Genomic DNA, 115343 nt, shown 5'->3' on the forward strand with positions numbered 1-115343 from the left:
ATGATCGTCTGCGCCCAGGTCATACCGGTGCCGGCGGTATCGGCAGCAGTATCCGCTGAGGCGCTTAGTGTCGTCATGATAGTCACGGGTGTATAGGCTACTCGTCCGATTTGTGTTGTGGCTATAGCGAGGTTTCGGCGCGGCCGTAGCGAGACCTCTCCCGCGGAAGCTTTCCCGCGACCGCACACAGGTGTCCTAAAGTAAAAATCGTGCAACAACGAATTCTGGGCAACAGCGGTTTACGCGTCTCCGCCTTGGGGCTGGGTACGGCCACCTGGGGTGCGGGTACCAGGCAAGACGAGGCCGGACGCATCCTGACGGACTTCCTCGACGCCGGAGGCAACCTTGTCGATGCTTCCCCACTCCACGGCGGCGACACTGTTGCCGACATGCTGGGTGCAGTCATCGCAAAGCGCGGCGTTGCCGACGAATTGGTGCTTTCGGTCGCATCTGGCATACACCCCGAGCGGCCCGTCGGCAGGCGCGTGGACTGCTCGCGTAAGACACTGCAAAAGGACCTCGACGATACGCTCGGACGCCTCGGCGTCGAACACATTGATCTGTGGTCGCCCGGCTACTGGGATGGGCTGACCCCACCGGAAGAGGTCGCCGACACCCTGGAATGGGCTGTACGTACTGGGAAAGTACGTTACGCCGGACTGCGTGGATACAGCGGATGGCAAGCAGCGGTGACGCATGCCGCCGCGAATCGAATCGCTCCGGTGTTCGCACAGCATGAGTACTCGCTGCTCCAGCGAAGCCCTGAGGCTGAGCTGCTGCCCGCCTGTGAGCATTTGGGTCTCGGCTTTATCGGTGGCGCCCCACTGGCCCAAGGTGTGTTGACCGCCAAATACCAACACATCATTCCGGAGGACTCCCGCGCTGCTTCCGAACACGCGGACGCAGAGGTACAGGACTACCTCGACACACGCGGCGTCACGGTCGCAGGTGCGCTGACCACCGCAGCCAAGGGGCTCGGCGTCAGTGCTGCCGTCGCAGCGGTTTCCTGGGCGCGCGATCGGCCGGGCGTCACCTCGATCCTCGTTGGCGCTCGAGACCGCGCTCAGCTACGCGAAAACCTCACCGCCGAACAACTCACGCTGCCACCGCAGATTTGCAACGCGCTTGACGACGTCACGCTGTAATCAGTAACCGCATTCTTATAAAGGCTTATAAAGCGCAACGAATGCGAGAACTTCCCACGGCTGGAGGCGTCCACAAAGTAATCCGGCCGGGGTGGTAGTTTCTATAGCGTGAGTGAAAACAGTCGTCGACGTGTCATAACCTCCCTTCTAGCGGGGCTTTCCGCTAGCGCAGTGGTCCTGGCAGGGTGCTCCTCCGATGTGGAAGGAGACATCGATGCCGGAATGGGCAACGCCACGCCAGTACCGGCCGCTTCACCCGCTGCTCCCGATACTGCTATCGGGAAAGCCAAAAAGATCGATGAGGGCATCACTGATGCCGTGCTGGTCGGCGATCGAGTTGTCCTGAAGGCCGGGGACAAGATTTTTGCCGGTCCGCTGAATAACCCAATCGAGCGTTCGATGAAGCTGGACGCGAAGTGTGGCGAGCTCGCGCCGGGCGGCCCTAATGCTCTGCTGCCGTGTGAAGATGGCATCCATGTCATTACTGACCAGGCTACGGAAACGGCCGTTGTTGGCCGTGGCACCAACTACTCCGCCGCAGTTGGCCTGGAAGGCGGCCGCATCATCGGTGCCCATGCGGATAGCAATGTGGTCGATGTGTTCGGCGCTGACGGCGAGTTGGCCAGTGACTTCAAGGCTGCCAATAACGGTTCGCAGTTCGCTGTGATTCCCAAAGCGGACAATGACGCGGACGTCAAGCTGTTAGAGGTCAACCGCCCGGAAACTTCGGTGCATGAGCTCAAGCTCGATGAGTCTCGTGCTGGCTCTGCGCTGCGTGCGGGCATTGGCGTCGGCAAGGTGGCGTCCGGTGACCATGCCATCGCTGCCGCAGACACCAAGGGCAGCCAGCTGCTTATTTACACTGCCACTGACGTCATTCGGCTCCACCAGGCAGCTCCGGCTCCGGAGGCCCCGTGGGCGGTAGCAGTCGATGAATCGCGCGGAATTGTCTGGGTGACTTCGACGAAGGTGAACAAGCTGACTGGCTACGACATCAGCTCGGGTACCCCAGTCAAGGTCGCGGACATCAACACGGTTGCAGACCCGCAGTCGATTGTTGCCACCGAGGATGGTCAAATTGGCGTCTTCTCAGCTACCGGTGACGGGGCTCAGATTTTTGACTCCGCGGACGTCGATAAGGCAATTGCTGATTTCAAGCAGGATGCAGAGAAAATCCGTGAGGAGATGTCGGTTCGGGAGCCAGCCGATAAACTACCGACCGGTGCAGGTGACACCAAGGGAGCAGACGACTCCGAGGGAGAGACTAAGTAGATGCCTTCGAAACTTCGCGCCAAGTCCTATCAACTCGCGCTAAAGGCAATGTTCCAGGTCCCGGCAGAGCAGATTCACGAGGCCATCTCGAAGACCCTGAAGGGGCTGCAGAAGTCGGAGAGTCTTCAGCGGGCGGTGAGCAAGCTACTCGTTGTTGACGATGCTGTGCTGCGTCAAACCGTGTTCGGTGTGGACTTCCCGCGTCCGCTGGGGCTCGCCGCGGGCTTCGACAAGGCTGCTATTGCCCCGGATTGCTGGGGACCCATTGGTTTTGGCTACGCGGAACTGGGAACCGTGACTGCCAAGCCGCAGCCGGGCAATGATCGCCCGCGTCTGTTCCGCCTGAAGGAAGACCGCGCCATCTTGAACCGCATGGGTTTCAACAACCCCGGTGCCGCCGCTGTAGCGGAGAACCTGCGGGCGCGTCGCAGCGACGACGTCATCGGTATCAACATTGGCAAGACCAAGGTAACTCCGCTCGAAGAGGCCGTCGATGACTATCGAGAATCGGCCAGCCAGCTCGGAGGCTTGGCGGACTATGTGGTTGTCAATGTCTCCTCACCGAACACGCCGGGGCTGCGCGACCTTCAGGCGGTAGAGTCCCTGCGGCCGATTCTGGCAGCGGTGACTGAGGAGACCGACTCGCCGGTGCTGGTCAAGATCGCTCCTGATCTCTCCGACGAGGATGTCATTGCAGTTGCTGACCTGGCTGTTGATTTGGGGCTGGCGGGCATTGTGGCAACCAACACCACCATTTCTCGCGAGGGCCTGCGTACGCCCGCGGATAAAGTCGCGGAGATGGGTGCCGGTGGAGTCTCGGGTGCACCTGTGGCAGCTCGGTCACTAGAGGTACTGAAGCTGCTGCACGAGCGCGTCGGAGACAAACTTGTTCTCATCAGCGTCGGCGGCATCGAGACTGCTGAGCAGGCATGGGAACGGATTGCCAACGGTGCTTCCCTGCTGCAGGGCTACACACCGTTGATTTATGGCGGTCCAGACTGGATTCGTGACATTCACCAAGGGTTGGCTCGCCAGATTCGAGCTCAGGGCTTCTACTCCATTTCGGAGGCTGTCGGCTGTGGCCTACCGTGGCGTGGTTAACTGCTGAGAGCCGTTGAGGCTTTTTAATCCAATAAACACGCGACCCCGGGTCCTGCTGCCATGAAGGCGCTGGCCCCGGGGTTTTCTGTATGAGTAGCGTGCCCGGGCGGTTGAGTTGCCCGTGTGGGCGTCGTATCCCTACTCCCCGACGTTCTCCCACCACGGCGTGATGATGGCACGCGCAATCGAGTGGAAATACAGGTTGAAGCCAAGCACTGTCGGCGTCGCATCTTCCGGAACATCAAGCTTCTCGACGTCGACCGCGTGCACCGCGTACATGTAACGGTGTGGGGCATGCTGCGCCGGTGGGTTAGCTCCGTAGTGACCACGCATGCCAGAGTCGCCGACAAGCTGGATAGCACCGTCTGGCAGCTTAGAGCTGTCTTCGGAGCCAGCTCCCTGTGGTAGACCCTTTTCGGTCGCTGGAATGTTGAACACAGCCCAGTGCCAGAAGCCCGAAGCGGTCGGGGCGTCCGGATCGAAGCAGGTCACGGCAATGGACTTCGTGCCCTCCGGCAGATTGGCCCAATCCAACTGCGGGGAAACATTCGACGGAGCGCGGAATTCATCCGCAATCTTCTCGCCGTCCTTGATATCTGGCGAGGACAGCTCGAAGGTTGGCAAATCCTTCAGCGGTGCGTACGGATCCGGGCCCGGGAAAACCGGAGCATTTGTAGCGTTGTTTGTGGTGTCGTTGGAATTCGTAGTCATAACTACCAGTGTGCCTACTTTATGAGCGCGCTGCAGGGACTTCGCCAGACTGCCTATCCTCAGTGCCGGATTCTCAGCGTGAATCCAAGGCGGATGCGGGGCTAACAACGGAGATGTAATTACACCCCGGTTTGGCACCTTAATACCACGATGACCTGCCAATTTGTGTTTCATTATGTAGTCGGGATACAGTATCACAGGTCAGCACGGAAGTGCTTCCTACCCGGTCCGGGTGGCGGAATGGCAGACGCGCTAGCTTGAGGTGCTAGTGCCCTATTAACGGGCGTGGGGGTTCAAGTCCCCCTCCGGACACAAGATAAATCCCGAGAAACTGCAGTAAATGCAGCTCTCGGGATTTTTGTGTTTTCTGGCGGACCTCTATGGTAGTGCCCTATTGCAGCGCCGAGGTCAAGCGGAAAACAGAGTCCAGGTAGCGCTGGCGAAGGGGGCGGTCATTCCATTCCTCCTGGGTGAGCAGGAGGGATTTGTCGCGGTACTCGTCGGCAAGCGTGATCAGTTTGTCCACGATGGAACCGGCGGCGGAAAGAAGCGTGATCTCGTAATTGAGGCCGAAGGAGCGCATATCTAGATTGGACGAGCCGAACATGGCCATGCGGTCGTCGATAACCATGAACTTGGAGTGCAGGACGGCAGGCGCCGGATAGCGATAAATCTTCACGCCAGCGGTTAGCAGTGCCTGGTAATAGGACTGCTGCGCGTGGCCGACCATGAACTGATCGGACTCTTCGTTAACGTAGAGCTGAACGTCGATACCTCCATATGCGGCGGAGGTCAGCGCCATGAGCATGGACTCGTCCGGGACGAAGTACGGGCTGACGGCGATAATCCGCTCGTGCGCCTGGTAGATCATGTTATTGAACACGCGCAGGTTCGGCTCCGTGCTGAAGCCCGGACCCGACGGCAGCACCTGGACCACGTTGTAGTTGTCGTTGACCTCAGTGGTGTGGAGTGAATAGTTCCTGGTGGCATCTGGGGTCTTGTATAGCTCGCTGGTCCAATCAACCGCAAAAATTGCGTCGAAGGCCAGCGCAATATCGCCCTCGAGCTCAATCCATGTGTCCACCCAGCGGCGGCCGATCTTATGATTCTTTTTCTTCTGATATTCGGGCTCAATCAAATTCTGCGAGCCCATGAATACAATGTCGCCATCAATCACTACGAGCTTGCGGTGATTACGCAGATCCAGGCGGCGCCAGGTGAGCTTCAGTAAGCTCACGGGCAGCATTGGGTGCCAGGAGATTTTGGACTGGTTCAGGCGTTTTTTCAGCTTGTAGTAGCCGGGGTATTTCCACGAACCAATTGGATCGACCAGTACCTTGACCTCTAGTCCCCTGTCGAGCGCGCGCTCGAGAGCCTGTATGAAAGGCTCCGTGCTGGAATCCAGTGCAAAGATGTAGGACTGCACGTGGATAGATCTCTGAGCCGCATCGATGGTCTCAATCATGCGGTCAATGGAGGCATCGAATTCGGTGAAAAGTCCCTTTTCCGCGCTGGCAATTGCCGGCATTCCCGTGAGCTGACGCGAGAGCTTGAATACGTTGACAACGTCATCTTCTATCTTGGCATCGTCCGGTACGTCGGGCAGATGCTCGGTACGTTCCGCAATGAGCTCCTGTGCCAGTGCCTGTACCTCGTGCCGGCGGCCCGTGATCTGCTGCGAGCCCAGGAAGAGGAACAGAGGTAGGCCGATAAATGGAATTAGCAGAATCAGTAGCAGCCACGCCGTCGAAGCCGATGGGCTTCGGTTTTCCGGCACCCATCCAATCGCGATGAACTTAATCGTGTAGTCGAGCGCGAAGAATAGTACTTGCCACCACGTTAAGTCCTCCACCAGCCATGGGAAGGCGCTCATCAACCAATCCATGCAGATGATATTACTGAAGGAATTTTCAGTACCTTTGGTCGCTGTCCCTTAGGAGCGCTCTCCCCTCTTTTGCGACAGCTTATTGTGACATCTGAAATTGAATACTGATATCAATACGTAGTAGTGTTCACCTTATTGAACATACTAAGTGTTTGGCATGTCGACTTCGAAAGGACTTACCCCTCCAAATGACTGAGAAGGCTCCTACGAGCACCGAGCTCGACGTTGCCACTAACGTACTGAAGTTGATGGCGGACAAGACGCGTCTCTCCATCCTGTCACTCCTTCGTGACGGGGAGATGACCGTCACCGCCATCGCTAGTGCGCTCGATCGCCCCATTCCCGCGATTTCTCAGCACCTGGCGAAGTTGCGCATGGCCAATATGGTGCAGGCCCGCAAGGAGGGCACGTCTAGCTTCTATTCTCAGCCCGACGAGCACCTCACCAACCTGGTGGTCAACGCTCTCCACTTCGCCGAACACACTCTCTACAGCGATCCGCCCCATCACCGCGGTCAGTAGGCGCACACGGATACGCTCGCTTTACGACGAAAACCCCGCGACCCAACCGGACAGACTCCGATAAGTGATCGCAGGGTTGCTTCTCTTTGACGCTGCTAGTTTCCCATCCGCGCGGCTAGGAATTGGACTCGCTGGTGGGAGCTACGTTGTTCAGGACCTAATCGTCGAGCCCGGCGTTCGGTGCCCTTCCTTTGTCGAATGCCTCCATGATGCGCTGGGCAGCGAGCGTCGGTGTGAGCTGCCCCGAGCGGAGTTGTTTTTCCACCAGGGAACTCTCTATCTGCACAGCCTCGTTGGTGTTGAGTCGCTGCAAGAGCGTTTCGTGCACCATGGACCACATCCACTTAATCTGCTGGTTAGCGCGGTTTTCATCGAAGAGATGATTCTCGTGCATAGCCTCGACATGGTCTTCGATGGCTTGCCAGAACTTGTCGATGCCGTCGTCTTCCAATGCCGACATAGTCAGCACCGGTGGAGTCCAGACTTGATCTGAGGAACGCACCATCTTCATGGCGGTCATCAGGTCACGCGCAGCGCGTTTTGCCGGGCGCAGGTTCTTACCATCCGCCTTGTTGATAGAAATCACGTCGGCCATTTCCAGCACACCCTTCTTGATGCCCTGGAGTTGGTCACCAGCGCCGGCGAGTGCCAGAAACGCAAACGTATCCACCATCTGTGCCACCGCGACCTCGGACTGGCCGACGCCGACAGTCTCGACGATGACAATGTCGTAGCCTGCGGCTTCGAGCACCACCATGGCCTCACGCGTTGCCTTGGCGACACCACCGAGCGTGCCCGCAGAAGGCGACGGACGGATGAAGGCTTCATCCGCGGCCGAGAGCCGGGACATACGGGTCTTATCGCCCAGAATCGAACCACCGGACTTCGTTGACGACGGGTCGATGGCCAGCACTGCAACGCGGTGGCCCTCCTCGATCAACTTCAGCCCAAGGGTTTCAATCGTGGTTGATTTACCGACGCCGGGGACACCGGTAAGACCGACACGCATAGCCTTTCCGGAAAATGGCAGCAACTTCACCAGTAGTTCCTGAGCCAGCACCTTATGCGCCGGAGCAGTCGACTCCAACAGCGTGATCGCCCGAGCCAACTTAGTGCGGTTCCCAGCTCGCACGCCCTCAAAGAGGTCGTCGACATCTATCCGTCGTCGCGCACGACGGACGACTTCGGGAGCTACAGCGGTCTTTCCCTCAACAACCGTGCCAGCGGTAGTGACGAGGGTGCCCAGGTTTTCTTCAAGAAACTCGTTCATCGCTACTTCTCAATTCCGACAACGCGCTGAGCTGAACGCTCAGCTCAGCGCGTATGCGGTAGTTAATTAGGACTCTTCGTCAACGGCAATGTCGAGGCCCAGCTCGGCAGAGAGCTTGGTCATCATGTCGATTGCCGAATCAGCGATGACAGTGCCCGGCGGGTAAATAGCCGCGGCGCCGGCATCGTAGAGTTCCTGGAAGTCGCCCGGTGGGATAACACCACCGACGACAATCATGATGTCCTCGCGACCCAGCTTTGCCAGCTCATCGCGAAGAGCAGGCACGAGCGTCAGGTGTCCGGCGGCTAGCGAAGAAACACCGACGACGTGGACATCCGAGTCGACTGCCGATTTGGCGGCCTCCTCCGGAGTCTGGAACAACGGCCCCACGTCAACGTCCATGCCGAGGTCCGCGTAGGCGGACGCGATGACCTTCTGGCCGCGGTCGTGACCATCCTGGCCCATCTTGGCCAGGAAGATACGCGGACGGCGACCTTCCTGCTCTTCGAACTTATCGGCCATGGCGATGGCCTTGGAGACGTTAGACACGGCACCCTCCTTGCCAACTTCGTCCTTGTAGACGCCGGAGAGGGTACGAATCTCGGCCTGGTGGCGGCCAAAGACCTCTTCCATTGCGTCGGAGATTTCACCGATGGAGGCCATGGCGCGAGCACAGTCGACAGCGAGCTTCAACAGGTTCTTGTCCAGGTCCCCCGGTTCACCCGGGTTACGGCAAGCGTCGGTCAGAGCGGCCAGTGCCTTCTGAACCTCTTCCTCGTCGCGCTCGGCACGCAGGCGAGCCAGCTTGTCAATCTGCTCCTGGCGTACGCGGGAATTCTCAACCTTGAGAACCTCGATGGCCTCGTCTTCTTCGACCTGGTACTTATTCACGCCAATGAGAGCCTGGCGCCCCGAGTCAATACGAGCCTGCGTACGAGCTGCCGCCTCTTCAATGCGGAGCTTCGGAATGCCCTCGATAGTGGCCTGTGCCATACCGCCAGCCTCTTCGACCTCGTCGATGTGCTGGCGTGCACGCTTGACCAGCTCGTTGGTCAACCACTCGATGTAGTAGGAACCAGCCCACGGATCAACCGGACGCGTGGTGTTGGACTCCTGCTGGAGCAGCAGCTGAGTGTTACGAGCAATACGGGCCGAGAAGTCAGTCGGCAGTGCCAAGGCCTCGTCCAGGGCGTTGGTGTGCAGCGACTGGGTGTGGCCCTGCGTTGCGGCCATAGCCTCAACAGCAGTACGAGCGACGTTGTTGTAGACGTCCTGGGCGGTCAGCGACCAACCGGAGGTCTGCGAGTGAGTACGCAGGGACTGCGACTTCGGGTTCTTCGGACCAAACTTGCCAACCAGCTCAGACCAGAGGATACGGCCTGCACGCAGCTTGGCAATCTCGGTGAAGGTGTTCATCGAGATGCCCCAGAAGAAGGACAGACGCGGAGCGAACTTATCAACTTCCAAGCCAGCGTCAATACCGGCCCGCAGGTACTCGATGCCGTCGGCAAGCGTGTAAGCGAGCTCGAGGTCGGCCGTCGCGCCGGCTTCCTGAATGTGGTAGCCGGAAATCGAAATCGAGTTGAATTTCGGCATTTTTGCCGAGGTGTACTCGAAGATCGAAGAGATGATTCGCATCGAGGGCTTCGGCGGGTAAATGTAGGTGTTACGAACCATGAACTCCTTGAGAATGTCGTTCTGGATCGTACCGCGCAGTTGCTCAGTCGAAACGCCCTGCTCTTCAGCAGTGACAATGTAGAAGGCCAGAATCGGCAGCACAGCGCCGTTCATGGTCATAGACACCGAGACACCGCCCAGGTCAATGCCCTGGAAGAGCTCACGCATGTCGTAAATCGAGTCAATTGCCACACCGGCCATACCGACGTCGCCGGACACACGCGGGTTGTCCGAGTCGTAACCGCGGTGGGTCGCCAGGTCGAAAGCGACCGAAAGACCCTTCTGGCCGGCCGCGAGGTTGCGGCGGTAGAAGGCGTTGGATTCAGCTGCGGTGGAGAAACCAGCGTACTGGCGAATAGTCCACGGCTGGTTGGTGTACATGGTCGGGTACGGCCCGCGCATGAATGGGGCGATACCCGGGAAAGAATCTACCGGGTGACCCTCGGCAGCTGCGGCGTCGCGGTCAGCGCGATCGTAGACACGCTTGACGTCGATGCCTTCTGGAATGGTCCACACTTCACCAGCTTCCGCGGCAGCTGCCTTGTTGGTGGCAGCTGCCGCGTCGTCGGTGTTGCGGGAGATGTCAGCGAAATTTGGGATGGTGGTCATTACTTCCTTCACGCTCCCAGTTCGTTCAGCAGTCGGGACAGCTCCGCGACAGCATCGATGGTCATGTTCAGGTATCCGTCGGGGCGAGCGTCTTCAGCGGCATTAGCGAAGCTCTTCTCGGAGCCGGCCACCAGGACCTCCTTAGCGCCTGCGGCGCGGGCGGCCTTGACAGCGTCCTGGCCCGAGGTCTCGTACTCGCTGTCGGCTGCGCACAGCACGACAATCGGAGAGGCCTTCACTGCCTCTTCGAAACCGGCCTCGCCCGGCACAACCTGGCCGGGGTTAGCGACGGCGATACCGCCGGAAGCCAGCAGGTTGGAGGTAAAACCAGTGCGGATGTTGTGCTTGGCCAGCGGACCCAGCGGCAGCATGGCAATCAGCGGACGGTTGCCCTTTTCAGCCAGGAAGTCATCGGAGCGGTTGCGCAGCGCCTCGAAGTCGCGTGCCCAACGGCGAATCGGATCGCCCTCCGGGCGAGCCTCGGGAGCCAGTGGGGCTTCAGCCAGGTTCGGGAACTCGTTGATAGCGGTGACCTTGGTGCGGCGATGCGCGATATCGGCGCGGCGCTTTTCCCAGGTAGCGTCCAGGGCGGTGCGAATATCGGCCTCTGCGGAGGTGAAACCGCCGGCGGCCTCAGTGCCGGTGAAGATCTCCCACGCCTTGTCGGCCATTTCCTCGGTCAGGTCCTCCACGAAGTAGGAGCCACCTGCTGGGTCGGCGACGTAACCAAGGTGAGACTCTTCCAGCAGCAACAGGTTGGTGTTGCGAGCGATGCGAGCCTTGAAAGTCTTGGAGACGTTCGGCATGCCGCCGACAACTGCGTAATCAAACGGCAGAACCTCAACTGAGGAAGCACCGCCGACACCTGCGGCGAAGGAGGCGACAGTTACACGCAGCATGTTGACCCACGGATCGCGCTGGCTGAACATGACCGGGGCTGTCACGGCGTGCATCGGAGCGCGGCCAGATTCAGGGGCACCGATGACCTCAGCAACGCGGGCCCACAGAACGCGAGCGGCGCGGAACTTCGCAATGGTGTCGAACTGGTCGTCGGTAGCGGCAAAGCGGAAAGAAATCTGGCCGAGCGCTTCTTCAGCGCTCAAGCCCGCTTTAGTCAGCGCACGCAGGTAGGCGACACCAACGGCGAGGCTGTAGCCGATCTCCTGGATGTTGTTTGCACCCAAGTTGGAGAAAACAACGCCGTCGACAAGCAGGGCGCGGACGTCGCCCGGCTGCTTAGCTGCCTTGACGGCCAGCTGAATGGCCTCGTCGAGAGAAACATCATCAATACCGGCAAAAGCAGAGGTCAGCGGAGCTGCAGAAAGCTCTACTGCGATGTTGTCCGGATTAGTCGGGTTTACCTGCTCGATGTAGGACGTCAGTGCTTCCGCAACCTGTGCAGTCTTCTTACCAGCATGTACGGCAATCGGAGCAAGGTCGAGGTAGACATTGTTAAGCAGAGCTGGCACGTCAGCGGCTTCGAGGGAGCCGGTGAAGTCCAGGCGGATGTCCGTGGTGCCGTTTTCCAGGGCAGTCAGCAGAGTCTCGTTGACGGCCTTTGGGTCAAGGGCATCCTCACCCGGGTATTGGCGACTGAAGGTCTCTCGAACGCCCCAACCGTTGGTGTTGTCCGAAGTGACCTTTGCGCCACGGACGAATGGGAACTGACCCGGAGCTGGGCTTTCCGCATGCTCATCCGCGCGGGTGTAGAGCGGACGGACATCGACACCGTCGTAGGTGGTCTGAATCAGTCGTTTCCAAATATCGAGCGGTACATCTGCAACGTCTTGCTTGTGCACCCGCGCGAATACCTTGGCCACGCCCTGATACCAGGAATTCTGCAATTCCTCGAAGTTTGGTGGCAGCGTGGAAGGTGATTCGGGGGTCGTTCGGTCAGTCACGACAGACCTTCTCCCTTACATGTTCTAAGCAACGCCCCCATCAATCCATGGCCGAGGATATTCGGTTGCGACAATTTCCGAATTCTCCGCGACGGAAAGGGATCTAAAGGCGTTGGCTTCCTCCAATAGTCAATAAGAGCCACTAGTCAGACGCTAAGACTCACCCGAGTGTCCGTGCACTGAACTTTTCAGCTACTTGTGCAATACCCTTACGTTCGGTTTTGTGCTGACGGGCACGTCAAGTGCTCGAGCCAAGGCATAGTGACCTTGACTCCCATCCTAGTGAAATAAAGGGCAAACGCCTTTAGCCACTGATTCGCCCTCCTTGCAGAGCCCCCAACTCGCAGGTCACACGCTTCTCCGCAATCCCCGGTAACCTCAAATGGGTGAACGTATCAGATGTGCGAATTACCCCTACACTCAAAAAGGTTCTGCTGGTGCTAGCCGTAGGTGTGGGGGTCGTCGTCACGCTGTACGTCGATGTTCCCACCGTCGCTACCATCCGGCAGTGGTCCATCGATGCCGGTGACTGGTTCCCTCTCCTCTACTTTCTCGCATACGTTGCACTGACTCAGTTTCCAATCCCCCGCACCGTATTCACTTTGGCTTCCGGAATCCTCTTCGGACCAATGCTAGGTTTCCTGCTCGCAATTACTGCGACCACGGTGTCTGGCCTTCTCTCCCTCTGGATTGTGCGGTTTTTGGGACGCGACTGGTTTCGCACGCACCTGACTAACCGCCGTCTCCTCAGTCTCGACCACCGGTTGGAACAACGCGGCTGGCTCACAGTGCTCAGCTTGCGCATGATTGCTGGCGTGCCATTTTCGTTTCTCAACTACGCCTGTGGGCTGTCGTCGATACGCACCGTGCCGTATATCATCGCCACTGCCCTGGGTTCGGCGCCGAACACACTCGCCGTCGTTTTGCTTGGCGACGCGCTGTTGGTCGGCTTCGACGTGCGCTTTGCGGTGGCCACGGGAATTCTGCTCGTGCTTGGCCTGCTGGGACTTCTTGCGGACGCCAAGTTCCCTGTCGTAACCGGTTCTTCGAAACGTTAAAACACCGCTTAGCGCTCTTGAACTAGACGTGAGTTTTTCGGCGGGCTGGTGTTGGTTGCCCGTGAGTTTGCGGAGGGAATGAACGTGTCTTAGCCCAACTGTCAAGGGGTGGGGCTAGACTAGAACGTATGTACTCAGTCTTTGCTAGGTATCGCGGTCGATCTACTCGCAGGGCAGATCACGTTCAGGCCTCTGCGCAGGCACTTTCCGGCCTGGAAGGCGTAGGAACTGTTGAGGTTGCAGGTATCGAAGAGCTTCGCGCAGCTCCTGAAAATGCTGTGGGAGTCACCACGCTTGTGCTGGCGCTATTGGCCGCAGGTGACTGGGCAGTAGGTATCGGTGTTTGTCCTCAGGACAACATTGAGCAAGCGCATCTGGCATCGAGCTCAGTCATCGGTAAGGGAGGCAGAGCTGGCACGGTAAAAACCCGCATTCGGACTAACAATCCGCGCGGTAAGGACTACTCGGAGGATATTGGCGCAGCATTCACATTGCTGCACCACGTTATCTCTCGCAGGTCCCCCGAAGGGCGCGAGGCAACTGGTTTGGTTCGCGCTGGTTATTCACAGGTAGAGGCCGCGGAAGAATTGGGAGTTTCTAAGCAGGCCGTCAATCAGCGCCTCGCAGCAGCTGGCTGGCAGGCGGAGCTGGCCGGGTGGGACCTGGCCGTCCACCTGCTTCAGCGAGCTGACGAGTTATAAAAACTTACTGCCCATTTTCTGGGGCGTAAGGGTCACGTGACCATCCTGAAAAATCTGGACGATCGGTGGAGTGGGCACCGCCGCCTGCAGTGGTATTACCGGTACCAGGAGCCGAGGGCAGGTCACGTTTGCCGGAGGGAACTGACGGTGCAGCCGGTGCATCCGGTGTTGCAGGTTCAACCGCTGCCGGGCGGTTCTGGCCACCCAACTGTTCAGGCTGAGTGGGCTGAGCCGACTCGGCGCGGCGGTTCTTCTTCCTCTCAGGGGTATTACCAGCTGCTGCAGCTACCGGATCATCAACCGGGCGGTTAGCGACCTCGTTCGCCGCGGCAACCGCACGAGCCAACTCCGGGTTGGTCGACATGTCGAACCAGTTCTCATCGCGGCCCTGCTCAGCTTCTTCCTTGGTCTCTCGGCTCACGGCTGGAGGCTCATAGCGGAAGACACCGTCGGCATCCTTCTTGCCGAAAGCCCTGGCGAAGCTCTCGAGGCTGTCACCGAACTGCGACGGAATCATCCAAACAGTATTGCCGTCCTTATTTGCCAGCTCAGGTAGCTTCTCCAGGTACTGCCAGGCAAGAATCTCAGGTGTCAACTGTGAAGCCTTGACAGCGGCGTTGACCTTCTGGATAGCGCGAGCATTACCCTGTGCCTCAAGGTAGGTAGCGGCGCGAGTACCCTCAGCGCGCAGAATGGTTGCCTGACGCTCCGCTTCAGCAGCCAGAATTGCTGCGTGCTTGTTACCCTCGGCGGCCAGAATCTGTGCCTGCTTACGGCCCTCAGCAGTTTTAATATCGGCTTCGCGGGTACCTTCCGCAGTCAGAATCATGGCGCGCTTCTCGCGATCGGCCTTCATCTGCTTTTCCATCGACTGCTGAATCGACGGTGGCGGCTCAATAGCCTTCAGCTCCACACGAGCGATACGAAGACCCCACTTGGCAGTGGCCTCGTCCAGCTCGCCGCGCAGACGGCGGTTGATGTAGTCACGGGAAGTCAGTGTCTCTTCCAGGGTCAGACCACCCACGACGTCGCGAAGCGTTGCGGTAGTGATCTGTTCGACACCGAAGATGTAGTCGTCGATACCGTAAATCGCCCGATCCGGTTCATTGACCTGGAAGGTCACGACGGTATCGATAGCCACAGTCAGGTTGTCTTCGGTGATCACTGCCTGTGGCGGAAAGGTAACCATACGCTCACGGGTATCAACCTTCTCGCGCACTCGGTCAATAATCGGGATGATGAAGTTCAGGCCGCTATTCAGTGTCTGCGTGTATCGTCCCAGTCGCTCTACGATTGCCGCTTCACCCTGAGGGACCAGCACAATCGCTTTGAGAACCAAGGTAACAACCACGAGAATGAAAACGACGAGGATGATAAAGCCTTCCATGGTATTCCCTCGTAGCTAGAAACTGTGTGGTCAGTTATTTGATGGTCAGTAACTAAGAGTGCTCCGAGCGCCCTTTAAGTGAGTTGACTGCTCAGAGCAGCTTGTCCACTACTGCGGTATTGCCCGAAATCTCTACAATCGTGACTCTTTCCTTCGCATCGAAGGTCTGAGCAGTCAGAAGACTGCGCGCGCTCCACAACTCGCCATTGACCTTAATCAGACCCGCTGACGAGGAAACTGGCTCGATGACCTCAGCATGACGGCCCGCTAGCAGTTCCGGACGCGACTCCAGTTCGGCGGACTTGTCCGGTTTTGCCATCTTCTTGCGCAACACAGGGCGAACTGTCAGCACAAGTGCGGCGGACACAACGGCGAAGATAACCACTGACAGCCAAAGCGGCGCTCCAAGCTGGCTCGCACCGGACGCGGCCAGCGCACCACCTCCGAGCATTAACAGTGCTAAATCTCCGACCGCGAGTTCACCGAGAACCAGTAGGAGGCTTGCTCCGAGCCAAAGGAGAGAAATCACGCCCTCACCCTACCTACTTTGGAGAACAAATGTGGAGCGAGTGGAGCCAGTATTTCGGGATCAGTATTGCATATGTGGCTCAGTGACGAAGTCGACCAGGCGCTCAACTGCACCAATCAAATCCGACTCCAGATCACGGTAGGTGTGTACACCTGCGTAGACGCGTCGCCAGCCCTCCTTGGGGTCGTCTCCCCAGCCCAAGCGACGGCAGATTCCTGTCTTCCAGTCCTCCCCGTAAGGAACTTCCGGCCATGCTTCAATGCCTACCGACGAGGGCTTGACCGCCTGCCAGACATCGATAAATGGGTGGCCAGTGACCATCACATGCGGGCCGAGCTGCTGAGTCATGCGGCTTTCTTTACTGCTTTCCACCAAGTGGTCTGCCAGGACTCCGACGCGGCGCTTCGGACCCGGACCAAATTCGGCCAAGCGTTCCGGGAGATTGTCCAAGCCCTCCAGATACTCGACGACTACGCCCTCAACACGCAGATCGTGGCCCCATACTTTCTCGACAATTGCCGCGTCATGAATACCCTCGACCCAGATACGGCTGGGTAGAGCAACCTTAGCCTTGACGTTGTGGACCTTGCGCGAGCCCGATGCCGACAGATCCTGCGAGGGCTTCTTTGGTTCTGCCTTCGGCCGTACCAGAGTCACAGGTTTGCCATCGATGAGAAAACCGCGCTCGTGCATGGGAAACAGCCGCGACTTTCCGTGGCGGTCCTCCAGCCGAACGCACCAGCCGTCGAAAGTTTTCTCTAACCCGATAATCGCACCGACGAATCCGTCATAGGATGCCTCGACGACAACACCATTTTCTGCTGTTACCTCGCGTGCCGGCTGCGGGATACGACGGCGGTGTCCACGTGCGCCAGCAAACACGTCCTGATTGCGATACGGGTCTTGAAAGCTCATGGATACTGAGATTAACAGCATGGGTTACGGAACCGGCGACACACTGCACTAGGATGAGCTGCACTATGCAGCGCAGTGTTCTCGACCAGGTCTGGAGTCCAACTCAGCACATCGCCCTTCGGCTGGGCGCATGGTTGTCGGGTTTGGAAAACTACGATCATCTCCTCGATGCTCTTGATTCGCTCGGCGGGCCCACGTCAGTTCCGGGGACATTCGTGCTTGCCGACGCCATGGTTCCGAATGTCATCGATTGCGACGCTGATCTCGATCGAAGCGACATGCTCCGCCTTCTTCGAGCGGTTACTGACGCGGGAGATTGGCACAGTGACCATCGTCCCCTCGTCCGCCTTATTCTCTCCGGACCCGGTGACGCACCTGCACTGCCTGCGGGAACCGACGCCGCTGAGGCCGCACGCGCAGCAGGCTCAGCCATTGTGATTGCGGATGCGGAGCCGGGTTGGAACCATGCGCTCGTACCAGTGACATCGCCGGTGCCCGGTCTGCTGCAGTGGCACTGGTACACGCTCGAAGGACACATCCCGGAGCCGGCTTATCTCTCCCCTGGCGAGGCGGATTTGCAGCTGGCGGATGCGGCGCGAGTTGCGGCTGCCACTATTGCGGCGATGCCGCGTTCACCGCTGACGTCGTCAAGCAGTGGTACCCCGAAGGTGGATCCCCGGCTGATGGTCGGCATGCTTGATGATCACCTGGACATGGCTTTTGTTCCGGATGATGTGCCGCGCCGTGCACTGGGAGTGCTCGCCAGAGCTGATCGGGTGTCGTCGATTCTGGCGGTGGCACAGGGCAGCGAGTCGGGGCACGGCAGCGCCGCGTTTGATGCGCAGCTCATCCCGCTGTGGCGAAAGATTCGGCAGGCGCGGATGAGCGCGGTGGAATACGCGATTCAGGAGTGGACCCGCTAGAGGTTTGCCTTGCCCTGCGGTCCAATTGAGGCCAAGGGAATCAGTGTGGGCGGCGCTTTGCCGGGGTGCAACAGGATGCGGCGCAGGGGGCGCCGTTGCAGGCCGAGCCGAGTAGCGGTTCACTTCCCAGGCGGCGGGGTTCGGCATCTGCGATGCGCTCTTCGATGAGCTCCACGAGCATGTCAGTGAAAGTAGCCGTCGGGCCAGGTGTTGCGACACGCTCGATGACTATGTCGTGATGAGCCATTTCATCCTGTAGCTCAGCATCCAAATCCCAGGCGACCTCAACATGGTCCGAGATGAAACCAATCGGGCACACTACTGCGGATCGAAGGCCTTGGGTGACCTCCGCTTCAACGTGGTCGACGATGTCAGGCTCCAACCACGGCACGTGCTCCGGGCCCGAGCGGGACTGCCAGACGACGTCAAAGTCGGTGATACCGACTGCATCGGCGACGAGCCGCGCTGCTTCGTTGACCTGGCGAGAGTAAAGATTTCCGCCGAGTTCTACCGGCCCAGATGCCTTGTCCGCAGAGACCGGAATAGAGTGAGCGGTGAAAATAAGCCGGGCCTGGTCACGACGGTCATCCGGTAGCTTGGCAAACGCCTCACGCACGGCATCTGCATAGGCTTCTATAAAGAGCGGATGATCGTAGAAGCTCCGAATTTTCTCCATGTCAAAAGCACGGTCGCCCAGAGATTCGCGCATCCGAGCAATGTCTTCGTGATACTGGCGGCAGCCGGAGTATCCGCCCCAGGCGCTAGTGGCGAAAACGAGCGCTCGTTTAACGCCGTCATCAGCCATCTTTGCCGCGGTGTCTTCAGCCATCGGATGCCAATTGCGATTCCCGAAATAAACAGGCAAGTCATAGCCACGGCGAGTGAGCTCAGCCTTAAGGTTGGAGACAATTTCGCGGTTTAAATCGTTGAGCGGGGACTTGCCGCCGAAGTGCGCATAGTGAGCACCGACCTCGTCCAACCTCTCCGGCGGAATTCCGCGGCCGCGGGTGACATTCTCCAGGAAGGGACGCACATCGGCCATCTTTTCGGGACCGCCGAAAGACAACAGCAAGATAGCGTCAAAATTATCAGAAGACATAGGCAACCAGTTTAGTAGCGCAGTCTGAGGACACCATAAGACGACTGCTCAATGCTCATGGTCTCCTGCCTGCTGGGTTCCATCCAATTGCTTTACGACGGCACCCTAACCCGGCCCTATTGCGGAATTCGACGATTGGTCACAAGCAGTGAGCCCACGGTCACTAGCAGCATCGCGAAGGCTGCGATCAGATAGGGCCTCGGATTCTCGGCCCGCTTGAGTTCGTAACCGATGTCATCCTCCAGCGAGCCATATGCATCCCGGAGCTGCTCGAGGGAACCTGCGCTGAAGAACTCACCTTTTGTTCGACGTGCGATTTCTCGCAGCGAATCGTCGTCGTTAGGCACTGGAATTAACTCGCCCTGAACCGTGATTGCGCCTTGCGCGGTACCGAACGAAATCGTGTTGACAGGCACCCCGGCCTTGGCGGCTTCGGCGGCGGCGGTATACGCGCCGCGGGGATCGTCGAGCTCTTGCGGGACGGTCTGTTTGCCGTCGGAAAGCAGCACAATTGTCGCTGGTGGGGAGCCTTCTCCCCCGCCCTGGACCGAGTCGCTGAACTGAGTGATGGCATCGAGCGCGGCAGCGATGGCATCACCGGTAGCAGTCGCCTGATCTAACTCAGCAGCCTGAAGGGCTCGATTCACGGTGTCATGGTTGGTAGTCGGGCTGACCGCAGTGCGAGCGCGGCCAGAGAACGTCACCAGGCCGATATTGAGGTCGTCGGGAAGGTTCTCCACGAACTCTTGGCCGGCTTCTTTAGCAGCAGTGATGCGGTCGGGCGCAACATCCGTGGCCGACATGGACAGCGAAACGTCGACCACCAACATGACCGTCGCTCGGTTGCGGGCGACTTTGGTCTCCGAAATCGGACCGGCCAATGAAATGATGACCAGAACTAGAGACAACAGCGCACTGATAGCCACGACATGGCGTAGGCGTGCCGACGACTTATTCCCCAGTGACCCAACGATGGTGAAGTTGCCAAAGGCAATGGCACGTTGCTTTCGCTGCTTAGTGCTGATCCAATAGGCCACGGCTGCCACGAGAGGCAGAGCGAGCGCGAGCAGCCAACCTGGGTGCGCAAAAGTTGAGTTTAGGAACGTCATCGCGGTATCAGTTTCCTCACATCCAGTCGCCTAAACAGTCGCGTATAAACCAGTGGCTATAACCGGTTAGTCGGTGGCCTAAAAATAGCACTAACAAGCGGTTACTCAGACGCTAATGTTGGCCAATTTGTCGGGCAAAATCCAGTACCCAATCGGAATCCGTACGCAAGGTAATAACGCGAGCACGGCATTTGCGCAGTTCGTTGATTACACGCTCATGGTGGGCACTAGCCTGAGCTGCGTACTCGGCGCGGGTTTTGTCGTTGATGTTGAGTTCAATGGTTTCACCAGTTGCTGAATCCGCCATGACCACCGGGCCATCGCCGGGTAAGGCTTCATCGGCTGGATCGACCAGGCGGATTGCCATAATCTCTGTCGAGGCCGAGGCAACGCGCAGCGGTCGCGCCCAATCGAGTGATCCAAGGAAGTCCGAGATGATAACCAATAACCCAGCGCGCGGAGCCTGGGTCATTACTGTGTCAATATCCGCGGCGAGATTGTGCTCAGCGGTCGCGTCAGCCAAGTGCTTGAGCAGCATCAAGCTGTGGGCACGGCCCTGGCCCGCGGGCACTGGAGTGCCACCGGCGATTAATCCAGTTCGGGACCCCGGGGCGTCGTTAAGCATCGTTACAGCGCCGGCAGCGGCGGTGAGCAGATGTCGTTTGGTGGCATCGGCCAAGCCCGTGGACAGACGTGCGGCGGGTTCGGCGACGATCCAGCACTCCAGCTCGCGCTCGGCCTCGGAGGTGCGAACGTGCGGCACTCCAGTACGGGCTGTCACTGCCCAGTTCATCTGGCGAACGTCATCGCCGATGACATATTCGCGGGAGCCAAGCGGCTCAGAGCCATCTCCAGTAGCGGTGGAAAGAAAGCTGCCGCGCAAAAGTCCGTTGAGCTTACGCGTAACAGTTAGCTCTAAGTACGCCAGGACGCGTGCAAGATCGTCTTCCCGAGCTGACATTAGGAGGCAGTGCCCTCATCGGAGCCAGTGCCCGCGCCCTGGGGAAGGCGCACGTGAGACAACACGATGTCAATAATCCGTTCGGGAGTAACGCCATCGGCCAGGCCCTCATAGGACAGGACCAGGCGGTGACGCAGCACGTCGGGAAGCACGGAGACCACATCGTCCGGCACGACATAGTCGCGACCGGAAAACAGCGCGTGGGCGCGGGCAGCCGCGACAGCACCAAGAGTCGCACGCGGCGATGCGCCATAGGAAAGCCAGCGGTCGACATCCTTCAATTCCGCCCGCATCGGATTACGGGTGAGTTCGATGACGGCCACGATGTAGTCAATCAGTGTGTGGTGGACAAAGACTTCGCGGGTAGCGCGCTGCAGTTCCCGGACACTCTCTGGGGTGAGAATCTGCTGCGCGACTGGAGGAGTGGCTCCCATGCGGTAGACAATCTCCCGCTCTTCCGCCGGAGTGGGGTAACCCACGAGGACCTTGAATAGAAAACGGTCCCGCTGAGCCTCCGGCAGTGGGTAGACACCCTGGTTTTCAATTGGGTTTTGCGTGGCCAGGACCAAAAACGGCTCCGGTACTGGCGTCGACTCCCCTGCGATGGACACCTGGTGCTCTGCCATGACTTCCAGCAGTGCCGACTGCACCTTCGCCGGTGCGCGGTTGATTTCATCAGCGAGCACGATATTTGACATGACCGGGCCGGGCTCGACGATGAACTCCGAGGTGTCCTGGCGGAAAATTCGGGTGCCGACAATATCCGATGGCACCAAATCCGGAGTGAACTGGATGCGGGAGTAGGAACCACCCATCACTTTGGCAAAAGTAGACACTGCCAGAGTTTTCGCAACACCCGGAACACCTTCGAGCAGGACATGACCTCCTGCGAGCATCGCGATAAAGAGCTGCTTGATCAGGTGCTCCTGGCCAACCACAACCTTCCCCAGCTCCGCGTATGCGCGCTCGAGGTCCGTGTGGTCAGTGGGCGTTGGGTAGGTCACAGAGAAACCCTTCTTTAGGTCGGTCGCCCGACCTGTAGAACACGTCGTTAGAAACTAGACGAGGCGGACAACGTTCGGTGTCATTCCGTTATAACGGACTGGCGAGATCTTAACCACAGAACCGGACTGTGGTGCCTCAATCATCTTGCCATCGCCCAGGTAGATAGCGACGTGGCCGTGACCATTCGGGCCCCAGAACAGCAGGTCACCACGCTTCATCTGAGATGCCGGGTAGTGCTTTCCGCGCTGGTACTGGTAGCCGGTGTAGTGAGGTAGGTCAATGCCAACAGCGGCGTAGGCGTACAGAGTCAGTCCCGAGCAGTCGAAACCAATCTTGTTGTAGTCGCCGTGGGAGTCAGCTACTCCGCCGTCACGGATACCCTTGGTCGGGCCGTTGGCGTTGCCACCGCCCCATGCGTATGGGACACCGAGCTGCCCCATCGCGCGTGCGATGACAGTCTCAACCTTCTGGCTGGAAGAACCCGAGGTGCTCTGACCGGTCTCCGGATTCGTCGGCGCCGCAGTCTGTGCTGGGGTGCCGCTTGACGACGCGCTGCCGGTGCTAGACGATTCCGAAGTCTCGGTGGACTCAGAGGAGCCGGTAGATTCGGTCGTCTCAGAGGAACTGGTGGAGCCAGTCGAGCCAGTGGAGCTGTTAGAACCAGTCGAGCCAGTGGAGCTGTTAGAACCAGTAGAACCAGTGGAGCTGTTAGAACCAGTGGAGCTATTGCTTTCATCTGTGGACTCAGAAGAGGAATCCTCTTCGGCCTGGTTCGCCTGGGCCTCGGCACGAGTCTTAGCTGCAGCTTCCTCAGCGGCCTTCTTGGCAGCGGCGTCTTCCGCTTCCTTGCGGGCCTGCTCGTTCTCATAATTCTGGCGCTGGGAGTTCAGCTCGTTGACCGCATTACGGGCTGCGTCCAAAGATGCTTTTGCGGCATCGCGGTCAACTTGAGCCTGCTGGTAATCTGCTTGCTCCTTTTGAAGCTCCTGGTTTGCCTCGGAGTACGCGTTCTGAGCATCGGTGTTTCGCTGGTTTGCAGTCGCCTCCGCCTGCTGAGCCTCGTCACTCTTCTTGCGAAGTGCCGACTCCTGGTTGGCAGCCTCAGTTCGATTCTTGTCCAGAGAGTCAACGGTCTGCTCTTGACGGTCGGCTTCACGGCGCAAGGCGGACAGGCGATTAATAGCGTCGGATGCGTCTCGCGCGCCCTCAAGAATCGAGCCGCTGGAACGTCCCTGGCGCATGATTGTCCGTGCCAGTTCGTCGAACTGCTTTTGTGCACTAGCGAGCTCAGCACGAGAACGATCGAGCTGAGCGCGAGCCTCGTTGACCGCGTCGCGTGCACGGTTAGCGGCATCCCGGGCGGTTTCAAGGTCCACCATGGCCTTGTTGACGTCCTCGCGGAGAGTGCCCATGCGTAGCTCGAGGTCAGATACTCGGCGCTCGCTAGAAGTCACCTCGGCGACCAGGGACTGCAAGTACGACTCGGCGTTAGAGGCCGCCTCGCGCGCTTGGCGAATCTGGGCGTCACTCGGATTTAGTGGCTGTGCAACTGCAACCTGGGTGTTCGTCGCCAAAAGACCCGCCGTGATAATACCGGCAATTGGACGAGTCCAATATGATGCACGGACTTTGCGATTACTCGGCACCGCGTTACTCCTACATTTCTCCTATGGGTGCGTTCACGCCTCAGGTCCGACACCAGCGACTTCCCCATCGTTGGATATCTTCCTGTTGTTGTCTTCTGGTCTTGAGCGGAACTGCACGAAACGTCGAACCGAAACAACGACCAAAAGCAACACCAGCGCTCCCGCGAGTTTTCTTTGGTCAATACTGGACCCTTGAGTCCACTATTGGCATCACAGAGCACTTTACGGGTCAAAAAGCTCTAAAAAAACATAAGTAACAAAATTACCAACCGTCCCCTACTTTGTAACCTTTTCGTTATACGTCGTGGCCTGCGATTATGTCGGACCCTAGTTTTCTGTGTGAATTATGTCACTATTCGATGGTCTGTCGGCGTGCCGAAGCATTCCGGGTAGTTATCCGGGGTAATGGGCATGAAAAAAGGTCAAGCGTTGGCGCTTGACCTATGTAAAGTCGTTGACATCATTACGATGACTGCAACAGTGTTATCCAATTTAGGCGGAGCCTGGTTTCTTCGCTGCTACCAGTTTGTGGGGCACTTACCCTATCTCTGGCTTGGGGATGGAAAACCGGGGCGATGAATCTACTCGGTGGGGCTGACAAGGTTCAGTGCCCGTCGTAAAGCGACCCCTTAGGTGGTTGGGCGTGTACGTAGCCAGTAGAACGTCAGTCCAACGAAGAGTGCGACGATAACTACGCCTGCGATCAGGCTGTAAAGAGTCCATGGAACGACGTAGTTAGTAAGTTCGTGCAAGTAGGCATCTAGGCCCGCCGGATAGTCTCGTGGGGTCTCCATCATTGCGTGGTCGGCGCGTTCAATAGCTGCGCGGGGAAAATCGGCAGATGCGGTGGCCACATTGCCTGGCGTACGCACGACAGTGGTTCCGCCGACTTGGTCTGCCACTTGGCGGGCAAAGGAAAAGATGTCCGTATTCTTTTGCTCGGAAACGGGGTAAATCTTCTCGCTATCCAGGTAGATGATATTGAAATTGGGAACCCCCCGATTTGCGGCATCGTCGACAATTGGCTGGACCGCTTCTCGGAGCTGCGGGTTATTTGTCATGATGTTGTCGGTGCGTAGCTGAGCGACCGCCTTTTCGACGGTTTCTTTCGCTGCCTGTGAATCTGCTGGCGTATGCATTAACTGCCTTCCGTATCGTGCCCCTGTTTTGCGTGAGAATGGTTTCCACGCGCCCCAATTTGGCGGAGATGCTGCTTCGTTTGTCCTCTCTATAATGGCCTGTCTTGGATGTGAACGGGGGTAGCTTGACTCGGCGCGCCGCGGGTAATCTACATACAGAACGTTCGTACTGTTATTGTTGATGCAAGGACGGTAACGCTTCCTTAAAAACGTGTGCGTGGGCTCGTGTGCCCCGCGTCGTGATTATTGCTTTAATTGGTTGATAAGGGGCGGCGTGATCGCACCTATGCCTTGTGGAGGGCCGAAATTCGAGTGCCGGTCTCTTCAGTTAAGGCGACAATTCACCCGAATAGAAATGGAGCTGACTGTGGCTGAAAGCAAGAACTCTTTCAACGCCCTGCGCAAGCTTGAGGTCGGAGACAAGTCCTACGACTACTTCGCTCTTGATGCCGTGCCGGGTATGGAGAAGCTGCCTTACTCGTTGAAGGTTCTCGGTGAGAACCTGCTGCGCAACGAAGATGGCGCCAACATCACTGAGGAGCACATCAAGGCTGTCGCCAACTGGGTTCCTTCCGCTGATCCGTCGATCGAGATTCAGTTCACCCCTGCTCGCGTTATTATGCAGGACTTCACTGGCGTCGCCTGTGTTGTTGACCTGGCTACCATGCGTGAGGCTGTTAAGACTCTCGGCGGCGACCCGGATCAGGTTAACCCGCTGAACCCGGCCGAGATGGTCATCGACCACTCGGTCATCATCGAGGCCTTCGGTAGCGAAGACGCTCTGGCTAAGAACGTCGAGATTGAGTACCAGCGCAATGATGAGCGCTACAAGTTCCTCCGCTGGGGTACTGGCGCATTCTCCAACTTCCGCGTTGTTCCTCCGGGAACCGGTATTGTCCACCAGGTCAACATCGAGTACCTGGCTCGCGTTGTCTTCGAGAACAACGGCCTGGCATACCCGGACACCTGTGTTGGTACTGACTCCCACACGACCATGCAGAACGGCCTGGGCATCCTGGGCTGGGGTGTCGGTGGTATTGAGGCTGAGGCTGCAATGCTTGGCCAGCCGATTTCCATGCTCATTCCGCGCGTCGTTGGCTTTAAGCTGACTGGCGACATTCAGCCGGGCGTTACCGCAACCGACGTTGTGCTCACTGTCACCGACATGCTGCGCCAGCACGGTGTCGTCGGCAAGTTCGTAGAGTTCTACGGCGCTGGCGTTTCCAAGCTGCCGCTGGCCAACCGTGCGACCATCGGTAACATGTCGCCGGAGTTCGGTTCCACCGCCGCAATCTTCCCGATTGACGATGAGACCGTCAAGTACCTGGCCCTGACTGGTCGCGACAAGGAGACCCTGGAGCGCGTCGAGGCTTACGCCAAGGCTCAGGGCATGTGGTTGGACGAGAACACTCCGGAGGCTGAGTACTCCGAGTACCTCGAGCTGGACCTGTCCACCGTCGTTCCGTCCATCGCTGGTCCAAAGCGTCCGCAGGACCGCATCGAGCTGGCTTCCGCCAAGGAACAGTTCCGTAAGGACCTGCACAACTACTCCGACGGCGAGATCAAGGGCACTGTCAAGGCTTCCGCACCGACTTCCGAGCTGGCTGCAGACTACAACGAGTCCCGCGAGGGTCACGGCGAGTCCGCTGCTGACAGCGCTGAAGGTCGCCCGAGCTCCCCAATTACCGTCACTTCCCCGAAGGGCGGCGAGTACACGCTCGACCACGGTATGGTCGCCATCGCTTCCATCACTTCTTGTACCAACACCTCCAACCCGTCGGTCATGGTTGGCGCTGGTCTGTTGGCACGTAAGGCTGTCGAGAAGGGCCTGCATGCAAAGCCGTGGGTCAAGACCATTTGTGCTCCGGGTTCCCAGGTTGTCAACGGCTACTTCAAGCGCGCTGACCTGTGGAAGGACCTCGAGGCTCTGGGCTTCTACCTGTCCGGCTTCGGTTGTGCAACCTGTATCGGTAACTCCGGTCCGCTGCCGGCTGAGATTTCCTCCGCCATCAACGAGGCCGACCTGGCTGCTACCGCAGTTCTGTCCGGTAACCGTAACTTCGAAGGCCGCATCTCCCCTGACGTGAAGATGAACTACCTGGCCTCCCCGATCCTGGTTATCGCTTACGCTATTGCCGGTACCATGGACTTCGACTTCGAGACCGACGCTCTGGGTCAGGACGCAGAGGGCAACGACATCTTCCTGCGTGATATTTGGCCGTCCACTGAAGAGATTGAGGCCACCATCGAGGCTTCCATCTCCTCCGAGCTCTACGACGAGGACTACAAGGACGTCTTTGCTGGTGACGAGCGTTGGCAGAACCTGCCGACCCCGGAGGGTAAGACCTTCGCTTGGGACGACAAGTCCTCCTACATCCGCAAGGCACCGTACTTTGACGAGATGGAAATGGAGCCGGCACCAGTTTCCGACATCAAGGGTGCTCGCGTCCTCGCAGCTCTGGGTGACTCGGTGACCACCGACCACATTTCCCCGGCATCCTCCATTAAGCCGGGCACCCCGGCTGCTCAGTACCTCGATTCCATGGGCGTTGAGCGCAAGGACTACAACTCCTTGGGTTCCCGTCGTGGTAACCACGAGGTCATGGTTCGCGGTACCTTCGCTAACATCCGTCTGCAGAACCAGCTGCTTGACGGCGTCACCGGTGGTTACACTCGCGACTTCACCCAGGAGGGTGGCCCGCAGGCATTCATCTACGACGCTGCCATGAACTACAAGGAGGCTGGCACTCCGCTGGTCGTTGTTGGTGGTAAGGAATACGGCACCGGTTCCTCCCGTGACTGGGCAGCTAAGGGTACCCTGCTGCTGGGCGTCAAGGCTGTCATCGCTGAGTCCTTCGAGCGTATTCACCGCTCGAACCTCATCGGTATGGGCGTTGTCCCGCTGCAGTTCCCGGAGGGTGAGTCTTGGAAGTCCCTGGGCATCGATGGCACTGAGACCTTCGACATTGCCGGTCTGGAGGAGCTCAACAACGGCTCCATTCCGAAGAACGTCAAGGTCACTGTTACCAAGGAAAACGGCGAGTCCTTCGACTTCGACGCTGTTGTCCGCATCGATACCCCTGGTGAGGCTGACTACTACCGCCACGGCGGTATTCTGCAGTTCGTCCTGCGCAACATGATCAAGGGCAACTAATCTCCCTTTGACTCGTGCGTGCTAGGGCTTATTGCAAGCAGCGCTTCTAGAGGCCGGTAGGTCGCGCTAGCCCGCGGATTCATACCCCACGGACTAGCGCCCTGCCGGCCTCGGGTTTCTCTACCCCAAACAAAATGAGGCTTGGGAAGTATAGGAATGGCGTTGCCACGTCATGCAGTGAAATATGCCCCCCTGGGTGTCGCCGGCAAGAAAAGAGTTTCCTTATGCCAAAAGTGAGTAACCAGGATTTAGCTCAGCGGCGGCACGAAATTCTCGACGGCGCGCGGCAGTGCTTTGCAGAATTCGGCTACGACGGCGCAACGGTTTCTCGTTTAGAGGCCACTACCGGTAAGTCTCGCGGTGCTATTTTCCATCACTTCGGATCCAAAGAAGGTCTGTTCTTAGCATTGGCCGAAGAAGATGCCGCAAATATGGCGGAAGTCGCGGAGTCTTCCGGATTAGTGGAAGTAATGCGTGATATCGTGGCGAACCCAGACAAGCATGGCTGGCTGGGAACTCGCCTTGAGATTGCCCGTCGCCTTCGCAGCGACCCGGAGTTTAAGGGCCAATGGTTGGGCCATCAGGATCAATTGGATGACGCTGTTGCCCACCGATTGACCCAGACATCTTCATCCGGCTCTCTACGGTCGGATTATTCGGTTCGCACGATGCAGCTTTTTCTCGAGCTGATGCTCGATGGCATCATCGTTCGTCTGGCATCTGGTCGCACTGTCGACGAATTGGATTCCGTGCTTGATTTAGTTGAAGACAGCTTACGGCGCAAGGACTAGCCACTCAGGCTAGGCCTGAAAGTGTTCCGTACCACCCGCTCCCCTAAAACGGGAGCGGGTTTCGGCTTTCTATCGTGGATTTATCGCGTTTGACCGGTGAAGATGCATAGATTTGACTCAATATGGACTAAGCTGTCTATTTATGAGTGTGGGTAAGTTTTTGTTGGTGGCGCTCCGCCCAGCAGATGGTGCGGGGCAAGCCGAGTACCAGGACTTTCTGGATTCCACCGGGCTTGAGCCCAGCCAGTTGGATCTGTTTACCATCGACGCTGTCGGCGCTAAGTTGCCCGACCTGACCTCCTATGACGGAGTATTCGTCGGTGGCAGCCCATTTAACGTCACCGACCTAGAGCATTCGGGTCTGCAGAAGTATTCGCACGATGTGCTTTACGACGTACTTAGGAGTCCTGTCCCCGCACTGCTTATCTGCTACGGCGCTAGCTACACGGCCTTTACTTCGGGTGGTTTGGTTAACCTGCGTCACGGCGAAGTAGCGGGTTCTACCCGGGTAGAGCTCACCGAAGCTGCTACTCGGGATCCAATAGCTTCGGTGTTACCTCCGGCTTTTTATGCGTTAACTGGCCACAAGGAATCCGTTGCGGAACTTCCCAATCACGCAACTTTGCTTGCCACAGGCCCAACCTGTCCGGTGCAGATGTACTCGATTGGGTCGAATAACTGGGTTACCCAATTTCATCCAGAGATGAATGCTAACGGACTGCTCCGCAGAATGTCTTTCTACACTGACGTCGGTTACTTTGACCCGGAGGAAGTCGACGCGATTCGGCTAAAGGTATCTGATGTAAACCTCCAGGCCGTTGCGTCAATCATCCCCCGATTTATGCACGTATGTACGCATGCTGCCAATCCGAGCATGCTAATGGTGCAGTAATCTCTGTCCCTTCCAGCTCCCTTTTTTACGAAATTCTTTTCCCACAGATGTTTACCTCCGCCAAGCCCTTCCTCTTGCTTTCCACACGTGGCGAAGATGCCGCAGCTCACGCAGAACATCTCTCATTTGCCAGGAGATGTGGGTTGGCGCCGGCGAAGTTGCATCAAATTCGCCTGGAACAATCGCGTCCGGCCAATCTAAATCTTGATAACTACTCAGGAGTAATCGTTGGCGGAGGTCCCTTTAACGCCTCCGACGACGATAAGAGCTATCTACAAAAGGAGGTCGAGACCTGGTTTGAGGATTTGCTGGCAGAAGTACTCGAGCGAGATTTCCCCTTCTTCGGAGCTTGTTATGGTGTCGGCCTGCTCGGTACTGCTGGTCATGGACGGGTCTCCCGCAAGCACGGGGAGCAGGCAGCTGTAATCGAAGTAGCTGCAACGCCGGATGGAGAAACAGACCCAATTCTTGAAGGTTTGCCAGCCCGTTTTCACGCCATCGTAGGCCACAAGGAGGCCATCGAAGAGCTTCCTGGCGACGCTACATTGCTGGCAACTGGAAAGGACTGTCCAGTGCAGATGTTCCGGTTGGGCCACAATGCATATGCGACGCAGTTCCACCCGGAATTAGATGCCAACACGTTTGCCCAGCGTCTCCTGATTTACGCCAATCAGGGATACTATTTACCAGGAACAGATCTTGAAGCGGTATCGGCCGCGCGGCAGTTGGATGTTGCACGAAGTGGACGAATTCTTCAGAATTTCGTCCGGCTTCATACCGCTTGTAGAGCCTGATTAGTTTTATCTAGTGGCAATAAGCAAAAGGAATGTGATTGTCGCATGGAGAGGTGGAATCCCGATTCGGCACTTGCCGGACAGTCACCATCAATTGAAATGTCTGTGCTGCGATCCGGTGCGATTATTATTGCCGTCACCGGATTTTTGTGGCAGATTGAATCGGCTATTCGTTCTGTCCCCTTAGAAAACTTTCTGAGCCACTGGTTCCCTTTTGCATCACTACTCATATTCATTCTCAGCGATATGTTGCTGATTTGGGCAGTGATCAACAATACGCGGCGAGGCCTTATTGCCGCACTGCGTGTACCGATGTACATCATGTTGGTTTTCCTGATGTTAGTTTCAACCTATTGGGATCTGCCTCATAACTCCATTGGAAATGCACTCTGGTATAGCCCATTTTCAGGTTTGGCCCTCGCTGCATTTGCGCTGACAGTGCCACTCCACATCAGTTTGTCCGTGATGGTATTTGTTCCCGGACTTATTGCCGTCATTAATTCATGGTTGCTGGGGCACACTTTTTGGCTCGACATGTTGTCGGATGTCGGATTCAATCTCATCAACACTTTTCCATTTGTGATTATCGCGGGCTCTGCACAACCCGTCGCAAGGCTTATTGACTACACCTACGAGAATTCTCGGAAGGTCAATGAGAGAGCAGAGCGTATGCGTGTCCGCGGAGAGGCAATGAGTAGCTTCAACGCCTATGTTCATGACTATGTATTGGCCGCACTGTCTGCAATTGGTAAGGGCTCTAAGATTGACTTCTCGCTAGACGAGCAGACTGGGCTGTTTTTCTCGCCTCGGCAAACAGTAAGCGGTCGAACTTTTGCGGAGGCTGTACGGGCGCAATTGCTGTCGGTGAGCTCTGACATTTCGGTAACGCTAGATACCAGCGAAGAAGGCGGTCCAGTTCGTCTCCCAGGAGAAGTTGCTAACACGTTCCTATTAGCTGCAACTGAGGTGGCAAATAATGCCAAGCGTCATGCAGGTACCACGGCGGAAAAGAAGTGCCACATTCGTGTTGCCTCTGGAGAGGTCTCCATTGATTTCCGTGATGATGGCAGCGGGTTCGACCCCGAAGGAATTGACTCGCATCGTGCAGGTATTCGATTAAGCGTTAAAGGTCGAATGGAGGCCCTTCGTGGCGGAGATGCCGACGTTAAATCAAAACCTGGGAAGGGTACTCAGGTTATTCTCAAATGGCACGGTAATACCTCTCCTGTGGAAGAGGAAGATGTAGTCGATTCCTCGGCTCATACGACATCGCTGTATGACCTCATGGGAATGTCGATTGTTTTTTCCTGGCAGTTCTACGGCGCGATTGTCGGCGTGTTGTTCATGGTCCTAGTCAGTAATGGGCAATTATTTACGACGGCAGGACAAATCAGCCTGGCGTTAGCGATCGGTCTTCTCGGGCTGATTATGTATGGTCGCCATTCGCAATTGCCGTTGAATCGCGCATTTGTAATTGGTGTCGCAATTGTTGTATTAGCTGGGGTTGGGCTTTACCAGCCCATTCCAAACAATTTGGAATGGTCGTATTTCTGGCACTTTAGCTTAATTTCTTTTGCGTCTGCATTGCTCGCCATCCGCGGCCGACCCTGGGTTGCACTGAATTCAGTGCTCGGTGGCGCAATCCTGGTGGAGATACTCAAGTTCTTCCCCTTTTCCCCCTCGGATTCCACCCACATCAGTATCTCTGGAGTCGACCTGCTAGTTCGCTCCGTGATGCTGGTCGCTGGAATTTTGACGTCCATCATGGTCCGCTTCTTTATGCGTACCGTTCCGCAGTCTATTCAGGATTATAATCGTGCGCTGTACGCTGCCGGTGCTGCCAAAGAGTACGAAATCAGCAGCCAGAGCAACTACGAATGGCTGCAGCGTCGGGTCGGTCCCATATTTAGCGCCGCTGCAGTTTTGGATAAACCGACCCCGCGATTGCAGTTGCGTGCGCGTCTCACAGAGCAGCTCCTCCGAGACGTTCTACGTTCGCCGCATCTAAATGTCGGGTCACTTCACCAAGCTGTTTGGGACGCGCGGGCCAGAGGCGTTCATGTCCGGCTCCTCGATGACCGCAATCACACGCAGGCCGTTTCCGGTAGCACCGATGTGCGCCGTATTCCGCTTGTCGACGATGATTCCGCGGTGGCTAAGTTGATGCCGAGCTTCCTTGAAGCTATCGATAACGCCGAAGAAGGATCGGTAACAATTCGTCTATTGCCCCCGGGCAGACGTGCATTTGCATCCATTTCTGATGACAATGGAGTGCAAAGGTTTGATGAAGCCGGTGAGAGGATAGTGATGTCACGTGACTAGGGAGAACATTGCGGGAATGAGCAATGCTTCCATCGACGTCTCGGCTGCAATTGACTCCGACAACATCGGAGATTACAGCGTGCAGTCGGATCGTTTGCTTCGCGTTGCTGCGATTGATGATCATGCCTTGACGCTGCAGGGGCTCGAAACCCTGCTGTCTGCAGAGCCAGACTTTGAGCTCGTCGGCTGTTATCAAACTGTGCCGGCACTACTGGCTGATGTGGGCACCGATGATCGCCTGGATGTGGTCGTGCTGGATCTGCGGCTGGCGGATAATTCAGATCCAGCGCAGAACGTGCTCTCGCTGGAATTGGTCACCGACCACGTGCTCATTCTCTCGTCAGCTGAAAGCCCATACCTTGTCCGAAAGGCAGTGCGTACCGGAGTGATGGGGGTTGTTCAGAAATCGGAAACCCCGGAGACAGTCGTGTCTGCGGTCCGGCTGGCGGCGCTTGGCAAGGGCGCGCTGACTACGGAATGGGCATCGGTAGTGGACTCTGATCCCCTGCTCGATTCTGTCGATTTGTCAGAACGCCAGCGTGAGGTACTGGAGCTCTACGCCTCCGGCGAGTCGACGAAGCGAGTCGCGTCGATGACAGGGCTGACACCGAATACCGTGTTGGACTACTTGGGCCGCATTCGAGCCAAGTATGCGGCAGCTGGCCGGGCCGAGAACAGCCTTAACAAGTCGGAGATGTATAGGCTCGCCCAGCAGGACGGTTACCTGCCTGGGCCAATGGATCCGTCTTAAGCCAGCTCGACGATTTCCATGTAGTCGTCACTCCAGAGGTCTTCCGTGCCGTCGGGAAGCACGATGACGTGCTCGGGCTCTAACGCCTTGACCGCACCTGGATCGTGGGTAACCAGTACGACGGCCCCGGTGTATGTACGCAGTGCGTCGAGCACCTGTTCGCGGGACTGAGGGTCGAGGTTGTTAGTGGGCTCGTCGAGAAGCAGGACGTTTGCGCGGGAGCTAACCAGTGTCGCCAGCGCTAGACGTGTCTTCTCACCACCGGAGAGGGTACCCGCTGGCTGCTGCAGCTTATCGCCGGAGAACATAAAGGCACCGAGCAGGCTCCGCAGTTCCGGCTCGTTGACGTCAGGGCAGGCGTAGACGGTGTTTTCCCAGACAGTCTTGTCCGGGTCAATCGTGTCATGTTCCTGGGCGAAGTAGCCGATGCGCAGGCCGTGGCCGGAGACAATGCCGCCTTCGCCATCGGTGCGCTCCACACCGGCGAGTAGCTTCAGTAGCGTCGTCTTACCAGCACCGTTGAAACCGAGGACAACCACGCGGGAACCCTTGTCAATCGCAAGATCCACACCGGCGAAGACTTCCAACGAGCCATACATCTTGGTCAGTCCCGTGGCGTTGAGTGGAGTCTTGCCACAGGGCGCCGGCTCTGGGAAGGAAATGTGGGCGACCTTGTCCTCGACGCGGACCTCGTCGAGACTATCCATCATACGCTCAGCACGAGCCACCATCTGCTTGGCCGCACGGGCTTTCGTCGCCTTCGCACCTAGCTTCTCGGCCTGCTTGCGCAGTGCGCTGGCCTTCTTCTCCGCGTTAGCGAACTCGCGGCGACGTCGAGCCTCATCGGTCGCGCGTGCCGACAGGTAGTTCTTCCAGCCCATGTTGTACACATCAGCTTCGGCGCGCACCGCGTCGAGGAACCAGACTTTGTTACACACGGCCTCGAGCAGCTCGACATCGTGCGAGATCATAATCAAGCCGCCCTCATGCCTGCTGAGGAATTCGCGGAGCCAGGTAATCGAATCCGCATCGAGGTGGTTCGTCGGCTCGTCGAGAAGCAGTGTCGTGGCGGATTTGCCTGAGCCTTCGGTAGCGGCGAAGAGAATCTGAGCAAGTTCGACACGGCGGCGCTGACCACCCGAGAGCGTCTTCAGAGGCTGGTCGAGTACACGCTCCGGCAACCCCAGCGCGTCACAAATGCGGGCGGCCTCAGCGTTCGCCTCGTAGCCGCCGAGATCGTGGTAGCGCTCCTCGAGACGCGAAAACTTCCGAATCGCCGCATCGCGCTTCGTGTCAGTGGTCGCGGTCTCCATGATCTCCTGCTGGCGATCCATGCTCCGGCGGATTTGGTCAAGGCCTCGCGCCGACAGCACACGGTCGCGGGCCGAGATGTCGATGTTGCCTTCGCGTGAGTCCTGTGGCAGGTAACCAATCGAGCCAGAGCGCACCACGGAGCCACCGTAGGGCTCAGTTTCGCCGGAGAGGATACGCATAGTCGTCGTTTTACCAGCACCATTTCGACCGACGAGTCCAATCCGGTCTCCCGGCTGGACGCGCAGCTGCTCACCCGGCGCAGTGAGCAGGGTACGGGCGCCGACTCGGACTTCAAGGTCATGGGTCACAATCACGAACGAGTAGCCTACCAGTTATGACTTCATTTCCCGTGACCGCCTCCGTCGTCGGCCTCGGGCCCGCCGGAAGAATCGCCGCCCACCGCGCATCCGCTCGCGGCTGGCATGTCACCGCGTACGACCCCGCCGGTGGCACACTGCCCTCGACGATTGGTCTCTGGTGCGACCAACTCCCCGACTGGTTGCCCAGCGATTTCCTCGCCGCCACTTTTCAACCCAGCGTCATTCTTGTCGACGGCACCGAACGTCAGCTCACCCGCACTTACGGCGTTGTTAACAACGACTGCCTGCAAAAACTTGGCGGTTTCCGCATCGAACGCCGCGTGCTCACCGATTCCGAATCCACGGGTGCTGACATCACGATTGTCACCACCGGGGGCGCACACGCCGCAGTCGGGCGAGATGGGCAGGTACGGCAGCTCGCCATCGGTCATATCTTTTCGCTTGACGACGTCCCTAGCGCCCACCGCTGCGCAGTCCTCATGGACTTCACTCCAGCAGACCTGAATGCCCCAGAGACAGAGCCGGCTAGTTTCTCCTATCGCATTTTCTTGGATGACAGGACCTTCCTCATTGAAGAGACCATCCTCGCTACTCCGACTCCTATGGTGGCCGGGCATCTCGACGAAACCGGTGCGGCAGTCGGCACCGGCGGTAGTGCCGATGACTCCGTACTTCTAGAGCTGTTGCGTAGACGCCAAAATGCACGGTTGAAGTCCCTGGAGCTCTCGGAAGATCTGGCCATTGACGAAGAAGTGGTGTCCTTTCCCCTACTGGCAAACTTTCCCTCTCGCCGCGGTGACTTGACGTACAACGGACCATCCATGGGCACCCTCTTCGGTTTTGCAGGCGGTTGGATGCATCCTGCCACTGGTTACTCGGTGGGTTCGGTTATCGAAGATGTCGACCGTTTCTTGGCCGATATGGAAAAGAAGGGAAGCCGGTCGCTGGGGACGTCGTTAAGCATGCGATTGCAGCGATGGCTACGCGAACGTGGACTCGCGGCGTTGCTGGGGTTCGATGCACGACAGACGGGTGCGTTTTTTCGGGCGTTCTTTTCGTTGCCGGAGAAGGACGTGTTTGCCTATTTGATAGGGACATCCCCACTGACGACGCTTCGCGCTATGGCGAAAGTAGCAGTGCCTTTGCTGAAAAAGAGTCCGCGAACGTGCGGAAACCTCATCGCAGGGTTTATGCGGGGACCTGGGAGATGGAGAAATCGTTGACGGAGAGCATATACATCAGCCGATTTGTGGGGTGATACCAACAATTATAGCGGTGTGGTTTTTGCATTCACCGGAGTGGAAACGCTTATGATAAGTGAATGACTTCGACGCAATCTGAGGAGAATTCCTCACGCAACCATAAGCTTCAGCGCAGGCTGAGAGCTCGCCACCTGAACATGATTGCCATTGGCGGTGCCATTGGCACGGGCCTGTTTGTTGCCTCCGGTGCGACCATTTCGCAGGCCGGTCCAGGCGGTGCGCTCATCGCTTACGCCCTTATCGGCATCATGGTGTGGCTGGTTATGCAGTCTCTCGGCGAGATGGCCGCCTACCTGCCAGTGCCCGGTTCCTTCCAGGAGTACGGTCGCCGATACGTCTCAGAATCCTTCGGCTTTGCCATGGGCTGGAACTACTGGTTTAACTGGGCGATTACTGTGGCCGCAGAGCTCGTCGCTGCTGCACTGGTGATGCGCTATTGGTTCCCGGATGTGCCTTCAATCATCTGGTCCGCGCTCTTCCTCGCGATTCTATTCGGGCTGAATGCCCTGTCCGCACGTGCATTCGGCGAGGGTGAGTTCTGGTTTGCGACCATTAAGGTCATTACCGTCATCGTCTTCCTCGTTCTTGGCGTCGGCATGATTTTCGGCATCTTGGGTGGGTCCTCCCCCGGCTTTGAAAACTGGACCACGGGCGATGCCCCATTCGTCAACGGCGGAATGGGACTGCTGGCCGTTTTCGTCGTAGCCGGCTATTCTTTCCAGGGCACCGAGATGGTTGGTGTAGCAGCAGGTGAGGCTGAGGATCCTGAGCGCACAATTCCCCGCGCGATTCGCACTATCTTCTGGCGTATTCTGCTGTTCTACATCGGTGCCATCGCTGTTATTGGTTTCCTTATTGCGTACACTGACCCGAATCTTCTGAACGCGGCTGAGGACAACATTTCCATTTCACCGTTCACTCTGGTCTTTGAACGCGCAGGTATCGCGATTGCCGCTGGCCTGATGAACGCCGTCATTCTGACTTCGGTGTTGTCTGCGGGTAACTCCGGTATGTATGTATCCACTCGTATGCTGTTTTCCCTGGCTCGCCATGGACAGGCTCCGCGTTACTTCGGCAAGCTTTCCGGGCACGGCGTTCCGCTGCGCGCTCTGATCGCCACCGCTGTCATCGGTATGGCTGGCTTCATTACTTCATTGGTAGGCGATGGTGCGGCGTACACCTTCTTGCTGACGCTCTCTGCGCTCGCGGGTTTTATCACCTGGTTTGGTATCTCTTTCAGCCACTACCGCTTCCGCAAGTGTCTGAAGACCCAGAATATCCCGTTGGATTCGCTTCCCTACAAGGCGAACTTTTTCCCCGCAGGTGCTGTGCTGGCACTGATTATGTGCTTCTTTGTGGTGGCCGGACAGGCACTTGACCCGATTCGCACTGGCGAGAATATCTTCGCTATCCTCACTCCGTACCTGGGTATTCCGGTCTTCGTCCTGCTGTGGTTCATCCATAAGAAGGCAACGGGCTCTAAGCTCGTTGACCCGGCCACCGCAGACATGAGTCGCGAATAGCTGCGAATGGCTGTGAATAGCTGTGAATAGCTAATGCATCTCGCATCGAACTCTCACGACTCGGATTAGCAGTCGAAGACAATAGCGACCCCGCTTGGCACTCTTTTAGCGCCAGGTGGGGTCGCTTTTTAACTCTAAATCGGACAACCCTAAAAAATTATGGGCCGCACGTGAGAATACGGGCTGCAAATGTGAAACTGTGCGAGTTTATGACGCTTTCAGATCATTTTTCGGGCCATTTTTGACATAAATGCAGTCAGTAACTCTCATCGCCCTACCGATGCCAGCCATAAACGTAGTCAGTAACTCAAAAACAAACGAAAAAGTGCCTAGCTGAACGAGCCAGGAGCTCGTCGCCAAGCACTTTTTACGTAGCGGTGCACTCATCACCGCTGTCACTGATCGTCTAGACCGAGAAGCCGAGAGCGCGCATCTGCTCGCGGCCTTCCTCGGTAATCATGTGCGGGCCCCATGCCGGGGACCAGACCCAGTTGAGGCGGAAGTCGCGGATACCCTCGACCTTCATGACCTCAGAGGCAGTCTGGTCGGTGAGCATATCGGTCAGCGGGCAGGCTGGGGACGTGAGAGTCATGAAGATAGCGGCAATGTCGCCTTCTTCTATCCAGATGTCATAAACCAGGCCCAGGTCCACGACGTTGACTCCGAGTTCTGGGTCAACAACCTCGTACATAGCCTCTTCAACCTGGATGGCGAGCTTGTTATCGGCTTCGGTCTGCTCCGGTGCTGGCGGGACGGTGATGGACTCGTACGCATCCCCCTCATCGATTGGAGCGCCAGTGGTCATGGTGTCCTCGTCGACAGCGTCAGGCTGTGCGGGCGAGGTGGCGTCAATAGCGTTTGGTTCAGTCATGGTGGTGGCCTTCCTCGTCAGCGGTAACAGTTACAGTCGCGGTGCCAACGCCGTTGCCTTCAGCGGCGTTGGCCAGAGCCTCAGCGGTTGCGGCCTGGAAAGCTTTCCAACCGAGAAGTGCGCACTTCACACGGGCAGGGTACTTAGAGACACCAGCGAAGGCAATGCCATCGCCGATAATGTCCTCGTCGCCTTCAATCTTGCCACGGGACGTGACCATCTTCTCGAACTCGGTGAGTTTGGCCATGGCCTCGTCGACAGTCTTGCCGACAATCTCCTCAGCCATAACTGAGGTGGAGGCCTGTGAGATAGAACAGCCCACGGCGTCATAGGAGACGTCATTGACGACGGTGAGGTCGTCGTTCAGGGTGACGCGAAGCGTGAGTTCATCGCCACACGACGGGTTGACATGGTGCACTTCCGCGTTGAAAGGCTCCCGCAAACCTGCGTGCTGCGGATGCTTGTAGTGATCCAGGATGACTTCCTGGTACATCTGCTCGAGCTTCATGTCCCTCTCCTTTCTTAAAGTTACGGGGTGACACCGAAGAACTTCTGGGCGTGGCGCACTGCGTCGGCAAGCGCCTGAACGTCCTCTTCCGTGTTGTAGATGTAGAAGGATGCCCGGGCGGTCGACTGAGCGTTGAGAATCTGGTGAATCGGCCACGCGCAGTGGTGTCCGACTCGGATGCACACACCCTGGTCGTCGAGAACCTGGCCAAGATCGTGCGGGTGAATGCCCTCGACCTTAAAGGACACGGCAGAGCCACGCTGCTCTGGGGTAGTCGGACCGATGATGGTCACGCCGTCAATTTCCTGCAGCTTTTCCAGCGCGAGCGCGGTCAGGCGGTGCTCATGAGCCGCCACCTTATCCATACCGATGGCATCCAAGTACTTCACCGCAGCACCAAGGCCGACGACCTGAGAAGTCATCATGGTTCCCGCCTCAAAGCGCTGCGGAGGCGCTGCGAAGGTGGTCTTCTCCATGGTGACGACCTCAATCATCGAGCCACCAGTGAGGAACGGTGGCAGAGCCTCCAGCAGTTCCCGGCGAGCGTAGAGCGCACCGACCCCGTTGGGGCCGAGCATCTTATGGCCGGAGAACGCTAGGAAATCCACATCGAGATTCTTGACATCGACAGGCATATGCGGCACCGACTGGCAAGCATCGAGGACTACCAGAGCACCGACCTCACGAGCACGGCGCACCATTTCCTCCACATCGGTGACTGCACCGGTGACGTTTGACTGATGGGTAAAGGCCACAACCTTGGTCTTGTCGCTGAGCTTCAGCGAGTCCATGTCAATGCGGCCGTCCTCAGTCACGCCGTACCAACGCAGTGTCGCGCCAGTGCGACGAGCCAGCTCCTGCCACGGCACCAAATTCGCGTGATGCTCCAGCTCAGTGACGACAATCTCGTCACCCTCGCCGACCTGGTACTGACCTGCGCGGTCGTCGCCAAGCACAAATGCCACTGTGTTCAACGCTTCGGTGGCGTTCTTGGTGAAGACCAGCTCGTCGTAGTCGGCGCCGATGAAGCCTGCGATGGCTTCGCGGGCATCTTCGTAGGCGTCCGTGGCCTCCTCAGCAATCTCGTAGGCACCGCGGTGCACCGGGGCGTTGTGGTGGGTTAGAAACTCCACCTCAGCATCGATGACCTGTTTCGGGCGCTGCGAGGTCGCTCCGGAGTCCAGGTAGACCAGCCGCTTTCCGTCACGGACAGTGCGCGACAGAATCGGAAAGTCCTCGCGTAGTGATGGGCTGAGTAGTTCGGCGTTAGGCATTGATGAACTTCTCGTAGCCGTGCTCTTCCAGCTCGTCTGCAAGCTCCGGGCCGCCGGAGGTGATGAAGTGACCATCGTGGAAGACGTGGACGTAGTCCGGCTTCACGTAGTTCAGGATGCGCTGGTAGTGAGTAATGATCAGGATGCCGCCGTCGTTTTCGTTCTGGTAGCGGTTAATGCCGTCGGAGACGACGCGCAGAGCGTCGACGTCAAGGCCGGAGTCAGTCTCATCCAGGATGGCGAACTTCGGCTTCAGCAGGTCGAGCTGCAGAATCTCGTGACGCTTCTTCTCGCCACCGGAGAAACCCTCGTTTACGGAGCGCTCGGAGAACGACGAATCGATCTCCAGGTCAGCCATTGCCTCACGGACCTCCTTGACCCAGTGGCGCAGCTTCGGAGCTTCGCCACGGACAGCGGTTGCTGCAGAGCGCAGGAAGTTGGACATGGACACGCCGGTGACCTCAACCGGGTACTGCATCGCCAGGAAGAGGCCAGCCCGAGCGCGCTCATCGACGCTCATCTCCAGCACGTTCTCGCCGTCGAGCAGAATCTCGCCTTCGGTGACTTCGTAACGGGGGTGACCTGCGATGGTGTAGCTCAGGGTGGACTTACCGGAGCCGTTCGGCCCCATCACAGCGTGGGTCTCGCCAGAGTTGATCGTCAGATTGACGCCCTTCAAAATCTCCTTAGGCTCAGCGGACTCGTCGGTCGGCAGCACCTGCGCGTGGAGGTTACGGATTTCCAAAGTGCTCATAGTGAAATCTTTTCCTTTAATCGGTGTAAGTGGCCTGCTCCCCCGGTGCTACCGGGGTGACAGGGCGGAAAGGGTGAGAAAGAAGATAAGCGGTTAGAAGCCAGCGGTGTTGAGCTCTTCGTCAACGAGTTGCTCAAGCTTCTCGCGAACGGACTCGACCGGAATCAGGTTGATGACCTCGCTGAAGAAGCCGCGAACCACCAAACGGCGGGCTGCCATTTCGGGGATACCGCGGGAGAGCAGGTAGAACAGCTGTTCCTCGTCGAAGCGACCAACGGTAGCAGCGTGACCAGCACCAGCGATTTCACCGGTTTCGATTTCCAGGTTCGGAACTGCGTCGGCACGCGCGCCCTCGGTGAGTAGCAGGTTGCGGTTGAGCTCATAGGTATCGGTGCCCGTGGCCTCTGCACGAATGAGCACGTCTCCCACCCACGCGGTGCGGGCCTCACGATGAGCGACATTCGGCTCGCCCTGCAGCGCGCCCTTGTACATGACGTTGGAGCGGCAGTTCGGCACAGCGTGGTCTACCAGCATGCGGTTTTCGAAGTACTGACCGCCATCGGCGAAGTACACGCCCAGCAGATCGACGTCGCCGCCCGGTGCCGTGAATGCAACGCGTGGAACGATACGGACAACCTCGCCACCGAACGTTGCGACGGTGTGGCGCAGCGTGGCATCACGGCCGACGCGAATATGGTGAGCAGAGCCGTGAACTGCATCTTCGTTCCAGTTCACCATGGTCACGACGCTCAGCTTAGCGCCGTCGCCGATTACGAACTCAATGTTGTCCGCGAACGTGCCGCTGCCACAGTAGTTAATCACGCAGACGGCCTCGGCGTGGGACTGCACATCAATGACGATATGGCCGTAGGAAACGTTGTCCTCGCCCGGGCCATCGATGTCAATGACGACCGGTTCCTTGGAAACCGAATTCTTCGCGAAGGTCACGATGTGTGCATCGTCGAAGTTGGAGTACGCCTGTGCTGCCACGCGATCCGTCGGGGTACCGGCGCGGCCGAGGCGTTCGTCGTCACGCTTGACGACGTCCACAGCGACACCATCCTGACCGCCAGTCTCGACCAAAATCGACGCTGCAACCGGATCGGCGGCGGTGCCGTTGTGGAGACCGCGAAGTTTGCGCAGCGGTGTGAACTTCCACTCCTCATCCTTGCCATGCGGCACGGAGAAGTCCTCCACGTTGAAAGATGAGAAAACGTCGCCCTTGTTCGCCAGCACGCGGCGGCTATGAGCAGCCTGGTTTTCGTTGTTAATCGTCGTAGTCATAGGTATTAACCGACCGAACCTTCCATCTGCAGTTCAATGAGGCGGTTGAGCTCGAGGGCGTATTCCATCGGGAGCTCCTTGGCAATGGGCTCGACAAAGCCACGCACGACCATGGCCATTGCATCTTCTTCTTCGATGCCGCGGCTCATCAGGTAGAAAAGCTGATCGTCAGAGACCTTGGAAACCGTTGCCTCGTGGCCGAGGGTGACGTCGTCCTCGCGGACATCCACGTACGGGTACGTGTCCGAGCGCGAAATCGTGTCGACCAGCAGCGCGTCACACTCGACGTTGGAGTGTGAGTGCTTGGCACCCTTGTTGACCTGCACCAGACCGCGGTAGGCAGCGCGACCACCGTTGCGGGCCACGGACTTGGACACGATGTTGGAGCTCGTGTGCGGAGCCATGTGCACCATCTTGGCGCCGGTGTCCTGGAACTGGTCCTCGCCAGCCATAGCAACGGACAGCACCTCGCCCTTGGCGTGCGGACCAGTCATCCACACTGCCGGGTACTTCATGGTGACCTTGGAACCGATGTTGCCGTCAATCCACTCCATGGTTGCACCCTCTTCGCACTTGGTGCGCTTGGTAACCAGGTTGTAGACGTTGTTCGACCAGTTCTGGATTGTGGTGTAGCGGCAGCGGCCGCCCTTCTTCACGATGATCTCCACAACAGCCGAGTGCAAGGAGTCAGACTTGTAAATCGGAGCAGTACATCCCTCGACGTAGTGCACGTAGGCATCCTCATCGACGATGATGAGGGTGCGCTCGAACTGGCCCATGTTCTCGGTATTAATACGGAAGTACGCCTGCAGCGGGATGTCCACGTGGACGCCCTTTGGGACGTAAATGAAGGAACCGCCCGACCACACTGCGGTGTTAAGCGCAGAGAACTTGTTGTCGCCAGCAGGAATAACGGTGCCGAAGTACTCCTTGAATAGCTCCGGGTGTTCCTTGAGCGCAGTATCAGTGTCCAGGAAGATAACGCCCTGGCTCTCCAAATCCTCGCGAATCTGGTGGTAGACAACCTCAGATTCGTACTGAGCGGCGACACCGGCGACCAAGCGCTGCTTCTCCGCTTCCGGAATGCCGAGCTTGTCGTAGGTGTTCTTAATATCCTCCGGAAGATCTTCCCAGGTCTGGGCCTGCTTCTCGGTGGAGCGAACGAAGTACTTAATGTTGTCGAAGTCGATGCCAGACAAATCCGCGCCCCAGGTGGGCAGCGGCTTGCGGTCGAAGATTTCCAGAGCCTTCAAGCGACGCTCGAGCATCCACTCAGGCTCGTTCTTCTTAGCCGAGATATCGCGAACGACCGCTTCAGATAGGCCGCGCTTCGCGGAAGCGCCAGCGGTATCCGGGTCGTGCCAACCGAACTGGTAGGCACCAATAGACTCAATAATCTCTTCGTCAGTCTGCGGAGTGGCAGCCTTCGTGGATTCAGCCACGTCGGTGGAGTTCTCATGGGCGAGGGTCATTGTCCGCTCCTTTCATGTGGCAATTCAGTAAGTGTCTTTGTTACGGGAGTGAGTGGGATATTTGTGGTGCAGATACCGTTACCATCAGCGATAGTCGCTAACGGTTGGGTGTGCTGCCCTAATAATCTACTAACGGCTTCATGCTCCGCCGCGCAGAGCTCCGGAAACTCGGAGGCTACGTGGCTAATTGGGCAATGGTGCTGGCAAATCTGCACGCCGCCAGTGTTCTGGTTGATAGTTGCCGCGTATCCGGCCCGTCGAAAAGCATCGACGACGGCCTCTACGACCTCTTCCTTCTCTGCGTCCTGCCCCACAGGGGTGACGCCGAGCAGAATGTCATCAATGCGCTGACGGGCAAACTGGGCAACTGCCTGCTCACCGCCGGCCTTGCGCAGTGCGGTCAGAGCTGCGCTAGCAAGATCGTCGTAAGCGTGTCCGAATCTAGCGCGGCCCCGGTCTGTCAGACGGTAGGACTTTGCTGGCCTGCCTCGGCCTCGGGGGCCAGTACTGGGCGCCGGAGCGGTTTCGGCGAGACCTTCGTCCACCAGAATATCGATGTGGCGACGGACTCCTGCAGCGGATAGTCCCAGGGTGTCAGCGATAAAAGTCGCGGACGCCGGGTTGTGTTCCAGAAGTAATTGGAGAATGCGCTTGCGCGTATCACCGTCATTGACGGTCGGTTTCCGATCAGCCATGACTGGTGAGTCACCTCCTGCGATTGGACTGCTGGATCATAAAAAGGTGTCTAGGTGGCTCAGCGAGGCAAATATCCCACTTGCGCCGCTGGTGTATTAGACAACACAATTGTGTCGTAATTGGTGCATAAAGTCCAACGCATTTAAATATCAATGCAACGTCGCTGATTAGAACGCCCTTTCGGCGTGTCGAATCGTCTACTATGTGACCTTGTGAAAACTAACCGACCCGCCCCGCGCCGCTCGTCCACCTTCGACGATGCTCTCGGGGTGCGTGACGTCATTCCGAAAATTGGTCTGGCTGGTTCCAGGTCGGCAACCCTCCACCAAGGCTCAGAACAGCCGCTCCAACACCGCATCAATTACCGCGAACTCCGACGCTTCACCTGGCTGCGTTGGCTGGGTACTCTTGGGTCGATCTTTATTATGGTCACCGGGATTGGCGCAGGCGCGACACCGGTGGTTGGAAATGAGTTTTGGGGTACACCACTCGGGCTGATCCTCGGTCGAATGTTGGTGGCAACGACAATCGTCACCTTCGTGGGGATTGGCATGTTAGTCACAGCCTGGTTGGGTGTCGGAGCTTTTGTTCTGGCCGGTGCGCGGACTCGCGTCACCGCGGTGACCACTCCGATGCTCATACGCACCTACGCGGCATGGGTATTGCCCTTGGTGTTTACCGCTCCCCTGTTTACGCAGGATATCTACTCCTATTTGGCGCAGGCTGCAATTGTGGAGCGGGGTATGGATCCCTATCTCGCAGGACCTGTTGACCTATTGGGAGCCAACGACCCACTGGCCCGATCGGTGCCATTGATTTGGTCGCACTCTCCGAGCCCGTACGGCCCCACAGCCCTCGCAGTGGCATGGGGTATCGCCAAGATAACCAGCGACGGGGTGATTGCTTCCGTCTTTCTACACCGACTCGTCGCCATCGTTTCGCTTCTCGTGGTGTCCTGGGCGCTGGTGCAGCTTGGTCGCCGCTGCGGAGTTAGCTCTCAGTTCACCCTATGGCTGGGCACGCTCAATCCGCTGGTATTGCTGCACCTGGTGGGCGGTATCCACAACGAGGCCCTGCTGCTTGCACTCCTGCTCGTTGGCCTCGAACTGTGTCTACGCGCTATCCACGGTCCTGCGCAATCGATGGAGCCCGATGAGCTGCCAGAACCCGGACCAATCGGACACGAGAACCAAAGCCGAGGAAGATCATGGGCGCTGTATGCAGGCGGTATTGTGCTCATCAGCCTCGCCGGAATGGTCAAAGTTACCGGTTTCGTGGCGCTCGGCTTTGCCGGCATGTGGCTGGCCAGAAAGTTCGGCAGCACCTGGAAGGCCGTTGCTCTTTCCGCAGTAGTGACGGGCGCAATAACCGTCGTCACGGCAGTCGTTGTTTCCTTAGGAACTGGTCTGGGCTTTGGTTGGATCACCGCGCAAGGTGGCGCCGCGACGGTGCGCAGTTGGATGTCGCTAACTACCCTGCTCGGGATCATCGCTGGTTTCTTCGGGAGGCTCCTGGGGCTCGGCGATATCAGCGACAGTGCTTTGCTGTTTACCCGTGGCATTGGTGTAGCGCTAGTGGCTGCCTGGCTCCTACGCATGCTGTTAGCGACGTTCCGTGGTCGCATTCACCCGCTCGGCGGCTACGGCCTAGCGATGTTCGCTCTAGTAATCCTCTTCCCCGTCGTGCACCCCTGGTACTTGCTATGGGCCATCGTGCCGCTGTCCGCTTGGGCCAACCGGGTACAATTTCGCATTGCCGTGGTTCTGTACTCGGCAATTTTCAGTTTTGTAGTACTACCACGCGGCCTGGGGTTGCCTCCGGGTACCGTCGCTCAGATTTACCTACTGGCGTTGGTATTCTTCGTCGCAGTCATGCTCGTCATCTTGGCGTACTCGACGCGATCTAAGGTATTTCGCCTTCATTAAAACTGTGAGATTAGACTGACTAACCGTGAATAACGCTGCCAATTCTCCTGCTCTGCGCCTTGAGAACGTAACGAAGAAATTCGATGACGTTGAGGCTGTATCAGACCTTTCGCTTTCCCTGGATCGAGGTAGGGTTCTTGCGCTTCTCGGCCCCAACGGCGCTGGTAAGACCACAACCGTTGAAATGTGTGAGGGCTTCATCAAGCCGGATGAAGGGCGAATTCGCATTCTCGATCTCGACCCGGTCACTCAAACCACAGCACTGCGCAGCCGCATTGGCATCATGCTCCAGGGCGGAGGTGCCTACCCCGGTGTTCGCGTTGGCGAAATGCTGAACCTAGTTGCCAGTTACTCCGCAAATCCGCTGGACACTGATTGGCTCCTTGAAGTCGTAGGCCTAGAACGCCATCGTAAGACGAACTACCGCAGGCTCTCGGGTGGTCAGCAGCAGCGACTGTCGCTCGCATGCGCCCTGGTCGGGCGTCCGGAGCTGGTGTTCCTCGACGAGCCGACAGCAGGCCTCGATGCCCAGTCCCGTCTAGCCGTCTGGGATCTCATCTCGTCGCTGCGTCGGGATGGGGTCACCGTAGTCCTGACAACGCATCTGATGGACGAGGCTGAATCGCTTGCCGACGACGTTGCGATTATCGACCGAGGCCATTTAGTTGTGGCCGGCACCACCGAGGAGATCACTAGCGCAGGCGCATCGGCGCTCCATGGGACGTCGTCAGGCACTGCTATGAAGGTCAGCGTTCGAGGCAGCCTTGACTTCGAAGAGGTCAACCGCAGCTTTAGCGAGTCTGGTCTTTCGCAGCGTCTGCAGCGTTCTGGCGGTGGAGAGTTCTCATTGATTGGTGAGGCTTCACCGCGCGCCCTGACTGTATTGGCCCAGAGTTGCGAGCGACAAGAGGTGTTGATCACCTCGTTGAATAAGGCGACGCAATCGCTTGAAGATGTCTTCTTGCAGATCACTGGAACGGAGATGAGGAGCTAATGACTACCGCACCGAGGTCTGATGCCTCCCGCTTTGCTAAGGGCACTTTCGCCCCGGAGCCGCAGCGTTCGGACATGGCGACGTTGGTCATGTCGCAGGCGCGGTTGGAGACGAAGCTCTTCTGGCGGCACGGTGAGCAAATGCTCCTCACCATCATTATCCCGTTGGCGATGCTCATCGGCCTGGTGATGGTGCCTGTGTTGGAACTCGATGATCCGCTCGAGCGCATCTTCCCCATGGTGCTGGCGATTTCCGTCATGTCTGCAGGTTTTACGGGGCAGGCAATTGCCGTGGGCTTTGACCGTCGTTACGGAGCCCTGAAGCGCATCGGTGCCTCAGGCGTGCCACCGTGGGGCATTATTGCAGGCAAGATTGTGTCGGTCTGCACTACCGTCACGTTGCAATACATACTGTTCAGCCTCGTGGGGCTCGCTCTTGGCGCAGAGCTTTCGATTGGCGGCTGGCTGTTGGCTTATGTGGGGATGCTTCTGGGAACGTTCGTCTTTACTTCATTGGGCTTGCTCATGGGCGGCACGTTGGGGGCCGAGCTAATCCTAGGTCTCGCCAACCTGATCTGGTTTATCCTCATTGGTGCGACTACTTACGTGGCCGTTGCACCATCGTTAGATGGCATCAGCTCTGTGCTGCTGCACCTCTTGCCGTCCGTCGCGCTTACCGACGTAATCTCCGCGGCATTGGCCATGTCTGTCCAATGGTCAGCTGTCGGGGTGCTGGTTGTGTGGGGTGTCCTTGGCGCTGCACTGGCAGCTCGCTGGTTCCGTTTTGATATGCCGAATGATTAGGACGTTGCCGGGGAATCTGCATAGAAAAGCGCAGCCCAACGCAGGGGTTTGGCTTATTACCATTTTCCGCCAGCATGGGTAGAATTTCTTAATGTGAATACTGCAGATCGAAGTTTGCCCCTATCGTTTTTGCCGCTGACACCAATCGGGCGCCAGAAGCTCTATGCGCTTCTCGTATTGATTGCACAGGCGGCAATCGCGGTAACCGGTTCTATCGTCCGAGTTACTGGTTCAGGTCTCGGTTGTGCTTCGTGGCCAGAATGTCACCCGGGCAGTTTCGTTCCTGTTGCCGGGGAAGCAGAAATGCTCCATCAAATTATTGAGTTCAGCAATCGCCTCCTCACCTTTGTACTGGTTGCGCTCACGCTTCTGCTTTTCCTTTCGGTGATGCGTGTTGGGCGCCGTAAGGAAATCAAGCTGTTGGCGTTCCTTAACGGTCTCGGCGTTATCGTCCAGGCTGTTATCGGTGGCATTTCCGTGTGGGTTGATCTGAAGTGGTACGCCGTGGCCCTGCACTTCCTGCCATCGATGATTTTGGTCTGGCTGGCTGGCATGCTTTTCGTTAAAATCTCTGAACCTGACGACGGTACTGCTACCCGCATGTACCCGCGCTATCTGCGCTATCTGGCTGCCGCCTCCGGTTTGGCTCTGACGATGACGCTGATTACCGGAACTATGGTCACCGGTGCGGGACCACATGCTGGAGATGCCTCGGTGCTCCCGGAGGATCGCCTCCAGCTTCCGATTGTTGACTTGGCGCATATCCACGCTGGTTTTATGTACCTCTACCTTGGCCTGGTTATCGGTCTGATTTTTGGTCTGCTGGCCTCGGAAGCGTTTGCACGTGTGCGTAAGGTTGCCATCGCACTCGTTGTGTTCATTTTGGCTCAGGGCGTGGTTGGAATGATTCAGTACTGGTCCGGTGTACCGGAGGCATTGGTGCCGGTTCACGTTGCCGGATCTGGTATCTGCACCGCTTTGACTGCAGTACTTTTCCAGCACGGTTACCGCACTGTCGGCGGTAGCGCAGTAGTGACCGGGTCTCTGGAAGGCGATGCGGCTGCCGCAATTGTCGCGTCGGAAAAGAATGCTGAGGTTACCGCGTAGCTAGCTGCTGGTCAGCGGCTGTATTAACCACTGTGGTTACCGGCTGTTGATTCCTGCTCGAACCGCCTAAACACGCACTTTGATCTCGGCGTGTTTAGGCGGTTTTGCTGTCTGCTCGGCTTTGTGTGCTCGGATGTGTTTTCCCAGTGGCTAGCGGGCTGCGCGAGCGATGCTAGGGGCGGTGCGGGGGCGGGCTGCCCACCTATCGATCCGAGTTACTGACTGCGTTCATGACAAAAATGTCCCGAAAAATGGTCTGAAAGTGTCATAAACTCGCACAGTTTCACATTTGCAGCCCGTTTGCACACACAAAAAGAGGCCCTCCCCGGCATTGGGGAGGGCCTCTTCGAGGATTAACAGCTAACTGGGGAAAGGGCCGGGTCTGGCTCCCAACGCAGCTACCCTAGAACGCAACTACCCTAGAACATGCTTAAAACTGTCTGCAGTCCGAGTACAGCATCCAGCGAAAGCGCCACACACACGATGGACAAGTAGTTGTTCGACATGAAGAACAGCTTCATCGGCTTGATCTTGCCACCGGTTTTAACGTGACGGTGCAGGTCAATGGCGCCCCACAGGAACCAGGCACCAGCGCCAACCGCGCCAATCAGATAAATCCAACCAGCGTACGGAACCAACAGCAGAGTGGTAATCACGGTTGCAGCGGTGTAGTAAATAATGCGCTTGGAAACGATGATTGCCGGCTTGACCACTGGCATCATCGGCACGCCAGCGGCCTTGTAATCCTCCTTGTAGCGAAGCCCCAGCGCCCAGGTGTGCGGCGGAGTCCAGAAGAAGATGAGCAGGAACAGGATGAAAGCCTGCCACCAGTGAGCGAGCCCCGTAATCTCCGGGTTGTTGTCAGTGATGACGGCCCAGCCAACCATCACCGGCATACAACCCGCAGCGCCACCCCAGATTACGTTCTGATCAGTTCGGCGCTTCAGCCACAACGTGTAGACGAAGATGTAGAACGCAATCGTAATCAGTATGAAAACGGCGGCCAGCAGCGAGTTACATAGCAGCCACAGCCAGAGGAACGACGCAATCATCAAGATGGTGCCGAAAATTGCTGCCGCGCGACGGCTAACCTGGTTGCGCGCGAGCGGGCGCCGACGAGTGCGGCGCATCTTCTGGTCAATGTCGTAATCCATGACCATGTTGAAGGTGTGCGCTGCCGCTGCACCCATCCAACCACCGAACAGGGTGAGAAGAATCAGTCCAACGTGTACATGACCGCGATCAGCCTGAAGCATTGCGGGAATGGCCGCGACGAGCAGGAGCTCAATAATTCTTGGCTTAGTCAGTGCAATATACGCCTTGACTGTTTCCAACAAAGCAATGTCCCTTTCACGCGCCATAAACAAAGCCCCCCGTCTACAGATAGTCGGATGCAACGGTCGGAAAGTTCCCGACGAGTTTTTCCGCAAAATAAAATGAGGGGCAGGCAATCAGTTTACCGATAATCATAACGGTTCCAATAATGACCGTCGTAAAGCATGTGCGGCGCGCCCTCTGATGCTTACCTTCGAGCTATTCGGCCCGGTTTAAACCGAGCGCACGTATTCCTAGTTAGTATGGAAGAGATCTTTACTAATCCATTTGGATACTAGGAGTCATTCACGTGACACTGTCGACTGAGCATGAAGCACGGGTTGTTCGCAACTACCCCTCGGACTGGTCTGACTTGGACACGAAGGCCGTAGATACGGCTCGTGTGCTGGCTGCAGATGCCGTGGAAAAGGCAGGTTCGGGACATCCCGGCACTGCTATGAGCCTCGCACCGCTGGCTTACTCTCTCTACCAGCGCGTTATGCGCCATGACCCGAAGGATACGAAGTGGATCGGCCGTGACCGTTTCATTCTCTCCTGTGGTCACACCTCTCTGACGCAGTACGTCCAGCTCTACCTCGGCGGTTTTGGCCTGGAGCTCGATGACCTGAAGGCACTGCGTACGTGGGACGCCCTCACCCCGGGTCACCCGGAGTACGGCCACACTGACGGCGTGGAAATCACCACTGGTCCGCTGGGTCAGGGTCTGGCTTCGGCTGTCGGTTTTGCCATGGCTTCGCGACGGGAACGTGGGCTGTTCGACCCGGAAGCTGCTCCGGGTGAGTCTCCGTTCGATCACTACGTGTACGTCATTGCTTCTGATGGTGACGTTCAGGAGGGTGTCACTGCCGAGGCCTGCTCGCTGGCCGGCACTCAGCAGCTGGGCAACCTGATTGTCTTCTGGGATGACAACGGCATCTCCATCGAGGACGACACCACTATTGCTTTCACCGAGAATGTGGCGGACCGCTACCGTGCTTACGGCTGGCAGGTCATTGAGGTCGACGGCGGCGAGGACGTCGCAGCACTCGAGGCTGCTGTCGAGGAGGCCAAGAAGGATACGGAGCGTCCAACCTTCATTCGCGTTCGCACTGTAATCGCTTACCCGGCTCCGACCAAGATGAACACCGGTGCTTCGCACGGTGCTGCTCTTGGTGGCGAGGAGATTGTCGGCATCAAGGAAGCTCTCGGCTTCGATACCGATAAGAGCTTTGACATCGCTGACGAGGTCATTGAGCACACCCGGAAGCTGGTTGAGCGCGGTGCTGAGGCTCACGCGCAGTGGCAGGTTAAGTTCGACGAGTGGGCTGCGACCAACCCGGAGCGCAAGGCTCTGCTGGATCGTCTGACCGCCGGCGAGCTGCCAGAGGACTTCGACGCTGAGCTGCCGACGTGGGAGCCGGATGAGAAGGGCGTTGCCACCCGTAAGGCTTCTGAGGCCGCGTTGCAGGCACTGGGTAAGGCTCTGCCAGAGCTGTGGGGTGGCTCGGCCGACCTGGCCGGCTCCAATAACACTGTCCTGAAGGGTGAGCCGTCCTTCGGCCCGAAGTCCATCACCACCGGCACCTGGACCACCGACCCGTACGGCCGTAACCTGCACTTCGGTATCCGTGAGCACGCCATGGGGTCGATCCTCAACGGCATTCTGCTCCACGGTGGTACCCGTCCGTACGGCGGCACCTTCCTTATCTTCTCGGACTACATGCGTCCGGCTGTCCGCCTGGCATCGCTGATGGGCATCTCCCCTATTTATGTCTGGACCCACGACTCCATTGGTCTGGGCGAAGACGGCCCGACGCACCAGCCTGTTGAGCAGCTGGCTTCACTGCGCGCTATCCCGGGTGTGTCCACCGTCCGTCCGGCTGATGCTAACGAGACCGCTCAGGCTTGGTCCGCTGTTCTCGAAGGCGAGGCAGGTCCGAAGGCTCTGGCTCTGACCCGCCAGAACGTCCCGGTCCTGGAAGGCACGAAGGAAAAGGCCGCCGAGGGCGTCCGGCGTGGTGCGTACGTGCTTGTCGACGGAGCCAAGGAGACCCCGGACGTCATCCTCATGGGTACCGGCTCGGAGGTTCACCTCGCTGTCGAGGCCGCTGAGAAGTTGGCTGAGGAAGGTGTCAGCGCCCGCGTTGTCTCCGTCCCGTGTCTTGACTGGTTTGAGCAGCAGGATGAGGCCTACCGTGAGCAGGTCCTGCCGAAGGCGGTCCGCGCTCGTGTTTCGGTTGAGGCCGGTATTGCTATGCCGTGGTACCGCCACCTGGGCGACGCTGGTCGCGCGGTCTCCTTGGAGCACTTCGGTGCCTCGGCTCCGTACAAGGAGCTGTTCGAGAAGTTCGGCATCACCGCTAACGCTGTTGTCGATGCGGCCAAGGAGTCCATCGAGGCTGCTAAGTAAGTTTGTTAAACCTGGCGCTATCGGCCACTGTCGGTACGGGATTTGTGAAAACCGTACCGAGCTCCGGTGGCGCCAGTATTGTTTGTGGCGCACAGTAGTTTAAAGACGGATAACTTTTAGAGAAGTCTTTAGACAACGAAGCGGTTTAGACAGAAAGGCGTTAAACACTATGGGAAACACCACGATGGAAGCACTCGCCAAGGTAGGAACCTCGGCGTGGCTCGACGATCTTTCGCGCCAGCGTCTCACCTCGGGCGATTTGAAGAACCTCATCGATGAACTGCGGGTGGTTGGTGTCACCACTAACCCGGCTATCTTCTCTTCGGCGATGACCGCTGGTGAGGACTATGACTCTCAGCTGGCGCAGCTCACCGCTGAGCGCGCGAATCCGTCAGATGCTGTGTTCGCCATGGCTATCGACGATGTCCGCGATGCCTGTGACCTCTTCGCCGGTGTGGCTGAGGATACCGACGGTGTCGATGGCCGTGTTTCTATCGAGGTCGATCCTCGTTACGCCGACAACTACGAGGCCACGATTGCGCAGGCTCGTGAGCTCTGGGAACGCGTCGACAAGCAAAATGCGATGATTAAGATTCCGGCGACCGATGCTTCCCTGCCGGCTGTCACCCAGGCTCTGTCCGAGGGTATTTCGGTAAACGTCACCCTGATTTTCTCGGTGGAGCGTTACCTGCAGGTCATCGATGCGTTTATCGAGGGTATCGAGCGTGCGAAGGACAACGGCGTGGACCTGGTTTCGGTTCACTCTGTTGCGTCGCTGTTTGTTTCTCGCGTTGACACTGAGATTGATGCTCGCCTGGACAAGATTGGCTCGGAAGAGGCCTTGGCTTTGCGTGGTAAAGCTGGTCTGGCCAACGCCCGCGCCGCTTACGCCAAGTTCGAAGAGACCTTCTCCTCGCAGAATATCCGTTGGGCGCAGCTGGAGAACGCCGGCGCTAAGCCGCAGCGCCTGCTGTGGGCTTCCACCGGTGTGAAGAACCCGGCTTACCCGGACACCCTTTACGTGACTGAGCTGGCTGCTCCGCAGACAGTGAACACCATGCCTGAAAAGACGCTGCGCGCTGCTGCGGGCTTCGAGGGCGAGGTTCGCGACGCCGTCAGCGGTCAGGGTGAAGCAGCCAATGCTGTTATGACCCAGCTCAGCGAGATTGGCATCGACCTGGATGATGTCTTCGCTGTCCTGGAGCGCGAGGGCGTGGAGAAGTTTGTGGATTCCTGGCAGTCCCTGCTCGTGTCGATTGCACAGCGAATGGAACAGCTGCACGAACCCTGCTGATTATCTAGCTTCCTGTTGGAAGCGGCCGCATTTATGGCTGGCGTCAGCGGGTCGATGAACGATGCGAGTTACTGACTGCGCTATGGCAAAAATGGTCCGAAAAATAGCCTGAAAGTGTCATAAACTTGCACAGTTTCACATTTGCAGCCCGTGTTTTTCGGCCCGTAAGCTGCGCACAAAAAGCTCCCTGCGGAGGGGAGCTTTTTTGTGGGTGCTAGGATGCGGCGAAGGCGGGGCGCACGTCGGGCTGTGGGCGTTTCTCTTCCTTTAAGGCCCAGGCCATCACGACCGCGGAGATTACGGTGATGATTGAGGCAAAGATTGGCACAGCCGGCCAGGGAGCGCCCGGGATAGAGTCGGTCACGTCCAGCAGGTAGCTGAACAGGAAGAGCGCGACCAGTGCCAGGCCAATGGTGATCGATCCCGCACGAGAGCCCTTCGCGCCGGCGACGGTGCCGATTGCGGTGCCCGCCACGGAAGACATCAGGAAGCTCAAGAAGACGCACAGAGCGGTAAGCAGGATTGTCGTGTAGTTCTGCCCAGAATCCTGAATCATGTACAGCTCCCCGTTGGTGTCCGGGAACAGGGCCGGTCCAGAGGTGACAATGAAGCTATCGAATCCCCGGTAGTAACCGGACTTATTCTGTTCGGTGACCATCGCCACGACGATGAAGGCGGTAGCCACCAGCGATGTTCCCAAGATTGCAATGATTGCGGAGCGCACCCAGCGGGCGGTGCGCACGCCGTAGTCGCGCAGGGTGACCGAGCGCTGGGCGGTGATGAGGAAGAGGATGCCCAGCGCGATGATGCCCAGCAGGGTGTTGCCGGTGCCGCTGCCCACGAGCATGCGCCCGAAAGCCGAGTAGAGGATGGCCACGGCGGCGACGCCGAGGAAGGTTTTCTTGTTGGTTGCGATGAAAGCCCCGGTGCTCATTTCTTGCTCCTTTCGATGTAGGCGGAGGTGCTAGCGAGGTCGATGAGGGCCGCGGGGTCGAGGTAGCTAACCTCAACACCGAGGGCGCGGGCATGCGCGGCGGTCGATGGGCTGAGCGCTGCAGCCAAAATCGCCTCGCAGCGCTCGCCGAGAGTTTTCTTAGCGAGCACCGAGCCGGCCACCTGCGTCACTAGGTCCGCAGAGCCGCGTAGCACCGGATGGGTAGCGCGCAGCTTATCGACGTCATAGGGTCCGTACGCATCCTGCTTGTGCATGACGATCAAGGTGTCCACCAGGTCTGCGAGATCCTGGGAGTGCTGCGACGTGACCACAATGTCGGCCGATTCGGCGGCGTCGATAAGCATGCCGCGCAACATGGTGCGGTGCTCGACATCGAGGCCGTTGAAGGGTTCGTCGAAAAGCAATGCATCCTTGCCCGATGCGAGGGCGGCCGCAGCGATGAGCAGCTGGCGCTGGCCCAGGCTGAGCTTTTTGATGGGGGTGTCGCCGGGGAAATCTAGGAGGGACTCCGCGTGGGACACATCGAGTTGATCCCAGCCGGTGCGCAGGATGCGGAAATATTCGCGCGGGGTGACGCCGAAGATCTGGGTGTCGGGTGCTGCCTTCGCCACGGCAGCCGTAGGCATTTGCGCGAGGGTATGCAGGTAGTAGGTCTTGCCGGCGCCGTTGGGGCCAATCACGCCGTAGATGCTCATTTCTCCTCCTCCAGCATGGCGATGATGTCGTGGAGCGTAAGGCCGAGGATGTCGGCCTCCGCTTTTAACGGCTCGATGTAGGTGCGCTGGAACGCTTCACGACGCTCAGCTCGAATGCGCTCACGAGCGCCTGGGGTGACGAACATGCCGAGTCCTCTTTTCTTCTCCACGAGCCCCACCATCGACAGTTCCGTCATGGCCTTGGCAGCCGTGGTTGGGTTGACCTGATAGAACTCCGAGAGTTCCTTGGTTGAAGGGGCGCGACTCTCAGCCGCGAGCTCCCCGGACAGAATCATTGATTTCAGATTCTCGGCGATCTGGACGTAGATGGGCCGAGAATCCGCCTCCTTCGCCTGCATATCCACCTCCATGGTGTACGGGTATACCACCTATGCCATAAACCTAAAGCAGAAGAAAGGGGCCCGTCAAGGCCCCATCGAAGGAATCGGAAACGATTCCACCGGACTTTTCTCGATATGACATTATGTAAACCGTGAGTGATTCTCTGCAACGCAACGATCCGAACTCCCCTACTGCCAGTTCTCCGCACAACGGAGATGGCAGCACCAACCACGACGGATACGTCAACCCGCTGCGCGACCCGCAGGATAAGCGCTTGCCGCGTATTGCGGGGCCGGGTGGCATGGTAATTTTCGGAGTGACGGGCGATCTGGCCCGAAAAAAGCTCCTGCCTGCCATTTATGACCTGGCCAACCGCGGTCTGCTACCTGCCTCCTTCGCGTTAGTTGGCTACGGTCGTCGCGAATGGTCGAAGCAGGACTTTGAGGATTATGTGCGTACCGCAGTGGAACAGGGCGCCCGCACAGACTTCCGTGAGAGTGTCTGGCAGCGCCTGGCTGAGGGCATTCACTTTGTTACCGGTACCTTCACCGATGACGAGGCCTTCGATCGCCTGGCCGCGCAACTTGAGGAGCTCGATCGCTCCCGCGGCACCGCTGGCAACTGGGCCTACTACCTGTCCATTCCGCCAGCTAACTTCCCCGATGTCTGTCATCAGCTCGATCGTTCGGGGCTCGCGCAGTCGGGCGAGGATTATTGGCGTCGCGTGATTATTGAGAAGCCATTCGGCCACGACCTGGCTTCGGCCCAGGAACTCAACCGGATTGTGAACTCGGTGTTCCCAGAAGACGCTGTGTTCCGCATTGACCACTACCTGGGCAAAGAAACCGTCCAGAACATTCTGGCCATGCGTTTTGCCAACCAGTTGTTCGATCCGATGTGGAATTCTCACTACATTGACCACGTTCAGATCACCATGGCCGAGGACATCGGTTTGGGTGGTCGCGCCGGTTACTATGACGGTATCGGTGCAGCTCGTGACGTAATTCAGAACCACCTACTCCAGCTGCTGGCACTGGTGGCAATGGAAGAGCCCATCGCCTTTACCCCGGAAGAGCTGCAGGCGGAAAAAATTAAGGTTCTGCGTGCCGTCGAGCCAGTGCGTCCGTTTTCGAAATACACCGCACGTGGCCAGTACACCGCGGATTGGCAGGGCAGCAACTTTGTGCCAGGGCTGCGCGATGAGGAAGGATTCGACCCCGAGTCCACGACCGAGACCTACGCCGCTTGTACGCTCCAGATCAATTCTCGTCGTTGGGCCGGTGTCCCCTTCTACCTGCGCACCGGCAAGCGCCTCGGCCGTCGCGTCACTGAAATTGCGCTGGTCTTTAAGTCCGCACCGCACTTGCCTTTTGCGGAGACAATGACTGCCGCTCTCGGTCAGAACGCCATGGTGATTCGAGTCCAGCCTGACGAGGGCGTGCTCATGCGCTTCGGCTCGAAGGTTCCGGGCTCGGCCATGGAGGTGCGCGATGTCAACATGGACTTCTCCTACTCCGAGGTGTTTACCGAGCAGTCGCCAGAGGCCTACGAGCGCCTGATTCTGGATGCGCTTCTCGACGAGGCCAGCCTCTTCCCCACTAATGAGGAAGTCGAGCTGTCCTGGAAGATTCTTGACCCCATCATCGAGTACTGGGCCAAACGCGGCCGTCCCGAGGGCTACCCCGCAGGTTCGTGGGGGCCGTCCTCCGCTGACCACATGCTTGAGCGCGACGGTCGCGCTTGGCGACGGCCATAGGTTGCCGACCTCTCAGTTCTTAAGAATTTTCTGACAGAAAGAACACTTTCATGATTGTCAATTTGCCAGACACTGACACCGCGAGCATTGCTCGTCAGTTGGTGCAGCTTCGAGAGCAGGGCGGCATCGTTACCACGGGCCGTGTCCTTACCCTGATCGTTTTGGCCAAAAGCGAAGACGACCTGGAAAACATTATTTCCACGGTCAACTCCGTTTCCCGCGAGCACCCATCCCGTGTGCTGGTATTGGTCTCCGATGATCCACGCCTGGATAATCGCCTCGACGCGGAACTCCGCGTCGGTGGAGATGCCGGTGCTGCTGAGATCGTGGTTATGCACATGTCCGGTGAGATTGGTCAGCACCACAGCTCTGTGGTGACTCCCCTGTTGCTGCCCGATACGCCGGTCGTGGCGTGGTGGCCGTCTGAGGCGCCTCAAGTCCCAGCGGCGACACCAATCGGCAGGATTGCCCAGCGCCGTATCACCGATTCGTTGTGTGACCCGAATAGTAACGCTATCTACACGCGCCGTACGGGCTACACGCCTGGCGATTCCGACCTGAGCTGGTCGCGACTGACGAACTGGCGCGGTGTGTTGGCCTCGGCTTTCGACTTGCCGCCGCACTCGCCAGTGACCTCCGTGTCTATCTACGGTCCACAGGAGTCGCCATCGGTGGAGGTCGCCGCCGGCTGGTTGGCAGATCGCCTGGGGCTGCCGGTCAACCGCTACTCCACCGGGGAGAAGAAGATTCCGGTGGACGAAAAGGGCCGCGCCAAGCCACCGGTGACCTCGGTCGCGTTTGAGCGTGAAAATGGCCAGACCCTGCGCATCGATATTGAAAGCGCTACCACTGCATCGGTCACCAACGGAGAAAAGCCCCCGTTCAAGGTCGCATTGTCGCGTCCTACACGCTCCGAGTGCTTGGCAGAGGAGCTGCGTCACCTCGACCACGATACTGCCTACGGACGTGCCCTGCGTGGTCTCAGCCAGATTCACACCGTAGGCATGCAGACCCCAACGTCCACGATCACCAGCTTCGCGAACGAACCAGGAGTCTCTGACAAGTGACAACCGATAACGTCTTGAATACCGTCCCCGCCCCTCAGTTCCACCGCGCCGCCGACCAGGCCGGCATCGTCGAGGCTGCACGTCAAAGCTTCATCGATGCGGTTGTCGCCGTCCAGAATGGCAACGTCTCTCCGGTCACCGATGACGGTTTTGTACGCGTCGTTCTCACTGGTGGCGGCGCGGGTACCGCTTTGCTCAGTGCGCTTGCCGACGATTCTGGAGACATCGACTGGAACCGAGTCCTGGTGTTTTTCGGAGATGAACGCTTTGTCGCTGCCGACTCGGTAGACCGCAATGCGCTGGCTGCTCGTGAGCGTCTCTTGTCCCCTGTCGGCGTGCCGGAGGACAACATCTTCGAGTTTGCTGCTGCCGACAGCGGCGTGACCACCACGGAGGCCGCCGAAAGCTACGAAGCTATCGTTCGCCAGAAGGCTCCAAACGGCTTTGACCTGCACCTTCTTGGTATGGGCGGAGAGGGACACATCAACTCGATCTTCCCGCATACCGCAGCGCTCGCTGAGCAGGAACGCTTGGTCGTGGACGTGCATAACTGCCCGAAGCCACCACCGACCCGCATCACGCTGACTATGCCGGCCATTGCCAGTTCGCAGCGTGTGTGGCTACTGGTAGCCGGTGGTGAAAAGGCCGAGGCAATTGCAGCTATCGCTCAGCAGGACGACCCAGCGCAGTGGCCAGCGGCCGGAGTTCGCGGTGTCCAGGAAACCATTGTCTTTGTTGACGATGCTGCGGCTGCACAGCTTTAGGCTTCCGCTTCACCGTTAACAGCCAAGAAACAACAAATTCCCGTCGATAAGCGAAATGCTATCGACGGGAATTTTTATTACTTAAAGGCCTTCGGTGGGGCGTGCTGCGTGCGGAACCTACCAGCCGAAGGTATTGAACAGCAGCAACAAGACAATGCAGAGCAACCAGATAATCATGGTCACAATAGTGACGCGGTCAAGGTTCTTCTCCACCACAGTCGAACCGGACAGATTCGACTGCATACCGCCACCAAAGAGGCTGGACAGTCCGCCACCCTTACCCTTGTGGAGCAGGATGAACAGCGTCATCAGGATGGATGTGATGACCAGGACAATCTGAATGGCGAGGTACACGCGCACTTCCTTTTGAAACGTCGCTTCTTTAAGAACTCCAACTATACTAGCGCAATTGCTCCGCTGGCTAGGTATTCCCCAGCCGCCTTTTCTAACCGGAGTTGCGCAGTGCAGTTGCCAGACCGTTCATGGTCAGCTGAATGCCCCGACGCACCTTGTCGCGGTTATCGCCAGCACGGTAGCGACGCAGCATCTCCAGCTGGATGATGTTCAGCGGCATGAGGTATGGGAAGCGCATGTCCACCGAGCGCCTGAGCAGCGGATTGTCTTCAAGAAGGTCCTTGTACCCGGTTACCTTCAGGAACATCTTCAGCGTCAGGTCGAACTCAGCCTTGATGATGCTGTAGATGCGCTCACCGTCGGCCTTATTTTCGCACAGGCTAGCGTAGGCGCGCGCCAGGTTCAGGTCAGCCTTGGACATCACCTGCGCCATGTTCGACAGCACCGAGTTGAAGAACGGCCAGTCCTCGTTGAGCTGACGGAGTTCGGCTAGGCGGGAACCGTCCTCGTCCTCACCAATCCACTCCTGCAGTGCAGAGCCGACACCGAACCAGCCCGGCACCATAGAACGCTGCTGCGACCAGGACAGTACCCATGGAATTGCGCGCAAATCAGAGATGGTCTGAGTCTGCTTGCGTGAGGTCGGACGCGAACCGATGTTGAGGCTACCAATCTCATCGACCGGAGTCGACGACGTGAAGAAGTCGATAAAGCCCGGGTCCTCGTGCATGAGCTTCGAGTAGGCCTCACGAGACAGGTCGGAAATCTCCGACATGATCTCATGGGCGCGAGCTGGGTTCTTCAGGTCATCGACATCGAGCAGAGTCGACTCGATAGTTGCCGAAACCAGCGCGGCGAGGTTCCTGCGCGCCGCCGCAGGGTGACCGTACTTCGCAGAGATAATCTCGCCCTGCTCGGTGACACGCACCGAACCCTGGACTGCGCCGGAAGGCTGCGCCAAGATTGCCTCGTAGGACGGTCCGCCACCACGGCCGACAGTACCTCCGCGGCCGTGGAAGAGACGCAGGCGAATGTCGTTGTCCTTCGCGGCTGCCACGATGGCGACCTCCGCGTCGTAAAGCGCCCAGTTTGCAGCGAAGTATCCGCCGTCCTTGTTCGAGTCGGAGTAGCCGAGCATGACTTCCTGCAGATCTCCGCGCGCAGAGACGTATGCGCGGTAGACCGGAATGTCCCACGCAGCACGCAGCACGTCGGCGCCAGCCTGCAGGTCTTCGATGGTTTCAAACAGCGGGATGACGTCTACAGAACCGGTCGGCTGGGATCCATTCGGACGAATCAGACCGACCTCCTTAAGCAGAATCATCGGCTCCAGCAGGTCGGAAACCGATGTACACATCGAAATGATGCAGTGCGGTACCGCGTCGCGACCGTACTTGCGCACCGCACGAGATGCCGCACGCATAATGCCCAGCTCGCGGGCCGTGGCTTCAGAAAGATCTGCGGAAGTCGAAACCAGCGGACGGGAGGACTGCAGTTCCTTGGTCAGCAGCTCGACCTTGTCAGCTTCCTTCAATCCCGCGTAATTGTCCACCACACCAGCAGCGGAAAATAGCTCGGTGAGAATTTCCTCGTGAGAGTCCGAATTCTGACGGATATCAATCGAGTACAGGTGGAAACCAAATACCTCAACTGCATCCATCAGATCGCGCAGACGGTGATCGGCGATGAGATCATCGTGGCTGGAACGCAGTGAGTCGTCGATAATCGAGAGCTCTTCAAGCAAGTCCTCGGCGCTGTCATACGGAGTGAACTCCGACCAGTCGCCCTCGATGATGGACTCATCGAAGAAGTTCACCGCTGTTGCCGCCACGCGACCGCGGATACCGTGAACCGCACGACGGTACGGCTCATCTTCACGGTTTAGTACGTCATTGTGGCCCCGGCTGGCCAAGGCGACCAGATCGACGGTGACCTTAGTCAGGCGGTCGCTGAGACTGAGTTCGCGCTCCAGCAGGTGCAGCTGCGAGAAATAGTGACGCAGGATGGTGCCCGCTGCTCGATCGGAGGCGTAGCGCAGCGTCTCCTCCGTCACGTATGGGTTGCCATCGTGATCACCGCCAATCCACGAGCCCATACGAATCGTTGGATTAGCCTGCAGCTTGTCGCCGCCGAGCTGACGCAAGTGCTTGACGACGTCCCGGTTAATCTGTGGCACAGCTTCCAGCAGAGAAAGCTGGTAGTAGCGAAGACCAACCTCGACCTCATCGCGAATATCCGGGCGGTTCATGCGAATCAGAGCCGTCTGCCACAGCGTCAGAATACGGCGGCGGATATCGGCATCAATCTCAGCGAGTCGGTCCGCGGTGCGTGCATTCAGCGGGGCTGCCTGGATCTCGTGGCGGCGCCGCATTGCGGCCGTGATGTGCTTCTGCACATCGAACACTGTACGACGACGAGTTTCCGTTGGATGTGCGGTCAGAACAGGGACGACCTCAATGTGGTCCATCATGTCCGCAATAGCGCTGCCAGAAACCTTGGCGTCGCGAAGCTTCTGCCATGTTGCCTCCAGCGTGGAGTCCTGCGGCGGATCGCCAGCATCGAGAGAGGCCTCGATGCCTAGTTCTTCGTGCAGATCCTCAGCGAGGTTAGCCAAAAGTGCGAAGTGCGTGAAAGCACGGATGACCGGGCTTGCCTCGGCCGGGTCTATGTCACGGAAGAGGCCGGCGAGTTTCTCGATATCGCCATCGCCACGATGGAGTTCGAAGGCTGCGCGGCGAGCATTTTCGACCAGGTTAAAGACCTCGTCACCCTCTTGCTCGCGGATTACCTGTCCGAGAATTCGACCCAGGTGGCGAATATCCTCCCAGAGCAAGTCCTGCTGCTTCGCGGTAGCGGTCGATGAGGATTGCTCATTGCTTGCAGTGTTTCGGTCAGCGTCACGATGTACTTGTTCGTTCATTGAGCACGTCCTTTTAAAATTGCCGGGCATTCAAAGTGGAAAGCCTCGGGAAATGTATTGCGCTGAATTATTGCCATTCGGTGTGTCTGGGTTGAGTCCGCCTAAAGGCAATAACCCCGAATCGGTTTTATGAGAATCAATAAAACCAATCCGGGGTCGCGCATGGCGCCTATCTTATCAGTTGATCTGATTTTATATGTAGTTAGGCGTTCTGAGCAGCATCTGCAGCAAGTGCACAGAGCTTGGCGAATGCCTCACCGTCGAGCGAAGCACCACCGACGAGGCCACCGTCGACGTCGGGCTTGCCGACGATCTCAGCGACGTTCTCGGCCTTGACGGAGCCACCGTAGAGAATACGCATCTCCTTGGCGATGGTCTCATCCGCAATTTCAGCGATGGTCTCACGGATAGCTGCACAGACCTCCTGCGCGTCTGCAGCCGATGCGACCTTACCGGTGCCGATAGCCCAGACCGGCTCGTAAGCGATGACGGTCTTGGCCAGCTCAGCGTTGGTCAGGTTAGCCAGGGAGCCCTTGACCTGAGAGACAACGTACTCAACGTGCTCTTCGGCTTCACGGACCTCCAGTGGCTCGCCGACACAGACGATTGGGTTCATACCCTCGCGCAGTGCTGCCTTAGCCTTCTTTGCGACCAGCTCATCGTCTTCTGCGTGCATATCGCGACGCTCGGAGTGACCGACGACGACCCAGGTACAGCCGAGCTTTGCCAGCATCGAGGAGGAAATCTCGCCAGTGTAAGCGCCGGACTCGTGGACTGAGACATCCTGAGCACCGTAGGTAACGCCGAGCTTATCGCCCTCAACCAAAGTCTGGACCGAACGAAGGTCGGTAAACGGTGGGATGACGGCGACGTCAACCTTGTCGTAGTACTCCTTCGGCAGAGCGAACGCGAGTTTCTGCACCACACCGATAGCCTCGAGATGGTTCAGGTTCATCTTCCAGTTACCAGCAATAAATGGTGTACGTGCCATAGTGGTGGAATTCACTTCCCTATCAATTAGTGGATTTTTAAGCGATGAAAACCAAGTGGTGGGAAAATCTTAGTCTTCCAGGACGGAGACGCCCGGCAGAGTCTTACCCTCGAGGAACTCCAGCGAAGCGCCACCACCGGTGGAGATGTGGCTGAAACCTTCCTCGTTCAATCCCAGGGTACGTACTGCCGCTGCGGAGTCGCCGCCACCGACGACGGAGAAGCAACCGTTGTTAGTGGTGGCATCGATGATGGCCTGTGCAACCTCGCGGGTGCCAGCTGCGAAAGCCTCCATCTCGAACACGCCCATCGGGCCGTTCCAGAACACAGTCTTGGACTCAGCCAGCACCTTGCCGAATGCCTCAGCGGAAGCCGGTCCAATGTCCAGGCCCATCCAGCCTTCCGGAATCTCGGTGGCGTCTACGACCTTGTTTTCAGCGTCTGCTGCGAACTTGTCGGCCACGACTACGTCGGTTGGCAGAACAATCTTGTCGCCGTAGCGGTCCAGCAAATCCTTACAGGTGTCAAGCATCTCTTCCTGCAGCAGGGATGCGCCAACGGCGTAGCCCTTGGCAGCCAGGAAGGTGAAGCACATGCCGCCGCCGATGACCAGGGAGTCAACCTTCGGCGCGAGAGCCTCAATAACACCCAGCTTGTCGGAAACCTTGGAGCCGCCGAGCACGACGGTGTACGGCTTTTCCGGGGTCTCTGCAACCTTGCGCAGAACCTCAAGCTCAGCCTGAACCAGGTTGCCGGCGTAGTGCGGCAGCTTCTTCGCGACATCGAAGACGGAAGCCTGGGCGCGGTGAACAACACCGAAACCGTCAGAGACAAATGCACCGTCCGGAACAAGTGCAGCCAGCTCGGCTGCGAACTCGGCGCGCTCTGCCTCGTCCTTGGAGGTCTCGCGCGGATCGAAGCGGACGTTCTCCAACAGAAGTACATCGCCCTCGGTCAAACCATTAGCGCGCTCGTGCGCGTCCTCACCGGAGACATCACCGGCGAGCGCGACGTACTGCTCCAGACGCTCAGAGAGAGCCTCAGCGACCGGGGCCAGGGAGAACTCGGACTTAACCTCGCCCTTCGGGCGACCCAGGTGAGCCATAACAACGACCTTGGCACCGGCGTCGACAAGAGCGGACAGAGTGGGCAGCGAAGCATCGATTCGACCCGGATCGGTGATTACGCCGTCCTTCAGCGGAACGTTAAAGTCGGAGCGGACGAGGACGTAACGGCCTTCAATACCTTCGTTGATCAGGTCTTTGACAGTCTTAACAGTCATCTCAATGAAATCCTTGTGAAAGTGTGTAAAAAACGGGCCGTGGGTGGCGTGCCCTACTCAGGCACAACCACCCCGGCCCGTTCGGGGTCTGGGATTAACCAGGTGTGTTATTAGAGGCGCTCACCGACGTAGACAGCCAGGTCGACGAGGCGGTTGGAGTAGCCCCACTCGTTGTCGTACCAGGAGACAACCTTGACCTGATCGCCGATGACCTTGGTCAGCGGTGCGTCGAAGATCGAGGAACGCGGGTCGCCCTCGATGTCCTTGGAAACGATTGGATCCTCGTTGTAGCCCAGAACACCCTTGAGCTCGCCCTCAGCAGCTTCCTTGATGGCAGCGTTGACGGACTCGACGGTGACCTCGTTCTTAGCAGTGAAGGTCAGGTCGGTGACAGAGCCGGTCGGGGTCGGAACACGCAGTGCGTAGCCGTCCAGCAGGCCCTTGAGCTGCGGCAGAACCAGAGCAACTGCCTTTGCAGCGCCGGTGGAGGTCGGAACAATGTTCAGAGCAGCAGCGCGAGCGCGACGCAGGTCCTTGTGCGGAGCGTCGTGCAGGCGCTGGTCACCGGTGTATGCGTGGATGGTGGTCATGAGACCGCGCTCGATGCCGAACTTGTCGTCCAGAACCTTAGCCATCGGAGCCAGGCAGTTGGTGGTGCAAGAAGCGTTCGAAATGATGTTGTGCTTCTCCGGGTCGTAGTCAGTGTGGTTGACGCCGACAACGAAGGTTGCGTCTTCGTTCTTAGCCGGAGCGGAGATGATGACCTTCTTGGCGCCAGCCTCGATGTGAGCCTTGGCAGCGTTGGCATCGGTGAAGAAACCGGTGGACTCAATGACGATGTCGACCTTGTGCTCGCCCCACGGCAGGTCCTTCGGGTCGCGCTCAGCGTATGCGGCGATGCGCTTGCCGTTGACGGTGAGGGACTCATCGTCGTAGGTGACCTCTGCGTCAAGCTTGCCCATGATGGAGTCGTACTTGAGCAGGTGAGCCAGGGTCTTGTTATCAGTGAGGTCGTTTACAGCAACGACTTCCAAGTCAGCGCCCGCAGCGAGCAGGGAGCGAAAGAAGTTGCGGCCAATGCGACCAAAACCGTTAATACCTACACGAACCGTCACAATAATCTCCTTAATGGATTGGCGAATCGATGCCACTTGTCAGGGCGCTGATTGCGCTCCAACAGGTTCACTACAGAAGTGTACGTTGGGTTTTTCATTCGCGCAGCGATGCTTTGGCGCAAAAATCCCAAATAAACGGAGATTCATCCAAATTTCCGCACCTGACTAGGCATAACAGGTGCTTTACTCGTCAACTTCTTTGTCAAAAAGTTCGTCTGTAACGACTGCAGTTGTGGGGGGAATTCCGAGTTCGTTTGCTCTTTTGTCCGCCATGGAGAGCAAACGCCGGATGCGTCCTGCGACTGCGTCTTTGGTCATTGGCGGATTGGCTAGCTGTCCAAGTTCTTCTAATGATGCCTGCTTGTGCTCGATGCGCAGCTGTCCTGCAGACACCAAGTGATCTGGTACATCGTCGCCGAGAATCTCTAGAGCGCGTTCTACTCGTGCTGCCGCAATAACGGCCGCACGAGCTGAGCGCCGCAGGTTGGCATCGTCGAAGTTTGCCAAGCGGGTGGCCGTAGCTCGCACTTCACGACGCATTCGCTGTTCTTCCCATTGCAGGCGAGTAGTCTGGGCTCCCATTCGCGTGAGGAGCGCACCAATCGCATCGCCCTCCCGGATGATAACTCGATCGCCACTGCGGGACTTATTTTCCTTGCTCTTAGCCGTAATTCCGAGCCTACGAGCACATCCCACCAATGCGAGTGCCGCTTCAGCTGAAGGAGCAGTGACTTCCAAAGCTGAGGAACGCCCAGGCTCAGTCAGTGAACCATGTGCCAAAAATGCACCCCGCCATGCAGCTTCCTGATCAATCTTCTGCCCCATGATCAGCTTGCGTGGTAGCCCACGTACGGGATGTCCTGCAGAGTCAATCAGGCCAGTTTGCCTAACGACAAGTTCCGCGCCATCGGTTACCCGCACGATGTACTTCGAGGTCTTTCGCAACCCACCGGGAGACAAGACATTGAGGCTGGCTTTGACATCGTAGAGTTCGGCCAGCATGGAGCGCAGGCGGCGTGCGACAGCGCCGGAATCCAACTCAGCCTCCAGCACAATCGAACCTGCCACCAGGTGGAGTCCTCCCGCGAAGCGGAACAGGGTCGCAATCTCCGCTGCCTGAGCGCTTTCCTGCGAAACTGACACGCGGGCTAGTTCGTCTTTGACCTTCGCCGTCAATGCCACGATGCTGTCGATCCTCATTTCATGTGTACGAGCTGGGTTTGGGCCTGGCTAATTTAAGTTTAATTAACCCCATTTGAGCTCTAGCAATAAACCTCAAGGATAGTATCCTGAACCAATCGAGTGGCAATTAGCTGATCGCCTGCTGCATCCCCGCAGGAGAATGCAGAAATACCCTCGATTGGCCGGACGCTTTAGAGGAACTGACGAAGTGCAGTAGCTAGCTTCTCCGGCGAATGCCGACCCGTCAGAGCTCCGTAGTCGTCCACTTCTTGCACATCGGCGAAGACCACTTTCGCATCTAGGCTGTCCGCCGCTCGCTGCAGGTATTCCCGTTCGGTATCCGCGAGCGGCGTGTTGTCGTCGACAAGCACGTAATTGAGCTTCAAGTTAGGTGCATGCTGCGTGAGCATATGGATGTGCCGTTCGGAAGAAAAACCGGCGGTCTCCCCCGGCTCGGCGACCAGATTAAGCACTACGACGGTTGTGGCATTGGTTTCTTGCAGAGCGTCCCGCAACCCGGGCACCTGAAGATGTGGCAGAACCGAAGTGAACCACGAACCCGGACCCAGCGTCACCAAATCAGCATTGAGGATAGCTTCAATGGCCTCCTCGGATGCCGGCGGCGCCTCAGGAATCAGCCGGATTCGACGCACCTGGCCAGGCGTGGTGGCCACTGCGACCTGGCCACGGACTTGGCGCACGACGCGAGCATCCTGCTCCAGGCCAACGACTTCGGCCTCAATCTCTAACGGGATTGGCGACATGGGCACGACGCGACCTTGGATTTGCAACAACCGGCCAATTTCGTCAAGCGCGTCGACTTCATTTCCCATCACACTGGTGAGGCCAGCAATGATCAGATTCCCAATCGCATGCCCTGCGAGTGCGCCAGTTCCGCCAAAGCGGTGCTGCAGTGTCTTTTCCCACAGATCTCCTTTTTCCGTATCTGCGGAAAGCGCGGCGAGCGCCATGCGAAGGTCTCCAGGGGGAATCTGCCCCAGCTCACGACGAAGGCGACCGGAGGATCCTCCATCGTCGGCAACTGTGACCACCGCTGTGACATGGTCCGCAACTTGACGGTCAGCTCTCAGCGTGGCAAATAGACCATGACCGCCGCCCAGACTGGTAATTGATGTCAATTTCTACACCTCCACGGAAACCGCTAATTGCGGTCAATATCGCGGTGGACGACGTTGACGTTGATCCCGGAAACTCCCTCGAGCTTCTTAGCCAGCGCCTCCGACATGGCCACACTTCGGTGGTGGCCTCCGGTGCATCCCACAGCGATAGTCATAAAACCCTTGCCCTCACGCCGGTAACCGGGCAAAACCAATTCAATCAAGTTTGTGACGTTGTCCAAGAACCCCTGAGACTCCGGTTGGGACAGTACGTAGTCGGCCACTGCTTTGTTGGTACCACGGCCCGCACGCAGCTCAGGTACCCAATAGGGGTTGGGGAGAAAACGGACGTCGAAAAGCATGTCGGCATCGCGCGGTGCACCGTGCTTAAACCCGAAGGACTCGATGGTAATCTGTTGAATCTTGCTAGCGGTATCCGACAGCTGATGCTCTAACTCACGGCGCAAATCGTGCACGCTCATGTCAGAGGTATCCACTACCAAATCCGACATGCCCTTTATGGGCAGCAGCATCTGACGTTCAGCTGCAATACCCTGTGAAAGCGTGCCATTTTCCTGCAGCGGATGTGTGCGGCGGACTGAGTCGTAGCGGGCGATGAGGGTGTCGTCGTTAGCATCGAAGAAGATGACATAGGGCTGGCGCCCCTCATTGCGGAGTCCGTCGAGCACCTCCCCCAAACTGCCCGCGAATGCGCGCGAGCGAACGTCGGTGACGATAGCGAGGCGCTCTACTGGAGAGTCCGCCTCAAACGACAACTCGACCATGCGCATAATCAACTCCGGGGGCAGGTTGTCTGCGACATACCAGCCCATCTCCTCCAAGACGCTGGCGGCCGTATTGCGTCCGGAACCGGACATGCCGGTAATCAGCACAAGTGACTTTTCAGCCTGAGGGGAATAACCCGAAGTAATCATGCCAATACTCTAATACAATTTCGGCCAACCGCTCTCGGTTTTACTAGCGGAAGTAAACCCGCTAGCACTGTTTCAAGTGCGGTTTTAGCCACTTGTTTACCTACTTCTACGCCTATTCTCCGGTACCGACATCCGAGTTTGGTTCTGAGGATTTTTCGTCTGGGTGGAGGTAATCGTAGACAGTTTTCGCGAGCGTCGGCCCGAAACCAGCTACCTCTTCTATCTGCCCGACGCTGGCCTTTTTCAGCGCCGCAACGGAGCCAAAGTGTTTGACCAACTCACTGCGGCGTGCTGGCCCCAGCCCTTTAATGCCATCGAGTACCGAAGAGCGCATGCGCTTAGAGCGCTGCTGACGGTGATAAGTAATGGCAAAGCGGTGCGCCTCATCACGAATTCGCTGGATAAGGTACATCGCTTCCGAATTGCGCGGCAGAATGAGTGGCTCATCATCGTCGGGAATCCACAGCTCTTCTAAGCGCTTGGCAATACCCACGAGCGTCACATCGGTGACCTCGAGTTCATCGAGGACTGCCTGAGCGGCTGCGACCTGCGGTGCACCACCGTCGACAATGAACAACTGTGGCGGGTAGGCAAATTTGCGGCTACTCCTCGACTGCTCATCGACGGCATCAGTCGTCTCTTCGACGAACATTTCGCTGGCATCATCGGGCATGGCGAGCTTGTCCTCGTTATGGCGCAGAAAACGACGGCGCACCACCTCAGCAATGGAGCCGACGTCGTCGGAGCGACCGTCACCCGCTGCATCCTTGATACGGTAGCGGCGATAGTCGGACTTCTTCGGCAATCCGTCCTCGAAGACCACCAACGAGGCCACCACATCGGTGCCTTGAATATGCGAGATGTCAGTGCATTCGATACGCAGCGGCGCTTCATCCATAAACAGCGCGTCCTGAAGTTCGGAGAGAGCCTGCGATCGAGTAGTTAGATCTCCACTTCGCTTTAGTTTGTGCTGGCGTAGCGCTTCAGCTGCATTTTTCTGCACGGTCTCCATGAGTGTCCGCTTGTCACCGCGCTGCGGGACCCGAATGTCCACATTGGTGCCACGAATATCGGCCAAAAATGCAGCAACCTCGTCAAGATCGTCGGGCGTGGCCTGGACGAGAATTTCGCGTGGCACAACTTGGGCAGCAGTGGTCGATTCATCGCCGTCGACATCCGCGTGCTTGGCGGCATCGCCATAGAACTGTGTCAGGAACTGCGTTAGCAGCCCACCCAAGCTGGGGTCTGTCTCTCCCTCTCGAAACTCTGTAGTCGCGTATTCGCCGGACTTCTCCACTACCCAGCCGCGCTGACCGTAAATACGTCCTGCTCGAACGTGGAAAATCTGCACGGCCGCTTCTAGTTCGTCGGTTGCTAGCGCAATAAAATCGGCATCGGCGGCGTCGGAAAGCACGACTGACTGCCGCTCCATGACCTTGTCGATGGCAGCGAGGTTGTCGCGCAGGCTCGCGGCGCGCTCAAAGTCTAACTCGGCGGCAGCTTCCTCCATTTCCTTCTTCAAGCGCCTGGTGACCGGACCCGTATTCCCGGACATGAAGCTGGTAAAACCACGGACAATTTCGCGGTGTTCTTCGGCACTGACACGGCCGACACAAGGCGCCGAGCATTTGTCGATATAGCCGAGCAAACAGGGCCGTCCCAGGGCCTGCTGCCGGTTGAAGACTCCCTTGGAACAAGTGCGGACCGGGAAAACTCGTGTAAGCAAGTCGAGGGTTTCTCGGATGGCCCACGCGTGTGAATAGGGGCCGAAATAACGCACGCCATTCCGGCGCGGTCCTCGGTAGAGAAACAGCCGCGGGTACAGCTCGCCGACGCTGACGGCCAACATCGGATACGACTTATCGTCGCGGTACATCACGTTGAACCGCGGATTAAAGCGCTTGATCCAGGTGTACTCCAACTGCAGCGCTTCGACCTCATTGTGGACAACAGTCCACGTCACCTTCGAAGCGGACTGCACCATCTGGCGGGTGCGGGGATGCAGCCGAGTTAAGTCCTGGAAGTAGTTAGACAGACGCGCACGGAGATTCTTCGCCTTGCCGACGTAGAGAACGCGTCCGGTTGAATCGAGAAAACGGTACACCCCCGGCTCCGTGGGAATGGTGCCGGGGGCGGGACGGTACTGAGAAGGGTCAGTCACTTACGGTGTCCTTAAAACATGTCCTTGGGTTAATCCTCCGGCATGAACTTGTCTTCAAGTTCACGGAACCGGCGGATGTCTTCCACGACGCGGCTGCCGTCGGCTGACTGGAGCGCGAGCATCGGCACAAACTCAAAGTCTGGCAGCTCCAAGCGAGCCCAGCGGGACTTCTTTGGAAAACTCAGGCCGTAGACATCGACCCACGGGTAGAACTTCGCATTGAGCAGATTGCGGACTTCCACGCCCGTGGCATTTACGCGAACGCGAGCCCGAGTCAGCAGCAGGATTACCCCGGCGATGATCAAACCAATCATTGGGAAAGCCAGCTGGTCAATAGTCGTCACCGAAGCGCCGGTGTTACCAAAGTCCACCACGATGCCCATGAAGATATGGATAGCGAAGACTACAACTGCAGCGATAATCGCCCACAGACGCAGCTTTTGCGAGGTGATTTCCAATAGCCATTTGTCTTCACTACCGGTGTCGACGGCAGTCGAATTGCTGTGGCGTTCGGAGTTACCCATTCTTACTCAGCTCCACCTTCACGAAGAGACTTCAACACGGCGACGGTATGCAGCGCTGCGGCCATGGCCTCGCGACCTTTATTCTCCACAGCTCCCTCACCGCCGGCACGATCAATTGCCTGCTGCTCAGTGTTGCAGGTCAATACACCATTGCCAACAGGTGTCTCACAGTCCAGTGCAATCCGCGTCAGCCCCTCAGTCACCGAGTCGCAGACATAGTCGAAGTGCGGCGTACCACCGCGGATAACGCATCCCAGCGCCACCACGGCGTCGTGAGTTCGCGCGAGCTGCTGTACCACAACCGGAATCTCCAGAGCACCGACGACAGTCACATCCGTGACTACAGCGCCGGCCTCCTCAGCCTGTGCCAGCGCTTCACGACGAAGCTGCCCAGTAATCTCCTCGTTCCAGTGAGAGGTGACCAGACCGACGGTCACACCAGTGGAATCGGGAACGGTAATTTCAGGAAGACCTGCGCCACTCATCTACTGTGCTCCTTCTGTCGAAATGCCGTGGGTCTCCATGTACTCATCCAACCAAGGAAGTTCATGGCCCATGCGTTCGCGCTTTGTCAACAAGTATTTCAAGTTATCCTCGTTGACCTCAACTGGCACCGGTACCCGGCGGCTCATCTCCAGTCCATAACCACCTAGGCCGGCGCGCTTGGTCGGATTGTTCGTCAGCAGCGCCATAGAGGTGACCCCAAGATCCTGCAGAATCTGTGCACCAGTGCCGTACTCGCGGGCGTCCGACGGCAAACCGAGTGCGAGATTGGCATCAACGGTGTCAGCGCCTTCATCTTGCAGGTGGTAGGCCTGCAGCTTCGGCATCAGACCAATGCCTCGGCCTTCGTGACCGCGCATGTAGAGAATGACGCCGCGCCCTGCCTCGTGGACCATGCGCATGGAGTTGTGCAGCTGTTGACCGCAGTCACAGCGGCGAGATCCCAATGCGTCGCCGGTGAGGCATTCGGAGTGCACACGCACGAGGACATCCTGGCCATTGTTGGAAGACACATCCCCCACAACGAGAGCGACATGCTCGACACCGTCGATAAGGCTGCGGTAACCAATGGCACGGAACTCGCCGTAGTCGGTCGGCAGCTTGGTTTCGACAACGCGCTCAATCAAGTGTTCGTTGTGGCGACGGTATTCGATGAGCTGCTCGATGGAAATCAGCGCTAAATCGTGGTCGTCGCAGAAGCGACGTAGTTCCTCCGCGCGCGCCATGCTGGTCGGGTCTTCCTCGGAGACAACCTCACACAGCACACCGGCAGGACGAAGCCCTGCCAGGCGGGCGAGATCGACCGCAGCCTCGGTGTGGCCGGCACGGATGAGGACGCCACCATCGCGAGCTCGCAACGGAACCACGTGTCCCGGTCGGGTGAAATCGTGCGGGCTGGACGTGGGGTCAGCCAGAGTACGAATGGTGTTCGCACGATCTGTGGCGGAAATACCGGTCGTACCGGTGTTGGCATCCACGGTCACTGTGTATGCGGTACCGCGGGCATCCTCATTCTCCGACACCATCGGTGGCAGATTCAGACGCTCGCAGTCCTCGGCGGTCAGCGGTGCACAGATGTAACCAGAGGAATAGCGAACCATAAAGGCAACAAGTTCAGGCGTTACCTTCTCTGCGGCGAAGATGATGTCGCCCTCGTTCTCACGGTCTTCATCGTCGACGACGACCACGGCCTTACCGGCTGCGATGTCCGCAATGGCCCGTTCAACAGAATCGAACTTAATCACAGTCTTGTAGCTTATCTTTCCAACATTTTCTCGACGTACTTGGCTAGCACATCGACTTCCAAATTGACCTTGGTGCCTACTGCGGTTGAACCAATAACGGAGTCCGTCAGCGTCGTCGGTATCAGGCTGACCTCAAAGAACCCCTCGCCTACTGCAGAGACAGTCAACGAGGTGCCATCCACGGCAATTGAGCCCTTTTCCACGACATACTTGGAGAGCTGCTTCGGCAGAGAAATCCGCACTACTTCCCAGCGTTCCCCTGGCGTGCGCGAAATAACCTCGCCGGTGCCATCGATATGTCCCTGCACGATATGGCCGCCGAGGCGTTGCCCTACTGCGGTTGCACGTTCGAGGTTGACCTTGGAACCGACCTCAACCTGGCCGAGACTCGACCTATCCAGAGTCTCTTGCATGAGATCAGCGGTAAAGAAGTCATTGTCAAACTCCACGACGGTCAAACAAACGCCATTGACAGCAATGGAGTCACCGTGGTGCACGTCGTCAAGCACGGTGGTCGCGCGAATGGTCAGCGTAATGGAATCGGCTTCGCGGTGGATTTCGCGAATTTCGCCGAGTTCCTCAACAATTCCCGTAAACATAGTGGTCAGGAAAATCCTTTAACATTTGTTATAAATTGAAAGATTTTTACAAAATTAACTCTAGCCGGTCTACCCGCGATCTTTGCCACTGCGGAGTGCCGTGATCAAAATGTCATCCCCCAGAGTCTCTACCGCGGCGGTACGGAAACGGGAGATGTCAGTGATGGTGGTCTCGTGGTTGGCCGATGTCACTGGCAGACCAGCGCCGAGAAAGGCCGGGGCAATATAGGACTCAATCGCGTCGACAGCATCGGCTTCTAAGAAAGCGCTGGCGAGCCGTGGACCGCCTTCTACCAGCACGTCAATAAGCCCCATATCCGCCATTGTCTCCAGCGCCACTTCCACATCGTGAGTGCGAATGTGGCGGAAGTTATCACCACGGATATTCGCATCGGCGGCGACCTCCGAAGTGCCAATCGCGATGCGCAGAGGTTGCGTTGACAGCTCCTCGCCGTCTGGTGTGCGCGCGGTCAATCGCGGATTGTCGGCGAGCACTGTTCCCGTTCCGACGACAATCGCTTGCCGACGTGCACGATCGATATGTACCCGTGCCCGCGCCTGCTCCCCTGTGATCCACTGCGAGGTGCGGTCGGTAGCGGCAGCGAAACCATCCAGCGTGCCCGCAGTCTTCAGCGTGATGTGTGGGCGCCGAGTGCGCTGCCAATGTAACCATGGCCGTAAGTAGCCAGCGGCTACTCGGTTACGCTGGAATTCTTCAACGACCTCGATGTCTTTATAACGCAACCACTCGCTGCCGCCAGCGGCCACGGGATTCGGATCGGCGACTGCAAATATGACGCGGGAAACACCGGCTGCCGCAAGTGCCTCGGTGCACGGTGGTGTACGGCCGATATGATTGCACGGCTCGAGTGTGACCACTGCAGTGCCGCCCTGAGCTCGTGGCCCCGCCATCTCCAATGCCTGTGGCTCTGCGTGTCGCCCGCCTACAGGCTCAGTTCCGGCCACACCTACCGCGATCCCTGCGGTATCGAGGATGACGCAACCAATCGGTGGATTGGGATAAGTGGTGCCTCGAACTCGCTGGCCGGCTTCTATGGCCAATGCCATCGCTTGTTCGTCAGTCAGCGGCTGAGCGGAGACGAGATCCGGAAACTGTGCCACCGTTTCTCACCGCCGTCTACTTAGTTGCAGCAGCGGTTGCCAATGCGCGCAGCTCATCGACAGCCGCCGCACGATCATCAGCGCCGAAAACGGCCGACCCTGCAACGAAGGCATCGCAACCAGCGGCGGCAGCGGATTCGATGGTCTTGGCGGAGATACCACCGTCAATCTCGATCAGAGTATCCAGACCTTCGGCATCAATGCGTTCACGTAGCTTCTCGACCTTGGCCAGCTGATCCGGCATAAAGGACTGGCCCCCGAAACCGGGCTCGACACTCATGACCAGCGCCTCGTCGAATTCGGCGAGGTGATCCAGCCACGGCTCAATTGGGGTACCCGGGCGCAGTGAGAACCCGGCCTTCACGCCCTGGGAACGAATGTGGCGTGCCAGTGCGATGGCATCGTCGGCGGCTTCCACATGGAAGATAACGGAGCTCGCCCCCGCCTTAATGTAGGTGTCGACCCACTTCTCCGGGTTTTCAATCATGAGATGGACATCCAAGTACTTGTCCGTCACCGCAGCTACGGCCTCCAGCACCGGAGCGCCGAAGGACAGGTTGGGAACGAAGTGGCCATCCATGACGTCGATATGTAGCCAATCTGCATTGGCTACAGCCTCAACCTCGCGGTCGAGGCGAGCGAAGTCAGCAGCGAGAATGGACGGGGTAATAATTGGTGCGCTCATAACCTCTGAGCCTAGTCGTTCTTGCGCAAAACTGAGAAGAACATCGCATCGGTCCCGTGGCGGTGTGGCCACATCTGCACAGATGGATACGGTCCGACATCAGTCATCGGCGCTACCAACTCGTGTGCACTCAGCTCAGTCACCGGTAATTCCGTCACTGCCCTGTCGACAATGCCCCTGGTTTCCCGCAGATGCGGCGAACACGTGGAATAGACGATGATGCCACCCGGCCGTGCAAGACGCACAGCTTCGCTGAGCAGTTCAAACTGCAGCGTAGTCAACGAGTTCAGATCGGACGGCGACTTCCGCCAGCGCGCTTCCGGGCGACGGCGGAGCGAGCCCAAGCCAGAGCACGGCGCGTCTACCAAGATGCGGTCAAAGCCTGTCTCGAGCCCGGTATCACGACCATCCGCAACCGTTACAGTCACTGGTAGCCCGGTAGTAGCCTTCTTCACCAGTTCTGCGCGAGTCGCCGATACCTCAACAGCATCGAGCTTCGCGCCCTCAATAGCTGCAATGCCGCCGATGAAAGCTGACTTACCACCGGGGCCGGAACACAGATCTAACCAGCGGCCGCTGTCTTCACCGGCAACGGGTGCCATGGTGACGGCACGCGCAATGAGCTGAGAACCCTCGTCCTGCACCGCAGCCAAACCCTGTCGGACCGGCTCCAACTCTCCTGGGGCACCGGAGTCCAAGCGCACGCAGTACGGCGACCACTGTCCCTCTTCACCGCCAGTGATCAGTGCCAATTCTTCAGCAGTAATCTCGCCCGGACGAGCGACCAAGTGCACCAGCGGGCGGGCATCGTCGGCAGCGAGTGCCTGCTGCAGCTCACCGGCTTGTGCACCGAGTGCGCGGGCAAACTCCATAGCAATCCAGCGCGGGTGGGCATGCTTCATTGCCACGTAGCCAATCGGATCGGTCGCGGGATCCGGCGCAATCTCAGCCACCCATTCGCTTTCGGTCTTCGAGGAGACCTTCCTCAAAATGGCATTGACAAAGCCGCGCGCGCCAGGTCCCGCCACCTTCGCCACTGCCCGCACCGAGGTATCGACCGCTGCGTAGGCGTCGACGCGCGTACGCAGCAGCTGGTACGTGCCCAGGCGTAGCACGTCCATCACCGGTCCAGCAATATCGCTTAACGGGCGTGACGACGATGCCTCAATCACGGCGTCCAACAGGCCTTCCGCCCGCAGTGTGCCGTACGTCAGCTCCGTTGCAAAAGCAGCATCCCGCCCCTTGAGCTTGTGTGTCTTCAGCAACTTGGGCAGCAGCAGGTTTGCGTAAGCATCCTTCTCGCGAACGTCAGCTAGTACCTTCAGCGCGACCTTGCGTGGCTGGTCAATGCCACCGCGATTATCCCCTCCTCGGGTGTCACGGTTACGGTTGCGGTCATCGCGGTTCTGTCCGCCGCGGTTGCTGCGCTGCCGTCCGCCACCGGTGTGGCGGGGTTTGTCGTTGCCCATTTACTCGCAGACCTTTCCGCCGGGTTGGCTACCTCGCGCCCAGTCGGACGCATCCATCATCTTCTTACCCTGTGGCTGCACCTTCACCAGCTGCACATAGCCATCGGCACAACGCACGGATACCCGGTGTTTCTCCACTACCAACTCACCTGGTGTGGCGGCTGCCACCTCTGGAGCAGCTGCCTTTCGCACCTCGTCGACCGCAGCGCTGTCCTCGTCGGAAAGCGGGGTGAGCTCTCCGACCTTCAAACGTGAGCCGTCGAGGGTCGTCCACGCACCTGGAGCAGGCGTGAACGCGCGAGCGCGGCGGTCGAGAAGATGTCGCGGCTGAGTCCAAACGATTCGGGCATCCTCCGGCCCGAACTTAGCGGCGTAGCTGACGTCCTGTTCCGGCTGAGCAGTCGGACGCAACGCACCTGCTTCGATGCCGTCCATGGTGGCGGTTAGAAGATCCGCGCCGGAGAATGCGAGGCGGGTCAAAAGGTCGTCGGCATTATCGGTCGAGCGAATCGCTTCGGTGACGGTACCGAAAACTGGTCCGGTATCCAGGCCCTTTTCAATCCGGAAGGTACTGGCACCCGTGACTTCGTCGCCAGCGGCGATAGCTGCCTGCACCGGCGCGGCACCTCGCCAAGCAGGAAGCAGTGAGAAATGCAGATTTACCCAGCCGTGCGTCGGTACATCGAGCAACTCCTCCGGCACGAGATTGCCGTAGGCGACCACCGGGATGCAGTCGGCGTTTAGTTCGCGGATCTGCTGTTGGATTTCCGCATCGCGCAGGGTAGTCGGGGTGAGAACGGGAATGTCGTGTTCCAAGGCCAGAGCCTTCACCGGCGAGGGCGAAAGCGACTTACCGCGGCCACGGCGGGCATCGGGGCGAGTGAGAACAGCAACGATCTCATGGTGGGAGTCTTCGAGTAACTTCTTCAGTGCAACGACAGCGGGTTCCGGGGTTCCGGCAAAAATCAGGCGCACAGTAAGTGGATTCCTTCCTGGTGGACCTAGTTGTTCTAGTTAATCTAGTGATGAAACTCGGGGCGCCACGCCCGGGGGGGGCTAGGCGCAGGTGAGTTAACCGCGGTTGAGGAACCATTCCTGCTCACGCAGAGAGCGCATCGCGGTCTTGCGCTCGTCGCCCTCGAGACGCTTCAAAAACAGCACACCGTCCAGGTGGTCGCTTTCATGCTGCACGCAGCGAGCCAGCAGATCGTCAGCTTCGAAGCTCACCGGTGTGCCGTGGCGATCCTGGCCAGTAACGCGCACACGTGCGTGCCGAGTCACGGGTCCATTAATCCCCGGGATAGACAGGCATCCTTCGATTTCGTGGACAGTCTCATCGCCGATGGCTTCCCATTCCGGATTGACGATGTGCCCGCGGGTGCCATTGCAGTCGTAGACGAAGACGCGCTGCAGCACGCCAACCTGGTTTGCTGCGAGCCCGACACCCTGTTGCTCGTCCATGGTGTCGAACATGTCATCAATCAGGTGCGACAGCGTCGCGTCGAAATCAGTGACGGTTCCCGCCTTGGACAGCAACACCGGATCGCCGAAAAGACGTACCTCACGAACTGCCATGAACTTAGAGCCTCCAAGAAAACTGGTGTGAATCAAGCAATAACGCGCTCATTTTAGCAGCTAGCCGAAATTAATCGGATCGACGACAACGCGCACCGGCGTCGGGTCCTTCCTAGTCGCGCGAACGACCTGTGCTGCCTTCAACGCCGCTCCCACTACCCGTGCTTGACGACGGTCACAGCGAATCAACATCCGCTGAATAGGTGTACCCGGCTCCACGCCCGCTGGTGGCCTGGCGTTGCGGGGAAGGTCTACCGGCCCCAGAATTTCCGCACCCGATGGGACTTCCAGGGACTCCATGAAGTTACGCAGGCCCTCTTCAGTCCCATCCACCGCTGCCACGTGAAAGGCCGGAGGCAGAGCGGCAGCTGTGCGGTCGGCCAATTCCCTGTTCGCAGCGCCTACCGCGTCCCATGCCAGAAGATCGGCCACAGTCGGGACTGCAGCATCCGCATCGATAACCACCGCCCCGCCTTGCTCCCGCGGACGGGCAAGCGTGACAGCCCGAGACCAATGCGCATAGGCCTCTTCATGAGCGCGCAAGTCCTGCCGGCCAAGCATCGCCCAAGTGTCCAGCAGCATCACTGCACCGTAGCCCTCCGGCGAATAAGGCTCGGCTCCCGGCGTGGCCACCACGACCCTCGGGCCTTCGGGAATGTCGTCAACAATGCGTTCTCCAGAGGAAGCGATGACCGGGAATGGACTGAAAATACGGCCAAACTCCTCTGCCGTACGTTCACTGCCGACCACGACCGGCCGAATCTTGGTGGAACCGCAGCTATGGCAACGGTGGTGAATGTCAATACGACCACACCACCGACACGTCGGTGGTGCCGGGTCGTCCGGGTTATCGGACGGTGGAATTCCCAGTGGACCATTACACCAGCGACAGCGCGCAGGCGCGCCACAGGAGCGGCACGACAGTGTCGGCACATATCCCTTGCGAGGTACCTGGACCAGGATCGGAAGCTCTTCGCGCAGGGCGGCCTTTGCCCGTCGAAAAGCGATGGCAGGAAGGCGTCCCCTACTGACGTCATCCGGGTCTTCGGAAGTGTCCGTCGAGGCAATCATCTCCGGCATGGACTCAGCCAGGGTGTCAGTTCCCGCGACCAGATTGTGCGCCCAACCTGAGGAGACGAGCAGCTGCACCTCGGCTGTACGGCTATACGACGCAAAGATGAGAGCGCATCCTTCCTGCGCACTACGCGTCACCAACACCTCGCGAGAGTGCACGTAGGGTGCGCGGGGATCCACGAGGTTGTCATCGCCATCATCGACAATCACTGCTAAACGCAGATTCTTCACTGGCGCGTATGCTGCCGAACGCGTGCCGACGACTATGCGCCCCTGGCCGTGCAGGATATCCAGGTAGCGGCGATAGCGGGACTCGGGACCGAGGCCAGCCCCGAGAAGAGTGAGCTGACGGGCAGAAATAAGCTCCCGAAAAGCGCTCTCAAAGCGCGCCTGTGTGCGTGCGTCCGGCACAATGATGAGAACACCGCCACCATCGCGCGCGACCGAAACGCTGAGTGCGGCGAGCATGGTTGCCACCTGTTCGCCTGGAACTGGCTGCCACGCTGCGCGTGCCGGGGCACCCTTGCGGACGGAATCGACAAAGGATTCGCCGAAGACATAGTTGCCCCAAGCGGAAAGGTCCGGATCTTCGGTGGCAAGCTTTCCCAACTCCTCCCACGTCGGGGGCATGTTCTCCTTGCGAGCACGTTCGGCCCGTGCATGACGGGTTGGGATGGCGGAGCGAATGATGTTTGAGCGCGTTGCGCCGTAATACTCCGCCAGAGAATCCACCAACCGTCGAAGCTGAGGCGGATAGACAACCTCAGAGCTGATGACATCCTTGAGATAGGACAGTTTGCCGTCGTGAGTGGGCGTGGTACAGCGCTCCAGCACCAGCGCATTGACCAACTGGCCGTGGAAGCGAATCCGCACGCGGCAACCGACGACCGCTTCCTCCGCTAGCGCGCGCGGAACCAGGTAGTCGAAGGGGCGATCTAACTGCGGCAGCCCCAAAAGCGGAAGCACCCGCGCGACTGGCAGCTTCTCAGCTGCGGCGGCGGGTGCGAAGGGGGCGTCGGTCATAGAGTCTTACTCTACTGCCCTACCCCAGGGTAATGCTGGCGGGTGGTGTTTATCCCAGGCCAGCGGCTGCGCGGAGCTCTTCAACGCGGTTGAGCTGCTCCCACGGCAGGTCCAAGTCAGTTCGGCCGAAGTGACCGTAGGTGGAGGTCTGTGCATAAATCGGGCGCAGCAGGTCCAGGTCACGAATAATAGCGGCCGGACGAAGGTCGAAGACCTTGTTGATAGCCTCGCGGATGGCGTCGTCTGAAACGTGACCAGTGCCGAAAGAGTCGACGTAGAGGCCCACTGGGCGAGCGCGACCGATAGCGTAGGCGACCTGAATCTCGAGGCGGTCAGCCAGACCCGCGGCCACGGCATTCTTCGCAACCCAACGGGTGGCATAAGCGCCGGAGCGGTCCACCTTTGACGGGTCCTTGCCCGAGAACGCGCCGCCACCGTGACGAGCCATACCGCCGTAAGTGTCGACGATAATCTTGCGACCGGTCAGGCCGGCATCGCCCATCGGGCCACCGATAATAAACTGGCCAGAAGGGTTAACCAGCAGCTTCAATTCATCGGTAACAAAACGCTCGCGCAGGTTAGCGTCGTCGAGCACCCAATCGACGACGTGAGTCTTAATCTGCTCGGTGATCCACTCCTGGGTGACGTCCGGGTCGTGCTGCGTGGACACCACAACGGTGTCCAAGTACGCCGGGCTATTGTCTTCGTCGTAAGCGAAGGTGACCTGAGTCTTACCATCCGGTCGAAGCGATGGGACGATCCCTTCCTTGCGTACCTGCGTCAAGCGGCGAGCCAGGCGGTGCGCCAGTGCAATCGGTAGCGGCATATACTCCGGCGTTTCGTTGGTAGCGTAGCCGAACATCAGCCCCTGGTCGCCAGCGCCCTTGAGATCTTCTGCTTCGACTTCTCCACCAGAGCTGCGTGCTTCCAGAGAAGTGTGCACACCGTCGTGGATGTCTGAGGACTGCTCACCGATCGAAATGGAGACACCACAGGTTTTGCCGTCAAAGCCCTTTTCAGAAGAATCGAAACCGATCTCCTTCAATCGACTCCGGACAATACCGGGGATGTCGACGTAGCTTTTCGTGCGAACCTCGCCAACAACATGGACTAAACCGGTAGTCACCACAGTCTCGACGGCGACCATCGATGCAGAATCCTGCGCGAGCATAGCGTCAAGGATGGAGTCCGAAATCGAGTCGCAAATCTTATCTGGGTGCCCCTCGGTAACAGATTCACTGGAAAACAGTCGAAGATTAGAGGCCACGAGCAGTACAACTTTCTTCTAGATTATTTCCCCACCCCTGCGGTGTCGCTGCGGCGTGGGTTTTTCGTTTGATTCGATAATTATAGACCAAGCGGTTCAGTCGCCGTAGTAGGCACCGGCTACTCCGCTGGCTGAGGTTCCTGTCGCAGCTCGGAAACTGCATCCAAAATCGAACCGGCCACCGAGAATTTTGAGCCCCGCGGCACGTCCCACTGCTCGCCATCGAGAGACAGCAACCATCCGACATTGTCAGTCGCACCGAAAGTTTGCCCACCCGAGACGTCGTTACACATGAGCAAATCGCAGCCCTTGCGAACAATCTTCTGCTTCGCAAGCTCGAGCGGCGTCGTCGTCTCGTCACCGGTCTCAGCCGCAAAGCCCACCATCGTCGTGGTCGCCGGAATCTCGCCCGCTTTACGACGCTCCACAGTGGTAGCCAAAATATCTGGGTTTTCTACGAGCTGAATGCTGCTCAACGCGTCGTCTGCGACGCCCTTCTTCATCTTGGCCCCAGCGGTCGATGCCGGACGGAAGTCGGCGACGGCGGCGGCAAAAATGCAGACATCGGCCAGCTTGGAGTGTTCGTGCGCGGCCTCGGCCATCTCCAAAGTGGAATCAACCCTTACAACATTCGCGCCCAGCGGTGTCGGCAACTGATCCGTATGTCCTGCCACCACGGTGACCTGAGCGCCACGCTGTGCTGCCATCTCGGCTAGCGCGAAGCCCTGACGACCTGAGGAGTGGTTGCCGATAAAACGTACCGGGTCGATAGCCTCACGGGTGCCACCGGCAGTAATCATGAAGCGTACGCCCTCGAAGTCGCGGCGGAAGTGGCGTGGATTCTCGATCGCTGCCAATGCTAGTGAAACAATCTGCTCTGGCTCCGGCAGGCGACCTGGACCGGTGTCCTTACCAGTCAAACGGCCATGGGCCGGATCGAGGACAATAGTGCCATGGCGACGAAGAGTCCCGACATTATCCCGCGTAGCTGGATGGTTCCACATTTCGGTGTGCATCGCAGGGGCCAACACCACTGGGCAAGTCGCCACAAGCAAGGTTGCGGTGAGCAGGTCGTCGGCACGCCCGTGCGCGGCGCGCGCCATAAAGTCGGCAGTCGCGGGAACCACGACGACGAGGTCGGCCTCCTGCCCCACGCGGACATGCTGAACCTCATCGACTGCGTCAAAAACTGTAGTCGACACCGGGTTCCCCGACAGCGCCTCGAAAGTAGCTGCACCTACAAAGTTCAATGCGGACTCAGTGGGAACGACACGAACATCGTGACCAAGTTCCTTGAAGCCTCGAACAACGTGTGCGGCCTTATATGCAGCGATGCCGCCGGCAACCCCGACGACAACCTTTAAACATTCGGATACGTCAGCATTACCGGCGGCATGCATACAGATATCTCCCCTTAAGGAAATGCTCTAGCCCTCAGTGTGGTCCAGCAGACCAGCGTTGATTTCACGAAGAGCGATGGACAGAGGCTTCTCAGCGACCCCCGGAGTAACCAGCGGGCCAACGTACTCCAGCATGCCTTCGTCAATCTGCTGGTAGTAGTCATTAATCTGGCGTGCACGCTTGGCAGCGAAGATAGCCAGAGCGTACTTCGAAGAAGCCTTACCAAGCAGCTCATCGATCGGCGGGTTGGTGATACCAATTGGCGGGTCGAACACTGCCTCGGTGGCGGTATTTTCCTGGGTCACGAGAAATCTTTCCTCAATAGAACGTGAGTTACTGGGGTGACAATAAAAATCGTCATAGCAATAGAAACACCATTGCTCGAAAGCGATTTCTACTATCTATGATGTGGAGTCGCCCTGTTACTTACCAGTAGTCAGCGCCCGAGCAATGGCCGCGACAGCATCATCGACGTTGTCGTTGACAACGACCTCATCGAATTCGTGCTGAGCATCCATTTCCACTCGTGCGGTTTCCAGGCGACGCTTGACTTGCGCCTCGGTTTCCGTGCCACGACCAGTGAGCCTGCTGACGAGAATCTCCCAGCTTGGCGGAGCCAAGAACAGCAGGTGAGCATTGGGCGCTACCTTACGGATGGAGCGGGCTCCCGCCAGATCCACCTCAACGAGTACTGGACGCCCCTCGGCGAGAGCTTTATCCACCGGGCCGCGCGGCGTACCAGAACGCTGCAGACCACCGTGGATTTCAGCCCACTCGAGCATCTCTCCTGCATCAATATGCTGTTGGAACTTCTCTGGGGTCACGAAGAAATAGTCGCGGCCATCGACCTCCCCCGGCCGTGCGGCGCGGGTGGTCATGGAAACGCTGAAGTACAGTCCGGGAACCTCGGCACGAAGCCGACTGACAACAGTGGATTTTCCTACACCGGCAGGGCCGGCGAGGACTACCAACTGACCGTTTTCATTCCCGGCCACTGCGACTAGTCCTCCACTGCGTAGCCGAAGCGCTCCAGCAGAGCGCGACGCTGACGGTCACCCAGGCCACGCAGACGGCGGGTCTGAGCAATCTCCAGGTCATTCATGATGTCCTGCGCCTTGACCTTGCCGACCTTCGGCAGAGCCTCGAGCAGAGCGGAGACCTTCATCTTGCCGATGATCTCGTTCTCGTCAGCCTGCTTGAGAACCTCTGGCAGGTCGATAGCGCCACGCTTCAGCTTGTCCTTGAGCTCTGCGCGTACCTTGCGGGCCTGAGCTGCCTTCTCGAGTGCTGCTGCACGCTGCTCCGGGGTCAACTGCGGAAGGGCCACGTGTTCCTCCGTAAAAATAGATTGGTTAGCTTCTTATTTACTAGCACGAGCCTCGCGTCCACCAAAGGCAGGCAACGACACCGTGCTTAACGATTGGAGACCGTACCGCACTCACCGGTTGTTGAGGCAAATGCTGACGGGGTGTCGATAAAAATGACACCGGGGCTTTATCCGCCCCACCTTTCGGTCGTGGTCAACCAACTCCGGCGATTGTAGCACCGTTTGCCCAGGAGAATGGAAATTGACCACGGTTTTTGTACGAAATCTCCTAGGAATTGTCACAGTAACTTGCCTATACCTACGCCACCGCCATCCGAGGGTCATTAGGAAAATCCCGGCAGCTAGGTACGGAAGAGCCCGCAGGGGCACCTGTTCTATGAGGTGTCCCCGCGGGCTTCTGACAATTCGGCGAACTGCTGCTAACTCTCGGAAAGGAACGGAGCTGCAGCTTCAATCGTTGCGCGCCGCAGCGCAGCAGGATCAGGTCCAGCGGAGAGAATCGCACGCGAAATATTCGGCAGTGCAAGCCCCTTGGATTCCCCTGCCAGACGATCTACATCTGCCGGGGTTCCACCCTGAGCTCCCACACCGGGCATGAGAATGGGACCGCGCAGGTCACTGAGCACCGGGGCGTCGTCAAGCGTTGCGCCAACAACAACGCCGATGCTGCCCGCCTTTGCACCACCGTCAATTTGGCGAGCATTAATAGCGGCTGCCTGGTTGACCATGGTCTGAGCCAGAGTCTCACCCGAAACCATCGCCTTCTGCACTGACGCACCTTCCGGATTGGACGTCGCGGCCAGCACAAACAAGCCCCGTCCGTTCTCCAACGCCAACGAAACCGCCGGATCAAGAGCACCGAACCCAAGGTACGGAGATACCGTCAGTGCGTCGGCGGCTAGCGGCGAGCTATCCGACAGCCAGGCTTCGGCGTATGCAGCCATAGTCGAACCGATATCGCCACGCTTGGCATCTGCAATCGACAGCGCACCTGCGTCCTTCAGGTCCGCCAACGTCCGCTCCAGGACGGCAAAGCCCTTGGAACCGTAGGCTTCGAAGAACGCCACCTGGGGCTTGACGACGGCAACGATGTCACCAAACGCTTCGACGCATGTGGTGGCAAAGCGCTCTAGACCTTCTGCCGATCGCGGTAACTGCCAGGCATCCAGCAACCTAGGGTGCGGGTCGATTCCCACACAGAGCCGGCCGCGCTCGGCGACAACCTCGCTGAGGCGATCGCCGAAACCCTTAATTGTCCGCACTGCGGATCCTTCAGCCTTCGCGGTCATGTTAGACCTGCTCCTGAGCAGCCAACTCTGCCGGGTGGAGCTCCTGCAGAGCCTTAACGCTCATCTCACCGTTGCGCAGTGCCAGGATGCCTTGCAGTGCGGCGACAGCACCCTGAGCGGTAGTCACACAAGTTACGCCCTGGCTCACCGCAGCGGCGCGAATCTCGTATCCGTCAGAACGTGCGCCAGCGGAACCGGATGGGGTGTTGATAATGATGTCAACCTCACCGTCGCGGATCATGTCGACAATGTCGCGCTCGTCAGACGGCGCTTCGGAATCAGTCGTACGCTTTGCGACGACCTCACACTCGACACCGTTGCGGCGCAGCATGCCGGCAGTACCCTCCGTTGCCAGGATGCGGAAGCCCATATCCGCCAGCGTGAGAATCGGGAATACCAGAGTGCGCTTATCGCGGTTGGCCAGCGAGACGAAGATCGTGCCCTCGGTCGGCAACTCACCGAAACCGGCCAGCTCTCCCTTGGCGAAAGCAGCACCAAAGTTGTCGGCCAGACCCATGACTTCACCGGTGGACTTCATCTCCGGGCTCAGCAGGCTGTCGAGAGCGCGGCCCTCAAAGTCGCGGAAGCGGTTGAACGGCAGGACGGCTTCCTTAACCGCAATCGGAGCGTCAGCGGGCAGAGAACCGCCGTCGAAGTTGGACGGAATCATGCCCTCTTCGCGCAGTTCCGCGATTGTAGTACCCATCATGACGCGGGATGCGGCCTTAGCCAGCGGAACCGAGGTTGCCTTGGAGACAAACGGTACGGTACGAGATGCACGCGGGTTGGCTTCGATGACGTAGAGGGTCTCGTCCTTGAGTGCGTACTGAACGTTCATCAGGCCCTTCACACCGATGCCGTGTGCCAGTGCCTTGGTGGATTCACGCACCTTGTCGATGATGCTTCCGGACAGAGTCATCGGAGGCAGCGCACACGCGGAGTCACCGGAGTGAATACCGGCTTCCTCGATGTGTTCCATGACGCCGCCGAGGTAGACCTCTTCCCCATCACACAGTGCATCAACATCGATTTCGATGGCGCTGTCCAGGAAGCGGTCAACCAGTACCGGGTGCTCATTGGACAGCTCGGTAGCGCGGTTGATGTAGTCCTCCAGGGTGGCCTCATCGTAGACGATTTCCATGCCACGGCCGCCGAGGACGTAGGACGGACGGACCAGCACCGGGTAACCGATGCCAGCGGCAACCTGGCGAGCTTCTGCGAAGGAGGTGGCGGTACCGAACTCCGGCGCCGGCAGGTTGGCCTCAGCCAGGACCTTGCCGAACTCACCACGGTCCTCAGCCAGGTCGATTGCCTCCGGGCTAGTGCCGACAATCGGAACACCTGCGGTCTGCAGACGCTCAGCCAGGCCCAGCGGAGTCTGGCCACCGAGCTGAACAATGACGCCTGCGACCTTTCCAGACTGGCTCTCAGCGTGGTAGACCTCAAGGACATCCTCGAAGGTCAACGGCTCAAAGTAGAGACGGTCTGCGGTGTCGTAGTCGGTGGAGACGGTTTCCGGGTTGCAGTTGACCATGACGGTCTCGTAGCCAACGCGGGAGAGCTCGAGGGCTGCGTGAACACAGGAGTAGTCGAACTCAATGCCCTGGCCGATGCGGTTCGGACCGGAACCGAGGATGATCACCTTTTCCTTCTCGGTCTGCGGAACGACCTCGGACTCAGCAGCCGGGTCCAGTTCGTATGCCGAGTAGTGGTACGGAGTCTGTGCTTCGAACTCGGCGGAGCAGGTATCGACTGTCTTGAATACCGGGTGGATATTCAGGCGCCAGCGCAGCTCACGCACGCCGTCTTCCCCGGCCAACTCCGGACGCAGAGCAGCAATCTGGGCGTCGGAGAGACCCCAGTACTTAGCTTCGCGAAGTAGATCGGAGGTCACCACCGGAGCGTCGATAAGCTCCTTGCGGATATCCTGCAGGTTTTCCATCTCGGCAATAAACCACGGATCGAGGCCAGAAGCTTCGTGGATCTGCTCAATGGAAGCACCCAAACGCTGAGCCAGCTCAACGTCGTAGATGCGGCCTTCAGTCGGACGCTTCAGGTCCTCAAGGACAGCGTTGACATCGTTTGCGCGTTCACCTGCGAAGTCCTCATCCGGAACGGTCCAGAAACCAGCTGGCTTGTTCTCCAGCGAGCGCATGACCTTACCGAGCGCGCCGATGTAGTTGCGGCCGATAGCCATGGCCTCACCGACGGACTTCATGGTGGTGGTCAGCGTGTCGTCAGCACCAGGGAACTTCTCGAAAGCAAAGCGTGGAGCCTTGACAATCACGTAGTCCTGCACCGGCTCAAACGCAGCTGGGGTTTCACCGGTGATGTCGTTGGTGATCTCATCGAGGGTGTAGCCGATAGCCAGCTTGGCAGCAATCTTTGCAATCGGGAAACCAGTTGCCTTGGAAGCAAGCGCCGAGGAGCGGGAGACGCGCGGGTTCATCTCAATGGTGATGATGCGGCCGTCATTTGGATTGATGGCGAACTGGATGTTACAGCCACCGGTGTCAACGCCGACCTCACGCAGGATTGCGATGCCCTGGTCACGCATGGTCTGGAACTCGCGGTCGGTCAGAGTCATCGACGGAGCGACAGTTACCGAGTCACCAGTGTGGACACCGAGGGCATCAACGTTTTCAATGGAGCAGACCACGACAACGTTGTCGTCGCCATCGCGCATGAGCTCGAGCTCAAATTCCTTCCAACCGAGGATGGACTCCTCAATCAGAACATTGGCCTCGGGCGATGCGGCTAGGCCGCCACCTGCAATACGGTCGAGGTCTTCCTGGTTGAAAGCCAGACCGGAGCCCAGACCACCCATGGTGAACGAGGGGCGAACAACGACCGGAAGACCGAGCTCTGCAACAGTCTCATGGACTTCTTCCATGTTGTGGCAGACGCGGGAACGAGCGGACTCGCCACCAATCTTGGCGACGATGTCCTTGAACATCTGGCGATCCTCACCGCGCTGAATGGCCGGAATATCAGCGCCAATCAGCTCGACATTATACTTTTCCAGAATGCCCTCGCGGTCCAGCTGAATAGCTGCGTTCAGTGCAGTCTGGCCACCGAGAGTTGCCAGGACAGCGTCAATCGGGTTGCCCTCTGCAGCTTCCTTGGCCAGGATCTTTTCGATGTACTTGGTTTCAATCGGCTCGATGTAGGTGGAGTCTGCGAACTCCGGGTCAGTCATAATCGTTGCCGGGTTAGAGTTAACCAGCGTGACTCGCAGGCCCTCTTCGCGCAGCACGCGGCAAGCCTGGGTGCCGGAGTAATCGAACTCGCAGGCCTGACCGATAACAATCGGGCCGGAGCCGATAACCAGTACGTGGTTGATGTCTGTACGACGTGGCATGGTGTTAGGTCCCTTAGCCCTTTCCTACTTGTTCGAGTTTCCGGTTGCGGACTTGTTGAAATCGACCTTCTGAATCAGCTCCAGGAAGTCATCGAAGAGAGAGTGCGCATCGTGCGGGCCGGCTGCGGACTCTGGGTGGTACTGCACAGAAAAGGCCATACCGTTCTTCAGTGCGACACCTTCAACGACGTCGTCGTTAAGGCAAGTGTGCGTAACCTCTGCCTCGCCCCACGGAGTATCGAAACTCTCGCCGGCCTTGCCTTCAAGTGCGAAGCCGTGGTTCTGAGCGGTGATAAAGATGCGGCCAGTGCGGTGGTCCTTCACCGGAACATTGACGCCGCGGTGGCCGAAGACCAGCTTGTAGGTGTTCAGGCCGAGTGCCCGACCAAGAATCTGATTACCGAAGCAGATACCGAATAGCGGCATGCCGTCATCGAGTGCGGCCTTGGCGACCGCAACCATCTCATCAGCAGTTGCCGGGTCACCCGGGCCGTTGGACAAGAAGACGCCATCCGGCTGGTATTCCTTCTTAATATCTTCGTACGGAGTGTTAGCCGGAACCACTACGACTTCCAGGCCACGCTTAGCCAGCTCACGCGGGGTGTTGGACTTAATGCCCAGGTCGTAGGCCACAACACGTGCCTTCTTCTCCCCCTGTGCTTCCACAACATAGGCCTGATCGGTGCTGACCTCGCGAGCCAGATCCGCGCCCTTCATCGCAGGCTGAGCGCGAACGATTTCCACCAGCTTATCGACGGGTTGCTGTGCGTCCTCACCAGAGAAAATACCAGCGGCAATCGAGCCATTGTCGCGCAAATGGCGAACCAGCGCGCGGGTATCAATCTGGCGGATACCGATGATGCCCTGTGCCTTCAGCTCATCTTCCAAGCTGCGCTCGGAGCGCCAGTTGGAGGGAATACGCGATAGATCGCGGATAATAAAGCCCGCTGCCCAAATCTTGTTTCCACGGGACTCGTAGTCCTCGTCATTCCAACCGGTGTTACCGATCTGTGGTGCGGTAGCCACAATCAGCTGTCGGTGGTAGGACGGGTCCGTCAGGGTTTCCTGGTAGCCCGTCATAGCGGTGGTAAAAACTGCCTCACCCAGGGTCGTACCGGTGGCGCCAAAACCGCGTCCGCGGAACACTCGTCCATCTGCCAATACCAGGACTGCCGCTGTAGCGGCCGCGGCCTGCGACTCGTTGCTCACGTTATTGCCTTTCAGTTGGGTAGCGTGCGAGGAATTTACATTAATCATACGGGACGCATGTGAATCGTTATGCGTTGACATGAATATTATCCAGCGACCTCTCCGTTAAGAGCGGTCACCTTACCGCGCAGCACGGTAGCTGCCACGGACACGGCCATCTCCATTTCCTCATAAGGAGTGTTCTCGGACTTCGACGCCAGGTCTTCGCCGCGGACCGTCCACTTTTTGCCCGGGTCAACAACGGTCAGGTTGGCAGGCTCACCGACAGCGATTGGTCGGCCGTGCCCCGGCAGCTTCACAATTTGAGCAGGACGCTCACTCATGACCTTGGCCAGCCAGCGCCAATCACAATCGCCCTTCAAAACGAACTCTTCGGCGATGATTGGCATCGAGGTCTCCAGACCAAGCATGCCGGGCTTAGCGTGCTCGAACTCGCAGCACTTTTCTTCAGAGCCGTGCGGAGCATGGTCGGTAGCGACACAGTCAATAATCCCGTCAATCAGAGCCTGACGCAGAGCCAGGGTGTCGCGCTGCTCACGCAGCGGCGGGTTGACGCGGTAGACGCCGTCGTAGGTCTCCAGCTTCTCATCGGTGAGAATTAGGTGATGTGGGGTAACCTCGGCGGTCAGCGGAATGTCATGCTCCTTTGCCCACTTGACCAGCTCAACAGTGCCTTCGGTGGAAGCGTGGCAGATATGCATGCGTCCGCCGTAGTCGCGAGCCATGATGGCATCTCGGGCCACGATGGACTCCTCGGCTACGCGCGGCCACCCGGTCAGGCCCAGACGTGCGGCGGTCGCACCTTCGTGGGCCGATGCATCTGCGGTCAGACGCGGATCTTCGCAGTGCTGCGCCAGCAATACGTCTTCGCCGCGGGCGTATTCAATCGCGCGGCGCATAATCAGCGGATTGTCGACGCACTTACCGTCATCGGAGAACATGCGTACCTTCGCCTGCGAGTCTGCCATCATGCCGAACTCGGTCAGCGTCTCGCCCTTCAGGCCCTTAGTAATAGAGCCGACCGGGTGAATGTCGCAGAGGTTCAGCGCCTGGCCCTTGAGCCATACCGACTCAGCAATCGAAGGGTCGTCGGTTACCGGAGCGGTATTGGCCATAGTGAACACTGCGGTGAAACCACCGCGTGCTGCGGCAGCGGAACCAGTGGCCAGGGTTTCCGTATCTTCACGGCCCGGCTCACGCAGGTGCACATGGATGTCGACCAGACCTGGCAGAAGAACGAGGGAGTCGAACTCCAGGACCTCTACCCCGTCCTCGGCCGTGAGGTTTTCGCCAATCTCAGCGATAACGCCATCGTCAATCAAGACGTCGACATCTTCGCCTTCACCGTAGGGACGCACACCCTTCAGCAGTAGTTGTCCCCGTGCAGGTGCTGCCAATGGTCCTACCTCGGGGTACGAGGCTTCGTCATATTCATTGCGATTCGACATTTATGCCTGCCCTTCCAAGTTGGCGGAAACGCCTGAGGTCAGCAGTGTGAAAAGAACTGCCATGCGGACGTGGACACCGTTGGCTACCTGCTGCAGCACGGCAGTGCGCGGCAGATCAGCGACGGCATCGTTAATTTCCATGCCACGAAGCATCGGACCTGGGTGCATCACAATGCAGTCGTCGCGAAGCATCTTCTCACGAGCCTTCGACAGCCCGTAGCGAGTGGCGTATTCGCGATGGGATGGGAAGAAACCTCCGTTCATGCGCTCCTGCTGAACGCGGAGCATCATCACGGCATCAGCATCTCGGATCTCGTCTTCCATGCGGTAGGCAACACGCACCGGCCAGGTCTCGATGCCAAATGGCAGCAACGTCGGTGGGGCGACGAAGACGACTTCGGCGCCGAGCTTGCTCAGGAGATCGGCGTTAGAGCGGGCGACGCGAGAATGCAGGATATCGCCAACGATGACGACCTTGCGCCCCTCAATTCCACCGAGACGCTGACGCAACGTCACCGCGTCCAGGAGAGCCTGCGTCGGGTGCTGGTGCTTTCCGTCACCCGCGTTGATGATCGATGGGCCGTTGCCAAATTCCTCAGTCCACTTGGCGATCAGCTGTGCCGCTCCCGACGATGGGTGCCTAACGACGATGGCATCGCCGCCGATAGCATCCAAAGTCAGCGCGGTGTCTTTCAGGCTCTCGCCCTTCTTCACAGAGGAAGAGGAAGCTGAGATATTAATAACATCGGCGCTCATCCACTTACCCGCAGTCTCAAAAGATGAGCGGGTGCGCGTGGAGTTCTCGTAAAAGAGGTTGTAAATAGTGCGGCCGCGCAGGGTCGGCAGCTTCTTAATTTCCCGACCGCGGATGACCTCCTTAAAACGATCGGCCTCATCCATCAGGCCGACAATTTCATCCTTGGTCAAATCCGCAATGCTAATCAGATGTTTCACTGTTCCTCCGCCCGGGTGAGAATAACCGCGTCGCGGCCGTCAAGCGCCTCGACCAGCACATCGACGTCTTCGTCGCGGGAAGTTGGCAGATTCTTACCGACGTAATCGGCGCGAATTGGTAGTTGGCGATGACCACGATCGACCAGCACTGCAAGCTGGATTACTCGCGGGCGACCGATATCAGCAATAGCGTCGAGTGCGGCACGAATCGTGCGACCTGAGAAAAGGACATCGTCTACGAGAACAACGGTGGTTCCGTCAATTCCGGAGTTCGGAATATTCGTGGGCTGCAGGGCGCGGTGCGGGCCCTTGCGCAAGTCATCCCTGTATAGGGTGATATCGAGCGATCCAGTTTCCGGACGTATGCCGGAGAACTGTTCAATCAAATCGGCTAGCTTTTCCGCCAGCGGCACGCCACCAGATGGAATGCCGAGGAGAACTACGCGCCCAGCATTTGGGCTATCCAGCGCAGTTTTTTCAATAATTTGGTGCGCGATGCGCGCGACGGTACGTGCAACTTCGTCTGCATTGAGCAGCTCGGTTGTTTGCGGCGTTCCTTCGCTCATCGTGACCTCCTTCCCCGCCTCTCAGTGCGGTCCGTTAAAGGATGTCTTGATTGTGGATATTTGATTATCAGTCTGCATGACCCGCAACTACGGTCGCGGTGCAAACTTCCGCTGACCAGAATAGCACCCACGCTTAGATTGCCTCTAAATGCAACAAAGCTCCAAGCCCCCAAAAAAGGGACTTGGAGTTTCAGACAATCCGCGAGAAACGACTGCGATTGACTCGCAGTAATCCCGGCCGCTTTTACTGGCTAGGACCCGTTCTCGCTCTTAGCCACGTCTTCAGCCACCAGCTTGGCAATATCGCTCATGTCCAGGCCGGTAATCTTAGCCATCTCATCGGAGTCGACCAATGCCTTGTCAGCTTCCTCATTTGCGGCAGCCTGTGCCTGGATAGCTTCATCGAACTGGGACTCGCCCACCGAAGTGCTCACAGCTGCAGCTGCCAGGCGTGCCTGGTCGGCAATCTTGGCTTCAGCATCGAGTACTGCGTTGATGTACGGTGCCGCCACATCAGTGGAGTATTCCGATGCCAGCTCAACGCCTTCCACCACGGCCACACGCGGAGGCACGTCGGAGTTGTAGAACAGCTCCCAGGTGGAAAGACGCAAAATAGCGCGGTCGACTGCCGGTAGGCGACGCAGCGGCCACTCCTCCGTCAGGTACGAAGAAATCGTAGAGTCGATACCGATGATCTCCGCAGCTACACCGCGCACAATCTGCTCGGTGTACTCCGCAATTGGATTCACATCCAAATCGGGATTACGGACCATTTCCAGCCGCTCTTCAAGAAGCTTGACGACGTCGACGCCTCGCTGCTCGGCCTCAAAAAGCAGATCTACTGCACGACGGCGCGCACGGTAGCGCGCGCCGTGGCGCTTGTAGTTAGGTTCGCGAACGTTCGCGGACTCCTGCGCATCCGAGGTGTCAACGGACTTGTGATCCTTTTCAGTCATGGATGTGTATGTATCGCTCTCAACAAAAGGGTGAACTAGATGAGGGAATTAGTGGTTGACGCGGGACAGGTAGGAACCGTCACGGGTGTCGACCTTCAGAACGTCGCCGGTTTCGATGAACAGCGGCACCTGAATCTCAGCGCCAGTCTCCAAAGTTGCCGGCTTGGTGCCACCGGTGGAGCGGTCGCCCTGCAGACCCGGGTCGGTCTGCTCAACCTTCAGTTCGACCGAAACAGGCATTTCAGCGAAAAGAACGTTGCCCTCATGGAAGGACACCTGGCAGGTGGTTTCCGGAAGCAGGAACTTAGCACCCTCCGGCATCTGAGCATCCAGGATGGAAATCTGGTCGTAGGTCTTGTCGTCCATGAAGACGTATCCTTCACCGTCGTGGTACAGGTACGTCATGTCGCGGCGGTCGACGGTAGCAGTCTCAATCTTGACACCAGCGTTGAAAGTCTTGTCAACAACCTTGCCGGTCAGAACGTCCTTCAGCTTGGTGCGGACGAATGCCGGACCCTTACCTGGCTTGACGTGCTGGAACTCCACGATCTGCTGAAGCTTGTTGTCGTGCTTGATAACTAGACCGTTTTTAAAATCTGCGGTGGTAGCCAACTAAACTCTCCTGAAATTGTTAAAAAGCTCTCTGACGAAACCACGATACTCCGTATCTCATCGAGAGAAAAATAAAAACGCCGTGATGTTAGGCTCGCGGTTTCGGCAGCTGTGTAATAATTTCCGGCTCGGTGTCAGTGATAATCAACGTATCTTCGATGCGCACACCGCCGAACCCCGGAACATAAATACCAGGCTCGATGGTCAACGTCATGCCAGCTGCCAACTTCCCCTTGCCGGTGCGAGCGGCAAATGGAGCCTCATGCACCTCGATACCAATCCCGTGGCCGGTGGAATGGACGAAGTGTTCCCCATAACCAGCATTTTCAATAATGTCCCGGCATGCTGCGTCAACAGCCACAACATCGGCCCCTGGCACGGCCGCTTTTACGCCGGCCAGCTGTGCTTCCAGTACGACGTTGTAAATCTCTCGGGCTTTCTCGTCTGCGAACTCCACACCGGCAACGATCGCGCCGGCCAGATCCGACGACGTACTGTTCGGATTGTTTTCGCTTGACGACGTTGCCGTCTCACCGGCAAAGAGGGTACGTGTCATATCGGAGTTGTAGCCCCCGGCAAAGGCACCAAAGTCAATAGTGACCAGGTCACCTGCCTCGATTACGCGATCTTCCGCTCCGTGATGTGGCTTGGCGGAATTCGGGCCGCTTGCGACAATCGTGTCGAAGCTGGGCCGATCGGCACCATGCATGCGCATCCGGTACTCCAACTCTGCGGCGACTTCGCGCTCCTTGCGGCCGGCGACCACGATGCCGTCGTGAAGCAAGTCCTCGAATGCGCGGACCGCGATGTCGGCGACGTGGCGCAGAGCGACGAGTTCCGTATCGGACTTGATTTCCCGCAGTTTAGAGACGACGCCCGTAGTCGATACCAGCTCGAGTGCCTGTGGACGGGCATCCTCTAGCTCTTGGTAAGCAGCCATGGTGAGGAACTCAGATTCAACACCAAGACGCGAAATATCCAACTTTCGGGCTTGACCGACGAGTGCCACGCCGGTGTTGCGGGCGGTGAGTAACTCCACGTCCGGTGCCTGCTTGCCAGCCTGAACCGTATAGCGGCCGTCGGTGGAAAGCAGCGCTTCCCCACTGGCCGCAACAATCAAACCAGCATTCGAGCCGTGGAAACCCGTAAGCCAACCAACATGCGTCGGATCGACTGTGAGGAAACCGTCGCAGTCGTTGTCGGACAATGCGTCGATAAGAGCGGCTCGGCGGGCGGCGTAGTTCGTGGAGATTTCTGTCATAGTGTCGTACTCACCCTTCTCAGTGCCATGGAATAGCCATCAGTTCCACATCCGACGATAACGCCCGCGGCAAGCGCCGAAAGATACGAGTGATGCCGAAACTCCTCCCGGGCGTGAATGTTTGAAATATGAACCTCGTGGAAGCCCGGGCCGTCGGCAATCTCGGCGAGCGCGTCACGTAGGGCGACGGAGGTGTGTGTCAACCCTCCTGGATTGATAATTACTGGCCAACCGTAATCAGCAGCTTCGTGAACCCACTCGATGAGCTGACCTTCATAGTTGGATTGGCGGCAATCCACTACGACGCCAAGCTCCTTGGCTAGGGTACGAAGTTCAGATTCGACATCGGCCAAAGTAGTGGCACCGTAAATTTCTGGCTGACGCTTGCCCAGACGATCGAGGTTCGGGCCGTTCAAAACAAGCACGGTCGGAATCGCCGTCGTGGCATCCGTTGCTGCACGAAGAGAGGTCATTAGCGGGTTGACTCCTCAGATGCGGCCTGCCCACTGTTGCAGAGCAGTTCGTATGCACGCTCGAGGTCATCCATGCCCGGGCCTTCAAGACGGGCTGTTTCACCGGGGTTTTCCAGAATAACGAATCGGATCGCACCATCGCGGTTCTTCTTATCCCTGGTCATAGCATCGTAGAGCTCGGTAAAACGACCCGCCTGGTAGGTCGTTGGCAGCCCAATGGACTCTAGGATGCGACGGTGGCGGTCTACAAGTTCCTGATTAATATGTCCGGTGATCTTGGCCAGCTCGGCGACATAAACCATGCCTACAGCTACGGCGTGGCCATGGCGCCAACGGTAGTTTTCAAAGTGCTCAACTGCATGACCGAAAGTGTGGCCATAGTTAAGGATCTCGCGGAGGCCAGATTCCTTCAAATCCTCAGCGACAACGCGTGCTTTGACAGCAATCGCGCGCTCGACCAGTTCTGGCAAGTCACCGTCAACATCGAGGCAGGTCTGCGGGTTTGCCTCGTAAAGATCGAGAATCTTCGTGTCCGCGATAAATCCAGCCTTGATGATCTCTGCCGTGCCGGCAATCAGTTCAGCCTTCGGCAAGGTGCGCAGGACATCCAGGTCACAGAACACCGCGGCAGGCTCGTGGAAGGCGCCGACCAGGTTCTTTCCAGCTGCAGTGTTGATACCGGTCTTACCGCCGACAGCTGCGTCGACCATGCCGAGCAGCGTTGTCGGGACCTGGATAACCTTCACTCCACGCATCCACGCGGCGGCGACGAATCCACCGAAATCTGTGGCTGCACCGCCGCCAATCGCGATTACCGCGTCACGCCGGCCCAGACCGCGTTCACCAAAAGTGTCCCAAACTGTTTCAGCAACTGTGAGCGTCTTACCCTCCTCCGCATCAGGAATCTGGATGCTGAAGGCATCGACTCCCTTGTCCGCCAGTGCCTTGATGACGCCGAAGCTCAGCTCTTGAACGCTCCCCTGGTGAATCACCGCAACCTGGGAGGCAAAGGTAACGGCCTCCGCAATCTGCTCGGTGAGTCCATGCCCCATGGTCACCGTGTACGGGGATGGGCCTTCAACACGGATTCTGCGGGTTGAGTTCATTGTCAGTCCCTAGTCGTTAGCGTAAGAAATGTATGGAGTTGCTGGTTATGCGGCAGTGGTTAGCTACCGCCATTTAATAGTCGCCGGTTAAGCCTCGTCGCAGGTTTCATCGAGGTAGCTGAGGATCTCGGCTACAACGCGCTGCGGGGAACGTTCGTCGGAACGCACCTTGAAAGTGGCTGCATCTTCGTAGAAAGCTCGGCGAGCCTCATAGAGTGCGCGGTAATGAGCCTCTGGGTCAGCCGCCTGGAGTACCGGGCGCGAATTGTTACCCGCGGTACGGCGGACGCCCTCTGCAATGCTGATCTCGAGGTAGACGACGTTATGGTCTGCCAGCAGGTCACGGGTCGCCTGCGAAATCACGGCACCACCGCCAAGTGAGACGATTCCGTCGTGGGTCAGAGCCTCCGCCACGACTTGTTCCTCGATGCGGCGGAATTCCGGCTCTCCCAGCTCGGAAAAGACTTCCCCACAAGTCTTGCCCATGCGCTGTTCAATCATCTCATCGGTATCCGTAAGTCTCGTGCTCAATGCACGAGACAGTCGACGACCGATGGTGGACTTTCCCGATCCGGGCGGTCCGACAAGGACAATAGTAGGAACGGACATTCCCCTCGTTTTACCCTTCTTCGTGTGCGCGACAGTGGCGCTATTTCCAATCAAGGCGACGTCGAGTCTGCTCCAAGTAGCCCTCAACGTTACGCTTGGTTTCCTCCAGGCTATCGCCGCCGAACTTCTCCATTACTGCACGCGCCAGTACTAGCGCGACCATTGCCTCTGCGACAACACCGCCGGCCGGGACCGCGCAGACATCAGAGCGCTGGTGGATCGCGGTAGCTGCATCGCCGCTGGCCATATCAACGGTCTTCAACGCACGCGGAACGGTCGAAATTGGCTTCATCGCAGCACGTACAACGAGAGGTTGAGCATTAGTCATGCCACCCTCCAGGCCACCGGCGCGGTTAGTTTCACGATCCACGCCGTCGTCGGTACGCACCATTTCATCATGGGCCTCGGTGCCACGGCGACGGGCTTCCTCAAAACCGTCGCCGATCTCCACGCCCTTGACGGACTGAATTCCCATCAAGGCACCTGCAAGCTGCGAATCCAGACGGGCATCACCGGAAATGTGCGATCCCAGCCCCACCGGCAGACCGTGGACAACGATCTCGACGATGCCACCGAGAGTGTCGCCCTGCTTCTTGGCGGCCTTGATTTCGTCAATCATCGACTCCTCCGCAGCTGCGGAGAATGCACGCACTGGCGACTCGTCAATCTTGTCCTGATCGGCGAAGGTCGGCAGTGGCCCCTCGTAGGGCTCGGAACGACCGATGGAAATAACGTGGCTGACAACTTCCACACCGAGAGTCTCACGCAGAATTGAGCGGGCCACAACTGATGCCGCCACACGTGCTGCAGTCTCACGAGCCGATGACCGCTCCAGGATGTTTCGAGCATCGGTGTGATTGTACTTCAGCATGCCGTTGAAATCGGCATGCCCCGGGCGCGGGCGGGTTAAGGTGGCGCCACGAGCTGTATCCAAAACAGCTGGCGCAACCGGATCCGGGCTCATGACCTCAGTCCACTTGGGCCATTCGGAGTTGCCGACCATTATGCCAATCGGCGATCCCAGCGTCTCACCATGTCGAATGCCAGTCAGCAGCGTGACCTCATCAGCCTCAAACTTCATTCGCGCGCCGCGACCATAACCGAGACGGCGGCGTGCGAGGTGGCGTGATACGTCATCTGTAGTCAGGGGAAGTCCGGCTGGCGCACCTTCTACGAGAGCGATAAGCGCTTTGCCGTGAGATTCACCCGCGGTAGTCCAACGAAGCATAGGTATCATAATGTCACGTTTGCCGTACTTCTTGTGCATTTGGGGGCATACAAGTTTCAAATATGCCCCATTTTATCGCCCCTGGTCTACCGCTTCAGGGGACTTGTAGGTGCCCTCCGCTTATCCCCCACACAATGGCAGTTGCTGCAAGCATTGCAGGCCCATGAGGCACGCTCGCCGGCACACGCGCGGTTTTTGCTTTACGACGGTCACCCCAGCCCCGCTTTCCCGCCGTGACTACTGCGATGAGGAGAGTGAGTCCCGCAGCCAACAGAATTGCCACTGCAATCCAGATCGCTGCCGCCACCGGCTCGCCCGATACCAGACCGACACCGCCACCGAGAATTGCTGCCAGCTTCACATCTCCAGCCCCCATAGAGCGTGGGTTGATTATGAAGACTGCTACATAGAGGCCAAACCAGAGGCCTATTCCTGTTCCTATGGCTGCGACTGCACTGGCGAAATCGTCAGCCAAGGTGCCTTTATGCTGGAGCACCATTCCAGTGATCGCTATCAGGCCCACTCCCCCTAGCATCAACCACCAGTTCGGCAGTCTTCGCCGGATCACATCCAACCAGCAGCCAGTACCGCCCCAGCCGAGAACAAGCAACACGACTAGGTAATAGAAAACCCGGTCAAGGTAGACCGGGTCAATCCTGTGCTGTCCAATCGGAGACAGCCCTATCTCAGTTATGTCCCACCCCATAACTTTGGGATTGTAACGGGTGTGAGTTAGATCGGCAGCGCTGCACGCATCGCCTCGACATCGGGAGTGCGCCCAGTGAACTGCTCGAACTGTCCCACCGCTTGATGTAGCAACATGGACAGTCCACCGACCGCCTGTGTCCCTCCGCGTTCGGCTGCTTTCACAAGTGGGGTTGGCCAGGGATTGTAAATAACATCGAGAATCTTCGGTGCTCGAGCGAGGTAGCCAGCAACCGATTCAATTGCGGCTGACGGCACCGTAGAGACCAGCACGTCGGCATTGCCAGCAATATCTGCCAGGTTTGGAGCGTCAAAAGTCACCCAAACAAATTCCATCCCCAGCGCGGCAGCTAGCGGTTCAATGTCATATGCGCGCTTGGAGCGCGCTATTACAGTCACATGATTGACACCCAGCTGCGATAGCGCCCAAAGTGCCGGTCGTGCCGTGCCACCGGCACCAACAACAACGGCGCGACCACGTGGTGCGTTCGTGCAGTCAATCTCGCGCAGTGCTCCCAATACACCGTCACCATCAGTGTTGTCGGCGAACCAGCCCGAATCGCGACGGACCAGGGTGTTCGCCGAACCAATTAGCCGTGCGCGCTCACTGACTTCATCGGCGAAGTCCAGCGCGGCAAACTTGCCGGGCATCGTGACGGAAAACCCCTGGAAACTGGGGTCTGCGCCACCAACGACGTCGGCAAGCTCTTCGGCGTTGCACCGAATGCGGTCATAGTGCCAGTCATTCATTCCCGCAGCCCAGTAACCGGCGTTGTGAATAGCCGGCGAGTACGAGTGGTCAATCGGATCTCCCAGCACGGCTGCGCGATGAGTTATAGGCATAGGAGTTCTACCTCTTAGCGGTTCGAATCCAGCACGCCATTGCTGCGTGACTCGTCAATAGCGGCCTCGTGCTCTTCGAAGGTCGTGCTAAAGACGGTATTCCCTTCCTTGTCCACCGTGACAAAGTACAGCCAGGTGCCGTCAGCCGGATTTTCCATGGCACGAATCGCCTCGATGGAGGGCGAAGCAATAGGGGTTTCCGGCAGCCCCTCCTTGGCGTAGGTGTTCCATGCGGTCTTTCGCGCGCGGTCCTCATCCGTGGTTGCGATTTCCTGATCCGGCAGATCGTAATTGACTGTCGAGTCGAACTGCAGCTGCATCGGCTCCTCCAGACGGTTCAGAATAACGCGAGCGACCTTATCGAAGTCACCATCTGGCGACTCCATCTGAATCAGAGAAGCTGCGGTAATCAGCTCGTATGGAGACAGACCAACCATGTCCGCTGAAGCCATGAGCCCTGTGTCCTCATAGTTCTTCACCGATTCCTTGACCAATTTTGCCAGCATCTGTTCGGGCGTCTGCTGCGGGTCAAGGTGATGAACACCTGGCGTAATGAGTCCCTCAAGACGACGAGGGTCGTTGCCACGCGCAGTTACCGCGTCCCGTGCCCATTCTGGAACACCGAGCGCGGCCAAATCAGCCTCGCCAGCAGCACGTTCGAGATCGGTCTTGGACACGCAGTCATTGTCCTCAACGCAAGTGGCCTCTGAAATAAGCGAGAAAATTCCCTTACGCACATCCGATGAGGACACAATGCGGGTATCGGCGAAACGGGCGCCAGTCGGAATGTCAACGGTACCGACCTGATTTTCGACATCCAGAAGAGCCTCGACGGTCTCATCGGCCTTCATCCGCTGGTGGAGTCGGTAGAAACCCGGCTGCAATTCACTTGAATGGGAGTTTTCATTCGCGGCCTGGATGAATGCACGGGAAGACTTGACGACGCCGCTTTCCACCAATTGGTTGGACAAATCAGTAAGTGACGTGCCTTCACTGACCTCAACAATCGTCATTGGCCCCTCGGCTTTGCCGTCGTAATCGTCTACAATGCCCCCACGATTCCAGACGAGGCCAATCACTGCGAGGACGAACACGCATAACAGGACAGAAGTCACATTGATTGCCACTGCCGTTTGGCGGTGGCGAACCCGAGGCTTTGTCCCACCGCTGCGAGCACCAGCGCGGTCCCGGTCGTCACCGCCGCTACCAGTGCGGCGCGCAGTCTGCGCGTCTTTACTCATCAATAATCTCCTCGAACGCAGCTCACTCTCCCATCGGTATCAGCGCGGAGTCTTCCCATTTGGGTGCGACACGCGACTAATAGCGACTGGTACGACATAGCTTTACGACGAAGTCGTAGCACTAGGTTGCATTGTAGGTGTGAATCGCCACTTCAACTTTTCAAATCCCATGCACGCAGAAACGTGCTCAGATATTACACACTTAATAATTGCGCAAAGGTGGGTGAATTGTCACCTTTCGGTAACTTTTGTGTGCCCCTAGTCGGTATTTTCGTCCAAAGATTTTGCCCGTCTGTCCAACCAGGATTGTAGAATTTCTACTGCCGCAGCCTGGTCAATAATCTTCCGCCCGGACTTAACATCAATACCTGCTGCGTGCAGCCTTGATTGAGCCATTACCGTCGTCATCCGTTCATCGGCGTAATGCACTACGACTCGGTCACCGAGTCGGCGCTGCAGCCGGAATCCAACGTCAGTAGCTTTCCGCGCAGAAGTCCCGAACGTGCCGTCGAGCATAAGGGGCATCCCGACAACAATCTCGACGACCTCAAGTTCAGTGGCGAGTCCCACGAGCCGGTCAATATCCGGCCCGTCAGGATCTTTTCGCCCCGTTGCTCGAGTGACTGTTTCAACCGGGGTCGCCAGGATACAGTCGGGGTCAGAGACTGCGACACCAACGCGGACATCGCCGACGTCGATTCCGAGCCGCCGACCCCAACCGGGATCATCCTGACCGGGGGTATCAATGCGGGGCTTAGCCATTGTTTACTGCTCTTCCGATAGCACAGCCGTTAATTGACTACTTGGACAGTTCGGCCTCAACAGCGGCCAATGCTGCGTCGATACCGGAGGCATCAGAGCCGGAGCCCTGTGCCATTGCCGGTTTACCGCCGCCCTTGCCGCCGACCTCGGCGCCCATCAGCTTCACCAAATCGCCGGCCTTAATACCGCGATTGACGGCTTCATCCGAAACCGAGGCCACAAATGGAACCTTGCCGCCAGCGTTGGAAATCAACGCAATAACGCTTGGGCGATCCGCAAGACGCTTCGCCAAGTCATTAGCCAGCGAACGGATGTCCTTCATCTCCGTACCGTCGGGAAGCTTAAGGCCGAGGTAAGTAACATCGCCGATGGTGCGAGCGGACTCCAGGTGAGATGCGGCATTGGCCAGCAGCTGTCCGGCCTTGAAATCAGCGAGCTGCTTCTCTGCAGCCTTGAGCTTCTCAGCCAATGCTGCGATGCGGTCTGGCAGCTCAGCAGACGGAGCCTTGAATTCAGTGGCCAGTCGTTCAGCCAGGAGACGCTCGGTGGACAGGTAGCGGAAGGAATCCATACCCGAGTAGGCCTCAATACGGCGCACGCCCGATCCGACAGAGGACTCGCCCAGCACAGCTACCGGACCAATCTGCGAAGAATGCGAAACGTGGGTACCGCCACACAGCTCAATTGAGAACGGGCCACCGACCTCGACAACGCGGACGATGTCGCCGTAGTTTTCGTTGAACAATGCCATGGCACCAGCGGCCTTGGCCTCTTCCAACGGCATCTCGGCAGTATTGACAGCCCAGTCGTTGTCGACAGCCTCATTGGTAATCTGCTCAATCTCACGGAGCTGTTCCGGTGTGAGCTGCTCACCGTACTTGAAGTCGAAACGGAGGTAGCCCGGCTTATTCATGGAACCAGCCTGAGTTGCAGTATCCCCCAGTACCTGACGCAGAGCACCGTGAATCAGGTGAGTTGCAGTGTGCGCCTGACGAGCACCGTGACGCCACTGCTCGTCTACCAAAGCTTCAGCGGAGACGCCCGGGGTAAACTCACCGGCTGTGACGATGCCCTTGTGCAGCCACAGCTTCTTGCCCACCTTTTGGACATCGTTGATGTGGACCACAGCGCCGGAATCAGTCACGATTCGACCACGGTCAGCCAGCTGACCTCCGGCCTCGGCATAGAGCGGAGTGCGGTCGAGGATAACCTCAATCTCATCGCCCTCTGCGGCAAACGCCTGCTTCTGGCCATCGGCAATGATGCCGAGAATCGTGGATTCGTCGGCAAGCCGATCGTAACCAGTGAAGGACGTCGGGTGTTCATCGATGAACTCGCGGTAGACGTGCAGGTCGGTGTGCGACTGTTTCTTTGCCTGGCTGTCGGCCTTTGCACGCGCACGCTGCTCAGCCATCTCGCGATCGAATTCCTCGCGGTCGATGGTCAGGCCAGCTTCTTCGGCCATCTCGATGGTCAGGTCGATTGGGAAGCCGTGGGTGTCATGCAGGGTGAAGGCATCGTGTCCGGATAGAACGGTTTTACCCTCTGCCTTGGCCTTGGTGGCCGCGCGCTCGAACAGCTCCTCACCAGCGGACAGAGTCTTGGTGAAGGTCTTTTCCTCGGCGACGGCGACGCGGCGAATACGGTTCCAGTTCTCCGCGATCTCTGGGTACGACGGGGTCATGGTCTCGGCCGCGATACCAATCAGCTTCTCCAGCACTGGACCGTTAGCTCCGAGCAAGCGCGCAGAGCGGATAATACGGCGCAGAAGGCGACGCAGAATATAGCCACGATCGGAGTTCGAGGGAGTGACGCCGTCGAGCATCAGCATCAAGCCGGTACGGCTGTGGTCAGCGATGACGCGGAAACGGATGTTGTCCTGGTGGTTCGAGCTGTATTTCGAACCGGTGAGCCGCTCAGCCTCGTCGATAACCGGACGCAGTAGGTCAGTTTCGTAGACGTTGTCGACACCCTGCAGCAGGAAAGCAACACGCTCGATACCCATACCGGTATCGATGTTCTTCTTCGGCAACGGGCCAAGAATCTCGAAAGAGTCCTTGCCTGTTCCTTCGCCACGCTCGTTTTCCATGAAGACGAGGTTCCAAATCTCGATGTAGCGATCCTCGTCGGCCTCTGGGCCACCATCAGCACCGTACTCCGGGCCGCGATCGTAGAAAATCTCTGAGCACGGACCACACGGGCCAGGTACACCCATGGACCAGTAGTTGTCCGCCATACCTCGGCGCTGAATGCGCTCCTCCGGTACACCAACCTTCTCGTGCCAGATGTCATGGGCCTCATCGTCGTCGAGGAAAACCGTTACCCACAGCTTCCCAGCCGGGATGCCAAAGCCGCCGTCCTCAACAGCACCAGTCAGAAGGCTCCATGCATGAGTGATGGCACCTTCCTTGAAGTAATTTCCGAATGAGAAGTTACCCGCCATCTGGAAGAAGGTGTTGTGGCGGGTGGTGATACCCACCTCTTCAATGTCCAGTGTGCGCACGCACTTCTGAATCGAGGTCGCGGTGGAGAAGTCCGGAGTCTCATTGCCGAGGAAGTAGGGCTTGAACGGCACCATGCCGGCATTAACGAACAGCAGGTTCGGGTCATCCAAAACCAGGGAGGCACTGGGGACCTCGGTGTGTCCCGCCTTTACGAAATGCTGGATGAAGCGATTTCGAATTTCATGAGTCTGCACGGTGTTCTACTTCCTCGTTTCACGTCGAGCGTCCGAGATGTTTAATACAAAACTAGCAGTCTACCCGCTCGGTTCGAGCAACTTTAAAACCACCCCACCGGCACCCCGTAGATCCCGACCGATCTCGCCTACTTCGATTTCCGGCGGCTCCCCCGGATAATTCGGCGAATGCGTCCGAGGTACTCAGCCATGCCGTTTTCACGACCATGATTGGATGGAACGAAATAATCAGTGCCCACCAACTGATCTGGTGGATACTGTTGGGCAACGACACCCATGGGGTCATTGTGCGGGTAGATATAGTCCACCGCGTGACCAAGGTCCTTAGCCCCGCTGTAATGTCCGTCGCGCAAATGCGGTGGCACCGGCCCGGTCTTCCCGGAACGAACATCCTTCAACGCCCCGTCGATTGCGCTTATGACCGAATTGGATTTCGGTGCCGTGGCCAAGTGAATCGTGGCCTGCGCCAGCGTCAGCCGGGCTTCCGGCATGCCTATCAAGGCAACGGCCTGCGCCGCGGCGACGGCGGTTTGCAGTGCTGTCGGGTCTGCCATACCGATGTCTTCGCTAGCCAGAATTACGATTCGGCGGGCAATAAACCGAGGGTCTTCCCCACCCTCAATCATCCGCGCCAAGTAGTGCAGGGCAGCATCGACATCAGACCCTCGAACGGACTTAATAAACGCGCTGGTGACGTCGTAATGCTGGTCGCCATCGCGGTCATAGCGAACCACGGCCCTGTTGATCGAATTGGCAAGCGACTCAGAGGTAATCTGCTCACCGTCGGCTACGGCTTCTGCGGCTGCCTCGAGGTATGTGAGGGAACGACGAGCATCACCAGCTGCCAGCGCAATGAGTTGATTACGTGCATCGTCTGTCATACTGACGCGACCATTGAGGCCGCGCTCATCAGTAAGTGCTCGATCAATGAGCGTGCCGACGGCTTCGTCATCCAGTGGCTGCAACTGTAACAACAGTGATCGACTGAGCAGCGGGGACACCACTGAGAAGGATGGGTTTTCCGTCGTTGCCGCAACGAGAAGGACAATCCGATTTTCCACGGCACCCAACAGGGCATCCTGCTGGGTCTTAGAGAAGCGGTGCACCTCGTCGATGAAGAGCACCGTTTGAATGCCCTGATTAACGAGCGTGCGACGAGCAGTATCGATAACCGCACGCACTTCCTTCACCCCGGCATTAAGCGCGGAAAGCGCTTCAAAGTGTCGACCGGTCGCCGCGGAAATCAAACTGGCAAGAGTGGTCTTGCCAGTTCCAGGAGGGCCAAACAGAATAACGGAGGTGTCGCCGCCCCCCTCGACCAGACGGCGCAACGGTGCTCCGGGTGCTAGCAGGTGGTCTTGACCAACGACTTCATCCAGGTTTCGCGGTCGCATCCGAACAGCCAATGGCGCATGTGCACCTGGGTGGAAATAGGTGTTCGCATCGGAGTTCAGGCCAGTGCTTGCTGGCCCCGCACCCCGACCTTGGCTCTTGGCCGCCGCAGGGCCGGCAATCGAAGGCTCGTCGAAAAGCCCTGGAGCGTCATCGGCGGAGCCGTTTGCACCGCCTGTCGGCAGCTTATTCGGATCCGCCACGTATGCCCTAGCCTTCCTCTTGCTCTAAGAAATCAATTACAGCATGTGCGAACTTTTCCAGCTCGTCGGCACGATCGTCCTCACATCTATGGGCGAACTGCGCAATGGCGCGAGCTGTGTTAGCCATGTCGCGTCGCTCCAATGCTGAGCCACCAACTTCCGGCTTCAGGTCCGTACGTCCTTCATGCCCCACCCACAGCGCTTGCTTCGGAGAACCGAAGACGGAAACCGTTGCGGAGATGAAGAACCAACCGAGCAAAGCCGCAGCAATGAACGCCATCATACGGCGGTCGCTCGTGTCGCGATACCAATGGTCACGAATCTCTTCCATCCATGCACGGACAAATGCGTCGACCTCTGCCTCCGATGGGCGCTCCACGAAAACGTGCAGCGGGAAGCCTGCGACGACGCTGGCCACGTCGAAGATGACATCGCGGTAACCAGCCCACTCATAGTCGAGGAACTGGACCTTGTCCGCCAGCAGAATGTTGTCCGGGGCGAGGTCAAACGGAGTAAACGCCCTATGCGTGCCCTTCTCAATTCGACGAGCAGCATCCTCACCGAAAGAGCGCACAGCGTCGGGAACAGGAATGCCGGAGCCTTCAATAGCTCGCATGCCAAAGCGAATCCCCGACACAATGCCGTGGTCACGCGCCTCGAGAGCCTCACGATCGACCTTGTTCTTCACCCACATACGACGACGCAGGGTCTCAAACCCCTCTTCGCGAGTATGCGTGTGAATATGCATCCGGCCCAGCGACGCGCCGAGACTGCGGAACGCGCGCAATCGACGCTCTTCATCGCCACGAAAGAGTACGTCCGCAAGAGTGTCCACGACACCGACGTCGCTGAGAACCAATAGCTGCTTTGAAACATCGTAAGCAAGAAGCTGAGGCCCCGGGCGAACGTCGTCAGGCAGCGTATTGATGAACTGGTACGCCACGACTTCCCGTAAAACGGCGGGATCGACACCTTCAGTCATCGTAGGAATTTGCTTTACGACGACCGTGCGCTCCTGCATAAAGGGATTTGTGGCGACCCGTACGCGGACAACAAGAGCGTTTGACTGGCCTGTAAGTACTTCTGGATCCGACAACACTGGAGTGCCGCCGAATCGTGCGGAAAGCAGTGTCTCTGCATCTTTAACTACACTGTCAACTTCTGCTGCAGCGTCGTCCGAGTACTCCATTGAATGCCCTTTCAATGAGCCAGTTTCAGTCAGGCGATACGGATGTCGCGTTGTGGCCCGTACCGCCTTAGTTAGGAGGAATCGACCCCGCTCGCGCTGTTCACGCTGGAGTGGCGGAGCACATTCCTCGCAATGTGATTTCTTTGTTTACTTGCTGTCGCCTGCGTCGGCTGCTGCCTTAGCGGCGTCTGCCTTCTGCTTTGGCTTCGGCTTGAAGTCGATACCGGTCTCCTTGCGCTGCTGAGCGGTAATCGGAGTCGGGGCGTCAGTCAACGGATCAACGCCGCCACCGGACTTCGGGAAGGCGATAACATCGCGAATGGAGTCAACGCCGGCCAGCAGGGAAACGATACGGTCCCAACCGAATGCGATACCACCGTGCGGCGGAGCGCCGTACTGGAAAGCGTCCAACAGGAAGCCGAACTGCTCCTGTGCCTCTTCCTCGCCGATGCCCATAACATCGAAGACGCGCTTCTGGACATCTGGGCGGTGAATACGAATGGAGCCGCCACCAATTTCGTTACCGTTGCAGACGATGTCGTAGGCGTAAGCCAGTGCGTTGCCCGGATCCTTGTCGAAGGTATCCATGTGCTCTGGCTTCGGCGAGGTGAAGGCGTGGTGCACAGCAGTCCACTGGGAGTGGCCCAGGGCAACGTCACCGGAAGCGGTAGCGTCGGCAGCCGGCTCGAACAACGGTGCGTCGACGACCCAGGTGAATGCCCAGTCGCCTTCCTTGATCAGGCCGAGCTTCTTGGCAATCTCTCCACGAGCAGCACCCAGCAGTGCACGGGAGCTCTTAGCATCACCTGCAGCGAAGAAGATGCAGTCACCCGGCTTTGCGCCGACGTGCACCGCGATGCCTTCACGCTCTGCGTCAGTAATGTTCTTGGCAACCGGGCCACCCAGAGTGCCGTCCTCCCCGACGAGGATGTAGGCCAGGCCCTTCGCGCCGCGCTGGCGGGCCCAATCCTGCCAAGCATCGAGTTGACGACGAGGCTGCGATGCGCCACCGTCCATAACAACTGCACCAACGTAGTCGTTCTGGAAGACACGGAAAGTGGTGTCCTTGAAGAACTCAGTGCACTCCACCAACGGAATGTCGAAGCGCAGGTCTGGTTTGTCAGAACCGTACTTCTCCATGGCCTCCTTGAAGGTCATGCGTGGAATCGGAGTCTGAACAGTGACACCGGCCTCGGCGAAGATAGCAACCAGAATCTCTTCTGCCAGCGCAATGACATCGTCCTGCTCGGCGAAGCTCATCTCAACGTCGAGCTGAGTGAACTCTGGCTGGCGGTCAGCGCGGAAGTCCTCATCGCGGTAGCAGCGGGCAATCTGGTAGTAGCGCTCCATACCAGCGACCATAAGCAGCTGCTTGAACAGCTGAGGGGACTGCGGCAGTGCATAGAAAGTGCCCGGCTTCAAACGAGCCGGCACTACGAAGTCACGAGCGCCTTCCGGCGTAGAGCGAGTCAACGTCGGAGTCTCGATTTCTGTAAAGTCGTGGCTGTCCAGCACCTTACGTGCTGCGCGGTTGACAGCCGCACGAAGACGCATAATTTTGGCCGGGCCTTCACGGCGTAGGTCTAGGTAGCGGTACTTCAGGCGAGCTTCTTCGCCCACAGTGCCAGAAGTTCCAACGTCCTCGAGCTGGAACGGCAATGCCGCCGACTCGTTGAGGATGGTCAGCTCCGTAACATTGACCTCAATTTCTCCCGATGCCAGGTTCGGGTTTTCGGAGCCCTCCGGGCGCTTCTCAACGATACCGGTGACCTGAATGCAGTACTCGCTGCGCAGGTGGTGTGCACGCTCAGCAACTTCACTGTTGCGGAACACAACCTGGGCGTAACCGGAGCGGTCACGCATGTCAATGAAGATCACACCACCGTGGTCACGGCGGCGTCCTACCCAACCGGTCAGGGTTACTGTGCTGCCGGCGAGGTCAGCGCGGAGGTCTCCGGCAAGATGCGTACGAAGCACTGCGAATTGGTCCTTCCAAAATTGGTGCTATAGGGATTAACGCTGTGGATAGCGGTTTCGTCCGTGTAGTCTACCTTGAAGCCATTAAGGTGAGAAGAAGACCCCGGTTATTTTGCCTATTACCGGTCATCGCCCCGGTCATCGCCTTGGGTCTACCTCGGGCTTCATGTACTCACTTAGACATAGATTTTTGTAGGCCTTGACGTTGACTTCCATACGGACACTTTGACGCAGCGCTATTCAATGGCCCGTTTTCCGAACCCTATGCAATAGTCTTACTCCTATGACCTTCCGGAATGACTTCCAAAAGAGCTCGGCTCGTGCCGAGCGACGCTCGGGTGGTGGCCGCGCTATTGCAGTAGGCGGTGGCGGCATCGGCGGCCTTGTCCTCATTGGCCTGTACTTACTTCTCGGCGGCGACCCGGGACAATTGGGACAGCTGACAGGTGCCCAGAACAACCAGTCCTCTCAGACTGCACAGCAAACCCCTGGTGAGGATCCCTGTAAAACCGGCGAAGATGCCAACAGCCGCATCGATTGCCGGATGGAATTCACCGGCATTTCGGTCGACCGAGTCTGGGAAGAACAGCTTCCCGCACAGGCCGGCATCGGGTACACGAACCCAGGCCTAGTCCTCTTTGAAGGCTCCACTCAGTCGGGCTGCGGCGCAGCGTCCTCGTCCACCGGCCCGTTCTACTGCCCCGCCGATCAAACGGCCTACTTCGACACGGAGTTCTTTAGCACCCTGGAGCGCATGGGCGGAGGCAACGGCCCGCTCGCGCAGGAGTATGTCGTAGCCCACGAATTCGGTCACCATATCCAAAATTTGGAGGGTACGCTCGGCCGCAGTAACTACAACGAGCCTGGCCCCGATTCCGATGCCGTAAAGATTGAGCTGCAGGCAGACTGCTATGCGGGTATCTGGGCTCATTACGCGGACAAGGGGCCGGACGCAATCCTCGAACCGCTTTCCGACGAGCAAGTTGCCGATGCCCTCAAAACTACGAAGGCCATCGGTGATGACACCATCCAGCAGCATTCCGGCGGTGGTGTCCAGCCAGACTCCTGGACCCACGGCTCAGCTGAGCAGCGTACGAAGGCATTCCTCACCGGCTACAAATCCGGCAAGATGGCGCAGTGCGACACTCTCGAGCGCGGTGTCTACAGCTAGACTCCGCACTCAACAAATGCGCGTTTCCTAGATGCGCGACTGCAACTCCTGAACCAGTGCATCTAGGGCCACCGCGTGCTGCTCGTGGGACTCGAGGTTCTTCAGCTGAACCTCGCCCGCAGCCAATTCAGATTCGCCGAGGACCAACGCAAATCGGGCTCCAGCGCGATCGGCACCCTTCATTGCACCCTTCAGCCCGCGGCCACCGTAGGACATATCCGCGCGGATACCCGCTTGGCGCAACTTATTGATCTGCACCGCCATAGTGTGAGCGGCTTCTTCACCGAGCGCAACACCATACACATCGACGCGTCGACCGTCGCTAGCCTGCTTGCCCTCCGCTTCCAGCGCGAGCAGTGCACGATCCACACCCAAACCAAAGCCAATGCCCGACAGCTCTTGGCCGCCGAGCTGCGCCATCAGCCCGTCGTAGCGACCACCGCCACCGATACCCGACTGAGCACCAAGGCCGTCGTGAACAAACTCGAAGCAAGTCTTGGTGTAGTAGTCCAGTCCCCGCACCATTCGCGGGTTGATAACATACGGCACCTTCATGTCATCCAACAGTCCAGTCACAACTTCAAAGTGATTGCGAGCGCTGTCCGAAAGGTGGTCTAGCATCAGCGGCGCGTCAGTGAGCATTTCCTGCATTTCCGGACGCTTATCGTCGAGGACGCGCAGCGGGTTGATGTTTGCACGGTGGCGAGTTTCCTCGTCCAGCGGCAGGTCAAACAAGAATTCCTGCAGCTTAGCGCGGTATTCGGGGCGACAGGTGTTGTCACCGAGGCTTGTCAGCTCAAGCCGGAATCCTTCCAGGCCGATGCCGCGGAAACATGCGTCGGCAAGCGCGATGACCTCAGCGTCCAGCGCAGGATCATCGACGCCGATTGCCTCTACGCCAACCTGCTGCAACTGACGGTAACGGCCGGCCTGCGGGCGTTCATAGCGAAAGAACGGCCCCGCGTAGGAAAGCTTGACCGGCAACTGACCGCGGTCCAGATTGTGCTCAATGACCGCGCGCATCACGCCCGCGGTACCCTCCGGGCGCAGGGTGACCGAGCGGTCGCCGCGGTCGGCGAACGTGTACATCTCCTTGGTGACGACGTCCGTCGATTCACCTACGCCGCGTGCAAAAAGCCCGGTTTCCTCGAAAATTGGCAGCTCAATGTGCTCATAGCCCGCAAGTCGTGCGCGGTGCTGGAATGAGTTTCGTACCGCCTCGAATTCGCGGGAGACCGGCGGGACGTAATCCGGCACGCCCTTGGGCGCGGAGAATGGCTTCAACTTCTTTGGCTTCTGGCTAGAGTTCACTCCGCTAACTCTACCTGCCAACTCTCACGACGTGTCAGCCAGGCTAGGTGAGGTTTTGCAGGAAGGGGTTGGTCTCGCGCTCCTCGCCTATCGACGATGCGGAGCCATGGCCCGGAAGAATCATGAGGTCATCCGCCAGCGGGAGAACCTTATCCTTCAACGACTGCTGCATGTGCTCCGGACTACTGCCCGGTAAATCTACGCGACCGATAGCCCCCTTAAAGAGGACGTCCCCGCTGAAGATAATCTCATCTTCCCCATCGGAAGCGCGCAGCATTACGCACCCCGGTGAGTGACCCGGTGCGTGAATGACTTCGAAATTCAACCCTGCCCACTTTACTTCGTCGCCATCCTCGAAGAAATCGGCTTTCGTATAAGCCTGCATGGACTCGATGTCAAAGAGGTGTCCGAAAGAAGAACCGCCGAGTTTCGGATTGGCCAGCAACACATTGTCGCTTTCGTGAATGAAGACGGGGATATCCCAGAAGTCGGCAGCCTCCGCGACATCGCGAATGTGATCGATGTGGCCATGCGTCAACAGAATTGCCTCCGGCTTCCAATTTCGTTTCTCAACCTCAGTGCGCACAACCTCAAGTGCCCCCATGCCCGGGTCAATAATGACGCACGGGGTAGCCAAGTCGTCCATCTCCGGAGTGCCTGTTGCCACGTAGCAGTTGGTCTGAAAAGGGCCGGCTGCAAAACCAAAAATCTCCATAGCACACATTCTATCGAGTGTCTGCTTGGCTCGAGCTGGGTTCATTTATCACGCTGTTAAGTTCCCGCTAAAACGACGGCTGATAGGCGGCGAAACTCGTAGAACTGTTCTTGGCAATTGAAACTGACGATTGGAATCTTTATGCAGAATGTGTACTTAGCAACTATCACTATTTTCATCGTGACAACGGTGGGAACGGCCCTAGCAGGCTATCCGCTGCT

At 58.2% G+C, this 115343-nt stretch carries 98 protein-coding genes, 1 tRNA gene and 1 pseudogene (1 of these 100 cut by a window edge); 26 read left to right on the forward strand and 74 right to left on the reverse strand.

Annotated elements, in window-relative coordinates; genetic code table 11:
- Positions 1 to 77: the beginning of an undecaprenyl-diphosphate phosphatase gene (locus HMPREF2651_RS07015; protein WP_038625450.1), read on the reverse strand. It extends 805 nt beyond the left edge of the window; 77 of the gene's 882 nt are visible here — the first part of the coding sequence; its start codon is at positions 75 to 77; the stop codon falls past the left edge of the window.
- 132 nt (positions 78 to 209) lie between these two features.
- Between HMPREF2651_RS07015 and HMPREF2651_RS07020 the strand changes: the two genes are divergently transcribed.
- The 3 genes from HMPREF2651_RS07020 to HMPREF2651_RS07030 all read left to right on the forward strand — a co-directional run bounded on the left by HMPREF2651_RS07020 (position 210) and on the right by HMPREF2651_RS07030 (position 3518).
- Positions 210 to 1145, forward strand: coding sequence for an aldo/keto reductase (locus tag HMPREF2651_RS07020; protein WP_038625448.1), 936 nt, complete (start codon positions 210 to 212; stop codon positions 1143 to 1145).
- Between the two features lie 108 nt (positions 1146 to 1253).
- Positions 1254 to 2417, forward strand: coding sequence for a hypothetical protein (locus tag HMPREF2651_RS07025; protein WP_193393890.1), 1164 nt, complete (start codon positions 1254 to 1256; stop codon positions 2415 to 2417).
- Positions 2418 to 3518 (forward strand): quinone-dependent dihydroorotate dehydrogenase, encoded by a 1101-nt coding sequence (locus HMPREF2651_RS07030; RefSeq protein ID WP_049181033.1) that lies wholly within the window; start codon positions 2418 to 2420, stop codon positions 3516 to 3518.
- A gap of 138 nt (positions 3519 to 3656) precedes the next feature.
- Here the strand turns inward: HMPREF2651_RS07030 and HMPREF2651_RS07035 are convergent, their stop codons facing one another.
- The gene (locus HMPREF2651_RS07035; protein WP_038625444.1) at positions 3657 to 4229 is read right to left on the reverse strand and encodes a YbhB/YbcL family Raf kinase inhibitor-like protein; all 573 of its coding nucleotides are present in this window, start codon (positions 4227 to 4229) and stop codon (positions 3657 to 3659) included.
- A gap of 226 nt (positions 4230 to 4455) precedes the next feature.
- Here HMPREF2651_RS07035 and HMPREF2651_RS07040 point away from each other — a divergent pair.
- Positions 4456 to 4541, forward strand: a tRNA-Leu gene (locus HMPREF2651_RS07040).
- Between the two features lie 79 nt (positions 4542 to 4620).
- On the opposite strand, the gene cls is transcribed toward HMPREF2651_RS07040, so the two are convergent.
- The gene (gene cls, locus HMPREF2651_RS07045; RefSeq protein ID WP_080972837.1) at positions 4621 to 6114 is read right to left on the reverse strand and encodes a cardiolipin synthase; all 1494 of its coding nucleotides are present in this window, start codon (positions 6112 to 6114) and stop codon (positions 4621 to 4623) included.
- 188 nt (positions 6115 to 6302) lie between these two features.
- Between cls and HMPREF2651_RS07050 the strand changes: the two genes are divergently transcribed.
- Positions 6303 to 6635, forward strand: coding sequence for an ArsR/SmtB family transcription factor (locus HMPREF2651_RS07050; protein ID WP_038625442.1), 333 nt, complete (start codon positions 6303 to 6305; stop codon positions 6633 to 6635).
- 157 nt (positions 6636 to 6792) lie between these two features.
- On the opposite strand, the gene meaB is transcribed toward HMPREF2651_RS07050, so the two are convergent.
- The 3 genes from meaB to HMPREF2651_RS07065 form a co-directional block, all read right to left on the reverse strand.
- Positions 6793 to 7905 carry a methylmalonyl Co-A mutase-associated GTPase MeaB gene (meaB, locus tag HMPREF2651_RS07055; RefSeq protein WP_038625439.1) on the reverse strand — a complete coding sequence of 371 codons (1113 nt, stop codon included), beginning with the start codon at positions 7903 to 7905 and terminating at the stop codon, positions 6793 to 6795.
- A 66-nt stretch (positions 7906 to 7971) separates the two neighbouring features.
- The gene (gene scpA, locus HMPREF2651_RS07060) at positions 7972 to 10191 is read right to left on the reverse strand and encodes a methylmalonyl-CoA mutase (protein WP_038625437.1); all 2220 of its coding nucleotides are present in this window, start codon (positions 10189 to 10191) and stop codon (positions 7972 to 7974) included.
- Between the two features lie 8 nt (positions 10192 to 10199).
- The gene (locus HMPREF2651_RS07065; RefSeq protein ID WP_038625435.1) at positions 10200 to 12092 is read right to left on the reverse strand and encodes a methylmalonyl-CoA mutase family protein; all 1893 of its coding nucleotides are present in this window, start codon (positions 12090 to 12092) and stop codon (positions 10200 to 10202) included.
- A gap of 386 nt (positions 12093 to 12478) precedes the next feature.
- On the opposite strand from HMPREF2651_RS07065, the gene HMPREF2651_RS07070 reads away from it, so the two are divergent.
- Together HMPREF2651_RS07070 and HMPREF2651_RS07075 are read left to right on the forward strand one after the other, a co-directional pair.
- Positions 12479 to 13150, forward strand: coding sequence for a TVP38/TMEM64 family protein (locus HMPREF2651_RS07070; RefSeq protein WP_052155516.1), 672 nt, complete (start codon positions 12479 to 12481; stop codon positions 13148 to 13150).
- Between the two features lie 128 nt (positions 13151 to 13278).
- Positions 13279 to 13851, forward strand: coding sequence for a hypothetical protein (locus HMPREF2651_RS07075; protein ID WP_038625431.1), 573 nt, complete (start codon positions 13279 to 13281; stop codon positions 13849 to 13851).
- 4 nt (positions 13852 to 13855) lie between these two features.
- Here HMPREF2651_RS07075 and HMPREF2651_RS07080 read toward each other — a convergent pair whose 3' ends face one another.
- From HMPREF2651_RS07080 to HMPREF2651_RS07090, 3 genes are all read right to left on the reverse strand, one after another.
- Complete coding sequence (locus tag HMPREF2651_RS07080; protein ID WP_038625429.1) at positions 13856 to 15238, reverse strand: SPFH domain-containing protein; 1383 nt, start codon at positions 15236 to 15238, stop codon at positions 13856 to 13858.
- 91 nt (positions 15239 to 15329) lie between these two features.
- Positions 15330 to 15767 (reverse strand): NfeD family protein, encoded by a 438-nt coding sequence (locus HMPREF2651_RS07085; protein ID WP_038625427.1) that lies wholly within the window; start codon positions 15765 to 15767, stop codon positions 15330 to 15332.
- 60 nt (positions 15768 to 15827) lie between these two features.
- On the reverse strand, positions 15828 to 16682 hold the full coding sequence (locus HMPREF2651_RS07090) for a DUF3097 domain-containing protein (RefSeq protein ID WP_038625425.1): 855 nt from the start codon (positions 16680 to 16682) through the stop codon (positions 15828 to 15830).
- Positions 16683 to 16735: 53 nt separating this feature from the next.
- On the opposite strand from HMPREF2651_RS07090, the gene HMPREF2651_RS07095 reads away from it, so the two are divergent.
- A complete protein-coding gene (locus HMPREF2651_RS07095) occupies positions 16736 to 17605 on the forward strand; it encodes a hypothetical protein (protein ID WP_246817345.1) in 870 nt (289 codons plus the stop codon).
- 40 nt (positions 17606 to 17645) lie between these two features.
- Here the strand turns inward: HMPREF2651_RS07095 and HMPREF2651_RS07100 are convergent, their stop codons facing one another.
- From HMPREF2651_RS07100 to HMPREF2651_RS07125, 6 genes are all read right to left on the reverse strand, one after another.
- Entirely contained in the window at positions 17646 to 18704 is a 1059-nt protein-coding gene (locus HMPREF2651_RS07100) for a ferrochelatase (protein ID WP_049181030.1), read from the reverse strand.
- A gap of 116 nt (positions 18705 to 18820) precedes the next feature.
- Entirely contained in the window at positions 18821 to 19813 is a 993-nt protein-coding gene (locus HMPREF2651_RS07105) for a VWA domain-containing protein (protein WP_038625418.1), read from the reverse strand.
- 112 nt (positions 19814 to 19925) lie between these two features.
- Entirely contained in the window at positions 19926 to 20774 is an 849-nt protein-coding gene (locus HMPREF2651_RS07110; RefSeq protein ID WP_049181029.1) for a DUF58 domain-containing protein, read from the reverse strand.
- A complete protein-coding gene (locus tag HMPREF2651_RS07115; RefSeq protein WP_049181028.1) occupies positions 20774 to 21778 on the reverse strand; it encodes an AAA family ATPase in 1005 nt (334 codons plus the stop codon). Before HMPREF2651_RS07115 ends, HMPREF2651_RS07110 begins: the two co-directional genes overlap by 1 nt.
- 54 nt (positions 21779 to 21832) lie before the next feature.
- Entirely contained in the window at positions 21833 to 23425 is a 1593-nt protein-coding gene (locus HMPREF2651_RS07120; RefSeq protein ID WP_070586014.1) for a DIP1281 family NlpC/P60 protein, read from the reverse strand.
- A 629-nt stretch (positions 23426 to 24054) separates the two neighbouring features.
- Complete coding sequence (locus HMPREF2651_RS07125; protein WP_049181027.1) at positions 24055 to 24564, reverse strand: Rv1476 family membrane protein; 510 nt, start codon at positions 24562 to 24564, stop codon at positions 24055 to 24057.
- Between the two features lie 367 nt (positions 24565 to 24931).
- Here HMPREF2651_RS07125 and acnA point away from each other — a divergent pair, with 367 nt between their 5' ends.
- The 6 genes from acnA (at position 24932) to HMPREF2651_RS07155 (ending at position 33268) form a co-directional block, all read left to right on the forward strand.
- Positions 24932 to 27718 carry an aconitate hydratase AcnA gene (acnA, locus tag HMPREF2651_RS07130; RefSeq protein WP_204370571.1) on the forward strand — a complete coding sequence of 929 codons (2787 nt, stop codon included), beginning with the start codon at positions 24932 to 24934 and terminating at the stop codon, positions 27716 to 27718.
- Positions 27719 to 27942: 224 nt separating this feature from the next.
- On the forward strand, positions 27943 to 28509 hold the full coding sequence (locus HMPREF2651_RS07135; protein ID WP_038625405.1) for a TetR/AcrR family transcriptional regulator: 567 nt from the start codon (positions 27943 to 27945) through the stop codon (positions 28507 to 28509).
- A 142-nt stretch (positions 28510 to 28651) separates the two neighbouring features.
- Complete coding sequence (locus HMPREF2651_RS07140) at positions 28652 to 29401, forward strand: glutamine amidotransferase-related protein (protein WP_049181092.1); 750 nt, start codon at positions 28652 to 28654, stop codon at positions 29399 to 29401.
- Between the two features lie 47 nt (positions 29402 to 29448).
- Positions 29449 to 30195 (forward strand): glutamine amidotransferase, encoded by a 747-nt coding sequence (locus HMPREF2651_RS07145; RefSeq protein WP_080972836.1) that lies wholly within the window; start codon positions 29449 to 29451, stop codon positions 30193 to 30195.
- 45 nt (positions 30196 to 30240) lie between these two features.
- Positions 30241 to 32517, forward strand: coding sequence for a sensor histidine kinase (locus HMPREF2651_RS07150; protein WP_049181025.1), 2277 nt, complete (start codon positions 30241 to 30243; stop codon positions 32515 to 32517).
- Complete coding sequence (locus tag HMPREF2651_RS07155) at positions 32510 to 33268, forward strand: response regulator transcription factor (protein ID WP_224786551.1); 759 nt, start codon at positions 32510 to 32512, stop codon at positions 33266 to 33268. The genes HMPREF2651_RS07150 and HMPREF2651_RS07155 overlap by 8 nt, the downstream gene beginning before the upstream one ends.
- Here the strand turns inward: HMPREF2651_RS07155 and HMPREF2651_RS07160 are convergent.
- A complete protein-coding gene (locus HMPREF2651_RS07160; RefSeq protein WP_070586015.1) occupies positions 33265 to 34896 on the reverse strand; it encodes an ABC-F family ATP-binding cassette domain-containing protein in 1632 nt (543 codons plus the stop codon). The two genes, HMPREF2651_RS07155 and HMPREF2651_RS07160, sit on opposite strands and share 4 nt — an antisense overlap.
- 20 nt (positions 34897 to 34916) lie before the next feature.
- On the opposite strand from HMPREF2651_RS07160, the gene HMPREF2651_RS07165 reads away from it, so the two are divergent.
- Both HMPREF2651_RS07165 and HMPREF2651_RS07170 read left to right on the forward strand, forming a co-directional pair.
- Entirely contained in the window at positions 34917 to 36125 is a 1209-nt protein-coding gene (locus tag HMPREF2651_RS07165) for a lycopene cyclase family protein (protein WP_049181023.1), read from the forward strand.
- Between the two features lie 98 nt (positions 36126 to 36223).
- The gene (locus HMPREF2651_RS07170) at positions 36224 to 37687 is read left to right on the forward strand and encodes an amino acid permease (RefSeq protein WP_049181022.1); all 1464 of its coding nucleotides are present in this window, start codon (positions 36224 to 36226) and stop codon (positions 37685 to 37687) included.
- Positions 37688 to 38093: 406 nt separating this feature from the next.
- Here the strand turns inward: HMPREF2651_RS07170 and HMPREF2651_RS07175 are convergent, their stop codons facing one another.
- From HMPREF2651_RS07175 to HMPREF2651_RS07205, 7 genes are all read right to left on the reverse strand, one after another.
- Complete coding sequence (locus HMPREF2651_RS07175) at positions 38094 to 38558, reverse strand: metal-sulfur cluster assembly factor (RefSeq protein ID WP_038625394.1); 465 nt, start codon at positions 38556 to 38558, stop codon at positions 38094 to 38096.
- On the reverse strand, positions 38551 to 39066 hold the full coding sequence (gene sufU, locus HMPREF2651_RS07180) for a Fe-S cluster assembly sulfur transfer protein SufU (protein WP_038625391.1): 516 nt from the start codon (positions 39064 to 39066) through the stop codon (positions 38551 to 38553). The genes HMPREF2651_RS07175 and sufU overlap by 8 nt, the downstream gene beginning before the upstream one ends.
- A gap of 20 nt (positions 39067 to 39086) precedes the next feature.
- Entirely contained in the window at positions 39087 to 40340 is a 1254-nt protein-coding gene (locus HMPREF2651_RS07185; RefSeq protein WP_049181021.1) for a cysteine desulfurase, read from the reverse strand.
- Complete coding sequence (gene sufC / locus HMPREF2651_RS07190; protein ID WP_038625387.1) at positions 40333 to 41094, reverse strand: Fe-S cluster assembly ATPase SufC; 762 nt, start codon at positions 41092 to 41094, stop codon at positions 40333 to 40335. Before sufC ends, HMPREF2651_RS07185 begins: the two co-directional genes overlap by 8 nt.
- Positions 41095 to 41187: 93 nt before the next feature.
- Positions 41188 to 42378 (reverse strand): Fe-S cluster assembly protein SufD, encoded by a 1191-nt coding sequence (sufD, locus tag HMPREF2651_RS07195; RefSeq protein ID WP_049181020.1) that lies wholly within the window; start codon positions 42376 to 42378, stop codon positions 41188 to 41190.
- Between the two features lie 5 nt (positions 42379 to 42383).
- Complete coding sequence (gene sufB / locus HMPREF2651_RS07200) at positions 42384 to 43850, reverse strand: Fe-S cluster assembly protein SufB (RefSeq protein ID WP_049170616.1); 1467 nt, start codon at positions 43848 to 43850, stop codon at positions 42384 to 42386.
- Positions 43847 to 44545, reverse strand: coding sequence for a helix-turn-helix transcriptional regulator (locus tag HMPREF2651_RS07205; RefSeq protein ID WP_070586016.1), 699 nt, complete (start codon positions 44543 to 44545; stop codon positions 43847 to 43849). Before HMPREF2651_RS07205 ends, sufB begins: the two co-directional genes overlap by 4 nt.
- Positions 44546 to 44731: 186 nt before the next feature.
- Here HMPREF2651_RS07205 and mptB point away from each other — a divergent pair, with 186 nt between their 5' ends.
- From mptB to HMPREF2651_RS07225, 4 genes are all read left to right on the forward strand, one after another.
- A complete protein-coding gene (gene mptB, locus HMPREF2651_RS07210; RefSeq protein WP_049181019.1) occupies positions 44732 to 46471 on the forward strand; it encodes a polyprenol phosphomannose-dependent alpha 1,6 mannosyltransferase MptB in 1740 nt (579 codons plus the stop codon).
- Positions 46472 to 46496: 25 nt separating this feature from the next.
- The gene (locus HMPREF2651_RS07215; RefSeq protein ID WP_049181018.1) at positions 46497 to 47465 is read left to right on the forward strand and encodes an ABC transporter ATP-binding protein; all 969 of its coding nucleotides are present in this window, start codon (positions 46497 to 46499) and stop codon (positions 47463 to 47465) included.
- Positions 47465 to 48268 carry an ABC transporter permease gene (locus HMPREF2651_RS07220; RefSeq protein ID WP_038625377.1) on the forward strand — a complete coding sequence of 268 codons (804 nt, stop codon included), beginning with the start codon at positions 47465 to 47467 and terminating at the stop codon, positions 48266 to 48268. Before HMPREF2651_RS07215 ends, HMPREF2651_RS07220 begins: the two co-directional genes overlap by 1 nt.
- A gap of 93 nt (positions 48269 to 48361) precedes the next feature.
- Positions 48362 to 49375 (forward strand): COX15/CtaA family protein, encoded by a 1014-nt coding sequence (locus HMPREF2651_RS07225; RefSeq protein ID WP_038625373.1) that lies wholly within the window; start codon positions 48362 to 48364, stop codon positions 49373 to 49375.
- 419 nt (positions 49376 to 49794) lie between these two features.
- On the opposite strand, the gene HMPREF2651_RS07230 is transcribed toward HMPREF2651_RS07225, so the two are convergent.
- Positions 49795 to 50736: a heme o synthase gene (locus HMPREF2651_RS07230; RefSeq protein ID WP_049181017.1), complete on the reverse strand. Its 942-nt coding sequence runs from the start codon at positions 50734 to 50736 to the stop codon at positions 49795 to 49797.
- A gap of 263 nt (positions 50737 to 50999) precedes the next feature.
- Here HMPREF2651_RS07230 and tkt point away from each other — a divergent pair, with 263 nt between their 5' ends.
- Entirely contained in the window at positions 51000 to 53099 is a 2100-nt protein-coding gene (tkt, locus tag HMPREF2651_RS07235) for a transketolase (RefSeq protein ID WP_049181016.1), read from the forward strand.
- A gap of 169 nt (positions 53100 to 53268) precedes the next feature.
- Positions 53269 to 54393 carry a transaldolase gene (gene tal / locus HMPREF2651_RS07240; protein WP_049181015.1) on the forward strand — a complete coding sequence of 375 codons (1125 nt, stop codon included), beginning with the start codon at positions 53269 to 53271 and terminating at the stop codon, positions 54391 to 54393.
- A gap of 214 nt (positions 54394 to 54607) precedes the next feature.
- Here tal and HMPREF2651_RS07245 read toward each other — a convergent pair whose 3' ends face one another.
- The 3 genes from HMPREF2651_RS07245 to HMPREF2651_RS07255 are packed head-to-tail and all read right to left on the reverse strand — an operon-like array spanning position 54608 to position 56402.
- Positions 54608 to 55327, reverse strand: a complete 720-nt coding sequence (locus tag HMPREF2651_RS07245; RefSeq protein WP_038625365.1) for a hypothetical protein — start codon at positions 55325 to 55327, stop codon at positions 54608 to 54610.
- Positions 55324 to 56043 (reverse strand): AAA family ATPase, encoded by a 720-nt coding sequence (locus tag HMPREF2651_RS07250; RefSeq protein ID WP_038625362.1) that lies wholly within the window; start codon positions 56041 to 56043, stop codon positions 55324 to 55326. Before HMPREF2651_RS07250 ends, HMPREF2651_RS07245 begins: the two co-directional genes overlap by 4 nt.
- On the reverse strand, positions 56040 to 56402 hold the full coding sequence (locus HMPREF2651_RS07255) for a GntR family transcriptional regulator (RefSeq protein WP_038628982.1): 363 nt from the start codon (positions 56400 to 56402) through the stop codon (positions 56040 to 56042). Before HMPREF2651_RS07255 ends, HMPREF2651_RS07250 begins: the two co-directional genes overlap by 4 nt.
- Positions 56403 to 56635: 233 nt before the next feature.
- On the opposite strand from HMPREF2651_RS07255, the gene zwf reads away from it, so the two are divergent.
- The 3 genes from zwf to pgl are packed head-to-tail and all read left to right on the forward strand — an operon-like array spanning position 56636 to position 59972.
- A complete protein-coding gene (zwf, locus tag HMPREF2651_RS07260) occupies positions 56636 to 58141 on the forward strand; it encodes a glucose-6-phosphate dehydrogenase (RefSeq protein ID WP_038629644.1) in 1506 nt (501 codons plus the stop codon).
- A gap of 50 nt (positions 58142 to 58191) precedes the next feature.
- Positions 58192 to 59208, forward strand: a complete 1017-nt coding sequence (locus tag HMPREF2651_RS07265) for a glucose-6-phosphate dehydrogenase assembly protein OpcA (protein WP_038628980.1) — start codon at positions 58192 to 58194, stop codon at positions 59206 to 59208.
- A complete protein-coding gene (gene pgl / locus HMPREF2651_RS07270; protein WP_038628977.1) occupies positions 59205 to 59972 on the forward strand; it encodes a 6-phosphogluconolactonase in 768 nt (255 codons plus the stop codon). The genes HMPREF2651_RS07265 and pgl overlap by 4 nt, the downstream gene beginning before the upstream one ends.
- Positions 59973 to 60089: 117 nt before the next feature.
- Here pgl and secG read toward each other — a convergent pair whose 3' ends face one another.
- The 45 genes and pseudogenes from secG to aspS form a co-directional block, all read right to left on the reverse strand.
- Entirely contained in the window at positions 60090 to 60326 is a 237-nt protein-coding gene (gene secG, locus HMPREF2651_RS07275; RefSeq protein ID WP_038628976.1) for a preprotein translocase subunit SecG, read from the reverse strand.
- Positions 60327 to 60417: 91 nt separating this feature from the next.
- A complete protein-coding gene (gene ppc, locus HMPREF2651_RS07280; protein ID WP_038628972.1) occupies positions 60418 to 63246 on the reverse strand; it encodes a phosphoenolpyruvate carboxylase in 2829 nt (942 codons plus the stop codon).
- 202 nt (positions 63247 to 63448) lie between these two features.
- A complete protein-coding gene (gene tpiA / locus HMPREF2651_RS07285) occupies positions 63449 to 64237 on the reverse strand; it encodes a triose-phosphate isomerase (protein ID WP_038628968.1) in 789 nt (262 codons plus the stop codon).
- 69 nt (positions 64238 to 64306) lie between these two features.
- Positions 64307 to 65518, reverse strand: a complete 1212-nt coding sequence (gene pgk, locus HMPREF2651_RS07290; RefSeq protein WP_049181013.1) for a phosphoglycerate kinase — start codon at positions 65516 to 65518, stop codon at positions 64307 to 64309.
- Between the two features lie 110 nt (positions 65519 to 65628).
- Positions 65629 to 66633, reverse strand: coding sequence for a type I glyceraldehyde-3-phosphate dehydrogenase (gene gap / locus HMPREF2651_RS07295; RefSeq protein ID WP_049181090.1), 1005 nt, complete (start codon positions 66631 to 66633; stop codon positions 65629 to 65631).
- A 183-nt stretch (positions 66634 to 66816) separates the two neighbouring features.
- Entirely contained in the window at positions 66817 to 67815 is a 999-nt protein-coding gene (gene whiA / locus HMPREF2651_RS07300; RefSeq protein WP_038629636.1) for a DNA-binding protein WhiA, read from the reverse strand.
- A 191-nt stretch (positions 67816 to 68006) separates the two neighbouring features.
- Entirely contained in the window at positions 68007 to 68954 is a 948-nt protein-coding gene (gene yvcK, locus HMPREF2651_RS07305; RefSeq protein ID WP_038628961.1) for a gluconeogenesis factor YvcK family protein, read from the reverse strand.
- A gap of 23 nt (positions 68955 to 68977) precedes the next feature.
- Positions 68978 to 69868: an RNase adapter RapZ gene (rapZ, locus tag HMPREF2651_RS07310; RefSeq protein WP_005510809.1), complete on the reverse strand. Its 891-nt coding sequence runs from the start codon at positions 69866 to 69868 to the stop codon at positions 68978 to 68980.
- A 112-nt stretch (positions 69869 to 69980) separates the two neighbouring features.
- Positions 69981 to 72029, reverse strand: a complete 2049-nt coding sequence (gene uvrC / locus HMPREF2651_RS07315; RefSeq protein WP_049181012.1) for an excinuclease ABC subunit UvrC — start codon at positions 72027 to 72029, stop codon at positions 69981 to 69983.
- Positions 72030 to 72058: 29 nt separating this feature from the next.
- Positions 72059 to 72553: a PH domain-containing protein gene (locus HMPREF2651_RS07320; protein WP_038628952.1), complete on the reverse strand. Its 495-nt coding sequence runs from the start codon at positions 72551 to 72553 to the stop codon at positions 72059 to 72061.
- A 2-nt stretch (positions 72554 to 72555) separates the two neighbouring features.
- On the reverse strand, positions 72556 to 73038 hold the full coding sequence (gene ribH / locus HMPREF2651_RS07325; RefSeq protein WP_038628949.1) for a 6,7-dimethyl-8-ribityllumazine synthase: 483 nt from the start codon (positions 73036 to 73038) through the stop codon (positions 72556 to 72558).
- Positions 73039 to 74301, reverse strand: a complete 1263-nt coding sequence (locus HMPREF2651_RS07330; protein ID WP_049181011.1) for a bifunctional 3,4-dihydroxy-2-butanone-4-phosphate synthase/GTP cyclohydrolase II — start codon at positions 74299 to 74301, stop codon at positions 73039 to 73041.
- An 11-nt stretch (positions 74302 to 74312) separates the two neighbouring features.
- On the reverse strand, positions 74313 to 74900 hold the full coding sequence (locus HMPREF2651_RS07335) for a riboflavin synthase (RefSeq protein WP_049181010.1): 588 nt from the start codon (positions 74898 to 74900) through the stop codon (positions 74313 to 74315).
- Between the two features lie 69 nt (positions 74901 to 74969).
- Entirely contained in the window at positions 74970 to 76022 is a 1053-nt protein-coding gene (ribD, locus tag HMPREF2651_RS07340; RefSeq protein ID WP_049181009.1) for a bifunctional diaminohydroxyphosphoribosylaminopyrimidine deaminase/5-amino-6-(5-phosphoribosylamino)uracil reductase RibD, read from the reverse strand.
- A 16-nt stretch (positions 76023 to 76038) separates the two neighbouring features.
- Positions 76039 to 76707: a ribulose-phosphate 3-epimerase gene (gene rpe, locus HMPREF2651_RS07345; RefSeq protein WP_070586017.1), complete on the reverse strand. Its 669-nt coding sequence runs from the start codon at positions 76705 to 76707 to the stop codon at positions 76039 to 76041.
- Positions 76708 to 76718: 11 nt separating this feature from the next.
- Positions 76719 to 78176 (reverse strand): RsmB/NOP family class I SAM-dependent RNA methyltransferase, encoded by a 1458-nt coding sequence (locus HMPREF2651_RS07350; protein ID WP_049181007.1) that lies wholly within the window; start codon positions 78174 to 78176, stop codon positions 76719 to 76721.
- On the reverse strand, positions 78177 to 79151 hold the full coding sequence (fmt, locus tag HMPREF2651_RS07355) for a methionyl-tRNA formyltransferase (protein WP_049181006.1): 975 nt from the start codon (positions 79149 to 79151) through the stop codon (positions 78177 to 78179).
- A gap of 96 nt (positions 79152 to 79247) precedes the next feature.
- Positions 79248 to 79751 (reverse strand): peptide deformylase, encoded by a 504-nt coding sequence (gene def, locus HMPREF2651_RS07360; protein ID WP_049181005.1) that lies wholly within the window; start codon positions 79749 to 79751, stop codon positions 79248 to 79250.
- Positions 79752 to 79811: 60 nt separating this feature from the next.
- Complete coding sequence (locus HMPREF2651_RS07365; protein WP_049181004.1) at positions 79812 to 81848, reverse strand: primosomal protein N'; 2037 nt, start codon at positions 81846 to 81848, stop codon at positions 79812 to 79814.
- A 49-nt stretch (positions 81849 to 81897) separates the two neighbouring features.
- Complete coding sequence (metK, locus tag HMPREF2651_RS07370; RefSeq protein WP_038628923.1) at positions 81898 to 83115, reverse strand: methionine adenosyltransferase; 1218 nt, start codon at positions 83113 to 83115, stop codon at positions 81898 to 81900.
- 119 nt (positions 83116 to 83234) lie between these two features.
- Positions 83235 to 84515, reverse strand: a complete 1281-nt coding sequence (gene coaBC / locus HMPREF2651_RS07375) for a bifunctional phosphopantothenoylcysteine decarboxylase/phosphopantothenate--cysteine ligase CoaBC (protein ID WP_049181003.1) — start codon at positions 84513 to 84515, stop codon at positions 83235 to 83237.
- Between the two features lie 27 nt (positions 84516 to 84542).
- The gene (rpoZ, locus tag HMPREF2651_RS07380) at positions 84543 to 84821 is read right to left on the reverse strand and encodes a DNA-directed RNA polymerase subunit omega (RefSeq protein WP_005510796.1); all 279 of its coding nucleotides are present in this window, start codon (positions 84819 to 84821) and stop codon (positions 84543 to 84545) included.
- Positions 84822 to 84938: 117 nt separating this feature from the next.
- Positions 84939 to 85511: a guanylate kinase gene (gmk, locus tag HMPREF2651_RS07385; RefSeq protein ID WP_016422715.1), complete on the reverse strand. Its 573-nt coding sequence runs from the start codon at positions 85509 to 85511 to the stop codon at positions 84939 to 84941.
- 5 nt (positions 85512 to 85516) lie between these two features.
- Positions 85517 to 85843, reverse strand: a complete 327-nt coding sequence (gene mihF / locus HMPREF2651_RS07390; RefSeq protein ID WP_016422714.1) for an integration host factor, actinobacterial type — start codon at positions 85841 to 85843, stop codon at positions 85517 to 85519.
- Between the two features lie 419 nt (positions 85844 to 86262).
- Positions 86263 to 87132 carry an orotidine-5'-phosphate decarboxylase gene (gene pyrF, locus HMPREF2651_RS07395; RefSeq protein ID WP_049181002.1) on the reverse strand — a complete coding sequence of 290 codons (870 nt, stop codon included), beginning with the start codon at positions 87130 to 87132 and terminating at the stop codon, positions 86263 to 86265.
- Between the two features lies 1 nt (position 87133).
- Positions 87134 to 90493, reverse strand: coding sequence for a carbamoyl-phosphate synthase large subunit (gene carB, locus HMPREF2651_RS07400; RefSeq protein WP_038628913.1), 3360 nt, complete (start codon positions 90491 to 90493; stop codon positions 87134 to 87136).
- Positions 90494 to 90517: 24 nt separating this feature from the next.
- Positions 90518 to 91750 carry a glutamine-hydrolyzing carbamoyl-phosphate synthase small subunit gene (gene carA, locus HMPREF2651_RS07405; RefSeq protein WP_371325854.1) on the reverse strand — a complete coding sequence of 411 codons (1233 nt, stop codon included), beginning with the start codon at positions 91748 to 91750 and terminating at the stop codon, positions 90518 to 90520.
- Between the two features lie 38 nt (positions 91751 to 91788).
- Complete coding sequence (locus tag HMPREF2651_RS07410; protein ID WP_049181000.1) at positions 91789 to 93150, reverse strand: dihydroorotase; 1362 nt, start codon at positions 93148 to 93150, stop codon at positions 91789 to 91791.
- Positions 93151 to 94104 (reverse strand): aspartate carbamoyltransferase catalytic subunit, encoded by a 954-nt coding sequence (locus HMPREF2651_RS07415; protein WP_016422709.1) that lies wholly within the window; start codon positions 94102 to 94104, stop codon positions 93151 to 93153.
- Positions 94101 to 94670, reverse strand: coding sequence for a bifunctional pyr operon transcriptional regulator/uracil phosphoribosyltransferase PyrR (pyrR, locus tag HMPREF2651_RS07420; protein WP_038628907.1), 570 nt, complete (start codon positions 94668 to 94670; stop codon positions 94101 to 94103). Before pyrR ends, HMPREF2651_RS07415 begins: the two co-directional genes overlap by 4 nt.
- Before the next feature lie 434 nt (positions 94671 to 95104).
- Positions 95105 to 95626, reverse strand: a pseudogene (gene nusB, locus HMPREF2651_RS07425) (transcription antitermination factor NusB); the annotation flags it as partial.
- Positions 95627 to 95674: 48 nt separating this feature from the next.
- A complete protein-coding gene (gene efp, locus HMPREF2651_RS07430) occupies positions 95675 to 96238 on the reverse strand; it encodes an elongation factor P (RefSeq protein WP_016422706.1) in 564 nt (187 codons plus the stop codon).
- 88 nt (positions 96239 to 96326) lie between these two features.
- Complete coding sequence (locus tag HMPREF2651_RS07435; protein WP_049180998.1) at positions 96327 to 97499, reverse strand: M24 family metallopeptidase; 1173 nt, start codon at positions 97497 to 97499, stop codon at positions 96327 to 96329.
- On the reverse strand, positions 97496 to 97972 hold the full coding sequence (gene aroQ, locus HMPREF2651_RS07440; RefSeq protein WP_049180997.1) for a type II 3-dehydroquinate dehydratase: 477 nt from the start codon (positions 97970 to 97972) through the stop codon (positions 97496 to 97498). Before aroQ ends, HMPREF2651_RS07435 begins: the two co-directional genes overlap by 4 nt.
- Positions 97972 to 99078, reverse strand: coding sequence for a 3-dehydroquinate synthase (gene aroB, locus HMPREF2651_RS07445; RefSeq protein WP_038628901.1), 1107 nt, complete (start codon positions 99076 to 99078; stop codon positions 97972 to 97974). The genes aroQ and aroB overlap by 1 nt, the downstream gene beginning before the upstream one ends.
- 87 nt (positions 99079 to 99165) lie before the next feature.
- Complete coding sequence (locus tag HMPREF2651_RS07450; RefSeq protein ID WP_038628898.1) at positions 99166 to 99687, reverse strand: shikimate kinase; 522 nt, start codon at positions 99685 to 99687, stop codon at positions 99166 to 99168.
- Between the two features lie 40 nt (positions 99688 to 99727).
- Positions 99728 to 100915 carry a chorismate synthase gene (gene aroC / locus HMPREF2651_RS07455; RefSeq protein WP_193393889.1) on the reverse strand — a complete coding sequence of 396 codons (1188 nt, stop codon included), beginning with the start codon at positions 100913 to 100915 and terminating at the stop codon, positions 99728 to 99730.
- A 94-nt stretch (positions 100916 to 101009) separates the two neighbouring features.
- Positions 101010 to 101621: a prepilin peptidase gene (locus HMPREF2651_RS07460; protein ID WP_049180996.1), complete on the reverse strand. Its 612-nt coding sequence runs from the start codon at positions 101619 to 101621 to the stop codon at positions 101010 to 101012.
- 26 nt (positions 101622 to 101647) lie between these two features.
- Positions 101648 to 102463: a shikimate dehydrogenase gene (locus HMPREF2651_RS07465; protein WP_049180995.1), complete on the reverse strand. Its 816-nt coding sequence runs from the start codon at positions 102461 to 102463 to the stop codon at positions 101648 to 101650.
- Between the two features lie 14 nt (positions 102464 to 102477).
- A complete protein-coding gene (gene mltG / locus HMPREF2651_RS07470) occupies positions 102478 to 103704 on the reverse strand; it encodes an endolytic transglycosylase MltG (RefSeq protein ID WP_038628894.1) in 1227 nt (408 codons plus the stop codon).
- A 258-nt stretch (positions 103705 to 103962) separates the two neighbouring features.
- Positions 103963 to 104466: a Holliday junction resolvase RuvX gene (gene ruvX, locus HMPREF2651_RS07475; RefSeq protein ID WP_038628891.1), complete on the reverse strand. Its 504-nt coding sequence runs from the start codon at positions 104464 to 104466 to the stop codon at positions 103963 to 103965.
- Positions 104467 to 104503: 37 nt separating this feature from the next.
- The gene (alaS, locus tag HMPREF2651_RS07480) at positions 104504 to 107164 is read right to left on the reverse strand and encodes an alanine--tRNA ligase (protein WP_049180994.1); all 2661 of its coding nucleotides are present in this window, start codon (positions 107162 to 107164) and stop codon (positions 104504 to 104506) included.
- A gap of 128 nt (positions 107165 to 107292) precedes the next feature.
- The gene (locus tag HMPREF2651_RS07485; protein WP_370643280.1) at positions 107293 to 108678 is read right to left on the reverse strand and encodes a replication-associated recombination protein A; all 1386 of its coding nucleotides are present in this window, start codon (positions 108676 to 108678) and stop codon (positions 107293 to 107295) included.
- Between the two features lie 88 nt (positions 108679 to 108766).
- Complete coding sequence (locus HMPREF2651_RS07490) at positions 108767 to 109948, reverse strand: phosphotransferase (RefSeq protein ID WP_049180992.1); 1182 nt, start codon at positions 109946 to 109948, stop codon at positions 108767 to 108769.
- Positions 109949 to 110095: 147 nt separating this feature from the next.
- Positions 110096 to 111925, reverse strand: coding sequence for an aspartate--tRNA ligase (aspS, locus tag HMPREF2651_RS07495; protein WP_070586018.1), 1830 nt, complete (start codon positions 111923 to 111925; stop codon positions 110096 to 110098).
- A 283-nt stretch (positions 111926 to 112208) separates the two neighbouring features.
- Between aspS and HMPREF2651_RS07500 the strand changes: the two genes are divergently transcribed.
- Positions 112209 to 113096, forward strand: a complete 888-nt coding sequence (locus HMPREF2651_RS07500; protein ID WP_049180990.1) for a KPN_02809 family neutral zinc metallopeptidase — start codon at positions 112209 to 112211, stop codon at positions 113094 to 113096.
- A gap of 27 nt (positions 113097 to 113123) precedes the next feature.
- Here the strand turns inward: HMPREF2651_RS07500 and hisS are convergent, their stop codons facing one another.
- Positions 113124 to 114407: a histidine--tRNA ligase gene (gene hisS / locus HMPREF2651_RS07505; RefSeq protein WP_049180989.1), complete on the reverse strand. Its 1284-nt coding sequence runs from the start codon at positions 114405 to 114407 to the stop codon at positions 113124 to 113126.
- Positions 114408 to 114450: 43 nt separating this feature from the next.
- A complete protein-coding gene (locus HMPREF2651_RS07510; RefSeq protein WP_049180988.1) occupies positions 114451 to 115122 on the reverse strand; it encodes an MBL fold metallo-hydrolase in 672 nt (223 codons plus the stop codon).
- Positions 115123 to 115343: the final 221 nt, after the last annotated feature.

It is taken from the genome of Corynebacterium sp. HMSC063A05, assembly GCF_001809695.1.
GTDB classification, from domain to species: domain Bacteria; phylum Actinomycetota; class Actinomycetes; order Mycobacteriales; family Mycobacteriaceae; genus Corynebacterium; species Corynebacterium amycolatum.

Excerpts from the sequence above, each read along its gene's own strand:
- HMPREF2651_RS07030 (WP_049181033.1), top strand. The coding sequence starts at position 2,418 with ATGCCTTCGAAACTTCGCGCCAAGTCCTATCAACTCGCGCTAAAGGCA.
- HMPREF2651_RS07035 (WP_038625444.1), bottom strand. The coding sequence starts at position 4,229 with ATGACTACGAATTCCAACGACACCACAAACAACGCTACAAATGCTCCG.
- cls (WP_080972837.1), bottom strand. The coding sequence starts at position 6,114 with ATGGATTGGTTGATGAGCGCCTTCCCATGGCTGGTGGAGGACTTAACG.
- HMPREF2651_RS07050 (WP_038625442.1), top strand. The coding sequence starts at position 6,303 with ATGACTGAGAAGGCTCCTACGAGCACCGAGCTCGACGTTGCCACTAAC.
- meaB (WP_038625439.1), bottom strand. The coding sequence starts at position 7,905 with ATGAACGAGTTTCTTGAAGAAAACCTGGGCACCCTCGTCACTACCGCT.
- scpA (WP_038625437.1), bottom strand. The coding sequence starts at position 10,191 with ATGACCACCATCCCAAATTTCGCTGACATCTCCCGCAACACCGACGAC.
- HMPREF2651_RS07075 (WP_038625431.1), top strand. The coding sequence starts at position 13,279 with ATGTACTCAGTCTTTGCTAGGTATCGCGGTCGATCTACTCGCAGGGCA.
- HMPREF2651_RS07080 (WP_038625429.1), bottom strand. The coding sequence starts at position 15,238 with ATGGAAGGCTTTATCATCCTCGTCGTTTTCATTCTCGTGGTTGTTACC.
- HMPREF2651_RS07090 (WP_038625425.1), bottom strand. The coding sequence starts at position 16,682 with ATGAGCTTTCAAGACCCGTATCGCAATCAGGACGTGTTTGCTGGCGCA.
- HMPREF2651_RS07095 (WP_246817345.1), top strand. The coding sequence starts at position 16,736 with ATGAGCTGCACTATGCAGCGCAGTGTTCTCGACCAGGTCTGGAGTCCA.
- HMPREF2651_RS07100 (WP_049181030.1), bottom strand. The coding sequence starts at position 18,704 with ATGTCTTCTGATAATTTTGACGCTATCTTGCTGTTGTCTTTCGGCGGT.
- HMPREF2651_RS07105 (WP_038625418.1), bottom strand. The coding sequence starts at position 19,813 with ATGACGTTCCTAAACTCAACTTTTGCGCACCCAGGTTGGCTGCTCGCG.
- HMPREF2651_RS07110 (WP_049181029.1), bottom strand. The coding sequence starts at position 20,774 with ATGTCAGCTCGGGAAGACGATCTTGCACGCGTCCTGGCGTACTTAGAG.
- HMPREF2651_RS07125 (WP_049181027.1), bottom strand. The coding sequence starts at position 24,564 with ATGCATACGCCAGCAGATTCACAGGCAGCGAAAGAAACCGTCGAAAAG.
- HMPREF2651_RS07135 (WP_038625405.1), top strand. The coding sequence starts at position 27,943 with ATGCCAAAAGTGAGTAACCAGGATTTAGCTCAGCGGCGGCACGAAATT.
- HMPREF2651_RS07140 (WP_049181092.1), top strand. The coding sequence starts at position 28,652 with ATGAGTGTGGGTAAGTTTTTGTTGGTGGCGCTCCGCCCAGCAGATGGT.
- HMPREF2651_RS07145 (WP_080972836.1), top strand. The coding sequence starts at position 29,449 with ATGTTTACCTCCGCCAAGCCCTTCCTCTTGCTTTCCACACGTGGCGAA.
- HMPREF2651_RS07150 (WP_049181025.1), top strand. The coding sequence starts at position 30,241 with ATGGAGAGGTGGAATCCCGATTCGGCACTTGCCGGACAGTCACCATCA.
- HMPREF2651_RS07165 (WP_049181023.1), top strand. The coding sequence starts at position 34,917 with ATGACTTCATTTCCCGTGACCGCCTCCGTCGTCGGCCTCGGGCCCGCC.
- HMPREF2651_RS07170 (WP_049181022.1), top strand. The coding sequence starts at position 36,224 with ATGACTTCGACGCAATCTGAGGAGAATTCCTCACGCAACCATAAGCTT.
- HMPREF2651_RS07175 (WP_038625394.1), bottom strand. The coding sequence starts at position 38,558 with ATGACTGAACCAAACGCTATTGACGCCACCTCGCCCGCACAGCCTGAC.
- sufU (WP_038625391.1), bottom strand. The coding sequence starts at position 39,066 with ATGAAGCTCGAGCAGATGTACCAGGAAGTCATCCTGGATCACTACAAG.
- HMPREF2651_RS07185 (WP_049181021.1), bottom strand. The coding sequence starts at position 40,340 with ATGCCTAACGCCGAACTACTCAGCCCATCACTACGCGAGGACTTTCCG.
- sufC (WP_038625387.1), bottom strand. The coding sequence starts at position 41,094 with ATGAGCACTTTGGAAATCCGTAACCTCCACGCGCAGGTGCTGCCGACC.
- sufD (WP_049181020.1), bottom strand. The coding sequence starts at position 42,378 with ATGACTACGACGATTAACAACGAAAACCAGGCTGCTCATAGCCGCCGC.
- sufB (WP_049170616.1), bottom strand. The coding sequence starts at position 43,850 with ATGACCCTCGCCCATGAGAACTCCACCGACGTGGCTGAATCCACGAAG.
- HMPREF2651_RS07205 (WP_070586016.1), bottom strand. The coding sequence starts at position 44,545 with ATGGCTGATCGGAAACCGACCGTCAATGACGGTGATACGCGCAAGCGC.
- HMPREF2651_RS07220 (WP_038625377.1), top strand. The coding sequence starts at position 47,465 with ATGACTACCGCACCGAGGTCTGATGCCTCCCGCTTTGCTAAGGGCACT.
- HMPREF2651_RS07230 (WP_049181017.1), bottom strand. The coding sequence starts at position 50,736 with ATGGCGCGTGAAAGGGACATTGCTTTGTTGGAAACAGTCAAGGCGTAT.
- tal (WP_049181015.1), top strand. The coding sequence starts at position 53,269 with ATGGGAAACACCACGATGGAAGCACTCGCCAAGGTAGGAACCTCGGCG.
- HMPREF2651_RS07245 (WP_038625365.1), bottom strand. The coding sequence starts at position 55,327 with ATGAGCACCGGGGCTTTCATCGCAACCAACAAGAAAACCTTCCTCGGC.
- HMPREF2651_RS07250 (WP_038625362.1), bottom strand. The coding sequence starts at position 56,043 with ATGAGCATCTACGGCGTGATTGGCCCCAACGGCGCCGGCAAGACCTAC.
- HMPREF2651_RS07255 (WP_038628982.1), bottom strand. The coding sequence starts at position 56,402 with ATGCAGGCGAAGGAGGCGGATTCTCGGCCCATCTACGTCCAGATCGCC.
- HMPREF2651_RS07265 (WP_038628980.1), top strand. The coding sequence starts at position 58,192 with ATGATTGTCAATTTGCCAGACACTGACACCGCGAGCATTGCTCGTCAG.
- ppc (WP_038628972.1), bottom strand. The coding sequence starts at position 63,246 with ATGAACGAACAAGTACATCGTGACGCTGACCGAAACACTGCAAGCAAT.
- tpiA (WP_038628968.1), bottom strand. The coding sequence starts at position 64,237 with ATGGCACGTACACCATTTATTGCTGGTAACTGGAAGATGAACCTGAAC.
- pgk (WP_049181013.1), bottom strand. The coding sequence starts at position 65,518 with ATGACTGTTAAGACTGTCAAAGACCTGATCAACGAAGGTATTGAAGGC.
- rapZ (WP_005510809.1), bottom strand. The coding sequence starts at position 69,868 with ATGATTACTTCGGGTTATTCCCCTCAGGCTGAAAAGTCACTTGTGCTG.
- HMPREF2651_RS07320 (WP_038628952.1), bottom strand. The coding sequence starts at position 72,553 with ATGGGTAACTCCGAACGCCACAGCAATTCGACTGCCGTCGACACCGGT.
- ribH (WP_038628949.1), bottom strand. The coding sequence starts at position 73,038 with ATGAGTGGCGCAGGTCTTCCTGAAATTACCGTTCCCGATTCCACTGGT.
- HMPREF2651_RS07335 (WP_049181010.1), bottom strand. The coding sequence starts at position 74,900 with ATGTTTACGGGAATTGTTGAGGAACTCGGCGAAATTCGCGAAATCCAC.
- rpe (WP_070586017.1), bottom strand. The coding sequence starts at position 76,707 with ATGAGCGCACCAATTATTACCCCGTCCATTCTCGCTGCTGACTTCGCT.
- HMPREF2651_RS07350 (WP_049181007.1), bottom strand. The coding sequence starts at position 78,176 with ATGGGCAACGACAAACCCCGCCACACCGGTGGCGGACGGCAGCGCAGC.
- def (WP_049181005.1), bottom strand. The coding sequence starts at position 79,751 with ATGGCAGTTCGTGAGGTACGTCTTTTCGGCGATCCGGTGTTGCTGTCC.
- HMPREF2651_RS07365 (WP_049181004.1), bottom strand. The coding sequence starts at position 81,848 with ATGACCGACGCCCCCTTCGCACCCGCCGCCGCAGCTGAGAAGCTGCCA.
- coaBC (WP_049181003.1), bottom strand. The coding sequence starts at position 84,515 with ATGCATGCCGCCGGTAATGCTGACGTATCCGAATGTTTAAAGGTTGTC.
- pyrF (WP_049181002.1), bottom strand. The coding sequence starts at position 87,132 with ATGACCGCGAAGGCTGAAGGATCCGCAGTGCGGACAATTAAGGGTTTC.
- carB (WP_038628913.1), bottom strand. The coding sequence starts at position 90,493 with ATGCCACGTCGTACAGACATCAACCACGTACTGGTTATCGGCTCCGGC.
- carA (WP_371325854.1), bottom strand. The coding sequence starts at position 91,750 with ATGATTAATGTAAATTCCTCGCACGCTACCCAACTGAAAGGCAATAAC.
- HMPREF2651_RS07410 (WP_049181000.1), bottom strand. The coding sequence starts at position 93,150 with ATGTCGAATCGCAATGAATATGACGAAGCCTCGTACCCCGAGGTAGGA.
- pyrR (WP_038628907.1), bottom strand. The coding sequence starts at position 94,670 with ATGAGCGAAGGAACGCCGCAAACAACCGAGCTGCTCAATGCAGACGAA.
- HMPREF2651_RS07435 (WP_049180998.1), bottom strand. The coding sequence starts at position 97,499 with ATGACAGAAATCTCCACGAACTACGCCGCCCGCCGAGCCGCTCTTATC.
- aroQ (WP_049180997.1), bottom strand. The coding sequence starts at position 97,972 with ATGACCTCTCTTCGTGCAGCAACGGATGCCACGACGGCGATTCCGACC.
- aroB (WP_038628901.1), bottom strand. The coding sequence starts at position 99,078 with ATGAACTCAACCCGCAGAATCCGTGTTGAAGGCCCATCCCCGTACACG.
- HMPREF2651_RS07450 (WP_038628898.1), bottom strand. The coding sequence starts at position 99,687 with ATGTCCGTTCCTACTATTGTCCTTGTCGGACCGCCCGGATCGGGAAAG.
- aroC (WP_193393889.1), bottom strand. The coding sequence starts at position 100,915 with ATGCTTCGTTGGACTACCGCGGGTGAATCTCACGGCAAAGCGCTTATC.
- HMPREF2651_RS07460 (WP_049180996.1), bottom strand. The coding sequence starts at position 101,621 with ATGGGGTGGGACATAACTGAGATAGGGCTGTCTCCGATTGGACAGCAC.
- HMPREF2651_RS07465 (WP_049180995.1), bottom strand. The coding sequence starts at position 102,463 with ATGCCTATAACTCATCGCGCAGCCGTGCTGGGAGATCCGATTGACCAC.
- mltG (WP_038628894.1), bottom strand. The coding sequence starts at position 103,704 with ATGAGTAAAGACGCGCAGACTGCGCGCCGCACTGGTAGCGGCGGTGAC.
- ruvX (WP_038628891.1), bottom strand. The coding sequence starts at position 104,466 with ATGGCTAAGCCCCGCATTGATACCCCCGGTCAGGATGATCCCGGTTGG.
- HMPREF2651_RS07490 (WP_049180992.1), bottom strand. The coding sequence starts at position 109,948 with ATGGAGTACTCGGACGACGCTGCAGCAGAAGTTGACAGTGTAGTTAAA.
- HMPREF2651_RS07500 (WP_049180990.1), top strand. The coding sequence starts at position 112,209 with ATGACCTTCCGGAATGACTTCCAAAAGAGCTCGGCTCGTGCCGAGCGA.
- HMPREF2651_RS07510 (WP_049180988.1), bottom strand. The coding sequence starts at position 115,122 with ATGGAGATTTTTGGTTTTGCAGCCGGCCCTTTTCAGACCAACTGCTAC.